We start from the raw sequence: 83966 nt of genomic DNA, 5'->3' as shown, positions 1-83966 counted from the left end.
CTACTGCCAAGTCTGTAGTGGACTTTCACCACCGAGTTATCACCCATGCCGGGCACACATTGAAAAAACAACTCTAATTTTAGAGTTGTTTCCCTTTAATGCTTCAGGATCTTCTTTGATGCATGATCGATTTCTTCCATATGTTCTGGAGTTAGCTTAAATGACAGCGCTCCGATATTTTCTTCCGCGTGGCGCAGTTTAGAGGCACCAGGAATGGCAAACACACTGTCTCCATGGAAATGAATCAACCAGTTCAGCGCGGCTTGGCTTGAGGATACATTGTATTCCTTTGCGATCCTCGCTAATAAATCAATCAACGGCTTTGTCTTTTCCAGCCCAGCAGGCTTGAAATAGGACATATATTTGCGCGGACCGCTTATATTTTTGATCAGCTTAGGATTTTCATGGAATTTCCCGGTTAAGATCCCTTGTTCCAATGGTGAATACGCGATGATTGAGATGCCTAGATCCTTTGCTGCTTGAAGAACACCATTTTGTTCAATTCTTCTATCGAGCAAGCTGTATTTCACTTGATTGGAAACGAGAGGGAATCCATGCCCGGCCAAAACCTGATGTGCTTTGATCATCTTCTCGGCGTTGAAGTTGCTTACGCCAGCAAATCGTATTTTCTTTTGGGATATCAGTTCCGCCATGGCGTCCATTTCAGCGCTGACACGCGAAAAAGAAAACGGCTGGTGGATTTGATATAAGTCAATGTTTAAGCCTTTTAGAGCATCCAGTCTTTTTCCGATCGTAGATGTAATCGAACCAGCCCTCCTGAACAGAGGCCACCACTTCGTTGCAACCATGGCACCAGCCGCTTGATCGCCCAGTGATAAAATCGCTTCCGCCAAGGCTTCTTCGGATTTTCCTTTCCCGTATACCTCTGCTGTATCGAACCAGTTGATGCCTCCATTTAAACTGACTTCAATGATTTTCTTTATTTCTTCCTGCTCCATCACCGGCCAGAACCGGCCAACCAAACCATTTCCTTTACTGAATTGCCATGTGCCCAAGCCAAGTGCCGACATCTCCAGGTCACTTTTTCCCAGCATTCGCCGAGGTATAAATGTGGATACCATAGTTGATCCCCCCTCTTCATCGTACAGCTAATATATGGAAACTATCATATCATAGACTTTCATGGAAGCTCCAGCATTAGTATGCAAGCAAAAAAACAGCTGCAAAATCAGCTGTTTTTTTGAAGATTATGAAACCTTCTCTTCTTCCACTTTGTATTCTTCTTCCCAGAACTCGGCATTTTTAATTCCCAGCTTTTTAGAGTTAAAAACCGGATCGAGTCCTAGTTTCTTCTGCTGTTCATAGTCTTTCAGTGCCTTCATCGCAGGTTTATAAAGTATGACAATCGCGATCATATTGAGCCAAACCATGATACCAAGCCCGATATCTCCTAGCGCCCAAGCGATTTTTGCCGTTTTTACAGCGCCGTAGAAGGTCGCGCCTAATAGAACGAATTTCAGTGCCCAGACTGCAAATTTATTGGATTTCCCTTTGAATAAATAAGCAACATTTGTCTCGGCAATGTAGTAATATGCCATGATGGTCGTAAATGCAAAGAAGAATAACGCAACGGCGACCATCCCAGCACCGAATCCTGGAATCACTTTCTCAATGGCTGCCTGGGTAAATGCCGGTCCTGCTTCCACACCAGGAAGGTTTTCAACAATAAACTTGCCGCCTTCGCCTTGTGTGTTGTACATCCCCGTGAATAAAATCATGAATGCAGTCGCTGAACAAACAAGAAGCGTATCGATATAAACGGAAAATGCCTGGACCAAACCTTGCTTGGCAGGGTGTGATACCTCGGCAGCAGCTGCGGCGTGGGGACCGGTTCCCTGCCCTGCTTCATTTGAATAAATACCTCGCTTGACACCCCACGAAATAGCCATCCCAATGATACCGCCAAACGCTTGGTCGGCTCCGAATGCACTTTTGAAAATAAGCGCGATCACACTTGGAAGCTCTGTAATGTTCATCAATACTATGACTAATGAGATAAGTACATATCCGACCGCCATGAATGGAACGACATATTGTGCTACATTGGCAATCCGTTTGATCCCGCCAAAGATGATGACTGCCAATAAAATGACAAGTCCCAATCCCGTAATCTTCGGACTGATCCCAAACGCATTATCAAGTCCTAAGGCGATTGAATTCGACTGAACTCCCGGCATCAGCATACTCATCGCCACAATCGCCGCAAAAGCAAACAATGAAGCATACCATTTCACGCCGATTCCCTTTTCGATATAGTAAGCAGGTCCGCCGCGATACTGGCCATCCTGTTTGATTTTATAAATCTGGGCCAATGTGGATTCCACGAATGCACTGCCAGCCCCGATAAAAGCAATCGCCCACATCCAAAAAACGGCACCAGGTCCGCCAAATGCGATAGCTGTGGCTGTACCGGCAATATTCCCGGTTCCTACCCTTCCCGATAAAGCAATGGCCAAAGCCTGAAAGGATGATACCCCTGCATCCGAGCTTTTGCCTTTGAACATGAGCATGACCATGTCCTTAATGTGTCTTACCTGCAGAAATCTCGTCATCAAGGAAAAGATCAATCCGATGCCCAGACACATGTAAATCATAGGTGAACTCCATAACCACCCGCTTAAATTGTTAATGAATGTATCCAACCCATTTCCCCCTAACAATAACAGAATTTTTAATATATTAAGAATTATACATAATAATATCTTTTTATGAAACAAACTTTTTTTGGAATAATAAAAGACCCGCAAAGCAACTTGTTAGAATACTAGTTTACGGGTCTTTATACCTATTTAAATTATGTTAACATATTATCATTTCAATTAAGTTCTGCATATTCATTCAATGAACTGCTTTTGCCGGAATTTCTCCGCTCCCTTTACCGTCAATTCCTTCAGTTCAAGAAACAAGCCTTCTTCGACTTTTTTAAAATTAAAGCATGATTTTCCCTGCATCTTCTTCCGTAATTCTGATGATACGGAATCCAGCAATTCAGGACAAACATAAACGGGCATCAGGTGATAGCTTACATAATTTTTATTGATCTTGGCCGCCCCAAAAAAGATCGGCTTATTATTCGCAGAATATGTGTATCTGGTATCGAGATAATAGCTTTCATCATTATCCGCTTTTACCTCCATCCCCTCTTCATACTGCTCAAGAATCCCCCTCAGAGCCTGAAAAACTTCCGAAAACTGTTCTTCCTTCGACATCCCTGCATCCCCCCTTGGACTATTCCATTTCATTATAACTTTAATGGGGTGACAGGCACCATCCATAAATTGTAAAAAAGCGAGTGGGTTATTTGGTGATCGGAACCCGTCCTCGCTTTTATTTAAGCCTTTTATTCTATTACCAATTCCATTGACTTCCTTGACCCATTCCTTGGCCCCATCCCCATGGATGCTGGCCCCAAGGAGTATTGCCCCAATTCCCGCCATGCTGCCAATGGCCGTTTTGCCCCCAATTCCAAGGTTGATTCCATCCTTGTCCTTGACCGCCGTGACCCCACCAGGGATTCCCTCCATGCCCGTGGCCCCACCAAGGATTCCAACCATGGCCGCCCCATGAACCTCCGCCACCATGGCCGCCCCATGAGCCTCCGCCGCCTTGGCCACCCCATGAGCCGCCGCCTTGGCCGCCCCATGAGCCTCCGCTGCCTTGGCCGCCCCATGAACCTCCGCCGCCTTGGCCGCCCCATGAACCTCCGCCGCCTTGGCCAGCTGGTCTAAATGGATCAACGTCTTCAAAGTATTCATTGTAAAGCATTGGGTCGTTCATACCCATAAATGAATTCATAAAAAAAGTCCTCCTCCTCATCTCTATTTAACACTTACAACTTATGAGTAAGGAGGTGAATGGGTGCATGTATATCATCAAGCATCCCAACGGGCCGGCACCATTATGACTTAATAGAAACATAAACTTTGCTTGAACAATCCTGCTTTATTAGCAAAGCAACAAAGTATGAGAAAACAATCTTTGGAAGACAACCATTAAAAAGAACGAGGGAACTTTTCTGCTTCCCTCGTTCTCTACATACGATATTACATAACACCTTGCTGCAGTTGGTTGTGAAATAGGTCATGATAAAAGCCTTTCTGTTTCAGCAGTGATTCATGCGTTCCACTTTCAATGATCTGCCCTTCCGATAAAACAAGGATTTGATCGGCTTTTTGAATCGTGTTCAATCGATGGGCGATGACAAAACTCGTTCTTCCTTCCATCAGCCGCTGTAGGGCATCCTGGATTTTCAGCTCAGTGATGGTATCGATGCTGCTTGTCGCCTCATCTAATACGAGGAATACCGGGTTTGATAGAATTGCCCTTGCGATGGAAAGCAGCTGTTTTTGCCCTTGACTTATGCCGCTGCCATCTTGTTTTATGACCGTATCGTATTGCTTCGGAAGCTTCATGATGAATGAGTGGGCATTTGCCAGTTTCGCAGCCTCCACTATTTCATGGTCAGCCGCGTCCAAACGGCCATATCGGATATTTTCCCTGATCGTCCCTTCAAATAAGAAGGAATCCTGGAGCACAAACCCCATATTTTGTCTCAAGCTTGTTCTTGTCATACCATTGATGTCATGGCCGTCTATTAATATCCGGCCGCTGTCGACCTGGTAAAAGCGCGAGAGTAAATTGATGATCGTCGTTTTCCCTGCGCCTGTCGGTCCGACGAGTGCGACCGTCTGTCCCGGAGAAGCATGGAAGCTTATGTCCTTCACGGTCTTATTTCCTTTTTCATAGGAGAAGTTCACACTGTTAAAATCAACTTCCCCTTTCGTGATCGGCAAATGCTCGGCATCTGTTTCATCTGCCTCCTCTTCGTCCTCATCCAATATCTCGAATACCCGCTCCGCCCCCGCAACAGCGGAAAGCAATGTATTGAATTGGTTGGCCAGTTCATTCAGCGGCCTTGTGAATTGTCTGGCATACTCGGCAAAAATGACGATCGCACCGATTGAAATGGCTCCCTTCAAGGCAAATAAACCACCGACTCCTGCAATAATCGCAAAGCTCAAGTTATTTAACATATTCATCAGTTTGGGGATGAACCCTGAATAAGTCTGGGCCCAATAGCCGGATTTTTTCAATGCCTCATTTTTGATCATGAAATCCTCGATCATTTTCTTTTCCTGCGAAAATGTTTTGACAATCCGCTGTCCGGAAATCGTTTCTTCAATAAACCCATTCAGTTCACCCAGGTTGCGCTGTTGTTCCTTGAACAGCTTGCCGGTGCGGCTTGTGATCCATTTCATCCCAAGCACCATCAAAGGCACGATGACCAACGTACATAGAGTCAACCACGGGCTGATCCATAGCATGACGACAATCGTTCCAATCAGCGTCAGCAAACTGGAGAAAATCTGGATCACCGAGCTGTTGAGCGTTTGGCTCACATTTTCAATATCATTGGTGATCCGGCTCATTAATTCCCCATGCTGCCTTTTATCAAAGAAAGGGATCGGAAGCGTGTGCAAATGGCTGAATAGCTGCTTTCGCATCGTATTGACCGTTTTCTGGGCGATGCCGATCATCCAGTAGTTTTGATACCAGATCGCTATGGAATAGCCTATGTAGATCAAAACCAATGAGCCGAGCAGAAAGCTTAAACCATCGATTTTTTTAATGACAATATGATCGTCTATGATTTTCCCGATCAAAAATGGGCCCAATAAGCCAAGGGCCGAGCTGCATACAACCATGAAAAGGACCAGGATCATTAAAACCTTGCTTTCAGCCAAATAGCTCCAGATCCGCCTGACCGTACCTTTCCAATTCTTCAGCTTTACTTTTTCCCTCGGAAAGCCGTGGGGATGTCCACGGCGAACAGTGCCGGCGCGGGAAGGTCCTGATTGTTGATTAGGAGGTCTGGACATTCTTTAAACTCTCCTCTCCGAATTGAGATATATAAATATTTTGATAGAGTGCGGAGGTCGCCAAGAGCTCTTCATGTTTTCCTTTGGCAATGACCTTGCCATCCTCGAGAAGCAAAATGATATCTGACTGGAGAGCTGTGCTTATTTTCTGCGTGATGATCAGCGTCGTACAAGAGTATTCCCTCAGCGCCTTCAAAAGCTTGGCTTCAGTATTCAGGTCCAATGCGCTCGTACTGTCATCCAGCATTAAAATTTTCGGGTTCCTCACCAAGGCGCGTGCAATGGACAGCCTTTGCTTCTGTCCTCCCGATAAATTGACGCCTCGTTGGCCGAGCAGCGTATCGTATCCATCCGGCAGCCGCATGATCGTTTCATGGATTTGGGCAGCCTTTGCCGCCTTGATGATTTCTTCCATGGATGCCCCTTCTTTTCCCCATGCAATGTTTTCAGCTACCGATCCAGAGAAAAGCAGCGCTTCCTGTGGAACAAAGCCTATCTGTTTCCTGAGCTTTTCAAGTTTGATCGATTCCACAGGGTTGCCATCGATGAGCACACTCCCCGCCGTTGTATCATACAATCTCGGAATCAACTGAAACATAGATGATTTTCCAGAGCCCGTAGCCCCCAAAATGGCCATTCTTTCACCAGGATCAATCGTGAAGGATACGGATTTTAACGCGTCCTCTTCTGTTTCAGGATAGCGAAAAGAGACATGGCCAAATTCAATCTTGCCTTCATTGATTTGCTTGCTCTGATCCGAGTGTTCCGTGTCCGTCAAATCGATTTCAGTTTCCATTACTTCCTTGATGCGTTGATTGGAAGCTTGAGCTCGTGAAAAGTTCATGATGATGAACGTCAGCATGGAGATGGCAGCGGAAATCCTTGTCGCATAGTTCACGACTGCCACTACTTCCCCAACCTTGACGCTTCCGGAAACCACTCCTTTGCTGCCAAACCATAATATCACCAGAATACTGGCATTCATGACGAGCATCAGGACAGGGAGCGTCACTTCAATGACCCTGAATGCATAAATCGTTTTATCTTTCAGTTCATCATTCGCTTTAGTAAATCTGCCAATCTCATATCCTCTTCGGAGAAACGCTTTGATCAGTCTCATACCGGTCAGGTTTTCCCTCATGACAAGATTCACTGAATCAAGCTTTTTCTGAACGGTCCTGAACATGACACTTCCCTTTCTCATCATCCAGTTAAGGAAAACGGTCAATAACGGAATGACGATGACCAGCACAAGAGCAAGCTTCACATTGACCGTCAGTGCCATCACCGCACCACCAATCACAAGAAGGGGCGCCCTGAGCATGATCCTTAGCGAGGCAAAAACCGTCCCCTGAAGCTGGGTGACATCATTCGTCATACGCGTGATCAATGATGATGTCGGGAACCTGCTAAAATTCGCAAACGAAAAGGATTGTATTTTTTCAAATAAGCTTTTTCTCACATCAAATCCAAAATTTTGGCTGACATGGCTGGCGGAAAACGAATTGATGATGCCTGCTGTGAATCCGATCAAAGAGAAGCCCACCATGACACTTCCCCATTTAATAATGAGGGGAACATCCTTTTTCAATATGCCCTGATCAATGATTTTGGCCATAAAAACCGGATTCCACAACTCCACGACCAATTCGGTCAACATAAACAGCAAAGCAATGAAAATCGATAACCTATAAGGTCTCAGATAGTCTTTGATTTTAAACATAACGAAGCCCCCATGTGTTGTCTTCCATAATTAATTTATGAATATTACACGAAATGAATATCTTGAATTGCTTTATTTTGCTACACTAAATATAAATCTATTGATAATCATATCTCTTTTTCTTTTATTTGAGAATTGATTTTTTCATATGACACTTTTCGAAAAGTTTATTGCCTTTAGCCAATGATTAAGCAAGGTTGATATCCGCGGAAGGACGCTCGATTCCGAGGGGCCTCACACGAAGTGAGGTCGTTCGATGGTGGCACACGATGTGCCGAACTTAATCGAACATCCGCCCAATATCTCCTCGCTGCGTTGCGGAGTCTCGCACCTTCCGCTCCAATCAACATAAAATGATCATTCATTTTTGAAATACTGCAAAAAAAAACAATCATTGTGAAAACAACCTTCTAAAATTACGCATCACCCTTATTTATCCAATAAACCTATAATTTTTTGAAAAAAGTTAGCATTTTAACTAATATTAAAGGAAAGATTCACACTAATCACTTACATAAGAGATGGGAGAAGAGCATGGAAGAAAAAGCAAATGCCTTATATCAATTCCTGAACGAACATGCCCCTCAGTTCACTGAAGACTGGCTTCAGCATCAAGTTAAAGCAGCAGGATCCGATTATTCAGTGGATGCACCTGCTCACACCCTGAATAGAATCAAAGAACAAAACTCTCAATATGTAAGGTACGTGGCACAATCGTTGCTGCAAACAGACGATGAAATGAAAAAAACGATTTCCGAGTGGACAAGTATGACGGCAGCCGATCGAGTCAAATCCCAGACTTCCTTGACAGAGGTCGCCAGTAATTCAGGGATTTTCAGGCGCGTCTATTGGCAATATGTTCAAAGATTTGTCCACGAAACATCATTGGAGATCACGATGGATGATATATTCGAGTGGGAGAAAAAAATCAATTATACGTTGGATTATGTATTGGAAACCTTCACAGCCCACTTCATGGAAATCCTATTGACCCGTTTATCCTCACAAGCCAATCTGATTAAAGAATTGAGTGCGCCGGTCATTGCATTGACAGAGAAAGTCGGACTCCTACCACTGATAGGAGATATTGATACCGATCGCGCAAAAAGCCTGATGGAATCCACGCTTGAACAAAGCATGACTGAAGCCATTTCTGTTCTCGTCATTGATTTCTCAGGTGTGATCATGGTCGATACGATGGTTGCCCATCAATTATTCCAAATGATTGAAGCACTTCGGATGATCGGCATAAAAACCATTGTAACAGGCATCCGGCCGGAAATTGCTCAAACATCCATCCAATTAGGAGTTGATTTTTCCGAGATTGAAACCGTCAGCACATTAAAAGACATTATCTTAAAAATCATGCTATAAACCATAAAAAACGAGGCTTTTCCGGAAAAGGAAACAGCCTCGTTTTTGTTGATTTTTGGTTACTGCCGGAGCGCTATGTCTATGATTGATTATTTTCGAAGCCCCAGCTTGGATTTTCGAATCAGCTGATTGACGACTTCAGAAAAGACAAGTCCCATTGCAATGGATCCGGATATCATGAATGCTTTTGCTGCAAGATTGATGGCAGCATTATAATCATTCTGGACAAAGTTCCTCATCGCATCGTAGGCCATCCCCCCGGGAACAAGCGGAATGATGCCCGCAACGGTGAAAATGATGATGGGGGTCTTATATTTTTTTGCAAAGAACTGGCTGATCACAGCCACTAAAAAAGCAGACAAAACCGTCGCCAGAACTAAATCCATTCCTGCTTCCGTCAACCCTAAATAGCCCATCCATCCAATCGTTCCGACAAATCCACATTTGATCAACGACTCCTTCGGGACGTTGAAGAGGATCCCAAACCCCGCGGAAGCGATGAAGCTGGTGAGTACTTGCTCCATGTACAACAATGTTCCCGCTCCTTCCACATAATATCTACAAAAACGTCAACACAACCGCAATTCCTGAGCCGATCGCAAACGCCGTCAGAAAGGCTTCAGCACCTTTGGACAACCCTGACAGCAAATGGCCGGCCATCAGATCCCTGACCGCATTGGTTATGAGCAACCCAGGAACAAGCGGCATGACTGAGCCGATGATGATCTTATCGAGTTCAGTTCCCGCGCCGGATCGGACGAGCCCTAATGAAATCAAGCCAATCATCATCGATGCTAAAAATTCAGTGAAAAATTTTATTTGCAAAAGCCTTTGGAAAAAGACTAGCACGAAAAAACCGAATCCCCCCGCAGCAAGTGCAGGAATGAAATCCGCCCATTTCCCTTGAAACATGATGAGAAAACATCCGCTTGAAATCGATGCAGCAAGGACTTGTATCGGAAAAGAAAAAGCAAGGTTTGCCGTCTTCACTTCCATCAGCATTTCGTAAGCTTCATCCAATGTTACATTTCCTTCGCTGATTTTTCGCGAAATCCGATTGACCATCGTAACTTTCTTCAAATCCGTCGTACGCTCGGAAATACGGATCAGTTTAGTTTTTGTCGGTTCTGACGTTTCGATTGAAAAAATGATGCCGGTGGGTGTCACAAAGCTGTGAGACTGAGGAATCCCAAAAGATGCAGCAATCCGCATCATCGTATCCTCAACACGGTACGTTTCAGCCCCGCTTTCAAGCAGCAGCTTTCCCGCCAGCAAACAAACTTCCATAATATCGTATTTTAATTGCTGTTTCATTCACATCTCTCCATTTTGCATTTACGCGAGAAGGCCGCAGCCGATCATCTTCATTATCATACAGTTTAAATGAATCAGGAAAAGAGAGCAATGGCTTTGAAAATGCTAAGTGAAAGCAGTCTTGCCGGTATCCAATAATGACTATATTTTGGTTGATAAAGGTGTGTCGAAAATCGTCGTTAAACGTAGAAAAATCGATATATTGGATTTTTCGCAGATATATGGTGCATTTTCGTAGATAAAATGGTTTTTTCGCTGATAAATCTCTGCTTTTCGAAGATAACGGCAATCTGGAAGCTAGTGAACCTCCCCAAAAAGGTCTTGATCTGGCATCATTAGTATTTTCGACATTAGTCTTCCTCGAATTCACTCTTCATATAGGCACCTTTCATATGATGGACAACTTCTTCAGCATTCAGCCAAACGCTTGAACCAATACTATTTAAAGCATGAAAAAAAGCTGTCGAAATAAGTTTTTTCGACAGCCCCTACCTTAAGCAGCACGCTCCATCAAATGGGTTCTGCTTGATTTCCTATTTGCTTTCAACACCATCAGCAACGCAATAATCATGAAACCTGTAATGAATCCCAGCAGAATGCCTACGTCGCCCCAATACTTGGTCCAGTCACCTGTCGAAATGACGCTGCGGAAGCCTTTTACCGCATAAGTCATTGGCAAGTATTTCCCGAATGTCTGGATGGCATGCGGCGCCAATTGAATCGGGAACGTCCCTCCTGATGAGGCCAGCTGTGACACCAAAAGGAAAATGGCTGCGAATTTCCCTAATGGTCCGATCAGCGAGACAAACATGAAAATGAGCGTGACGAAGATGAACGATGTAATCAGACTGAGCAGGACGAAATGCGGGATGCTCAATACATCGATATTAAAACCATACAAGATCACGGCATCGACAAGGACGGTCTGCAGAACACTCAACGAAAGATAGAGTGTGAGCTTATTGACAAAATGCGTCCATCCCGAATGTCCCTTCTGTGATTCCCTTGAAAACGGAATGACATTGGCTGCGAGCAGTCCCCCGACGAATAATCCAAGCGTCAAGAAATAAGGGACCATCGCGACACCATAATTAGGGACTTTGTTCATCTGCGACTCCACTAATTGGACCGGCCGCGAGAACATGTTGACCATCGCGTCATTTGATTGGATGTCGGATGATTTCTTGGCTGCAGTTGATAACTTGTCCGCCAATTCTCCGCTGCCATCCTCCAGCTGAATCATCCCGTCCGCAAGCTTCGATGTGCCTGCGGATAGCTTGTGCGATCCATCGTCTACCTTTTTCACTCCTGCCCCAAACGTCTCGAATCCACTCGACCACTTAGCCATTCCTGCATTCAATTGAGCTGCCCCACCGGCAATCTTTCCTGCTCCAGCTGAAGCCTCACCCAGCTTTTGACCGAAAAGCTGCATGCCGGAAGCAATTTGTGATTGATTTGTTTGCAACTGTGACATTCCCTCTGCCAATCCTGTCTGCTCCTGGTTGACCTTTTGGACATCCTGTGAAACTTGTTCTCCTGTACTCATCATTTCCTTCAAGGCAGGATCATCTTTGAGCTCAGGGTGGTTTTTCACAAATTCCTTCATCTGATTAACGAGATTTTCTGTATCATCCCCAGCCGTTCCAGTATCCTGCTTGGCGATTTCCATTTGTGCCCCCAGCTGTTTCAAGCCTCCGGCGACTTTTTCTGCTCCGTCCGTCAATTGCTTTTGGGAGGTATTTAATTTACTTATCCCTCCAACAAGTGTTTGAGCCCCTCCATGGAGATTCTCCATATTTTGCTGAAGCGCTTCTGCTCCAGCTGCCAAAGGACCGATGCCCTGTGACAGCTGGTGAGTGCCGGCGGATAGGTCTTTCATTTTTTCCTGATAAGTAGTAAACCCGCCTTCCAAATCAGACATTCCGGTATGAAGCTTTTCCGCTCCGTCCCCTGCTTTTGCCAACCCATTTGAAATGGTCTTTAAGTTTGAGAAGACGTTCTTTGTATAGGATTTTGTTATTTCATCCCCTACTTTATCCTTTAATTTAGCGACCGCCGTTGCACTGATTTGGCTCGCTACGAAATTGTTTCCCTGGTTCGTTTTATAAACCAGCTTTGCCGGCTGAGGATTTTTCTCGGTGAGCGTCGTCACATTTGTGGAGAAGTTTTCGGGAATCAAAACCTCCATGTAGTAGTCTCCATTTTTCAGCCCTTTTTCTCCATCCTGCTTATCTACAAAATGAAAATCCAAATTCGAATTCTTCTTCAACTCATCGGCTAAATCCTGCCCAACATGCAAGGATTCACCGTCCATGACGGCTCCTTTGTCCGAATTCACGACCGCGACTGGAAGCTTATCCAAGTTGCCGTAAGGATTCCAGTAGCTTGCAATGAACATCCCGGCATAAAGAAGCGGCATACAAAGCAGGATGGCGATGGCCAAGATCGTTTTCCTGCTCTTCAGGATATGCTTCCAATCCTGTACAAATAGTTTTAATCCTTTCATTAATAATGTACACTCCAATCTATTTTCAAAAATAATATACTTGTATGACACAACGTTGTATTATACAACCTTTTAGCCGAATTTCAAGTGACATAGATTGGAATTATTTGCAACCCTATTGTGATTTTTTATATTTTACGACTGTTTGATTGAACTTTTGCAGCAGCTCGCCAAACTTTTCCTGGTCCTCATCATTCCAGTCCATCAGCAATCGGGAATAAAATTCTTGCCTAAGTTCACGCACTTCGCTCAATTGTCCTTGGCCAATGTCTGTGATGGAAAGTAAGTTAACCCTTGCATCCTGTGGATTTGCGGTTCGTTTCACATACCCTTTTGCCTCCAATGAAGAGGTCTGTCTGCTTAAGGTCGATAAGTCCAATTGAAATGCATCGGCCAATGACTTGATTCCCATCGGACCATTTTCCTCTAAGTGAAGGAGCAGCAGGTAGGTTGATCTCTCAATGTCCTGATACTTCAAATTAGCGATCCTTGTGGCTTCGGCCCTTCTCACAAAAATGGCAAGTTCATGCTCAATGAAGGGAATATGATTATTTTCGCTCATCGTCATTCCTCATTTCTGATTTCTTGTTGTTTTAGAATACCACGAACGACCTAATTGGAAAACTTATTCAAAACCACATGAAAAAGAGCCGTGCTGTGAGGCAAGGCTCCCTAATTATGATGAAATATTTTCAGCTGCTTTTTTAAACGTATTTTTCCAAGTCAACCAATTAGCAATCAATAAGAAAACAGAATACCCATAGACCCCAAACGGAATGCGGATGCTTATCATGTGAATGCCAGCGAACACACCTAGGACGAGGAGAAGTGGAATGATCATCCAGCTTTCATTTTGCTGCACTGCTTCGAAGGGCTCGGAAAATGGAACAGGAGACTTCAAGACTTTAAAACAAATTACTATAAAGAGGCAAGCACTTATTAAGATAACTAACAAATCTGGGAATATACGGATTCCAAAGATGTAAATATAGATAATACTCAACGGTAAATAGATTGGAAGAAACAGCTTTACCATAGCTGCTTTCAACGTACCTTTAAATAGGAGCTGGATGTCCTGGATGGGGAAAGATTTAAAGATCCATGCCCCCTTCGCTTTTCCGGAATATCTCATCATCAACACGATGGTCGGGAGCATTAGGACACTGAAATATAATGTTAAATACATTTTTCCTGATGAGATATGATCAAGAGAATTCATTCTTGATTGATTGAATATTAGAATAAATGGCAGAATGAACGAAAAACCGAGTGAGGGATAGACCTTAAGTTTAAAATCCCTTTCATTTTTAAACATAATTCCAGCAAAGCGAAAAAATGAACGCTCTTCCCTGTTTCTGCAAGAAATCAGGGCCAATTTATCCTGAAGCCAATTTCCTGAAGCTTTTCTTGCTCCAGCAGAATATGCCAGCTTTTGGAGGTTCCGTTCAAAGGAAGGTATCAGCTTGATATAACCCATGATAGCAGATGCCGGAATGATGATTGATAATAAGCTGAATATCACAATTCTTGAATCGTAATGATGATTTAATAACAAATCAAACGTTGAACCGAACCAAATTGATGGAATGAACATCTGCCACCATTTTACTGTCATTTCAAAGTGGAGATCCACCAACTCAAAGGAGCGGGCTGCCAATTGATAACCGGCAATGACCACAATAGATAAAGCAATCTGGACATAATTGATGATATCCTTGAGTTTTTCTCCATCAAAAAACTTAAGAATCATAAAATAAACGAGCGCAGTAAGCACGACAATCAATGTATCGGCTAAAAGAATATCAGCCAAAAACAAGAGAAAAAACTCCAAGCCCTGATTGAAGAGGGCGATTATAAGCGGGATGCCAGTGACGGCAGCAGTCAAGAAGAAAAGATAAATACAGATATGTATCGATCTGGCAGCACTTAAAGTGGCTTTGTCGATTGGCTTTGTATGCAGGATATTTTTATCCCTGATATCAAGCAGCACCGAAGAAAAATCGGAAATCATAGAGGTCATGATGATAAAAATGATCACACTGAAAGCAATGGTCATTTGAAAAAACTCATTATTCTTCATCAAAATAAATGGAACAAGAAACAAACCCATCAGTGCATAGATCCAAAGAGACTTAATGAAACTATTTCCTGTATCGAGTTTTTCCGAGGTTTTCTTCTTATACTGATTAAAAACGGTTGGAACCCTTCTGCCATCCAATGTGAGCTTTACTTGAAGGATTTTTCTTAACGAGGGATAGTCAATGCCTAGTTTTAAAAAAAGATGCTTGAATAGATCCAAAATCTTTAATGTTTGAAAATCTTTCATTCTCTATCCTCCTTGAACGATGGCTACAAATTCTTCAGCAAGTTGCTTATGTTCATCAAAGCCGGTCAGCTGATTGAAGATTTCCTCCAACGTTCCCTCTTTATTCTTGGACTTAAGCTCTTCAAAGCTCCCATCGGCAATCACTCTGCCTTCATTCAATAGAATGATCCTGCTGCTGATTTTCTCCACGACCTCCATAATATGCGAGGAGTAAAAGATGGTCTTTCCCTGTGCAGCCAGCTGGGCCAATATTTCTTTGAACACCATCACACTGTTTGCATCCAGGCCGCCTATCGGTTCATCCAGGAATAGCAAATCAGGATTATGCAGAAGACTTGAAATGATTAAGACTTTTTGCTTCATCCCCTTTGAGAAAGAAGAAATGCGTGAATAATAGTTTTCATCAAGTCCAAATACTCTCATCAACCTGAGCGCCTTCTCATCTGCCTCCGCTCTGTCGAGTCCGTACATTTCTCCAATAAAGGTCAAATATTCCTGTGCGGTCAGATTGTCATAAAGCTCTGCAATCTCTGGCACATATCCAATCCTGCGCTTATAATCGACATTACCTTTGGCAATATTATCGCCAAAGATTTTGATTTCTCCCTGATAATCCTCTTCCAGCCCAAGCATGATTTTCACAGTTGTACTTTTGCCAGCGCCATTCGGTCCGATATATCCAATAATCTGTCCCTTGTTGACAGTTAAATCAATACCATTAAGCACAAGATTCATTCCGTAGTTCTTCTTTAAATTCTTTATCGATATAACGGGCTCTTCAATATGTTCGATGATTTCCACTTCTTTCTATTTTTCTACCATTCTAACATAATTTCCCTATTTTAAGAAAAGTGGCACTTTAACTTGAGCTAAAACGAAAAGGCGGATCCATCGATTGTGGTATCGATGGATCCGCAAGGTCTCTTTCATTACTTTCCTGTCAGTTGTTTTTCTAAGATATATCGTGACAATTCTTTTGGTTTATCCAACATGATCAAATGATCGGTGTCCTCCATTTCAATTTTTTCAGCCTGATACTTTTCACAGAAAGACGTTCCTTTCTCTCTCTTGAATTGTTTCAAGTCCTCAGGCTCATTGTCATTGAAAGCAACGATCAATGTCGCTGGAACAGTGATTTTGTTTTCAGGTGCCATCGGGTCAAATTCCCATGATGCCTTCAGACAATTGAGCTGCGTTTCATCTTTCGATTTCATTGCCACCCTTCCATCTGCACCGACTGCAACTTGTTCACGGACAGCACGCTCGATATCTTCATTCCAGAAATCAGGATTGTCTGATTTCATAAATTCATAGTATGCATCCAAACTGCTGAGTGCCTCTTCCGGGAATGAACCACCCTCAATCATCTCCCATTCCAAACCTGGCGTTTCCTTAAAAGGATAATAGCCATCATCCAATAATATCAATCTCTCAACGGCATGAGGGTACATGTTGGAAAACTTAAGGGCGAGGCCAGCTCCCCACGAACTGCCGACTAACATTGCCTTCTCAACCTGAAGTTCTTGTAGAAGGCCAAGCAATTGTTCAGCGAGATAATCATAGTGATAGGATGCGGCAGCTCCTGATTCCCCGTGGCCTGCCAAATCAGGAGCAATCAAATGATACCCTTCCAAATTCCGTGAAACGGAACTCCAAACCTCTCCGCTCCAGCCCAATCCGTGGATAAATAGGATGACTCCATCCTCATCTGCGCTTTTCGATTCCCTCACATAATAGTCCGTCTCGTTCACTTTAACTGTTTTGGAATTCCACATTTGTATTCTCCTTTCTGAAATAAGTGTTATAAACTCCAACACCCCATAAAACCATTTCAAGCAAGGCGATGACCAATGGGATCATCCCATCCCAAAAGGCACCGGAAGCAAGTCTGTTTTCCATGACTTGTCCCATAGCCATCTTCAAGGCATATATTGCCCCTGGAATGGAATACATCGTATAAATATAGACCGCCGCTAAAAAGGCGGGAGCATACAGACTTCCATAACCCATTGCCGTTTTCCTATCTGTCATCGGCAATTCTTCGAAGAAAGCCTTATATTTCTTTGAAAAAGGCTTGAACAAATACGCGATGGAGTTCCTTGTTAAATCAGCGGAATTCAGATAGGTGATCATGACATAATACAAATCGGTCCTGACAAAAATAATGAATTGCCATAAGATTTTATAGCTCTGGATTAACACAATCATTTTACAGACCTGGACCGAAAAAGCCCCCTCAGGCAAAAAGGATTGGAGAAGCAGTCCTATACATAAAATGACTGCATCCCAGAACAGCCCTGCCAGCAGCGGTACATACCTTTGCTTTTTTGGTTTTCCCCACAGGCCATTCATATCTGCCTCCACCACGAGCCAAAACCAGCGGATGCTCAAATTGAATCTGACTGGAACGCCTTCCTTGGAAGCCGCCAGATAGTGGCCGACTTCATGGATGATTGTTAGAACCCAAGAAATGATAAAGAAAAACAACAAGCTGATCCCAATAGAATCAAAAACAAACGCGTCTCTATACTTAGGGATCTCATGGGGATGCAGGCAAAGAAAAATGACAGCGGTGCCTATACATGCGGCATATAAGATGATGGCTGCTCTGCTGAATAATAACTCCCCTACTTTCTTCTCCAAGCCTTGTTGAACCATTGTTGATTCGACTATTTGCTCGCCATCAATCTTGGCTACGAGGTTCAGTTCCATCAATGTACTGACAAAGTCCAGCACATCCACCTCAAGCCCTTTTTCATTCAGCAGCCTGTCCTGGACAACACTCAATGATTCTTCGCCATTCAGCCGCCTGATCACCTCGACCCCTTCTTCAGGAATTCGGATAAATACATTGATGGCGGGGTCCCCCACCGTATATTCATCACCTTCAGGCTGAATGGCTAAATGGTCGGCTTCCACTATTGAATCAAGCGTCAATTCCTTATTCATAGTAACGCTTCCTTTTGCTTTGCAATGGATAGGAGCGTATCGATATTCACCGGTTCCAATGTGTGATGCTTATGATTTCCGCATGTCGGACACTCTGGAATCCTTTCCCACTTATGTTCTGCCATTATCCTCATCGTTTTCGTATTAAGAATATGAGACATCGATGCCTGCATCGGTTCTTCATGTCCACAGAGGAGCTTCGTGATTTCGGAAGTTATAAAACCGCTTAATAAAGCGACATGTGGCGCAATCGCAGTATTTCTCTTTTCAAACGTTTGATTATATAATGCGAGAAGCTGGTGCTCAAAGTATGGGTCTTTTCTCAAAAAATTTATGAGGAAACAATCATAGCATCCGCTTGAGTTCGGGAGGATTTTCTCCCAAATGATATTGGTATTGCTGATGCCTCCCTGCAGCAATGGGATATTTAAAAAGACACAAGCTGAGTTCACCCACCTCGTGGCAATGATCCCCGGAGTATCAATGCCATTGATTACGATATCGGCTTCTTTTAAAACCTCTATTAAACTTCCGGCATCGGTAATTTTTTTATTGATGACCTCAATTTCGATATCACTATTCATTTCTTTCACTCTTCTAAACGCTGCATCAGCCTTCAACGTCCCTATATCTTTTTCCGAATAAAGAAATTGCCTGTTCAAATTGCTGAGCTCCACTTGGTCATAATCCAACCCAATGATTCTTCCGACTCCCATACCCGCTAAGCAGGCTAAATCCAGGCTTGCCCCTCCCAAGCCCAGGACAGCAACAGTCGCATCCTTTAGCTTACGTTGAAACTGAAACCTTTTGGTATGGATATCTGCGTAATTTGAGAAGAATGTTAGATTCGCGCGATATCGCTCCAGCTGCTCCTCATTTAGATATGCCAGCCCATTTTCTCCCCAATCTTCGATCAAGCCGATGCTATTGAACATTTCCACCGCCTCTTCCACGTCTTCTTTACTGATGGACATTTCTTGGGCGATATCTTCAAGACTGTTCTTCCCATCAAACAATTCAATCATATGTATGGTAATTCCATCCGGATTTTCTATATCAAAAATCGACCCTTCAAACCCGATGCGGACTGACTGATCAAATGGGATGACAGGCTTCATGATTTCTTTAAATTTTGGCCTCATGGGATTCCACTCCTTTTTATCTTCTTCATAAAATAATATTGGCCGTGTATTTTTACATACACGGCCAATATTCTCCCATTATCTGTAGTGGCAGATAAGAGGCACTAATTTTTCAACCTTTTTGATTTTAATCTTTTTCATTCCAAACACTCCTCTCAAGTACATATTTTTTAGTTATGTAAAATCATGGAGAACAAATATTTTTAAAATTGAAAATATTCGTTAAATTTATGTTAACAAATTCCAATTTTAGGTGAATTTCATACTGTCAGTAGTAGCGTGGACAATTTCCTATGCATACGCCGTTTTATATACAATATCTTTATTTTTTATAATTTTAAGAATATTCCGTATTTAAAGTGAAAATACCCAGCAAAAATGCTGGGTACTTCCTATAACACATTAAAATACTTCGCTTCCGGGTGGGCAAAGACCATGGCGGTGACAGAAGCTTCAGGCTCCATCATACAGTCGTCGGTCAATTCGATGCCGATCTTTTCAGGCTGGATGAGCTTGAATAGTTTCTTTTGATCATCCAAATCTGGACAGGCTGGGTATCCGAAAGAAAAACGCTGTCCCCGGTATTTCGTCATGAATCGGTCCCTCATTGTAAAGTCCGTTGGATCCGGGAACCCCCAGCGGCTTCTCATCATTTCGTGCACGCGCTCCGCCAGACCTTCTGCCGTCTCAAGCGCCAATGCCTGCAGGACATGGCTTTCGAGGTAGCGTCCACTCTCCTTGAGCTGCTTGGCCCATTCCCTGATTTTATGTCCAGCCGTGACCGAGAAGAAGCCGACATAGTCCATCACTCCGCTATCGGTGGATTTCAAATAATCCGCCAAGCATAAATATGGACTCTTCTTTTGCCGTGGAAACGTAAAACGTTCAAGAATCTCCCCTTCATTGTTCGGATCATAGATCAATACATCTTCCCCATCGGATTGGGCAGGGAAAAATTGATACAAGGCTGAGGTTTGAATCAGCCCATCCATTTTCGCTTTTAAGAGTAGATCATCGACAACTTCTTTGAATTCCAGCGTTCTTTGATCTCCTTCTTCCAACAATCGGGATACTTTCCCTTTGATGCCCAAATGGTGGCCAAGCAGCATTTGCATATTGATATATGGCTCCACGTGGGAAACGGTGTATTCCTTGATGATATGCGGATCGAAATCTGGCGGGACCATGACCTCCACACCCGTGGAAACATCCGATTTCACTTTCACGGCAACTGCCGATTGTTCTTCCTGTTTTGCCGGTGCTCTGTCGTAGCTTTCCAGCTGGGCCTGCTTGGCCTTCAACTCTTCTCCCAGCTGCTTTCGTTTGTCTTTATCCTGAACCGAATTCATGATGCTCAAGCCGTCCATCGCATCTTTGGCATAGAGCACAAGCCCCTCATATTCCCTAGCGATTTTTCCTGATGTGAATTTCCTTGTAAGTGCAGCCCCACCGACGATCAGTGGCACATCAATATTTGACTGCTTCAAATCCTGCGCCGTTATCACCATTTGCTGGGCCGACTTCACCAATAATCCTGACAGTCCGATAATATCGGGTTTTTCTACCCGAATCGCCTGGATTAAATCTGAAGGTGTCACTTTTATCCCGAGGTCGACCACATTGTAGCCATTGTTGCTCAAAATGATGTCGACCAAATTTTTTCCGATGTCATGGACATCACCTTTCACCGTTGCCAGGATGACCTTTCCTTTGGATGCTGTGGCATCATTCTGTTCCATGTGCGGCTCCAAGTGTGCGACAGCGGCTTTCATTACTTCCGCACTCTGCAGCACTTCCGCCACGATCAATTGGTTATCGTTGAACAGCCTTCCCACCTCGGACATCCCGTCCATCAGCGGTCCGTTTATGATCGAAAGCGGGGTATCATATTGTTCCAGAGCCTTCTCCAGGTCCGGGATCAATCCTTCCTTCGTCCCCTCCACGACATAATGGGCAAGCCGCTCTTCCAACGTCATCGTATTGACAGGAATTTTCTTTTCCTTTTTCTTTCCCCGATAAAATTCAGTGAACGACGCAAGTGTTTCATCTGTTGTTTCAAACAAAAGGGAATCTGCCTGCTTTACTTCTGCCTCAGGAATGGAAGCAAACCGTTCAAGCTTCTCTGTATTGACGATTGCATAATCCAACCCTGCCTTCGTGCAATGATATAGAAAGACGGCGTTCAAGATCTCTCGTCCGACAGGCGGCAAACCGAATGATACATTGCTGATGCCTAATATGGTCGGACATTCCGGCATTTCCGCCTTGATCATCCGGATTCCCTCGATGGTGGCTTCTGCCGATCCGATGTATTGTTCATCCCCTGTTCCAACAGGAAATACCAATGGATCAAAAATAATATCTTCACCAGGGATAAGATATTTTTCCGTCAACAGTTGATACGACCTTCTGGCGACCTCCAGCTTCCTTTCGGCTGTTACAGCCATCCCTACTTCATCGATGGTCCCGACAACGACAGCAGCACCATATCGCTTGATTAAACGAGCCGTCTTTTCAAATCGCTCTTCTCCATCCTCTAGGTTGATGGAATTGATAATGACCTTCCCTTGGGTATACTTCAAAGCAACAGCCAACACTTCTTCATCCGTTGTATCGATCACAAGCGGTACTTTAACTTTATTGACCACCTGCTTGATGAAATGGTTCATGTCCTCAATTTCGTCCCGGTCTGGATCTGCCAGGCAAATATCGATGACCTGTGCGCCATTCTTTACCTGTGCACGCGCTATTTCAGATGCTTCTTCAATTTTCCCTTCAGCGATCAAACGCTTGAACTTTCTTGACCCAATGACATTAGTCCGCTCTCCGACGAGAATCGGGCGTTTCGATGGGTCATCATAAATAAATGGTTCGATGCCGGATACAGCATGGGAATGCGAGGGATTTGGCAGCCTGGGCTCGAGCCCTTCAACTGCCTCGGCAATGGCACGAATATGATCAGGCGTCGTTCCGCAGCAGCCACCCACCAGGTTCAGCCAGCCTTTTTCTGCAAATCCTTTGATTTTCACCGCAAGGGAATGAGGCGTTTCATGGTAGTTCCCTTCTTCATCCGGCAACCCTGCGTTGGGGTAGCAGCTCGTATAGGTCGTGGCCAGCTGGGAAAGCGTCCGGAGATGATCACGCATGAACTCAGGTCCGGTTGCACAATTCAGCCCCACCACAACAGGATCCAAATGCTCGAGTGATAAATAAAAAGCCTCGATGTTCTGACCTGCCAAAGTCGTTCCCATCGGTTCGATCGTCCCTGAAAGGATGATCGGCAGCTTTTTATCCGTCTTTTCAAATGCGGCTTGGATTCCAAGATTGGCAGCTTTGACATTGAGGGCGTCCTGCGCCGTCTCAATCAACAGCAAATCGGCACCACCGGTAATCAACCCTTCCGCTTGGATACGGTAATTATCGACCAATTCATCGAAAGTGGCTCCACCTGTAACGGAAAGCGTCTTTGTCGTTGGCCCCATCGAGCCCGCAACGAAACGGGGACGATCTGATGTAGCTCGTTCGCCAACCGCCTCTTTCGCGATTTGTGCAGCCTTTTGATTGATCTCGAAAGCATGATGACCAAGGTCATACTCATTCAAAACAATGGGTGTGCCTCCAAAGGTATTCGTTTCAATAATATCGGCACCGGCATCCAAATAGGCGAGGTGGATGCCTTTGATCACTTCTGGTGCGGTCAACACAAGGTATTCGTTGCATCCATCATATTCTTCCCCGCCGAAATCCTCAGCGGTTAGATCGGCTTGCTGAAGCATCGTTCCCATCGCCCCATCGAGTACGAGGATCCTTTTCTTTAGCTGTTCTTCAAATAATGTGCTGGCCATGGGAAACCTTCCTTTCTTCATTCGTCTGTGCTTTTATATATTCAACGAGCTCAATGCTCATATCATAGCGTGTAAAAGGCGTGATTAAATAAATGCCGTTAAATAATGCCAATGCTGTATCAATCAAAGAACGGGCAATATCCATTCCTTCTTTCCTAGCTTTCATTGGATCGCTTCCGGCAAACTCCATCCGTCTCCGCGTACTTTCAGGAATGGTGATTCCAGGTACTTCATGATGAAGGAATTCCGCATTCCTTGCGCTTGTCAGCGGCATGATCCCGATGAAAATCGGCGCATTCAGATGCCTCGTCCCTTCATAAATCTGCTGAAGCTGTTCCTCTCCATAGATAGGTTGGGATATGAAATAGTCCGCACCGGCATGGACTTTCCTCTCCAACCGCTTAATCGATGCATCCAAGTGGCGGAAGTTCGGATTAAATGCCGCACCTACAGAGAATTGGGTTCGTTCCCTTAGCGACTTTCCTGAAAATGAGATTCCCTCGTTATTTTGCTTGATCAGCTTGATCAGTTCGATGGAGGACAAATCATAAACAGAAGCAGCACCAGGGAAATCACCAATCTTGGCTGGATCACCTGTAATCGCCAATATATCGTGTACGCCTAACGTATGAAGTCCCATCAAATGGGATTGCAGCCCGATCAGATTCCGGTCCCGGCACGTAATATGGACCAGAGGATTGACCTCATAGCGTTCTTTTGCAATGGCAGCAATGGCCCCGTTGCTGATGCGCGGTGACGCAAGGGGGTTATCTGCCAAGGTCAAGGCATCGATCCCGCTTTCCCCCAGTGCTTTGACCCCTTCAAAAAACAAAGAGGTATCCAGATGTTTTGGTGGATCCAATTCAACGATGACGGTCCTCTCATTCTTCACTTTTTCGTGCAAAGGTGTTGAGCGGGATGTGATCGGCTGTAGCTCCACCTCTTTTTTCACCTTTACCTCTTTCGTTAAAATCGGACTCCGATCTGTTAAATGTTTAGCGACGGAGCGGATATGATCCGGTGTTGTCCCGCAGCAGCCTCCGATAATCCTTGCACCCTGCAATCGCAGCTCATTCGACATCTTCCCGAAATATTCGGGTTCCGCAGAATAATAAAACCTTCCTTCTTCGTAATTCGGCAAACTGGCATTAGGATATACAGATAAATAAGCATTCGCAGGTATCGGGACCTCTGCTAATGTCTGGATCATATGATATGGACCCAAGCGGCAGTTCACTCCGACGACATCAGCTCCGGCCAATTCAAGCTGTTTCAATGCGTCACGAACCTTCGTACCATCTTGAAGCACCCCAGGTTCATGAACGGAAACTTGTGCAACAACCGGCAAGCCTGCTTCCTTCTTGGCAATTTTGACTACGGTCTTCAGCTCTTCCAAATCATAAAACGTTTCAAAGAGCAACCCGTCCACACCTTCTAGCAGCAAACAATATAACTGCTCCCTGAAATTCCGCTTAATTTCCTCCAAGGATAGGCTTTGATTGATCCCCCGGATCCCACCGATCGTTCCAAGCACATATGCCCGACCATCAACTGCTTCTTTCGCCAGCTGAACAGCTTTTGTATTGATATCCTTTACCGATTCCTCCAATCCATAGCGCGACAATTTTTCATAATTCGCCCCATACGTGTTCGTCTGAATGATTTCAGCCCCTGCATCCAGATAGTCCTTGTGCACTTTCAGGACTTCGTTTGGATGGGAAAGATTCAGTTCTTCGAAACATCTGTCGACACCATAGGAGTATAGGAGTGTCCCCATGGCTCCATCCGCGATCAGGATCCTTTCTTCCAGCGCTTCCAAAAATGGCTTCATGCCATGACCTCCTTTTCTCAAATGCTTCCGGCTGCTTTATCGTGATATTCTCGGACTTCCTTTATCTTGGCTAATCCGTCACCAAGGTCTTTTATCAGATCTTCTGGATTTTCAAGGCCGACCGACAGCCTAAGAAGTCCATCTGTGATTCCCCTCTTCTCCCTTTCAGCTGGCGGCATGGAAGCATGGGACATTTTTGCCGGATAGGATAAAATGGACTCCACTGCGCCAAGGCTGACAGCGAATACCGGAATTTTCACATGCTCCAGCAGCGTCCTGACCTCCTCCTCTCCTTTTAAACGGAAAGAAAGGACTGCCCCCGGGCCTTCCGCTTGCCGCACTTGGGTCTCAAAGCCAGGATGATAGGAAAAGCCGGGATAGTTCACTTGTTCGACATGTCGATTATTTTCAAGGAATCGTGCAATTTTGTATGCAGATTCAGATGATTCCTTCAACCTGACATGGAGGGTTTTGATTCCCCTCATGAGCAGCCAGCAGTCCTGCACACCTAATACGGCACCGAAAGAGTTTTGCAAAAAGCCGATTTTTTCAGCAATCGCTTCATTTCCTGCTATCGCAAGTCCAGCCAGGACGTCGCTGTGGCCTGCCAGGAATTTCGTCGCACTGTGGAGAACAAGATCGACTCCCAGCTTTAATGGCTTCTGCAGCAGCGGTGTCATGAACGTATTGTCTAAAAAAGTCCAGCATCCGTTTGCCTTCGCCAGCTTGACGACCGCTTCAATATCCGTGATTTTCAAAAGCGGATTCGAAGGGGTTTCCATATATATGACTTTTGTATTACTTCTAATATTCGTGGCCACTTGATGAAGGTCGGTCATATCCACGAACGAATGGTCGATGCCGAAGCGCGAGAGAACTTCGGTGATCATCCGGTATGTCCCTCCGTAAACATCCTCGGAAACCAGTACATGATCTCCTTTTGACAACGTCATAAATGCTGTCGAAATGGCAGCCATTCCGGATGAGAATGCGAATCCTTTCACGCCTTCCTCCAAATTGGCAATGGCCTCTTCGAGCGCTTCCCTCGTTGGATTTCCCGAACGGCTATAGTCATATTTGCCGAATTGATCAAAGTCATCTTGATGAAAGGTGGTTGCATGATGAATCGGTACGCTCACAGCCCCGGTCTGGCGGTCAACACTTTGAGCATTGTGGATGATGTTCGTTTGAAAAGTGAATTTGTCTTTACTCATGAACAATCGCCTCCCTCTTCAATTTCGTCAGCACCTTCTCAAGATCTCCAATAATATCATCTATGTGCTCGATCCCGACTGAAAACCTCAGCAGCCTGCCGCACACCCCATTTTCAACTCTGATTTCTTCCGGTATGTCAGCATGCGTCTGGGTGGCTGGATAAGTAATGAAACTCTCAACGCCTCCAAGGCTTTCTGCGAATTTAATCACCCGGATCTTTTCTAGAAAAGGAGCGACCCATTCCTCCCTTGCCAAACGAAATGAGAGCATCCCTCCCTTTCCTGGATAAATCACATCCGTTACACATTCATGTTCCGATAAAAAGGCTGACACCTTTCCTGCATTCTCTTCATGAGCCCTCATCCTGACGTGCAATGTTTTCAATCCGCGTAGAACGAGCCAACAATCGAATGGGGACAATACCGCTCCCGCTCCATTTTGATAACTGCCGATCTTCTCCCCCAGCTCCTGCTCTTTCGCCACCACCACTCCGGCAAGGACATCATTGTGGCCGCCCAAATATTTCGTGGCACTGTGGATGACTAGATCCGCACCCTCTTCGATGGGGCGCTGGAGGAGCGGTGTATAAAAGGTATTATCGACGATGAGGAGCAAGTCTTGCTCATTGGCAAGCTGTGCAACACTCACAATACTCGTTTCATTCATCAAGGGGTTCGTCGGTGTTTCAATGAAAAGAGCTTTTGTTTGAGCGTTTATTTTTTCTGAAATGGCTTCAGGACAAGTGGTATCGACATAATGAAATTTAAGCTTATATTGCTGCTCATAGGCAGCAAACAGCCGATAGCTGCCCCCGTATAAATCATAAGAGACAATCAACTCATCCCCTGTCGAAAATAAGGAGAGGACAGCTTGGATCGCTGCCATCCCGGATGCAAATGCAAAAGCGGAATGCCCTCCCTCCAATTGGGCTAATGTTTTTTCCAGCACCGATCTTGTCGGGTTTCCTGTCCGTGTATAATCAAATCCTGTCGATTGGCCAAGTCCATTGTGCTGATAGGCAGTTGAAAAGTGAAGGGGCGCACTGACTGCCCCCGTTGCTGCATCACTATGATTTCCAGCTTGGGCAAGCAGTGTTTGAATATGTTTCGCCATTAAGAAAATCTCTCCTTTTGTTTGGGAAGTTGCAGAGAAGAGAAAATAAAAAGGACCTTCTTTTAATAAGAAGGTCCTTCTAATTGCATGATCTCCCTCTTATCGTTCAAGTTGGCATTCAACTTGCTGGAATTAGCACCATACCTATTAATCGGCTGGTTGCTGAGGTGTCAACGGGCCAGTCCCTCAACCTCTCTGGATAAGAACTATTCATTTTTCATTTTGCTGCTTTGCAAAGTTTGTTGCTAATCAGCAATGCTAACTTTTTACTTTTCACTTCTAATCAAGTACACTGGCTAATAATTTAATATTCTCATAACTTACATCATTGCGATTCGAATGTCAATGGAAAATTCCGAATTTTCTTTCAAGATTTGACCCATGCGTCTTTGGAATAGCCCCTCTGCTCCCAATAGCCAGTGTGATTGTGGGAGATTACTTCGATTCGATTCAGCCACTTAACCGATTTATACGCATACATCTTTGGGACGATGAGGCGAACAGGACCTCCATTTTTTTGGCTGATCAGCTGCCCGTCCATCAAGACAGCCACCATGATGTCGTCCATCATCGCCTGCTTCATCGATAAAGTATCCGTGTATACCCCGTCAGCAGAGTAGAACTTCACATATTTTGCCCCTTTTTGAATCCCTGCCTGCTGAAGGAGCTTCTTTAACGGTATTCCTTCCCACGTGATGTCATATACGCTCCAGCCAGTAACACAATGGAAGTCGCTCACTTGGACATCTCGACTCAATTTAACGAACTCATCCCATTTATACACATTCTGTTTCTTGACCAGCCCATCGATTGTAAAGCTGAAATTGTCATTGTTCAGCTTCGGCACTTCTGTAACCGTATAATAGCGGAACTGTCCACGCCTTCCCCCGCCGATGGGAGGAGCGGACTTCGCATTAGGTGTCGGGAGCGGCTTAAGCTTGTTCCCCTCCCCGATGACTGCTCCTGTCCCACCTGATGCCGGCAAATACGAACGAAACCATCTGGCTATGAAAGGCAAAAAGACAATGACGATCGCGCTGGCACTCACAGCCTTCAAGAAGGAACGGCGAGTATAGATCGGGTTGTGGTCATCAATCACGATCGGATCATCAAGCGTCCTCTTCGGAGCAGCTGGCTTGCCAAGCTTTTTGAACCACTTGCTCCGAGTGATGCTGTGATAAATGACATACGGAACCCCGAACCATGTGGAAAAATCGTGGATGAACAGCGCCCCCGTACTGACTTGAGGGGCAAAATCGCGGTGAAAGGTCAATAGGAATCCTGAAACGATCAACAGGATCAAGATCGTTAAAACTAAATATAAATTAATGCGGTTGTTTTTTCTTTTTTTCAGCGTATTTAAATGCTTGACCATCTTAGGCAAATAAAACAAAAATGGCAAACAAAGGACCACTCCAATCCAAATATGGACATCCCGGATCATGACCCTTATGGCCGGAAAGACTGAACGGAATGTAGTCGAAAACAGGATAAATCCTGTGAGGGTTAAAACAAGAAAGAGAATTGCATTGGAATGATGCAGCCTGATCAACCTTTTTCCAAAGTTCAAATTCCGTTGAAAAAAGAGTTTATAATTCACCACTCTCACCTTCTTCACGATTTTTTATCGGTATGATGATCGAGAATATGCTGCCCTTTTTCACTTTGCTTTCTGCCATGATTGTGCCCCCATGTCTCTCAACGATTGTTTTCGCGATGGCCAACCCGAGACCGGCACCCCCAAACTGCTGATTGCGGGACTTTTCTACCCGATACATCCGTTCAAAAATATGGGGAAGCTCTTCCTCTGAAATTCCTTCACCATGATCCCGGATCGAGATCAATAGCTCTTTGTCTTTTACAGGCTGTACTTTAATGTCTATTACCCCGTTTACCGGTGAGAACCGAATGGCATTATCCAGAAGGTTAAACAGCACTTTCTCAAAGTAGCTTTTGTCGACATCGATCTTGGGAATTTGATTAGGAAGGTCGATATTCAGCTCTATCTTCTTCTTTTGCAGGTGAATTTGTTCATGCTCAAATACAGAAAGCAGAAATTCATCTATATTGATTTCTTCCTTCTGAAGCTTGATGGCGCCGGAATCCAATAAGGAAAGCTGAAATAACTGCTGGATTAACTGATCTAGCCGCTCTGTTTCCAAAACGATGGTTTTCAAATATTGCTTGAATGTTTCTTCATCTTCGACGACGCCATCCTGGATTGCCGAGACGAAAGCCTTTATGGATGACATCGGTGTGCGCAGATCATGGGAGATGTTGGCCACAAGCTCCTTTCTGCTCATTTCCGATTGCTTGATTTGAAAAAAGGCTTCATTCAGCCGCTCGCTCATTTGGTTAAAGCGATTGGTCAGCTCCTTAATTTCAAAAGGTCCTTCAACGGGCAGCTTCCGATCAAAGTTCCCTTTCGCAATTTCCTGAGACTCTTTTGCCAACAGATGGATCGACCGCTCCACAGGCTTTGTAAACATATAATGGATTACACTGGATAGAACCGAAGAGCATATCGTGATGACTGAAAGCCAAAAAATGATATTATTCGGCAGGACCATATACACGTAGCTGATGGTCAAAAAAGTAAACATCATAAGAACACTGACGCCATTGGCAATGAGAAATATCCATTTAATCTTCATGGACGATCATTTGGCACAAATTTATAGCCAATTCCCCATACTGTTTGAATCCATTTCGGCTTCGACGGATTCTCCTCGATTTTTTCTCTCAGCCTTCGAATATGGACCGTCACCGTTGTGGTATCGTCATCAAATTCCGTATCCCACACTTGGTAAAGGAGCTGGGAACGGGAAAATACTTGCTTCGGATGGGAAGCAAGCAGAAGTAGCATATCAAACTCCTTCATGGTCAATTCAATGGGATCGTGCTGGAGCGCAACCTCCCGTGTGGAAGGATTGATAGACAAAGGGGGGAATTCAATCATCCCCTCCTCCTTCCTGCTATCGACTTTTCCTGATTGCCGATAATCCAACAGCCTGAAAATCCCATTTACTCTTAACACAAGCTCCCTTGGGTTAAATGGCTTTGGCACATAATCATTCGCCCCTATCGTGAGGCCGATCAACCGATCATACTCCTCTCCTTTTGCTGTCAGGAATATGATCGGGATATCGTCGTGCTGACGGATCTCCTCACAAGCCTTCCAACCATCCATAATCGGCATCATCAAATCAAGAATGATGACATGGAACTCATGCTTCTTCCATAAATCAAGCGCTTCTTGTCCATTTGAACCTGTAATCACTGTATATCCTTCCCGCTCGAGGTAGCGTTTGCACACATCCAATATTGTGGGCTCATCATCAACAAGCAAAACCCGCTTTTCCATTGGCTTTTCACCCTTTAATCATAGTTAAGCCTATTTTATCATTAGTTATCTTCAATCAAGAAATGATAATGGGCCAACATTAGTTCTCTTGATCGTCATTCATGTCATCCTTGCTCATGTCGTCGCTGTTGTCCCTACTTTCATCTTTCTTCATATCATCGCTGCTATCCATTCTGTCATCTTTCTTCATGTCATCGCTGCTATCCATGCTGTCATCTTTCTTCATGTCGTCGCTGCTATCCATGCTGTCATCTTTCTTCATGTCGTCGCTGCTCGTATCCTTTTTCATTTCATCCTGTTTCATGTCTTTGTTTTTGGTAGAGTCGTCCATATTCCCATTACCGCAGGCTGCCAAAAAGAACACTCCCACCAAAGCCATCATCATTGTGAACATTTTTATTCGTTTCATTTTACTCTCTCCTTTTCTTTGTCGTTGTTTATGATGATAGAGAGTAAATCTTTCCTTCGAATAAACAAAATATTAAATAAGTCTTACATCTTTATAACCGTTCCATATTGCGAGGCTGCTTTCTGCGGAATGCAAGTGCCTGCAGCTGAAAGAAGAAGACTTACATTTAAAGCAGCAGCCATAAAAAAAGACCCAAACGTGCAGGAATCACCTTGTCCCGCGGAATGGTCTGCGGTCAGGCTTCTGCATTTTGAGTCTATTGATATTTTATTAATCAAACGTTTGATTAATAAAAATGGGGGCTATACGACGCGGGGCAATCTTATGATAAAATGCGTTCCTTTGCCCAATTCGCTTGTTACTTTTATTCTTCCTTTCATTGCTTCCACTACCCTGAAAACAACCATCATGCCAAGTCCTGTCCCTTTTTGGTCTTTTGTCGTAAAGTATGGTTCGCCCAATCTTCGAACCTGTTCATCGGTCATACCGCATCCGGAATCTGAAATTTTAATAATTGCACCATCTGGCGCTGCATCAATATGTATTTCAAGCTTCCCGCCATTCGGCATCGCTTCGATAGCATTTTTCAATAAATTCAGCATGCATTGCTGGAAAAGTGACTGCTCTCCTTTTATATGTACCGATCTTAAACAAAGATCAAAGCGCACGCTGTTCATATTGGCCAGCGGACGAATAATGGCGATCACCTTTTCTACTTGTTCTTTTATATCAAGTATTTCAAGTTTTTCATTTGCAGGCTTTGCAAAGGTCAGATAATCCCTTACGATTTCTTCTGCTCGATTTAATTCATCCAAGGCGAGCTTAATATATTCCAGGTTCTTTTCATCCTTTTCCCCGTCCTTCAGCAATTGCAAAAATCCTTTCGTGGTGGTCATCGGATTTCTGATTTCATGAGAAATGCTTGCTGCCAAGTGACTGACCACTTCCAATTTTTCAGACCTGAGTATTTTCGACCTTAAAAATTTGGCACTGCGGATTGCTTCGATTATGTAAATGACCAGTCCCATCCCGAGGACTTCCATCAATGTAATGGATATAGCCGCATGATCGTATTCAGTTCTATTCAACATTAAGGATATCGTGATCCATAAAATGAGAGAATTGAAGAATATGATGGCACATCCGGTGATCAGCTTATACCGGATGGACATATTATTAAACCTTTGTGATAGGAAAGAACAAATGCCAATGACCACAATCCCTGTCCCTAGTGTGGTCAACACACCTATTCCGCCAAAAAAAGCCCTGAAAAGCACTGTCCAAATCAGTAATAGTACGCCTATGGACGGACCTCCATACAAAGCACCTATGATTAAAGGAATATTCCTTAAATCATACATAAAATCATCACTTAATTGAGCCGGCAGGACCATACATAAAAATATTGAGGATAGTGAAAAAACAAAGTATCTCCATCGAAGTTTTTTTTCATCTGTTTGAAAATGATTCCGGTCAGTCAAAAGTTGAAAAATAAATAGAGCTGCTAATATATAAAATAAATTTGGAAGTAGATGAGTAATTAGATTTGGCATATAACCCCACGCTTTTCCTCTTATTTTCTCTATTATAATCTATAAATTTCCAATATTGTAATTTTTATTTGTTTAGAGTTCTTTTCGTAACGTTTTGAGGTTGTGCAAGGTTGATTTCCACTGCAGGATGCTTGCTTTCCGCGGGCTGGCAGCAGTCTACTACTTTCTCTCCAATCAACAGCTGGGACGGCTAATATCAACATTAAGCTTTAATATAGCCTTAAGAAAAATTATTTAAAAAAAGGGTCTTTGAGAAGACAAGCCTTCTTTATTTTATCGATAGAGAATCTATTCATCGATTATGACAGCCTGGCTGCCCATCTGCTCCCATGCTTTTTCAAAACCAGCCCTGCTCACTTTCCTGTTTTTGACTCCGTATGGATCATTCAGGAAAATATGATCTTCATCGAACCCAGTAATGACCACACTATGTTCGCTATATGTCACCTTTATTGGGCCTTGAGGAGTATCCCAATCTTTAAAATCGGCAACAGGTGCAAAATTAGCTGTGGTAATCACCCAAATAGGGTGGCCATTTTCAACTTCTTTCAATATTTCCGAAAAAGGTTGATTCGTTATATCTATTGCCCTCATCCCAACATATTGTTGAGCAAGCTTCAAAATTGGGGAATGATAGACTCCAAGACCGGGACCATGAGCCATATCACCGACAAAGCCTTCATTCGGATTCCCTTTTTGGCCATTCTTATAGGTTAAAGGAACATAATTAATTTTTTCCGCAAGATCATTTTTGGTGACGTTGATATCATAATAGTTTAGCAGCATGGCCAAACTTGTAACTTCGCAGCCATTATATAGCTTCGGAGCAGACATTTGATAGATTAGCGGAACATCCAACGGGAGAGTGTGGGTGATTGTTTCTATATTCAGTTTTTCTTTTACACTCATATCAGAATTATTGGCGCTTGGGAAGCTTTTGATTTTTGGCTGATCGAGCATCCTGGTTTCATAAACCTGTTCTTTATTGGAAAGGATACCCTTATCATTTGATACCTCTGCTTTTTTGCTTGGAACTATATATTTAATTGATAGTAAAGAAATGGATAGTGCTAGGATAAGAATTATATATTTTCTGCTTCTATTCATGCCGAACCCCATTAATCTTTTTTATCATGGTATCATATTAATCTTAATTTTTTCTTTAATTATTTAATTTTTCTAACTACTTGGGACTTCATACACATTTTACACCCCCTTTCTGCAGAATAGTTGCGTTTCTGAAATGTTAGATTTACGATAAAAAAGTGACCAATTGGTTTTTCTGGTCAGTCAGTTATATCCAAAATATAACGTTGACGTAAACGTCATATTTGAGAAAAGTAAACTCCACAAAGAAAGAAGGAATAATCATGTGCGGAATTGCAGGCTGGATTGATTGGCAAGAAGATTTATCCCAACAGCAATCCATATTGAAAGACATGACTGACTCCATCGTCCACCGTGGACCGGATGCAGATGGATTTTGGTTTTCTGAAAGGGCCGCATTCGGCCACAGAAGATTGATCGTCATCGATCCCGAAGGCGGCAAACAGCCGATGCTGTACCAAGATGGAAATTATACAGTCGCTCTTACGTATAACGGGGAGTTATATAATTATTTGGAGCTTCGTGATGAATTGGAAACACTCGGACACTCCTTTAAGACTTCTTCCGATACAGAAGTTCTACTTCACTCCTACCTTGAATGGGGAGAGGATTGCATACGCCGCTTCAATGGAATATTCGCCTTTGGGATTTGGGACGAAAGACGAAGCCGTCTTATGTTAGGGAGAGACCATCTAGGTGTGAAGCCATTATTCTTCACTAAAAGAGATAATGGAATCATATTCGGGTCTGAGCTCAAGGTTCTTCTTTCACATCCAAAAGTGGATGCAAAGATTGACCGCAAAGGATTGGCTGAAGTATTTGCCCTCGGACCGATGCGCACTCCAGGCGTCGGTGTATTCAAGGATATTGAGGAGGTGCGTGCTGGCCACTACATGATCATCACTGAGGAAAAAACGGAAACGAAACAATACTGGCAGCTTGAAAGCCAAGAACACCGCGATGATGTTGACACAACCGTATCAAAAATCCGTTCAATTCTCGAGGACACCGTAAAACGCCAATTATTATCAGACATGCCCCTAGTCTCCATGCTGTCCGGCGGTCTTGACTCAAGCGGACTGACAGCGATTGCAGGAAAAGAATATAAGGAAAATGGCAAAACACTTGAAACGTATTCCATCGATTTTGTAAACAGCGAAGAGGATTTTGAACAAGATTTCCTGCGGCGCGACTTGGATGAGCCATGGGTGAGAAAAGTCTCTGAACATGTCGGGACGAAGCATCACTCCGTCGTATTCGGAGCGGATAAACTTGTTGAGAACCTTTTGGTGCCGATGCGGGCAAGAGACCTGCCGGGCGTCGGTGAAATCGAAACATCCCTTTACCTTCTATTCAAAGAAATGAAAAAAGAGGCAACAGTAGCCCTGTCTGGTGAATCTGCGGATGAAGTCTTTTCCGGCTACCCTTGGTTCCACCAAAAAGAATTCTTGGATGCCGATGTCTATCCATGGCTTGTCAATTTAGGATTCATTTCCAATCTGCTATCGGAGGATTTGAAGGCAAAAATCAGGCCGGAGGAGTATCGAAAAGAAAGATTCCAAGAGGCTGTTGCAGAAGTTCCTTTCCTGGAAGGTGAAGATGAACTTCAGGCGAAGCAGCGTCAAATGTCCTATATGTTCATCACGCGCTTTCTTCCATTCATGCTTGATCGCAAGGACCGTTCCAGCATGATGACTGGCTTTGAGGTTCGTGTTCCATTTTGCGACTACCGCCTCGTTGAATATTTATGGAATATTCCGTTCGAAATGAAAAGCATCGATAACATCGAGAAAGGCATCCTGCGCCGTGCATTCGAAGGATACTTGCCTGATGATGTCAGAAACCGCAGGAAGAGCGCATACCCTAGCACGAAGGATGCAGCTTATTTGGAAGGTGTAAGCAAGTGGATGCTCAGAGTATTGGATAACCCTGATTCCCCTATTCTGCCTTTGCTTGACGTCGAGAAAGTAAGGAAAATCGCCGAAGGAAAAGTTGAGAGGATTACAGGCGGCCAGGCACGTGGATTGTTTGACTATCTCCTACAAATCAATGGCTGGCTTGAGGAATATGAAATTGAGATAGAACTATAAGAAATGAGCAAGAAGGGGCTGTCTGCAGGCAGCCTCTTTTTCTTTTATTGCTTTTGCCCATTTATTCAGCACTTCAATTTACACCCGTGCATAAGCAAAAACGGCGGCCCCTTCCAGGGACCGCCGCATCGATTTATGAATTCACGACCCATTCGTACTGACGAAGCTTTAATTCGAACAGCGCCAACGGATCTTCATACAATTCCGGATTTGATTTCATTTTATCCAGGACTTCTTTGTTCTCCTGTATTTCAATATTGGTCTCTTCTTCCGTTGTTCTCAGGATAGACAACGGCTCTCTAAAGAAGAAAGAAACATCACGGTCCAGAGATTTTTCGAAAATATCGAACTGCAGCAGGAAGTTGTTTACAATCGATTCTGCAACTTCTTGATAATCTTCATTTTCAAGGAATTTTTTGTAGCTATTATAGAGCATCGTTTTATTTTGCGGCAAAGCTCCGAATAGCTTTCCTGCACTCTTAAGCAATAGCTGTGACGGTGTATGCTTCAAGAGGATATTCACTTTTTCGAGTTGGACAGAGCTGGTCATCCTCTCAGCATCCCGGCGCCAATCATCCAATACCCTGAAATCACCCAAGAGCTGAATCTTTTCCTCTTCATAAAGCGAATTGAATCCCTCGCTCATTTCATCCAATTTCGCTTGGCTTTCCGTGAATTCTTCCTGTGAGTAAGAAATCCAATTTTGCAATGAATCATATAAATGAGGCAATACAGTCCGTTCGATGTATTGATGCACCCTTGCATTCATTTCTTCATTCAATCTGTGATGAATATTTCGGAAATCACTATCTTCACTGATTAATTCGGAAGAATCCTTGAAGATTTGCGGTATTTTATTTTTAAGATCCTTCCGTGCATCTTCCTTGAATGTGTGGTATGAATTTTTAATCAGCTTTATTTTTTCTTTTTCAAGATCATCCAATTGATGGATGGCTCCATTCAATTTCTTTACCATTTCCTCATTCCACATGATGGAATGGACAAATTCACGTTCCATTTCCACGCGTTTTTCAAGCAGGTAATGAATGAATTCTTTCACTAAATAAAGCAATTTCTCAGTACGTTCTTCTTCCAAGTTGCGATAACTGAACGCCGATTGGATGAATTCCGTCCATTGCTTGCGTTGCTGGCTGCTGGAATACAAGGATGAATAAAGGAACACCCTGGCATGCGGGAAGTTAGCGTGGATCCGCTCACTTGTCTCATCCAATATTCTTTCAGCCTCCTGCTCATTATAGATGGTATCTACTTTGTTCAAGAGAAAATGGACTTGAAGCTTAGGTGCTCTTTTCTTAATTTTCTTCAAAAGCTCCTGCTCCTGGCTGTTGATCGGATCATTGATGTTGGACACGAACAACAATGCATCCGCCATTGGGAGAAACTTGAACAAATCTCCTCCTGTACTTGGTGTGTCAATCAAAGCCAGATTATGATCCTGCAAGTAAGGAAGCGGCAGCCTCACTTCAAAGTACGTTTCATTTCCAGCAGGAAGAGCGGTCCGCTCGTAATATTCCTCTATCGTCAGAATTGGATATATTTCTTGATTCGTTATTTCATTGATTTCTTGTTCCCCTTGATTCTTAATGACTGTTACGGAGGCAGTCGGTGAGCCTAAAATGCTTTCTCCAATAATCGAGTTGATAAAAGCTGATTTCCCTGTGCTGCCGCTGCCAGCCACCAATAGATGGTTCACATCAAAATCGAGCATTTCCTTGACCGTCCTCGTAAATCTTTGCGCCACCTGGATTTCTTTTTGTCCTGCCCATTCCATCACCGTTTCAAATAGCTCAAGCCCCTGCTTCAAGCCATCAAACTCGTATCGGGCATGCTTCATCATGCCCTTCGCCTCTTCCACCGTTACTTCACTCAGACTGGATGGGAACATTTCATTCCAAGCCAAAGCAGCCGTAGACGCAAATAGGCTTTGAGAAGTATCGGTGATCTTCACCCAATTGGAAAGGAATTGCGGCAGCAAGGCAGAAAGCTCTTTAATGAAATATCTTCCGTCCATCAGCTCAAAGTAAGTATCCTTATAGATGACCGATAATTCGTGCCATGATGTATGATCAGTTGGTTCTTCAATATCCAGCATCAGTCGATTGATCGTATTCAGCCATTGCAGATACGCAGGTTCTGAATGATAGCTTTTCCATAGCGAAACGGTCATACTCTCGAATTGCTTTTGATCAAGCTCGAATAAAGTCATTAGTAATTCAACGAAATAATCAGGCTTCATTTGCTTTGTATAACCTAAGTCTACATATTTGCGAACGATATCGAACCATTTCAATGAATGTGTGCGAATCGCTTCCTGTACGGCAAGACCCACTGCGTTATCCCAGTCCTGGTGTTTTTCGTAGAACGTTTTGGCAATGTCCGTTACATTCGGATAATCAGGGTTCATCGAAACGATTTTCTTGATGACCCGCTCCGCAGACTCCATTTTGTCACGAACGATATACAATGACAGGAGCTGTAAAGAAATTTCCGTGTTCAATGTTACATTGTCAGATTTAACGGATTTATAGACTTCCTCTGCCGTAGGCAAAAGATCCAGCTCGAAATAAGCGTCCGCCATATTTTTTTTTGCCCATGGCTCCAATTCGTTTGTGATATTTTCCCATTTGAAAATGGCAGCTTCATAATCCTTGTTATGAAAATAGATCTCCCCTTGGGCAAAGCGGATATACGAAAGATCGGGAATCTCTTTCTCCTGCTCATATAAATAGGCTTGTCCAAGTATGGAAATCGGATGTTCCTTTTCGATGTCCTTCGTAAAGGTCTCATAATACTGTTTATTGATTAATTGTTCTTCAACCATTTTAATTGCCTCCGTTGAAAAAATTTTTCGGCTAAAAAAGAGTATGTATGTACTATCTATTTACCCTGTTTATCAAACAGTTAAAACTTACTATTCTTGCTCTATCCTAGTATTCTATCAAAGAATCTCTTGAAATAAATTTCATTTCACTATCATTTTTGATACATTTTCGTGGTTCTATTGTAATGTTTTTAATATCTCAGGAAATCTCTAGAAGAAAAGGACAGAGTTGCCTCTGCCCTTCTGATTTCTTCATGTTATCCGTTGTATCCATCCATGCCGTTGCCTGGGGTAACTTGACTTCCATTCACTCTGATTTGTTGAACTTGAAGCACTTTAATGCCTAAGTCCAAGACAATTTTTTCACGGAGTGTATCGAAAGATTCATTTATTGGCGTCATCATTGGAGAGAAGTCGATTTCATAGAAATCGGATTTCACCAATTCACAGTATGGCTGCTCATTGTAATAGTTCGTATTTTCGAAGTAATACTTGTCCAAACGCGGCAAATCGCCATTATTTGGATTAATGAAACGCGCTCTATCCTCGAAAGAACTGCTCCAAAGCGGATAAGTGATGAAGTCATCATCAGTTAATTCTGCAAAACCAGAGAACGGGAATGTAGCAATTCGATCATAGACAATTCCATTGCATTCAGAAGATGCATACTCGATGTTCTTGCGGATATAACCTTCAACAAATAATTTTGCTTTTGTCACCCTGCGGAAGTTGGATCCTTGAATTGGGGCGAACGCCACCGGGACCAATTTGCATTGAGTGAGGAACACATCCTTCAACACCCGTTTGATTTCCGTAGCAGGCGGATTAAGGGTAACATCAGCTTCTGTCACCACTTGAATCGTTCTTTCAGCTACGACTACTGGTGTCTTCAATGTTGGCATAACCGGATTTGTCACAACTGGCAATTCTGAATCGATTAAATATGCCTGCTGTCTGGCTGATACTTGGCAAGGAACGCTGATTGGATCTCTTGCAGCTCCTTGACCCTTATAATACTTGCTCATATAAAAATTCCTCCTAAAAATTAGATAAAGTTTTTCAACTTTTCTCTATAACCTATTCTCTTAAAGTCACTTTCGTATGGTCGGATGTAGTAGACTCATTTCTCATTTTTGTAAGATTGTGCTTTTTTACTAGAAATATGTCGAGTTGAGTTCCCCTGCAGTCAACGCCATTAATAATAATTGGTTTTTTCAAAAGGCTTTTTTCTCAAAGGTTGTTGTTTATCAACAATTTTTCTTTAAAATAAATCATCGTATGATGTTGATTGAGCGGAAGGTGCAAGACTCCGGAGGGAACAGCGGGCCAGGTGGAAAAGCTGCAGGGCTTTGCCTATGGGCGACAAGCATAAGACGATTCTGACACAAAGGCGTTCTTTCCCTTTTTGACAGAATGGAATTATGATCTCGAGCCCCTAAGACAGGTGAGACCCCGCAGCGGAAATCATCCTTACACAACCTTTGTTCAAAAGCAACAAACTTTACGAATAGAGCGTTTCAAAAAAAACCTAGTTCAAAACATATTTCGTTTTATCTTTTTTGACAAACATCGACAAGGATACAGAGCAATTCTCCTGCAATCGGCTAAAAAACAAATGGAACCCCTTCTTTCGCCCCACTTAACGTCGGTATTTGTTGGAATTTTTGTTGTTTTAAATATAAAAAAAAGCGGTAAAAAGTAATAAAATGTTAAAGATGCCGTGTGGACCAACTAAAATTCTTTAAGGAGTGAAGGATATGAAAATCAAAGTTGGAAGCTGGAGAATGCTGACTATACAGGACAAGCTCTTTATTTTGAAAGCCATCAGTCAACGGAATAATAAAGGAAGAAAAAGTGCATAGGTGAGGTGGAAAAATGGAGGTGAATCATGTAAACATACAATATTAAAAGGCTTCGCTCTTGAATGAATCTTGGACGAAGCCTTTTGATTTCACTAATCTTTCATTTAAATTTGTGAGCCTTCTGCCTTTTTTAACAGCTGATCAGCTAAATCTGATAAACTTTCAGTTGTTTTATTCACTTCCTGGATCGTCCGGACAATGGAATCCAAATCCACTTTATTTCGGTCAAACATCGTCAAATACTGTTCCATTTCCATTTTAACCGTCAAAAGACCTCCTTTGACCTGTTGAAGCTTAGATTGTGACTCGATTGTTGATCCATTCATCGATTTCATAATTTGAATGAGACTCGTGATTTGATTGTCGCTTTCTTCTATTAAAGATTTGATTTGACTGCTCATACCCTTCGAATTTTCCGCAAGTTTCCTTACTTCGGTTGCTACAACCGCAAATCCTTTCCCCTCATCGCCTGCACGAGCTGCTTCGATCGATGCGTTCAATGCAAGCAGGTTGGTTTGATCTGCAATGTCTTCGATTCCCTTCGTCATCGTAATGATTTTTTCCGAAATCGATTTCAATGAATCGATGCCGCTGAGAGACTCCTCCACATCATTCATAACCTGGTTAAAGGTTCCTACCATCTCTTCCATCTGTGATTGATTGACGTTGGTTAAATTCAGTAGATTCTTGCTGCTTTTCTGGGTAGTCTCTGTTTCATTAAGAATCTGTTCTGCCTTCAAGCTCGTTTCATTGATCGATTCCTCTGTTTGCTGAACGGAGGAGGCAACCTCACGACTGATGGAATTCAGTTCCATTTGCAGCATCGCATTGGATTGATTCAAATCATTGAGTTCACTCATCCTCGCTTCCATATAGTTCGACACAACCAGCTGCGAGTCCAGGTTCGTGGCATGTGTTATGGCCAAAAGGACATCTGTCAGCTTTTGCGGATCCTGATGCAGCAAAGCTGTTATTTGCGGGACGAGCAGCGTATTGATGGCGGAATAAGTTGCTAGGAACCACTCTACTGGAAGGCTTGCCCCATTATGAGTATTCCCTATTCTTGTTCGCATCTGAAAATATTCTTCATCCAGATTTCCGCTTAACAAACTCTGGAAATACTTTACGAACACGTTATAAAGCCTTTCCCGGCTCGAATTATTATCTGCGATCTTTACAAGCATGGGCTGTTTGTATAATTGATCCAGCACTTTTTGTAGAAGCTCGTCCAGAAGCGGTTCAACCAAAGGATACATCTCCTCTAAAGTCTCCAAATGCTTTTTCGTCATCCCCATGTATTCCAATCTTGCTTGTATGGATTGGCTGCTGATTGCTGGTATATTCTCATAACCCGGAAATTCCATCGTCGGATTGAAGGACTTCGCCGGTGTCTTTCTAGCCTTGGTAAAAATCATGAATACATCCCCCTATTAATTGTTCATATGCATCTATTGAAAATTATGTATTTATTTCTTATTTTTAGCAAATTTAAAGTGTTTTTTCTATTATTCTGAATCACTTATTTGGCCTTTTATCCAAATCTCCTAATTCCCTGTACATTCTGTCACCTATTTGTTGTTCTATCTTAATATTTCCTAAACATTCATTCTATTATTTTCATATCACATTAACAGTCGCATGTTTTAATGAAGCTGTTCAAAAACTTTTGGGAGGTTTAAAGAATATGAAAAAAAGTTTATCGCTCGGGTTATCATTAGCTTTATTGGCTACTACAGCTATTCCTGCTTTCGCACATGAAGACCATAAGGACTACCATGTCCGCAATGCCATGTCCGATAAGCATAAGCAAATCGAAAGTGTTGAATTCAGCTCCATGAAGGCTCCAAGCACGGTGGAAGACATGGTTAAAACGTATTCGAATGCTTCTGTAAAAATTAAATATAAAGATGGCAGCGTGAAAGAAACACCTTTAAAATACAATCAACTCTTCCTATCAAAAGATAAAATCGTCAAGAATAAGGGTGAAATGATCCCTGCCGGCACACCGATCGACGCCAACGGAGACCCTATTGTCGATAAGAGCGTACCGGACAAGCCTTCATACTTCATCTCCGATGCACCTGATTCCAACAGTATGATCACAATCGGGGGAAAAACCTATCTTATTTCACATTATGAATATGATTCAATGAACAACGCAGGCCAGTCCGTTTATGGATTGCCAGCTTCCATGACACTCACACAAGTGGACCGCAACAAAAAAACAGGCGAGTTGACGGTGAACAACGCGAAGAAAATTGATTTCTCCAATGTGAACGGCCTATGGACACCATGCAATGGTTCAACCACTGATTGGGGAACGCATCTTGGTTCAGAAGAGTATGAACCGGATGCACGTGCATTCGAAGATCCGACATCCAGCTCTTATAAAGACGTGACTTCATTTGCACAATACTATTTCCATGACAAATCAAAAGCAAATCCATATTTCTACGGCTGGATCCCAGAAATCTCCGTAGACAAAAAAGGTGATGCTTCCGTTGTGAAGCATTACAGCACCGGCCGCTTCTCCCATGAAGTCATGCAGGTTATGCCTGATGAAAAGACAGCTCTGTTCGGTGACGACGGTGGGAACACGATGATGTTCATGTATGTGGCCGATAAAAAGAAAGACTTTTCTGCCGGAACTTTATATGCAGCGAAGTTTAATCAAACAAGCAAAGAAAACGGCGGAGCCGGCGACTTAAAATGGATGAAGCTCGGACATGCAACCGATGATGAAATCAAAGCAATCATCGACAAAGGTACGAAATTCAGCGACATCTTCGACACAGCTTCAAAACCGACAGCCGGATATACAGCCGTCAAGACAAATTCGAGTAAAGATGTCGAATATCTTAAAGTCAAGCCAGGTATGGAGAAGGCAGCTGCATTCCTTGAGTCAAGACGCTATGGCGCCATTCTTGGGGCAACTTCTGAATTCAACAAAATGGAAGGCGTTGCCGTCAATAAAAAAGACAAAAAGGCCTATGTAGCGATTTCCTATGAAAATGGCAGCATGGAAAAGCAGGATGGCAGCGTCCAGGACGATATCCAATTGCCTGCACGTGAATCCGGTGCTACATTCCAGCTTAACCTTGGCGATGGCCAAAATGACAAAAACGGCAATAAGATTGACAGCGGCTATGTTCCTGCAAGCATGAATGGGTTGATTGTAGGTGAGGACCTTTCTGCACCTGACGCCTATGGCAACACAGCCAATCCTGATAAAATTGCCAATCCTGACAATTTAAGCTTCTCGGATGACTTGAATACCTTATTCATCGGTGAAGACAGTGCGCTTCATACAAACAACTTTGTTTGGGCATATAATGTGAAAACGAAAAAGCTTTCCAGAATCCTTTCCGTCCCTGTCGGTGCTGAGGCAACCGGATTGAGAGCGGATGACGATGTGAAGGATTCCCGCTACATCCTCAGCAACTTCCAGCATCCGGGTGAAGACTTGGACGGCAAGCAAATCACTGCTGTAGACAAAAAGAAACTCGAAGATGCAATGAAAAAAGGCTTGGGCATCCAGCAAACCGGTGGAGTCGGATACATCTCCGGACTTCCTTCTGGCAAAATTGCTCCATCACAGCAATGGGCGCATGATGACCATAATGAAAAATAAGGCATAAACAAAAAAAGCGGCGATTAACGCCGCTTTTTTGTTTATATCTATCCTTCATTTTCAAATGTCATATCGATTTCAAGTATTTCTGAACGGCTTGCCAAACGGATCGGAGGCCCCCACGTTCCATACCCGGATGAAACAGCAACATGCATATGCTCCTTTTGCATATAGCCCCAGTCAAGCTCAAATAGCCGGCCTGTTAGCCAATGATTGGGTGCAAACTGGCCTCGATGGGTATGCCCGCACAATAATAAGTCGACGCCTGCCTCCGCTGCAGCGGCAAACCCGTAAGGCTGATGGTCCATCATGATGACCGGGAGAGATGAATCCCGCCCTTTCAACAATTCCATGACGCTTTTCCTTTTTTCAGGATCCATCGCTTCGGCTGTTTTATCCTTCCTTCCAGCTATGTACAAGCTTCCATCTACCTGCACCACTTCGTCCCTTAAGACACGGATGCCGATTTTCTTCATTTCCTCAACATACTGTTCAATATGGCCGCCGTAATACTCATGATTGCCAAGGACGGCAAAGACACCATGCTTGGCTTTCAGCTGCTTTAAGGTTTGGCTCATTTCATTCCGCAAGAATGGTTCGATGCTGTCATCGATGACATCTCCCGGCAGCAAGATGAAGTCTGGTTCCATCTCATTCATCCGATCAACCATCCTTTTCAAATGACGGTTCCCGACAATATTGCCTAGATGGATATCGGAAGCGACTACAACCTTGATATTGCTAAAAGCTGATTTTTTGGTAATGCTGATCGGATAGTTACGGATGACTGTACTCCACGCATTATATGAACCCCAGATCAGCAAAGCCGCCATTACGAGAATGACCGCCCATCCTTCTCCGATAATAAAATCTTTAACCGGCACGACTCCTGATTTTTTCAAAATCCAATATAAGAGGTCGGCCAGCGGCAGCAATAAAACTGCGAACTCTAAGACCGCAAAATAATAGGAGCCTACTACCTTCAACAGCCGATACAATGGAAACAGAACTTTTGGGCCCGGCACCCTTCCGAACAAATATCCGAAGGCAATAAGTGAGAATGGTATCCAAAAGGCAGCGTACGATAAATTCGGCAGCCATTGGGAAAGGAATAAATAAAAGTGCCACCCTATATAAAAATGAATCGCTGCCAATCCAAGCAGCATTAACAGCGTCATGCCGACCATTCGAATGCTCATCCCAACATATCTCCCTTATCAATGATCTTTTCTTCTATTATATAAAAATGATCAGCATTCCACCTCTTTTAAGCCCCGAAGCCAGCAAAAAAGCACCCATTGCGAGTGCTTAATGCCCGCCTTTTTCTGCATACCTCACTAGCGGAAAGCCCAATGCGAGCAGAACAAAAATCAGGGCAACGACACCGGTCCATTGAAAATGGATCCAAAAGAACCCGCCAAATGATCCAACGAGACTGGACCCGAGGTAATACAGAAGCAAATAGAGTGATGAGGCTTGTGCTTTATGATGTCCTGCAGCTTGTCCAACCCACGCACTAGCGATGGAATGGCACCCGAAAAAACCGAATGTGAATAGTGCCATGCCAAGGATTTTCACTCCTAATAATGGAATCAGCGTCAAAACCGCCCCGAGCATCATCAGCGCCAAGGATATTTTTAATATAGGTGCATTCCCATGGAGATCAGCTTTTTTTCCCATATATACCGAACTGAAAGTCCCTGTGATATAGACGATAAAGATGAAGCCGATCAACGTTTGACTGAGTTCATAAGGAGGCGCCTCAAGCATAAATCCTATGTAATTATAAAGTGTGACAAAGCTTCCCATCAGCAAAAAAGCCAGCAAGACCAAAGCCAGAAGCTTTTTACTTTTCAAATGTGATTGGTAGGCATTCCAAGCAGACCGCCAGCCAGAAGCTTTCTTTTCATTATGCCCCCTGGGTGCAGGGAGCGTGAGCGAAAAAATCACAGTCAGGATAAGTGTAAGGATGCCTACACACATCAATGCCATTCTCCACGAAAACATATCCGTGAGTGCTCCAGTGATAATCCTTCCGGCCATCCCGCCTATACTTGTACCGCTAATATACAACCCCATTACTTTGCCGATTCCGCCAGGATGGAATTCTTCCGATACGTATGCCATCGCAATGGAAGGAACTCCAGCAATGAATACACCCAATAGCGCCCTTAAGGAAATTAGCGTAAAGAAATTAGGGCTCCAAGAAGTCGCGATCCCTAATAGCGAAGTGCATAACATCGATAAAAGCATGATTTTCTTTTTGCCGAATGCATCAGATAATCCAGCTGCGAACAGCATCACGACAGCCAATACACCTGTCGATAATGATAATGTCAGGCTTGCGGCAGGTGCCGATACATGAAATTCCCTCGTAAAGATGGGCATCAGCGGCTGTGTCGTATATAAAATCGAAAAAGTGACAAAGCCCCCTAAAAACAATGCAAGGCTTGCCAGCTTATAATTCCTTGTTCCTTCTTGGATGTAGGTCAACGAATTTCTCCTCTTTCCTATGAATCTTTACCAATTACTTTACTCCTTCTTTTTTCAGAGGTCTAATGGTTGGCTTACATCGGTATGGAAGTTCTCCTCGAATCAGAAATCAATTTCAAGATGACCTGATTTTGCACGGGACACGCAAGTCAGCATGACATCTTGGGCTTTTTTCTGCTCGTCGCTCAAAAATGAATCATGATGTTCAACCTCACCGTTCAATACTTTTACCTCACAGGTTCCACACCGCCCAGCACGGCACGAATACGGAGCTTGGATTCCAGCCTCCAGCATGGCGTCCAGGAGTGTTTTATCCTTCGCCACTTCAATCATCCTATTTTGCAGCCGCACTTTGAACGGCACAGGATTTTTCGGGAGTTCAGGTGTGAAGCGTTCATAATGGATGCTTCCCTTTGGATATCCGATTGCCTCTGCCCCATTTCTAAAGGAGTTGATGAAAGGCTCCGGTCCGCATATATATATATGCGTTCCGATCGGATGATCCAAAAGGGAATCCGCATTCAATCGTTTAACGTTCGTTTCTCTAGAAAAATAGAAGTGGGAATATTGCTGATAGTGATACAGTATTTCATGATAAAAGGCGCACTGATCTCGGGATTTAGCGGCATAGTGCAGCTCAAAGGTCGAGCCTTTTCCCTTCAGTTCGCCCATCATGCTCAAAAAGGGGGTGATCCCAATACCTGCAGCATAGAAAACATGATGCTTTGCCTTGAAGCTTAATGAAAAGTGGTTTTTTGGATAGCTGATGGTGAGAAAATCACCTTCTTTCATATGGTGGTGCCAGTAATGGGAGCCGCCTTTGGATGGGTCTGCCAAAGCCACTGCGATTTGGTACTCACTTTCTTGGTTTTTATGATTGATCAAGGAATAATTCCTGGTTAGCACAACACTATCACGGTCAATATACGTCGTGATGTGGGATCCTCCGCTGAAAGAGGGCAAATGCCCGCCGACGGCCCGCTCTAACGTGAACTTCTTTACATTGGCTGTCTCCTGCACAATGGATTTGATTAGCACTTTGATCGTTTTATCTTGATATATCATGTCTTCCTCCCCTCATACTGTTGCGGGATATCCTAAATAAGCATCCTTAAGTGGGGCATAATGGTCCGATACGTCCAATATCAACTGACAAGTTTTGCACGCAACGCCAGATTCAACTCCACTTTCCCCTACCGTTGTTATTCCGTGGCATCGGCAGCAAAAAACATTGATATCCTTTTCCCCGTGTCCATGGAATTGGGCTTCTTCATCGGAGAAACCAATTTGGCGAACTCGGTCTTTTAGGGCATTCAATTTTCCCCAAGATAGACAAAGATAAAGATAGGTCCCCATTTTTTGCCGGCCAAGCATATCGATCAAATCATCCGGGGATGCGTTTTCTCCGATCTCGACAAGTTCATGTAAATATCCCTCTCGCAGAATGGTCTGAATAATTGGGGTAAGCATATGAATCCCTTTTTCATCACCGCAAACAATGTATTTCCTTTTCCCAGAAATAAAAGAAGGTGCCTTTTTATTCATTTTCCGGCCACCCATCCTCATCAAGGTGTTTCTTCAAAAATTCCAATATGGCATTCCTATAAGCAGAAATCCCCTTGTAATCGGCAATATGAGCCGGAAGCTCCGACAGAACCGCATAAAATTGTTTGAGCCAATCGCGGTTTTTAATGAAGCTTTGAAGAGGGAGTAAATGCGTGTGGATCGTGAATAAAATGGCATTGCTCTTAGGCATACGGAAAAGCTTCTGCACTTCCACTCGCAGATGGACAATTTCTCCTGCATTTTCACTGGTCACCTTTCTTCTTTCCTTTCCCCACACATCAAATGTCTCAAGTGATGTATCCAGTCGGGCTCCTGCCATCAAAGACCAATTCTTACGCCACCACGGATTACCGGCCTCGATTCGCAATAAAAATCGAAGGATGCGCTCATCCAATCCCTCTTCGTTAAAGCGTGGAATCGGGAAATGTATATCTTTGAAGTTCATTCCCAACTTAAATGCCAATGACCAATTAGACGGAAAGCACAGCTGTCCAGCATCCAAAAATAAATCTCCGTCGCGCTCCATCATGATGATGAGGTCCTCCTGAACATGACGGCCGATAAAATCAAGTGGAGCATATGAAAGTGTGGCAGAGCCTCCAAAATCAAATTCGGTTTTCTCATCCAAAATTTTGTTCATGAACTCCCAGCGGCTGCCATTCTTTTCAAGCGAAAAATACTCCGGATATTGGGTTGCCAGATCCTCCATCACCAGCTGCACGGCCTCCCATTGAACTTCATTGGTATGGTTCAATGCCTGAAAGCAGCGCTCAGGATGCTCTTGAAGGAGCTCTCTTTTCAATAGAACCTCTTCTTTGTATTTCCTCGTCACTTCCACACATATGGGACGCTCCATCAAGGTGGAATTATTGGAATAACGATAAACATCATCCTTAAATGGATATGGAAACTGCTTTAACTCATCGATCATTCAATCATCCTTTTCAGAAAATTCTTTATTTTAATTGTAAAATAAAGCCCTTTTGAATGAAAGGAGGAATTACTAACTATCGCCTCACCGGCTGCCGCACGGAAAGCAGGCACCATGAAGTGGAAATCGCACTTCCTTTAAAATTTGAATCGTGTTTGCCACTTGCGATTTCCGACATCCTTCATCAACATTTTCCTGCATGTAAATACAAATATTGCACGGGAAATAACAAGAAAATGGTAAAATTCATATATACCGCCAGTTATTAATCAAACGTTTGATTAATGTTTAACAGCTCTCAGTCTGACAATTTTTTCACTCTATGTAAGCTCTTCCACCCCTTTACCTATCTACAATTCAGCTAAATGATTGCTTTCCTGAAATAATATTAAATTATCAAAATATATTGACACATTATTTTTCCTTTGGTAAATTAAGCTCTAAATTATTTAAAAGTCGATGACGAGAATAGTAGGATGACTGTTTTGTTCACCAGAGAATCGGTGGTGCTGGAAGCCGATGTACAACCATTATCCGAACTCGCCTCCGAGATGCTGAGCTGAAAAGAAGTAAGCTTTGACGGATTTCCCGCCGTTATGATGGGATGCGCATATCAATGCGCTCAGAGTGCTGCAATAAATTTGCGGAACAAGGGTGGTAACGCGAGTCCAAGCTCGTCCCTATTTTAGGGGCGGGCTTTTTATTTTGAGGAAAAGGAGCGATTACGTTGAAAAAAACAGATACTTTTTTTATCGGCCTTATGCTTTTCTCCATGTTTTTTGGAGCAGGAAATCTTATCTTCCCCTCTTTTTTGGGTGCTGAAGCGGGGACAAACTTTTGGCTTGCTATGGCCGGCTTCATTCTCACTGGTGTCGGGCTTCCCGTTGCCGTTATTTTGGCGGTCTCCCTTGTCAAAGGCGGAGTAAATACGATTGCTGGCCGTGTCCACCCAAAATTCAGTACAATTTTTATGGTCATCATCTACTTGAGCATCGGGCCGTTTCTAGCCATCCCGAGGAATGCAAGTGTCGCCTTTCAGATGGCTGCGGCTCCTTTTCTTGACGGCCATGGCAGTCATACAATCCCTTTGTTGGTATTTACGTTTATGTTCTTTGCAGTCGTCTACCTGGTAGCCTTAAACCCATCCAAAATCGAGACATACATGGGCCGATGGATAACGCCTGTATTGCTTCTATCCATTGGGGCACTTTGTGTACTTGTCTTTTTTAATCTTCATCATCCCGTTCAGGCACCGAGCAAAGCTTATGAATCTGGTTCGTTTTTCACAGGATTCATTGAAGGCTATTCCACAATGGATGCGTTAGGTGCACTGGCATTTGGCATTGTCATTATTTCAGCTGTTCGTCATCGTGGGGCCGGGGACAGCAAACAATTGACAAGAAATTCGTTTAAAGCGGGACTGATTGCCGGACTTTTCCTATCTGTTATTTATGTCAGTCTTGGTTTGATGGGAAGAAACATGGCAGGCGAAGGATCATTCCGGGATGGGGCAGAAATTTTGTCAACCGCCTCCACCATCCTGATGGGGACAAGCGGAAAAGCATTGCTCGGACTTATTTTCACGCTCGCATGCTTCACGACTGTAGTTGGTTTGACATCTGCTTGCGGACAGTATTTTTCCGGACTCATACCAAAAGCAAGCTATAAGGGCATCGTATTTGCCGTCACCATGGTTGGCTTCATATTATCCAACTTGGGCTTAGCCCAGATTTTGAAGGTATCCGTTCCGTTTTTAGTTTCAGCTTACCCGATCACCATTGTTCTGATCACCCTTGCATTTTTTCATCGGTTTATCGGTGAGAGAAAAAAAGTATACGGAACAGCTATTCTTTTCACGGGTATATTTGCCGTCATTGGCGGTTTGAATTCAATCGGACTTACTTTGGGACCATTACAATCCATGATGAATTTATTGCCTCTATCTTCTGCCGGAATGGCATGGGTCGTGCCTGCCATCATCGGCACTGGAGTCGGGCTGATTTTGAGCAAATTTGATAAAACGCCAGTGCTTTCAGGTGAAAGGAAGGCAATAAAAAAAGCAGGATGAATTATCATCCTGCTTCATTCTTATTTGGCAACTGCTTGCGCCTTTAAGGATACGATCCTTTTGGTTTCCTTTGATTCGAGGGCTGCGAGTATGATATCCAGGGATTTCTTACCTTCTTCCCCGCAAATAAGCGGCTTTTTGTCCTCTTTGATGCACTCGACAAAGTGGTTGATGACATTGGAAGTGGTTTGTCCGCCTTCTTCATTGGTCTGGATTTTATCCAACTCATGCTTGACCTTGGTGCCGTCGCGGTATTCTTCAATAAGCGAGTATGTCGGATCTGCCTCTAGATACAGAGTTCCTTTTTCCCCATAGATGATCGTTGAGTTGTCTCCTCCGGCTACGTATGCCCAGCTCGCTGCAAGAGTACCGATGATGCCGCTTTCTGTTCGGAGGATGCAGACAGCATTATCGTCCACCTCTGCATGCTGCTTCGCATTCGTTTCGATGAATGCCCCGACTTCGACAAATTCACCAAGGAGGTAACGCATTAAATCAGCTTTATGGACCCCTAAGTCGCCCATTGCACCGATAAAGGCTTTCTCCTTATTGAAGAACCAGCTGTCAGCGCCATCCACGCTCCAGCCTTCCGGTCCAGGGTGGCCGAATGTTGTTTTGAAACTGAATATTTTACCCAGTTTGCCGCTTTCAATGATGGCTTTTGCTTTCTGGTGGGAAGCGACAAAGCGCTGATTGTGGCCGATCATCAATTTCTTATCATGCGATTTCGCAGCTTGGATCATGGATTCTGCTTCCTCATGCGAAGTCGCCATCGGCTTTTCACACAACACGTGCTTGCCTGCATTCAATGCCGCTACGGTAACAGGAGCATGCAAATAGTTCGGCAAACAGACACTGATGGCGTCTACTTCTTCAAGCTCCAGGATATCCTCAAAATCAGTGAATGCTTTCGCTCCATATTGGAGTGCCATTTCTTTTGCACGTTCTTCCACGATATCGCAAACTGCAACGATTTCTGCCCCGCTGTTCAAGCTGTACTCAGGCAGATGGCGATATTTCGCTATGCTTCCGCAGCCAATGACCGCAACTTTCAATTTCTCCATCATTTTTTCCTCCCCATCGTTCGCTTCATTAAATTATTTTCTTCGCTCTGTTCTTGTACCAAACCATTCGATTAATGCCATTCATCATGGACTGTGCAGGGTGATCTCCGCGGAGGTTGTTCGCTTTCCGAGGGACGGTGAGCCTCCGGAGTCCCGCACATCCCGTTCCAATCAACATCAAGGAGTGCATACTTATGAAAAGCCGAACTCCAATGAACTACTATTTAACATCCATTAATAATTGAGGTTTCACGCAAGCATGTTCCATCATATAATGGACACCGCGCTCGGATGATCGGTGGATGCCGTGCATGATCTCCAGTACATGAAGGGCCATATCACCATTGGCCCGGTGCACGTGTCCCTGCATGACTGCTTTGGCCATGTCTGCAAGTCCGATTCCGCGCAGATTATCGTGCGTGTCCCCCTCCGGATGGATTTCTTGCCAGTCTTGATCATCGAATCGCTTTAGTTGAAGTGGATGGTTGAAGTGATTTGGATCAGGCAGACTGATTGTCCCTTCTTCTCCATAAATTTCGATAAACGGTGTACGTGCAGCTGACACATCGAAACTGGTTGTGATGGTAGCGGATGCTCCATCTTCAAAATCAAGCATTCCACTGACATGCGTCGGCACTTGGACTTTTATTTTTTCACCGGATCTTGATGCCTCTGTAATGGTGCGCTCTTGAAATGTAGTACGGACAGAGCCTGCAATTCTTCTGGCCGGTCCAAGCAAGCTGACCAATGCAGTTAAATAGTATGGTCCCATGTCAAACATCGGTCCGCCGCCTTTTTGATAGTAAAATTCAGGGTTTGGATGCCACGATTCCGGCCCGCGCGACATCATAAAAGCGCTGGCCCCCACCACTTTTCCGATTCTTCCTTCTGCTAAAATCCTCCCAGCCAGCTGGATGCTTCCGCCTAGAAATGTATCCGGCGCTGCTCCAACCATCACGTCATGCCGGGCTGCCGCTTGCAAAATCTTTTTCCCATCCTCGAATGCAATCGCCAATGGCTTTTCTGAGTACACATGCTTTCTGTTTTCTATCGCCTTTAGCGAAATCTCGGCATGCGCCTGTGGTATCGTCAAATTCAGGATGAGATCGATATCAGGCGATGCTAGTAATTCATCCACTGGCATGACATGTTCGATCTTGTATCTTTCCGCTGCCTCATGTGCTTTTTCCTTCATTAAATCGGCGCATGCGACGATATCAAACTCAGGAAAACGCTTACTATTTTCCATATAAATGCCGCTTATATTCCCGCAGCCTATAATGCCAACCTTTAACCTCATCTATGATGCTCCTTAACTTTTCACCAAATATGGCAGTTTATCACTTAAATACTTCAGACTGATTTCGATGCTTTCAAAAGGCGTACGGCGGCTGGCATCCTGCTCAACGATCCACCATTCCACACCTGCTTCTTCCCCTGTGTTCAAAACCGAGTCAATATCAACTCCGCCTGTTCCCAGTTCAGCAAAGAATCCTTCTTCATCATTGGTCATATCCTTCAGATGGACAAGAGGTGATCGATTTTCATAGCTCCTGATCCACTCCACAGGGTTCTCGCCTGCCTTCGCAAGCCAATAAACATCCAGTTCTGTCATGACATTTTCCTTTTGCGTGTCAGCAAAGATGGCTTCAAGTGCTTTTCTTCCATCTGATAATCTCTCAAGTTCGAAATCATGGTTATGGTAGCAAAGGGTGATCCCTTCCCGGCGGCACTTTTCCCCTGCCTCATCCAGGAATGAGATCAGCTTGTGATAAGCGGCTTCCGTTCGACGCTCTTCTTCTAAATAAGGACAGACGACGTAGCTGCTGCCAAGCACCTTTTGGTCGGCAATGACTTGATCCAGACTGCTTTCCAACTCATCAATGGAAACATGGCTGGAGGCTGCTTTTAAACCTAATTCATCCAATAAGGCTCTGACTTCTTTTACGGACATGTCGCCGTAGCCTGCGAATTCAACCCCATCAAAGCCGAGCTCTGCCACTTTTTTCAATGTCCCGGCAAAGTCTTTTTCACTTTCTTCCCTGAGCGTATACATTTGCACAGCAACCGGTATGTTCTTCATCCTGCATCCCTCATTTCTATTAAAATCAATCATTTTCTATTTATTTTCAGCTTAACTGACGCGCTTCAACATGAACATAGATGATATAATTGAAACATCTACTATTTTGCTATTTTCATAACCAAATACTATTGGATGAAGGTGAAGATATGTCGATAAATATCCATTATTGCGGTTATTCACAACATGTACAGCCTTTCTTTTCTTATTATAAATCAGGTTTCCCCGCCTATCTTTTCCGCTTGCAGACAGAGGGCTCATGTGAAATCACAGCAAAAGGGACAAGGATGGAGGTCAATAAAGGCGACCTCCTATTGATTCAGCCGGGGGAACATTATGAATTGTCGATTAGGGAAAAAAACGAGAATATTAATGAACCTGCCGTATTGAGCGGTGACTACCATCTAGTATGTGAAGGGAAATGGATCGAGGATTGGTGGAGACGTTCCGTCAAACCAACAATCTCCAGAATCGATCTCGATGCGAAGCTGCTCTCCTTGTGGCATCATCTCATCGTTGAGGAGAGACGCCCGGGGGAAGCCAATGAGCTTTCCGGATATTTGCTGAAAGCCCTTTGCCTGTCGATTGAAAGGATGGTCAATGAAACCAGCTTCCCTTATGTCGTGACACGTATGCTTCGATTTATTGAAGAACACGCCACCACCGCATTCAAATTGGAGGATGCGGCCAGTCATTCAGGGCTGAGTGTTTCCAGGGCAGCCCATTTATTTAAAGAAAGCGTCGGAAAGACCATGATTGAATACGCGCTGGAAATCCGCCTCTCGGAAGCGGTCGAACGGATGAAATATACATCCATGACACTCGAACAGATTGCAGAGGAATGCGGCTTTGGCACCTATCCCTACTTCCACCGGATGTTTCATCGTAAGTACGGAATTGCTCCAGGGGTTTATCGAAGGGAGAGGTAAGGACCTTCCTTCCGAGTAAGCATAGATGCTTTTTTGTCGAAAAAAGTAGAATAATCGATATATCGAGATTTTCGTAGATATATTGTGTATTTTCGCTGATATATCCTCCCTTTTCGGAGATATTCTCCGCAGAAGAACCTTCATAACAAAAATTAGCTTGTCATCATATTAAAAAACGCGTGCCCTCTGCACGCGTTTCAGTTTATTCAAACGGATATTTTATTTCTCCCTGCCTTCTTACTTCATCCATCATCGCCATCACATCCACTGAAAGAGTCAAGGTATGGTCTGCTTCATCCCCTGCCACATATCGATTCATGGCTTCAACTTCATATTCGAAGGCTCTTTCCGAATCTCCCACATCAATGGTTTCCATGCTTCCATCTACGGTATAGGTAACAATCGCTTTCGTTGCTCTTTGGAAATTTTCAATTGTGACATACCCTTTTTCAGCCGCGATCACAGCATTTTTTGGCATCTTTGCACGCAGAGCCAAGGAAATGGCCGCCATTTCATCTTGCTTGTTCCGGATCAATAATCCAACCTGTTCATCGACGCCTGTTTGATATGGACGCACCGTCGCCAACACTTCATCAGGCTGTTCTGTCAAAAAGTATCGAGCAAACGAGAGGGCGTATGTTCCGACATCAAGCATCGCCCCGCCTGCCAAATCAGGATTGAAGAATCGGTTCGTCGGATCATCTTCCTTCAAGCTGCCGAGCGCAACTTGGATCATCTTCAGCTTCCCGAGTTTTCCTTGTGACAGCATTTCCTTTATCTTCTTATAAAGCGGCATATGATAGACCGTCATCGCTTCAATGACGATCAAATTTTTTTCCTTCGCCAATGTGACGATTTCATCCAATTGCTCCTTGTTCACCGTAATGGCTTTCTCGCAGATGACATGCTTGTTTTCATGAAGGCACTTCATGATATATTCGTAATGAAACGTATGAGGTGTCGCTATGTACATGATGTCAACATCAGGGTCTTGAATCAATTCTTCATAGCTTCCGTATGCTTTCATGATCTTAAATTTTTCTGCAAAAGCTTGTACCTTTTCAAGATTCCTTCCTCCGACGGCTGCGATTTCACCATTGACTTCATTTATGGCTTTAGCAAAATCATGCGCAACCGTTCCTGGTCCAAGGATTCCCCAATTGAATGTTGTCATTTATATCACCTTGTCCTTTCTATTTTTTCAAAGTTTGTTGCTTTTGATTTCCTCTGAAGGATGCTCGCTTTCCGAGGGGCTGGCGGCGAGCCATCCGGAGTACCGTACCCACCGCTCCAATCAATGTAATGAAGTTGTTCCTTTGATACTATTATCGCTGTTCTATACTTGATTAGAAAAACATCTGCTCATTTTCTTGGTTTTCGAAGAAGCCATCCGAGGGTCAAACCATACAGAAGATGGCCCAGCAGCCAAAAGCCGATTGCTGAATTATTGTTCAGTGCCGGCGTTCGGTCCGACAAGATTGTAGTGGGATATAAAAGTATCCCTACCGCAAAGCCTGCCAAAATGTAAAAAAACAATATTCTTTTAGGGGCCCAGTCTTTTTTGATGAGAAATAGCTGAAGGACGATGCTCAGTACGATGGAAATCATTAAATGAATAAGAAATCCCACAATTTCAGGGAAATGAATGTGATTTAGAATGGGGACGTAATCCAAATTCAACAGTAATGTATATACCTTCAAGTAAGTAGTGATTTCAATCAACTTCAAAAACAGGCCGAGCACCACACCGGAAATCAGCCCTGCATAGATGACTTTGATCAGATTCACTTGCCGAATTCTTTTCATTTGCACCGTCTCCCTGCCGCCTAAGATAAAAATGTTAGTTTTTAAATAGTTAATCAGGATGCAGAAGCGATTGCAAATTTAAAGATGCAAAAAAAGCTAGGGAAGATTCCCCCAGCTTTTAAACTGCTTTCTTTTCAACTTTATTCTTCGCCACATTCTTTATCTTCGTATCATCAAATTCTTTTTCACTTTTGGCGATGACCACAGTTGCCACGCCATTACCGATCATGTTGATGATGGCTCTTGCCTCTGACATAAATCGGTCCACACCTAGAAGCAAAGCCAGACCCGCCATTGGGATCACATGCATCGCACTCAAAGTGGATGCCAACACGATGAACCCTCCACCGGTTACCGTCGCAGCTCCTTTTGAGGTTAGCATTAAAATTGCGATGGTTGTTATTTGCTGCCCCAGGGTTAAGTGAACCCCACTGACCTGAGCCATAAAGATGACGGCCATCGAAAGGTATACGGATGTTCCGTCAAGGTTAAATGAATATCCCGTCGGAATGACCAATCCTGTCACAGATTTAGAACATCCGAAGTCTTCCATCTTTGTCATCATACGTGGCAGCACGGATTCTGAAGAAGATGTCCCCAGTACAATGAGGAGCTCCTCTTTAATATGTTTGAGATATGCCCATAGACTGAAGCCAAACATTTTACAAATCACATTCAAGATGACAAACACAAAGATGGCCATCGTCGCGTACACAGAAATCATCAGCTTTCCAAGTGGAAGGAGCGATGACAGGCCATAGTTTCCGATCGTGAAGGCAATCGCCCCAAATGCACCGATCGGAGCAACGCGCATGATCATATTGACTATTTTATAAAATACTTGTGCAAGCCGGTCAAACAAATCGATAACTGGTTCTCCCACTTTCCCGATCAGCGTCAACGCAAAACCGAATAGTACAGCGAAGAACACAACTTGAATGGTGTCTCCATTTGCAAAGGCACCCATGACATTAGAAGGAACGATATTCGTTAAAAAATCGAAGAAGCCCATCTGAGCCCCATCTTTTGTGTACTGGGCGATCTGGTCTGCACCTGCATTTGTCAAGGCGACTCCTGCACCTGGCTTAACCAGGTTCGCAATGATAAGACCGATGGCCAGCGCGAGGGTTGTGACGATTTCAAAATAAAGCAGCGCCTTTCCACCAACTCTTCCTACCTTCTTCATGTCGCCCATTTTGGCGATTCCAAGAACGATTGTAAAGAAGATGAGAGGTGCAATGACCATCTTTACCATGTTGATGAATATTTTTCCCAATGGCTGCATGTGTTTTGCAAGCCCTGGATCTGCAACACCTAAAATAATACCTAAAATAATGGCGATTAACACTTGGAACGTCAGGTTTTTATATAGCTTATTCATTAGACCATTCCCCCTTTAATTTATTTTCAGCCGAAAAAGGAAACGCTTTCATACTAAGATTCATTTTACAGTTTTCAATTTTATTTTGAATTTTAAGAAAATAATTAAAGTATTTTGTAACTAAAGTAAGCAAGGCTGACACAACCGGCATGGTGCCAGGTGCGTCAGCCTTGTATGTAAGGATCGATATTCCTTCGGGATGCTTCTTGAAATTGATACCGGTTGATGGGTCTTCCCGCAGAGCCATAATCAAGCTCAAGTGATATGAAATTGATATCCTTTAAAAAGCTTAAATATTTTCTCATGGACACTCTGGAAATTCCGACAAGGGCAGCCAATTCACTAGTCGAAAATTTTTCTCCATTTAAAGTTTCAATTTCTTCAACCGTTTTCCTAAGTGTCTCCACTGTGATTCCTTTTGGCAAATCATATTTGTTCACGTTATCCATCTTAGCCGGACGGATCAGTTTATCAAGTTCTTCCTGACTTACTTCCTTTTGACTCTCCGAAAGGGCACGGTCAATTTTGTACTGCATTAAAGACGTCTGAAAACGTTCAAATTCAAACGGCTTGATTAAATAATCGATTGCCCCAAGCCGCAATGCCGATTTAATTGTATCCATATCACTTGCTGCAGAAATCACCATGACATCTATTCGAGAATGTTTTTTTCTTAGATTGATCAATAATTCAAGCCCGTTTTTCCCAGGCATGAAAAGGTCCAGCAAAACAAGGTCGACGGGTGTCTTCTCAATAAACGCCAATCCATCCGCTGCACGTTGGACGGTGCCCACACAGGCAAACCCCTGAATGGACTCCAAATACTTTCTATTGATTTGTGCCACCATTGGATCATCTTCCACTATCAGTACTTGTAACATTTCCCTTCACCCCATTCATCGGTATATCCACTGTAATCATCGTTCCGTTCTCATCGGAACGAATATCCATTGTCCCATTGATTCGTTCCAGACTTTGCTGAACCAAATAAAGTCCATAACCATTGTTTTCTCCTTTGGTGGAAAAGCCTTTTTTTACAACCTCATCTTTCATCTCATCGGCAATGCCAGGACCGCTATCCTTTACGGACATAATGATATGACCTGCATGGCTTTCCAGGTTGATTTTCACCACCTTCTCTTTTGACCCATGAACAGCTTCGATACCGTTATCGATTAAATTCCCCAGTATGGTAACCAGTTCATCTGTCATATCCATTTTGCCGTCTGAACTCATTAAGCCTTCTCCAGAGATGGTCATTTCCACGCCCTGTTCACGTGCAAAACTCAATTTACTTAATAGCAATCCAGCTATGATCGGGTCTTTCACAATACGGGACACTTGTCCGATTTCCAATTTATATTGATTATTCAACTTACGGACATAATCGTTCAACTCTTCATACGCCTCAATATGTACCAAGCCCAGGATTACATGGAGCTTATTCATAAATTCATGGGTTTTGGCCCTCAGCGAATCAGCATACATCTTCACACCTGTTAACTGCTCGGCCATCCGTTTCAATTCCGTTCGGTCTCTGAAAGTCGTAATTAACCCGACTAATTCTCCTTCAACGCTGACCGGGACGGTATTCATGACAAGTGTCAATCCGTTAATGGTGATTTCTTGATCATAGTATCTTTTCCCATTTCTCCATACACGCTCAAAATTCGCAACTTGTATGACTTGATCAATCTTCCGGCCAACCAGATCATCCTCGATCCCCATTCGAGTCAATATCTTGACCGCTTCTGCATTGGCAACAACGATCGCCCCATCTTTATCGACTGCAATGATCCCCTCTCTCACAGATTCCAGCATCGCGTTCCGTTCCTGTAAAATATTCGCGATTTCGAAAGGTTCCAGACCAAGGAGAATGTGCTTGATTTTCTTCGATAATATGAGGGCGGATATGATTCCAATCAGAATGCCGATGCCTATCCCTAAATAAACGACATGCTTTATCCCTATGACTGACTGTGCTACATGACTCATCAATATCCCGACACTGACTGCACCAACCTGCTTTCCTGCAGAATCATAAACAGGTGCAAAAGCGCGGAGTGAAGTTCCGAGCGTCCCTTTGGCGATGGACACATAATCTTCCCCGTGCAGCGCTCTATCCTCGTCGCCGCCAACGAACGGCTTTCCTATTTTATATGGATCAGGATGTGATTTCCGGATATGGTTCATATCCATCACGACGATAAAACGAACGTTGGAATCCTTTTGCAATAGTTGGGTGTAGCTCTGGATATCCCCATCTCCCCCCTTGCCGCCATCCGACAAGGAGTTAATCACCAGAGGGCTGTGGCTCACCATTTTCGCAACTGTCATTGCTTTATCAGTTTCATTCTCTTTCACTTGCTTCACTTCATTTATCCCAATCAATAATCCTGTCGTCATAATTGCGGCAATTACCACTGAACATACAAATAAGGCAATTCCAAAGTGCAGCCTGACATAGAGTTTTCCGATCCTCATATACAAACCTCACAATAGTGTACAAATTTTTAGACTACTTTTATTGTATCCTTTTCTATTAGGATGTTTAAAGAAAGAGTTTGAGAATAAAAGGAAGCGGATGAGACAATAGTATTTTAGTCGAAGAAAAATCCGGACTAATTCAATTCGAATTAGTCCGGATTTTTAAATAGCTATTGTTAAAGCATATTTGTTGTTTTCAGCTTATTCTAGCTGTTGATTCGCGTGCAAGATGAAGGCTCCGCCCGCCGCGCGGGAAGTGAGGTCTTGTACGGAAATAAGCAGCGGTTTATGCTGACTTAATGAGTCATTAAGCTGCCATTGATTTCTCCTTCTTCTGCTTCCTCTTCATTTGAAAGAAAGGTATTAAAAATACAAGCAAGGATAAAATCAAAAACGTGAGTGATACAGGTCTTGTAAAGAAAATGTCGACGCTGCCATTTGAAATCGTCATCGCCTGGCGAAAAGATTGTTCGATCATATCTCCTAAAATAAATGCGAGAATAAACGGCGCTGCAGGAAAATTGACCAAACGCATTAAGAACCCAAGGACCCCAAAAACAGTTAATAAAATGAGATCGAATGTACTGAAGCTGACCCCATAAACCCCAATCATACAAAATACAATGATCAATGAAATAAGCAAAGGACGTGTGATCTTCAGTACCTTCGCGATATATGGAATCAACGGAAGGTTAAGAAGAAGCAAAAGGATATTGCCGATATACATACTTGCAATTACACCCCAGAATACATCGGGATGGTCTGTAATCAATAACGGTCCAGGCTGTATCCCCATAACCATTAATGCCCCCAGCATGACGGCTGTGGATCCAGATCCAGGGATCCCCAAGCTCAGCAAGGGTACAAATGCACCGGTTGACGCCGCATTGTTTGCTGATTCTGGAGCAGCAACCCCGCGAAGTTCTCCCTTTCCAAAAGCTTCAGGGTTTTTGGCAATTCTTTTTTCAGTAAGATACGCCATAAACGATGCAATCGTACCTCCCGCTCCTGGCAGAACGCCAACCAGGAAGCCAAGGATCGAATTTCGCGCCCAAGTGGGGGTGATTTGTTTGACTTCTTTTTTGGAAAGCTTCAAGCTTCCGATTGGGTTCTGATTGGCCACTTTTTCTTTTCTTTTTAACACGAGTGAAGAGACCTCTGCCAACGCAAAAAGACCAAGTGCGATGACAAGGAAATCAATTCCCTCAAGAAGATGGACGCTGCCGAATGTAAATCTCGGCGTCCCTGTTTGCCCATCGATTCCAATCGTGGCTACCATAAAACCGAGTGTCGCGGTTATGAGTGCTTTAATAGTTGAACCATCTCCAAGGCTGGCAACTGCCATGAGCCCCATGAGCATTAAAGCAAAATACTCCGGCGGACCAAAGGACACAGCGACCTTAGCAAGCGTAGGTGCCAAAAAAGTTAAGATAATGACACTGATGGTCCCCCCTACGAATGATGATAATGCAGCTACTGCGAGTGCCTTGCCTGCTTTCCCCTGCTGTGCAAGCGGATATCCATCAAATGTCGTTGCAACAGCTTCTGATACACCGGGTGCATTTAATAAGATCGAAGAAGTCGCCCCTCCATATGCCGCACCGTAATAAACCCCAGCCATTAAAAGCAGGGCAAGTGAAGGAGACATCCCATACGTAATCGGAATCATAACTGCAATTGCAGTTATGGGGCCAAGCCCAGGTATCATTCCGATGATGGTCCCGACCATGACACCGATAAGTACAAATAGGATCCCCTGTAAACTAAGGGCTACTTGAAAACCCGTCATTAATCCATGAATGGCATCCATTAAAGTTCACCTCGTTGCGTAATTAGTGTTTGTAGTCATTAAAATGGTAATATTCCGGAAGGCAATGCAACCTGCAATCCTTTTGTAAATGCAAAATAAACGACCAATGGAAAAATAATTGATACCACGCCATTGAGGATATAATTTTTATAGCCCAAGAGCCTGGAACATCCAAAAATGAAAAGCAACGTGGATAGGATAAAGCCCAGCGGCTCAAGTAGGAAAATATATAAAAGGATGATTCCCAATACTCCTAAAAGCATAAGCTTTTCTTTACCCGGGATTTTTTCGTGTTCTTCCTTTGATGCCTCTGATTTCTCCTTTACAAAGTAAAGTGCAGCGGAAAGGATCATAAGCAAGATTCCAAGCCCCATCGGAATTACGTCCGAATCAACAGGAACATAGGGATAAGAAGGAAGATTAAATGTCATGATTAAATAAAAGATTGAAAACAAAAATAAAAATACTGCTATTTTCTGATTCGCCGTCTTCAACATTTCCTTAGCCTCCTGTTTGAGAATAGTAGAGTCAATGCATAAGCATGCATTGACTCCTATACTAGAAACTAATTCTTTAATAGCCCCAATTCACTTAATAATGATTCATAGTCTTTTTGCTGCTGTTGGAGGAAGGTTTTATAATCTTTGCTTGGCATAAATTTTTCATTCCATCCATACTGCTCTCTAATTTTTGCCCAGGCATCCGAATCACTTAGCTCCTTGAATTTCTTTTCGTAATATGCCAGAGCCTTCGGATCCATATTCGGAGGGCCGAAGAAACCTCTCCAGTTGACGAATGTAGCATCTATTCCCTGCTCTTTGGCAGTCGGGAAGTCCGAAATGGTATCACCCTTCAACCTTTCCTCCGACGTAATCCCAAGCACTTTTACTTTCCCTGCTTTTACCTGTTCCACTGATTCTGCAATTCCGCAAGAATAAACTTGGACACTTCCATTCAATAAATCGGTTAAAGCCCCGCCATCTTGATCAGATACATATTTGATTTTTTTGATATCCACACCTGCTGCTTTTGCGATCTTCACGAACTGAATATGATCCATACTCCCTGGTGATGAAGCTCCTACCACGGAAATTTTCGATGGATCTTTTTTCATATCATCGAATAAGTCATTCAATGAATTCCATTTCGCATCAGCTTTTACGACAATCGCTCCGTAGTCCGCGATCATATTGGCAATCGGTGTGAAATCCTTGTAGCCAAACTGCGATTGTCCATTCAGTGGAACAAGAAGCAGTGGAGGCGAAGAAACAAATAAATGATACGGATCTTTTTGCGAATGAATATAGGCCCATCCAACCGCTCCACCGCCGCCGGGTTTGTTGATCACTCCCATATTTTGATCGATGATGTTTTCTTCAGAAAACACTTTAGCAGCCATCCGCGCAGTTGTATCCCATCCGCCCCCTGCACCGGATGGAGCTGTGATTTCAATTGATTTCGCAGGCTTCCATTCCCCTGATGACTGGCTTTTTGTTCCGCTTGTACTGCTGGAACATGCCCCCAGCATCACAATCATCAATAATCCTATAAGTATTGCGATTCCCTTTTTCAATTTTTCTCCCCCTCATCATCTAATGATTCTTGATATTAAAGGCGGCTTTCCCATCCCACTTTTAATATTAATAGAAGCATATCGGAGTCATCTCAAAATGTAACCGTTTTCAAAATAATGTGACTAAACAACATTATGGGCATTTTGTTCATTTTGTTTATAGCTTTCGAAAAGGGACCCTATATTTCAACGCGCCATCCAACTATTTACGCGTTAAAATCGGCAGTATGATTTAAACAATCTTTTAAAAAACAGCATTCCAAAATAAAAACCCCTTTATTTTTTCAAGGGGGCTTGCAGTGGATAATAGTGGCGCTCTGGGCGTCCAACAATTCCGTATGCGAGTTCTGCTTTACATTTACCGATTGAAATCAAGTATTCGAGATACCTTCTTGCCGTCGTTCTTGATACTCCCATCTCCTTGCCCATATCCTCAGCAGAGATGCCTCCTTCAATATGGTTGATGATGGAATCCACCTTTTCCAACGTCAGCTGATCTATCCCTTTTGGCAAAGCAATGTGACTTTCTTTTTGATTGGGAGGGTTTCCAAAAAAGTTGTCGATGATGGATTGGTCCAGTTGGTCATGGGAATCAAGCAAGAGCCTTTTCTTTTTGTAATTCACCATGACCTCTGTAAATTTCTCTAACGAAACCGGCTTTATTAAGTAATTGACGATGCCATGACGGATCGCATCTACTAGAAAATCTTTATCCGTCGAGGCAGTAATCATAATGATATCTACCTCCGGATGCTTTGCTCGAATATATGGCAGTAGATCAGTCCCCAATTCATCCGGGAGATAGACATCCAATATTAACAGGTCGACTGAATGTTCTTCTAAAAATTCCCTTGTTTCCTTGGCGTTCATCGTTTTGCCAATAATGTTAATTCCGGATAGCGTCAACAAAAATTTCTCATGGACGGATGCAACTCGAAAATCATCTTCGGCTATCAATATATTAATCATGTAAACCCACCTATCCAATTTGCTTTTGCCGTAATTGTTTTGGTATAAACACGGAGAAGACTGCTCCTCCTTCTTCCGAACATTTCACTTCTATCATGCCATTTAATTCTTCAACGACCTCTTTTACATTTGCCAAACCATAGCCCCGTCCACTCGTATCTTTGGTGGAAAAGCCTTTTTCAAAGATACTGTCTGAATATGCTTCTGATATCCCCTTGCCATTATCGGATATTTCAAATACAATATCATGTCCCATATCCAATGTAAAAAATGTGACTTTTGGTGCGGATTGACCAGCAACTTCTTCAATCGCATTATCGATTAAATTGCCGATTATCGTGATTAACTGGGAAATCTCAATATGAGGGGGCAAAGTGTCCAGCGAGCTATTCTCATCAATGATGAACTGTACTTTTTTCTCTGAGGCTTTTCCTATTTTACCAAGTAAAATCGCCTGTACTTTCAAATCGAAAATTTGATCAAAAATGATTTTATTATGTGAATCATTGATTTCCGTTTCTTTCTGGATCATTTGAATGGCCTCTTCATAAAGTCCCAGCTGCATCAGCCCTGAGACAACATAAAGCTTATTCGTATACTCGTGCGTCTGTGCCCTCAAATCCTCCGAATACTTGCGTACTTCCGATATCGTATTGATCATTTCACGCACTTCCGTTTTGTCCCTAAAGCTCGCAACAACCCCAACGACCTTATTCTTTTCAATAATTGGAGTCCTGTTGACAATCACCGTACTAGTCCCGATTTGCAATTCTCGATCCGTTTGATGTTCTCCACTTTCCAGCACATCATACATTTGGGTGTTCGGTAAGAATTCTTCAATTTTTCTGCCGATGATATCTTTAGAAACTCCCAGTATTTTCATGGCGCTTGTGTTGATCATCGTAATGATGCCTTCATGATCAATGGATATGATCCCTTCCTTAATCGATAACAGAATGGCCCCTCTTTCCCTATACAAGGAAGATATTTCATGCGGCTCCAAGCCTAAAGTGTCTTTCCTGATATTTCTGGCCAATAAAACTCCGCCGATTGTCCCCACACCAAGGCTAAGGAGTGAAAATAGGCTGATTTTAAGAATCTTCTCGAATAGTTTGTATTTAATATCATTAATAAGGAAGCCGACAGATACAATCCCAATAATATTCCCATTATCATCGTAAATGGGAGATTTCCCCCTCAATGATGGCCCTAATGTCCCAATGGCTTTGGAAGTATAATATTTGCCTTGAATAAGGGCTTCGTCATTATCTCCTCCTACCATTTTCTTGCCGATTCGACTGGCTACCGGATGCGAATAACGAATACCATCTTTGTTTCCTATTACAATGAACTCAGCGCCTACCTGCTTACGGATTTTTTCTGCAAGCGGAGCGATTGTCTTTGCCGGGTCATCTTCTTCGAAGGCTTTTCTGATAGAGGGCATCATCGAAACAGTTTTGGACACTTCCAGCGCCCTATTCCCCATTTGCTCTTCCACCTGGTTCCACTCGATATATGTAAAGGATGCAGACAATATGAAAATGATAAATACCATGAGGAAGAAGATTAAGCATAAAATCTTCGTTTGCAGTGATATCTTTGGTCTCTTTGTCATCATGCTTCTCCTCTAATAGTTTGAATATTTATTATTATTATAAAATATTCATAGACGCTTCGATAGAAAAGAATAGAATTTTTGCTGCCTCAAACCATCGACACCACTCAATCCTCATCCTTCACATCGATATCTTCCGGGATGGGTTCGTTCAGCCATTCGATCATTTGTTTGCGCGATTTTTCCACTTGTTCGAGGTGGTCGTTGAATTGTTCTTTGTTGATGAGATATTGCTTCCCGTCATGGACGGCGCGGATTCGTTTTTGAAGGACAAGGGCTTCAATGTATGGTTCAGGCAAGGATAAGTACTCCGCTGTTTCTTCTATGGTCAAATACATATGATTCACGCTCCCTAAGATTGTTTCCTTGTGTTGATTATACATGAATGGGAAGGAGTTTTTTATTGGACTCACAAATCAAAATCGGGTATTAGTTGATTTCCGTTGCAGGATGCTCTCTTTCCGAAGGGCCTCACACGAAGTGAGGAAGTTCGATGCTGGCACACGACGTGCCGAACACCCGCCTTATATCTCCTCGCTCCAATCAACTCTTTTCAAATGGCTCACACCTCACAATCAATTAATTTAATCATAAAAAAGGGACCGTCCCCAGTCGGGAACAGTCCGTTGTTGTTGATTTGCGCTTAATCAAACGTTTGATTAATAGCAGGATAAGCGTTTAATTCATCGACTTATTTTGAAAATACCCTTAAAATGTTTGTCGAAATTTTATTACTCGACATTGCTATGCTTGCTGAATGCATCGGCATGATCGATTTCATTCAACTCTGCATATTGAAGGCAAATCGTGTCAAAAACAATGTGGGCACATTGATCAAAAAGGGATCCGAGCGGCTGGATCGTCTTCAACTCATTCTCTCGGCGGTGTTTCGTTGCCGCCGGGATATGAAGGACGGATGATGCTTGCTGAGACAGATCCGAATCAGGGTTTGTGGTAAGGGCAATGACTTCGCACCCAAGGGATTGGGCTTTCTCGGCCGTCCAGACGACGCTTTTGGTCGTGCCTGATCCGGAAATGGCCACAAGCAGATCATCTCCATTGATCGATGGGGTGATCGTTTCTCCGACGACAAATACTTCCGCTCCAAGATGCATTAGCCGCATCGCAAAGGATTTGCCCATCAAGCCCGACCTGCCTTCGCCAATGACAAAGATTCGCTTCGCTTTTTGCAGGGATTGAGCGATTTGATGCAGCTTCTCTTCTTCCATGCTCCTCGTAACAGCTTGAATTTCTGTTAAAATGGTTTCGACCTTGTTCATTGCGATACCTCCTGTATTTGGCAGAGTGTTTTCAGCCTTAAGGCAGCTTCTTTTTTGTTTTCCGACTTAGTGATTGCAGAGCCAATGATGACTACTTCAGGTTTAAGGCCACTCAGGTTTTGCATGGATTGTTCGGTAATGCCACCAGCCACAGCCAGCCTTTTTCCCAGAAAGACGGACGAATTGAAATCATTTTTTTTGCCACTTAATTCCTGATCGTCCTTGCTCACATGCTCGCAAAGTATAGCCTCTTCCCATACAGCCAAATGTTGTTTCTGATCCTGCGCTACGTTCAATAAATCAATCATGACCTCTTTGCCATATTCTTTCGCTTTGCTTATACATGCTTCGATGGTCGACGCTGATGCTGCCCCCATAACCGTCATGACATCCGCACCTGCTTCGAAGCAAAGCTCTGCCTCGTAATTTGCGTTATCCATCGTTTTGATATCAGCTACGATCGTCTTATGGGGAAAGGCTTCTTTCAGTTCCTTTACACTTCTCATTCCAAATTCTTTGATCAATGAAGTGCCGACTTCTATCCAATCAATGCTTTCTTCTACTTCTGCAGCAATGGAAATCGCTTCTTCTATTGATAAGCGGTCTAATGCCAATTGAATCTTCATATACGACTCCCTTTCTACTAAACCGGTTTATTAAAAGGATGTTTTTTCATAAATTTTGTTCAAATATCCTGCAATGTTGCTTTGCACGGAAGGATGTGAGGTCGTTCGATGTTGGCACACGACGTGCCGAACTTAATCGAACATCCTCCCCTACCTCCTCGCTCCGCTGCGGGGTCTCACCTGTCCCGCTAAACCCTCCGGAGTCTCGCACCTTCCAATCCAAGCAACACTAAAAGATAATTGGTTGGCAAGAAAAATTATTTAATAAATACACCCTTTGAGAAAACAATCTATTAAAAAATTAATAAAAGCGCCATCCTTGATAACGCTTCTTTTCATTCATAGCTTTCCTGATGTTTCCCGAACGACCAATTCACATGGATATTCATATTCCTTCGGTTCTACGGCTTCTTTTTGGATTTGTTTGAGCAAAAGTTCGGCCGCTTTTTTCCCCATTTCTGCAGCTGGCTGTGAAATCGTGGAGACGGCGGGAGTGGCCACATCTGCAAATGGGATGTTGTCGAAAACAATCAATGAAAAATCTCTCGGAGCCATGAATTGTTTCTTCTTCATGAATTTCAAGAGCTCCAGGAAGACTCTGTCATTCCCTGCCAGGACGGCAGTCGGAGGTGCATTTAATGAAAACATTTTTTCCAGCTTCTCTTGGATGTGTTCAATCGGTTCATGGATGATAAAGTCTTCGTGCAGCACGATCCCATGCTCATTAAGACAGTCCTTATAGCCTTGCAGCCTCTCTCTCCTCGGACTGATGGTCAATTCCTGCGTGACGATCGATATTCTTTCATGTCCGTTTTCAATGAAATGCTTCACAGCTTCGTATGCACTTCCGATATTATCTGCAACGATTCTCGGCAGGTTCAAATCCCCGGCTTTTCGATCCATGAAAACGACCGGATAACCTGCTTTGATCATATGATCGTACAGCTCGATATTTTGAGCCGTCGGAAAAATGATCAACCCGTCTACCTGCTTGGCCATCAGCATTTCAATGTACTTCTTCTCCTTGGCCGGGTCATCATCCGCATTGCATACGATGGCTTGTATATCTTCACCATAGCAATATTCTTCGATGGCATGACTCACCTCGGTGGAAAATCGGTGCATGATATTTGCAACGATGATGCCGATCATCGATGTTCTTTTCTGCTTCAGGCTGCGGGCGACATAATTCGGCTGGTAGCCCAGCAGCGCAATCGCTTCCTGAATCCTTTTTCTAGTATCTTCACCCATATATTCAAACCGTTTATTTAAAAACTGGCTGACGGTGCTTTTGGAAACGCCAGCTTCCTTAGCCACGTCTGCCATGGTCACTCGTTCCATTACATCAACCTCTTTATTGGCATTGTCCTTCTATTGTAATACCCCCTCCATCTTTTATCCAGCCTTCACTGTAAAATGGAAGGGTGGTAAGCCCCTTCCATCTTCTCAGACTTTTGCATATTTGACTGCTTCCATGAAGCGGGCTGCCTTCTCTGTAACCTCCGTTAAATCCCTTTGCGTCAACGGCACTTTGGCATTGACCAGCGTGCTGCCGACACCCGCTGCAATCGCGCCGGCTTTGATGAACTCCGCTACATTATCAATGTCGATTCCGCCCGTCGGCATGAGCGGGATATGTGGAAGCGGACCGGCAATGCTTTTAAAGTACTCCGGTCCCAATGCAGAAGCAGGGAAAACTTTAATGGCATCGGCCCCATATTCATAGGCGGTCAGAATTTCCGTCGGGGTCATCGCCCCAGGGACACTCAGTTTATTGTACCGCTTTGTCATTTCAATCGTCTCTTTTTTCACGGTAGGGGAAAAGATGAACGAAGCTCCAGCCAAAATCGCCATCCTTGCCGTCTCTGGATCAAGGACGGTCCCAGCTCCTATCAGCATTTCCGGGCCACCTGCATCCGAAAGCTTTTCAATCACCTGTAAAGCTTTCGGCGTCTCCATCGTAATTTCCAGGGCCGTCACCCCGCCTGCCGCCAATGCTCCGGCAAGCGGCAGGATGGTATCGGGCCTTGCTCCACGGATCACTGCGACTATCCTTCTATCCTTTAATTCTTTCAAATCCAATTGTCTGACCCCCTTAAACTGTCTTGCTTTTCAACCCTACGTCACTTGCTGAAGCCGCTTTGCGGTTTTTGGCTGCATGCAGCGCCCAGATCGTAAAGATCGCCGATGCCAAAAGCGAGCCTGCCATAAAAATATAGGAAGCTCCAAAGCCGCCGGTTGCACCGTTCAAATAGCCCACCACATAAGATCCGATAAATGAGCCTAGCGCTCCCATGCTATTGATCAATGCCATTGCTCCGCCTGCGACATTTCGTGGAAGGATTTCTGGTATGATGGCAAAAAACGGTCCATATGGGGCATACATGGCCCCGCCGGCGATGACCAGCAATACGAATGACAACCAGAAGTTGCTTGTACCGATTAAATAGGAGCAGTAAAACGCGACGGCTCCAATTAACAGGAACGGCCATACGAACGCACTTCGATTAAGCGTTTTATCAGAAAAATATGAGCCTGCGAGCATCAGGATGACCGCTAAAATGTATGGTACGGATGAAAGCCATCCCGTTGAAACGATATCCATATTCGGGGCGGCTCTGATGATGGACGGCAGCCACATCACGAATCCATAGACCCCTATGCTCCAAAGTGCATATTGAAAGCTAAGCAGGATAACAGTCTTATTCTTGAATGCTTCTCTGTAATTTTTAACGGGCTTGATTCCTTCTTGCTCTTTATCCAATGCCTTTTGCAAGGATGTTTTTTCATCAGCTAACAGCCAATCGGCATTTTTCGGCTTATCATTGACAAGCCTCCACCAAATGAATGCCCAAATGATGGCCGGAATTCCTTCAAGGATGAACATCCATCGCCAGCCAAACGAATGAAGCAGATAGCCTGAAACGATCGACATCCAAAGGACGGTTGCCGGGTTCCCTAGGATGAGGAATGTATTCGCCCGTGAACGCTCTGCCTTCGTGAACCAATGGCTTAAGAAAACGAGCATCGCCGGCATGACAGCGCTTTCGACCACCCCGAGCATGAAGCGTATGATGAACAGGAAGCTCACATTCGATATCATCCCTGTTAAGCTTGCCAAGCCTCCCCACAATATCAATGACCAAAAGATCAGTTTCTTTGCACTTTTGTTTTCCGCATAATGCGCACCTGGAACTTGGAAAAAGAAATAACCTAAAAAGAATAAAGACCCTAATAATGATGAAATTCCAGGTGTGATGTGAAGATCCTTCGCCATCCCCGCCGCTGCGCCAAACCCATAATTTGCCCGATCCAAGTAGGCCAGGCTGTATGTGATGAAGGCAATCGGGATCAATCTCAGCCACCTTTGTTTTGCCAACGTTTGTTTCATATCAGTTCACTCCTTCGAAATGTAGTTTTATATAATCTTCCAGCTTGCCTTTATCCGGATAACCATCATTATCTCCCGGAGACTGTACAGCCAGGGATCCGATGGCATTCCCTCTGAACACGGCTTCCTGTATGCTGAGGCCTTCCAACAGTCCGCTGACAACCCCCACGGCAAAACCGTCTCCCGCCCCAACGGTATCAATGACCTCATTCACTTTAATTCCTTTGATATAGCCTTTTTCTGCTGAACTTTGGAAATACGCACCCTCCTCGCCAAGTTTGACAACGACCAGCTCTGCCCCTTTTTCTAAATAAAATGAAGAGATGCCTTCAGGTGTACTGCAGCCTGTCAGGATTTCGCCTTCCTGTATTCCAGGCAAGACATAATTTGCTTTCCTTGCCATCTCATTGGTGACAGCAATCATTTCTTCCTGAGATGACCAAAGGGATGGCCTAAGATTCGGATCAAAGGAAACCGTTTTTCCAATGTTTTGCATGTATTCAAGACTGACTTGGGCAAACTCCCTTGTCGAGGCAGAAAGGGCAAGCGGTATTCCGGTCATGTGAAGGTGCCCTGCAGAAGCAAAGTAGCCTTTTTCAAACTCGTTCTTACCCAACGTGCTTGCAGCCGACCCTTTTCGATAATACTGAACCTCGGGGTCTCCCTTTAGAACCTTTGATTTCATTTGAAATCCCGTCGGATATTCTGTACTTGTCAGAACTTGATCGACGTTGACATGTTCTTCTTGCAATCGATCGACAATGAACTTGCCAAAAGCGTCATCGCCCACTTTGCTCACCCATCCAGAACGAAAACCAAGCCTCGCCATCCCAATGGCAAAGTTCGTTTCTGCTCCCGCCAGTTCACGAGTGAACCTCTTTACCTTGTGAAGGGGACCAGCTTCTTCTGCCATGAACATTGCCATCGCTTCCCCGAAAGTGACTACATCCAACCCTTTCATACTAACTCCTCGCTTTCAGATCCTTGTTTATCAACCATCTTGATATATTCAGCTATTTCATCAGCAGAATTTAGGGGGAATTCCAGCGCTTTTAACATCACTGAAGGAAAAACATCAGCGATTTTCCTCCAGGATTCCTCTCTGTCTTCCAATAGTGGAAGTGTGACGAGGTTTCCTTTTTGGTTTTCTACATATTTATAATGGATATATTCCACATAGGTGGTCAAAGACTCCAATGCTCGCTCGTGATCCTCACCAACGAAATGCCAATTCCCAGTATCAAATGTCATTCCAATCGGCAACTTCCTTTCGAAAGCCCTTTCAAAAAAGGTCCTGAGCGACTCGAGATTCCCTCCATGTTCCGTTTGGTCATTTTCGATCAATAGTCGAATATTATTTGGCAGCCATCTTTCCAGGAATTTTGCCAACTGGTGCATATCACATTCAGTAAAGTCGTAGTACCCAAGTGAAACTTTGATTCTACTTGCACCTAAACAAACTGCTTCCTTAAACACCCATTCCATTTCGGCTTCATTGAGACTTCCGTTCCTTCGCCATAATTCCACCGGAGCTGAATATACAATGAAAAAATCGTATTCTCTTAATCTGTTTTTTAATGCTGCCAATTCATCCTGTACGTTCGTTAATAGTTCCCTGCGAATCTCAACACCGAAAGCGCCAGCCATCTCAATTGCAGGAAAAAATGCTTCCTGTCCCTTTGTGAATACACCTAGATGATGAAAGGCATTTAAAGGAACTATTACCTTATTCATGATGCAACTTCCTTCCTTGTTTACTAAATCGTTTTACTAAACCGGTTTAGTTGAATTATAAAATAAATGTAAGCGCTTTTCAATGGTTATTTTCAGAATATTTTTAGTATGAAAGGTTCATAGAGTAATTAACAATATAACAAACCCCGATGAACGAATATTCACCGGGGTTCGACACGTTTCGTATGGGCAGCAGATTACCTTCCCAGCCAGCCGCCATCCACTGCAATGGTATAGCCATGTATGTAATCGGATGCTTTCGATGCCAGAAATATGACAGCTCCTCTCATATCTTCTCCACTCCCCCACCTGCCGGCAGGAATGCGTTCTAATATTTGCCTGCTGCGAACCTCATCTTCAATCAGCGCCGTATTCATATCGGTTTGCATATAGCCTGGAGCGATACAATTCACATTCACCCTGAGATTCGCCCATTCATTCGCCAGCGATTTCGTGAATTGCATCACCGCACCTTTGCTGGCTGCATACGCCGGTACCGTCAGTCCACCCTGGAAGGAGAGCAGAGAAGCTATATTGATTATTTTCCCCGATCCCTGATCGATCATCTTCCTGCCGATTTTTTGGCATAGAAAGAAAACCGAGTTGCTGTTGATGTCCAAGACAAAATCCCAGTCTTCCTTTGGGAAATCGACTGATTTATGCCTTTTTTGCACACCTGCGTTGTTGACGAGTATATCAATATCACCCATTTCCCGTATGATACGGTCAATGAGTTCATCATATTCATCAAAGCTTCTTAAATCAAAGTTGATGCCAAGGGCTTTTACGCCCTCATTTCGGATTTCTGCCAATACATCCTCTTTCACATTCCTCGCAATGACCACCACATTTGCCCCCGCACTTGCCAATGCGAGGGACATTTGTTTTCCCAATCCGCGGTTACCGCCTGTTATGACAGCTGTTTTTCCACTTAAATCAAATAAATCATTCATTTTTGTCCCTTCTTTCTAGTTGAGTTGCTCTCTATACACTACTTTCTCTAAGAGATGCTCGAACCCTTCAACAAATTGTTGTATATGTACATATAACTTTTTGATTCTTCTTTCTTTCCAAGCTCGCTGTATATTTTCACGAGCTTCTTTACCGGCTCTGGATCATCTGGATTTAACTCCATCTCCCAGTTGAAGCAGTCGATGGCTTTTTGATGGAGCTGAAGGTCATGATACAATTCTCCGAGCTCAAGCTGTTTATCTGGGTCATCCATGATCTCCTGCATTTGTTTAATTTTTAGAAGGCTTGGATTCGTAGAATGTTTCGCATACAGCGGCTGAAGCCAATCATGCACTTCTGTCAGCTCCCATTTATGAAGAAGGTGAGGCATTGTTTGATCCAGCAGTGAATCGAAGCCTGCCTGGTCAGCCATTGAGCCTAGGCATGATTGAAGTTTATCTAGATTTAATTCGTCTATATTCAAGGATTGGTTTTGAAACAAGGAGAAGATTTGATCTTTCAGGTGTTCACATGGATCCTCCAGCCAGGCATCGACTGCTAGTTCATATTTTTCAAGTCGTAAGTAGAGGGAAATTAATTGTTGCTTTAACGGTTTGTTATCAGGGGTATGATCGACTAGATCTTTTAACACGTCTATTAATTCATGTTCACGGAAGGCTTGTGAAAGGTTCTTTACGATTTGCTTACATTGTTCATCGGCAGGATGTTTCATACTGCGAAGGTGGTCAATATCAATGGAGAGCAGGTCGACACTGCTCGTATCGTTAGAGAGGATGGTTCTTAATTCCAGGTAGCTTTCATACCGGTTTTTTTGATGGAAAGCCGCAATATCTTCTTGGAAAGAGGCGCGCCCTGGTTTAGAACTGTATTTTATGTAGTCGATATGATTGGCCATATCCAGCGTCCATTCATTCTCGGGATCGAATTCCAGCATGGAGGAAAGTATTTCAAAAGCATGCTTCAGCTTTCCATTTCTTCTGAAATCAAAATAAAATGTTTTCATCATTTCGATGATCGTGTCCTTTGGAAGATATGAATCTAAAAATGAGAGAATCAGGATTGCTTCATGAGGGGGGTACTTTTGCATTAATGATTTCATCAATTGCTTGAGGGGTTTATCTTGCAGCGTTTTAGGCTGACTTTTCAGGAACATCGCCATTAACGGATGGGCAGGTTCAAATTGTATTCCTTTTTGCATGGCGTTTTCTAAATATGAATTCTTGGCAAAATCTCCTCGCACCGCTGCGGTGAATCGATTCTGATAGAAAAACAGATAACACACATCATCAGCTTCACTGTAGGATTCTATGATTTTCATGCGATGGAAATGCACCAATCGCTTAGCCTTAAGCTCAGTTGTTCGACCTTCCGTAATCAGCTTTAACATTTCACTCATCCAATCTCCTCCTTTATTTCACCCCTATCATAACATTAAAATGTTTCGGCAGGAATTATTAGGAATCGTCATTCCATCAATTTTCAAATGATTCTGTTAAAATACCACCATATAGATTATTTAAAAGGGAGATTTCAAAATGGGAACACAAAAATTAGTCGTTACACATGACATCGATGCTTTGTATATCGAGCAATTAAAAGAGCTGCTCCCTTCTTGGGAAGTGATTGCCGGCAAGGACAAGAATGTTTGGGAGCCTCATATTAAAGACGCAGAAATCATCGCCGGCTGGAAAAAAGGTATTGAAAATCAAGGCCACCTAAAGGAAGCCAGTCTGAAATGGCTACAAACATGGAGCGCAGGCGTCAACAGCCTTCCTTTGCAAGAGCTGGAGCAAAAAGACATACTTATTACCAGCGCAAACGGGGTCCACTCCTATCCGATTTCGGAAACGATCTTTGCCTTGATGCTTGGACTGACCAGAAAAATTCATGCGTATGTCCGCAACCAATCCGAAAAGAAATGGCACCATGCAAACCTTGGACTTGAAATACATGAAAAAACGATTGGGATCCTCGGTGTGGGAGCCATTGGACAAGAAACAGCCAAAATTGCCAAAGCGTTTGGAATGAAGGTCCTTGGTCTACGAAACTCAGGGAAGCCAGCAGAATTCGTGGATGAAATGTATACAGCCGATCAGCTGCATGCCCTTCTGCCGCAATGTGATTATGTCGTCATCACCCTGCCTCTTACAAATGAGACCCATCATCTGTTTGGTGAAGAACAATTCAAGCTGATGAAAGATTCTGCGTTTTTAATTAACATCGGACGAGGCAACATTATCGAAGAAGCAGAATTGATTAAGGCACTGCAAAAGAAAGAAATTGCCGGAGCTGGCCTAGATGTATTTGAAAAAGAGCCGTTGGATGAAAAAAGCCCTTTGTGGAACATGGAAAATGTAATCATCACCCCGCATACAGCCGGTTCGACCGAGCATTATACAAGACGCGTCATCGAGGATATTTTCATTCCGAACTTGAAGGAGTATTTGAAGGGCGAAACACCGTCCATCAATTTAGTGGATTATGAAAAAGGGTATTGATTTTTGCAAAAAACTGCGCGCGAATGCCTATGGTTTCAGTTTGCAGCCAAAAAGGACCGAGAGTACATCCTCTCGGTCCTTTTTGGCTGATCTAGTTAATCGCAACAAACTTTACGATATTGCCTTAAGCGATACTTTTGCTTTCTTTTGATTGATCGGCGCCTGGAGTCTGTGCCAATGTAACAGTCACAATAACCACCAAGCTCGTTGCGATGCCATAAATGATTGGGAGTGTGGAGCTTAAGCCATGCACCGCGAATCCAATGAAAATGGCCGCTGTGCTGGCAATGATTGAATAGAGAGATGCCTTGCTTGTTGCCCGTTTCCAAAACAACCCGACGACAAGTGGGATGAAGATGGCACCAGAAAGAATGTCATAGGCTACATCGAGGGCAACAAGGATATTTTGAATCCAGGCGGCAAACACGATTGCCAAACATCCGACGACTAACGTGACAACCCGTGAAATCTTGATCATTTGTTTATCTGTCATATTTTTTATGAAATGATGTTTAATGATATCATTGGTGATTAATGTGGAAGAAGCAAATAACGCCCCTGAAGCGTTGGACATCAATGCAGAACACACACTTGCCAGAACCAGTCCCAATAAACCGGAAGGAAGGATCTTCATCGCAAGGCTAGTGAAGGCAAGCTGGGAATCTCCTAATTTAGGCAGTAGGACAAGGGCACACATTCCGACAATACTCAATGCCACTGCATAAAGGACACTGTAAATCCCGGATGAAACCGCACTGCTTTTGGCCACTTTTTGATTTTTGGCTGTGAACAGCCGCTGCCAAATGTCTTGGGCGACAACGAGTCCAAACACATAAAGAAGGAAATATTGGAATATCTTTGCCCATCCGATATTGGTTACATCAAAGAAACCATCCGGCACTTGTGCTGCCATGTTGGAAAAGCCTCCGACACTGTGCAGGCTGGCAGGGAGCATAATAAAGAATATGCCGACAGTCATGATGACAAATTGAACGATATCGGTCAGGGTCACACTCCACATTCCACCCAATATCGTATAGAAAAGGACAATTCCTCCACCGACCAGCATCGATGCCAGCGCTGGCCACCCGAGAATTGCATGAACGATCGTACCCATGCCAATAATTTGCGTCACACCAATCATTAATGTATAAATAGCGGTAACCACTGCACTGATCAATCGTGTACTATCCCCATATCTTTTGCCAAGAAGCTGGCTGATCGTAAATACTTCATAGCCGCTGATTTTTCCTACGATGAAAAGACCCAATGCCATGATGCCAAGTCCGATCATAATGACGAACCATGATCCGGAGATGCCGTATTGAAACCCCAGGGTGGCAGAACCAAGAGTTGAAGCCCCGCCGATGATGACGGCCGATAAACAGCCGACATGAGTAAAGTATCCAAGCTTTTTACCTGCTAGAAGAAATTCGTCTGAAGAAGTAGCTTTCTTGGTGCCTATGATCCCAATAACAATGAGTACCGAGAAATAAATGACTAAGATCAGCGTATCCAATCCATTCATGTTTGAAAGCCTCCAATTCCTATTTCTTTTTCATACTCTTCCACAGCTTCGTCCAGCCACTTGATCCCTTGATCAAGGTTCTCCTTATCGATCGACAGCGGCGGCATCATCCGAATAATTTCACCTTTATTTCCGCTCAAATAGAAAATCACTCCCTTATTCAAGCATTTATTTAAAATATTCATTAATCCTTCGTGGTCGGGGAGCTGAGAAACCGGATCTGCAATTTCAATACCGAGCATCAATCCAATCCCTCTGACCGCTTTAATGATTGGATGCTTTTCTTTCAGGATTTCGAGCTGTTCCAATGCGTACTCACCCATTGCCTTTGCATTTTCAGGCAATCGTTCTTCCTTCAATACATCAATGGTGGCACAGGCAGCAGCGCAAGCGATGGGGTTCCCCCCAAATGTGGTGCTATGGGTGCCGATCGACCATTGCTGCATCAATTCTTTTGAAGCCACTGTCGCACTCAATGGAAGGCCGCTTGCGATCCCTTTAGCAATAGCCATGATATCGGGTGTGACGCCAAAGGTCTGGGATGCAAACCAGTCTCCTGTCCGGCCAAAGCCTGTCTGAACTTCGTCAAAAATAAGCAGAATCTGATGTGCATCACAGATTTCCCTTATCTTTCTCAGCCAGCTGACCGGAGGAACGATATATCCGCCTTCACCCAAGACAGGCTCTAAGATCACCGCTGCCACTTCATCCGCTGCCACTTGATGATCAAATAATCTTTGAAAATCTTTTTGGACCTTTTCTTCCCAATAATCCTCCCAGTCCACTCCGGCAGGTGTTTCGTTTGGATGAGCATATGGAATTTGGTAGGTCATCCCCGCACCAACCGGCTGATATTGGCGATATTTACTTTTTGATGTGGTCAAACTCATCGCGCCCAAGGTTCTTCCATGGAATCCTCCGATAAATGACACCACATATGGACGTTTTGTCACATACCTTGCCAGTTTCACCGCACCTTCGATTGCCTCCGCACCGCTATTCCCGAAGAAAAAACAATCCAGTGTTCCCGGTAAAATGGATTTCAATTTCATGGCTGCGTTTAGAATCGATTCATAGTTAATGATCCCGATTGGTCCATGAGTGAGCTGATCTGCTTGATCTTTAATGGCCTGGATGACCTTTGGGTGGCGATGGCCCACGTTCTCTGTCGCAATACCAGAAGTAAAATCAAGATATTTCCGCCCATCTGCTCCAAAATAAAAGTACCCCTCTGACCTTAGAACCGGAAGATTTGGAAAATCCTTGGCCATCGTAGGGGCCAAAAGCTCGTCCTTCATTTCGAAAATAGTTTGTAAGTCTTCCATCCATAATCCCCCTGTTGTATAAGAATTGTGTTGAACCTAATCCCTTTTAATCCGTCCCCCTTAATGATTAATTTCTTCCTCTATACAACCTTGCAAGTTCCGTGCCAATTTTCATGTAATGTGATATTTTTTTAGTTTCCTAACAGCTGTCGGCTGGCTGATTCCCAATGCCTTCGCCACACCAGTTGTGGTTTTAAAATGCCTGAATGCTTCGAGCAATGCTGCACGTTCCACGTTTTCCAAAACCTCCTGCAAGGTTTCACCTCCACCAAAGTTATACTGATTTGATGAAGGAAGCATTTCAATCGTGATCACCCTTTCGGAGGACGTGACCGTCAATCTTTCTACCAGGTTTGCGAGCTCCCTTACATTTCCCTTCCATGGATGGCTCAATAGCTTATACTTGACCCCTGCATCGAAAGATTTATTGAATCCATATTTTTGATTGAACCGCTCTAGGAAATGATCAAGCAATGGAAGGATATCCTCCTGCCTCTCTCTTAGTGGTGGAAGCGCAATCGGGACAACGTTTAAGCGAAAATACAAATCCCTGCGAAAATTCCCTTGCTCAATTTCCGTATCCAAATCCCTATTTGTCGCTGCAATCAGACGAAAATTGACTTTTTTAAGTTGGCGGCCACCGACTCGATAAAACTGCTTTTCTTGTATCAATTTCAGTACCTTTACTTGATTGGCTGAAGAAAGTTCCCCAGTTTCATCGAGGAATAAGGTCCCCCCCTCGGCCAATTCCACCATACCCTTCTTGCCATTCCGGTCTGCACCTGTGAAGGCACCGGATTCATACCCAAAAAATTCTGATTCAAATAATGCATCTGGAATGGAGCCGCAGTTTACCTCTATGAATGGACCCTTACTCCGGCTGCTCTTACTATGTATATATCGGGCAAGATGTGATTTTCCCACCCCGGTCTCCCCTTGGATCAAAATATTGACGTCCACATCAGCCACCTGCTCGGAAAGCTTCATCACTTTTCTCATTTTTTCACTGTAGGCAATGATTCCCTCACCGTATACTTGCTTCTCCTTTAAGGACTCTAGCTCTTTTTTTGTCCTGGCCATTTCATCTTCCATCGTTTCTAAGTATTGCTTCATCTCGATTAATTCAGTGACATCGTGCGAATAGCTCACGATCCTCGTCAGTTCTCCATCATCATCAAAAATGGGAATGGCTGTCACCAATAGTTTTCGGTCATCCTTCGTCATCTGGATGAAAGTCACTTTTTCTTTCTTTTCAATAACCATTGGTGTCGCAAGCGGCGTAAACATTCCTTCTTTCTCAAGGTCATATACGGATTTTCCGATCAACGCTTCTGCATCTGTTTGATAAACCCCGCCTGTCGCTTCAGACACTTTCAAGATTTCCCCATCCACATTCGTAACGAGGATGTCATTTTGCAAATAGTTCAATAGATTCTCTTGTTCTTCCCATGATTTTTCATTCATTTTTTGAGAACCCCCTTTGTTATTCATTTTTGAATATATAATTTTTGAATTTTCAAACATATTTAAGTATTACTATCTCATTCTTCTATTCAAAAGTGAATACATATTATTCATTTTCGAATAATTGAATGGGATATAAAAGTTCATCAGTTTCTTTCTGTGGGAAGGTGCAGCGAAGACCCTGGATTGAGCATAGCAAGGAAAGCGAGCATCCTTCAGCGGAAATCAACCTACTTAATTAGTAATAATCTTAAAAAACTGTTGTCAATCGGGTTTCCTTTCTTTGAATGAATCAGTTCATTTTTCGACATCCCCCATAGAATTTCGTTGGTTCTTCACTTTCTTTGGCGAAGGAAAACTAGTTTTGTCGGGTGCAAAGGAATTCAGATCATCAAGCAAGAATTGTATGATAAAACGGGAGGGATAAATATGAATACAGGTCAGGTTGCGAAGCAGCTGGGTGTTTCTCCTAGTACCGTTCAACGCTGGGTGAAGCAGCTGGAACTGGACATGGAACGGAATGAATTGGGTCATTTTTGGTTTACGGATGAGGATCTGGAAATTTTCAAGGATATTCATCAACAATTGCATAGCGGAATCGGCATCCAGGATGTTAAAGTCCCAGGGAAAAAAGCACGGGTCGGAAAGGTGAAGTCTTCAGATCCGAAGTCGATCGATGATAAACTGCTGGAAAGAATCGAGGAACTTGAAAAGAGGCTGGACCAAAAAGCTGACGCGGTTGTCTCATACCAGCTTTTGACGCATCGGCGGGAAATTGAAGATTTAGAGAAAGAAGTCGCCAACTTGACGAAAAAGATTGAAATGCTGGAAAAAAACAAAGAAGAACAGGCATCCATGAACCATCCGCTTGTATTCGATCAAAAAAAGAAGAAAAAACGCCCATTAAAGAAAAATATCATCTCCATGTTCTTTGGGTTTTAACGAGGCCATACCTGTCCTTATAGGTATGGCCTTTTTTTATTTGAGGCTTTACAAAAACAGGGTGTCCCCAAAGTGACAGGCACTTCGGGGATACCCCCTTCCATTAGTCAATGCTGGTTAACAATGAGTACGCTTCCTGTTTTGTTTGGACGTGGAGCAATTCATTCCTGAATTCATCATCCATAAGTTTCCGAGAAAGCATTTGGAGGATTTTCAGATGGGCATCTCCTTCGCTTTCTTCAGGAACCGCAATCATAAATACGAGCTTGGCATCTGTACCATCAAGGCTGTTCCAGTCCACTCCCGATTTTTTCACGCCAAAGGCGACAGACGGCTTGAGGACGGCGCTTGATTTCCCGTGGGGAATCGCAATATTCATCCCGATCCCCGTCGAGCTCTGCTCCTCACGTTCGATGATTGCTTCTTTAAATGTCTCTGAAGATTGCAGTGCTCCAGTCTGATCGAGCTTCTCGATCATTTCATCGATGACTTCATCACGTGTGCTTCCCTGCAAATCAATGTTCAGTAAATCGATGCTCATTAAATCCGTCAACTTGTTGAATTCAAGCTTTTCCTGTGCGCCAACATGCTGAGGCTGAATACTTTCTTGATCTTCAACCTCAATTTCGTTTTTTTCTGGTTTAGATCCAACATCCTTTTTGAGAATATTGACGATAAGTGCTGTAACAAATGCACCGACAACCACGGCGATAAAGAACATCGCTACATGGTCAATCGCACCAAGCACCGCGACAATTGGGCCCCCGTGTGCTACTCGATCACCCACATGCCCAAGCATGGCAATGACGGACCCTGTTATGGATCCAAGCATGATACTTGGAATGACGCGCAGTGGATCTTGGGCTGCAAAAGGAATCGCACCTTCTGTGATTCCGAACAAGCCCATTGTGAAAGAAGCTTTACCTGCTTCCCTTTCCGCACCTTGGTATTTTTTCTTATTCAAAAATGTCGCAAGCCCCATCCCGATTGGCGGGATACAAATGGCAGCAGCAATCGGCCCCATGATTTCATAGTTCCCTTCCCCGATCATCGCAGATCCGAATAGGAAGGCCACTTTATTGACCGGCCCGCCCATATCGAAGGAAATCATTGCTCCCAAAATGACGGCCAACAAAATCGAGCTTGTCCCTTGCATCCCTGATAGCCAGTTTGTCAAAGCTTCGAATACACTTGCAACAGGAGCCCCAATGACAAAGATGAACAACAGACCGACGATCAGTGATGCCAATACTGGGATGATAATGATTGGCATGATTGGGTTCAATACTTTCGGCACCTTCAGCCTTTTTATTCCTAGTGCGATATAACCTGCGA

Annotated in this window: 67 protein-coding genes, 1 riboswitch and 1 other annotated feature (1 of these 69 only partly in view); of the genes, 7 read left to right on the top strand and 60 right to left on the bottom strand. The window is 43.7% G+C overall.

Going from position 1 to position 83966, the window contains the following annotated elements:
* Positions 1–95 precede the first annotated feature (95 nt).
* The 6 genes from D9X91_RS16445 to D9X91_RS16420 form a co-directional block, all read right to left on the bottom strand.
* Positions 96–1082, bottom strand: coding sequence for an aldo/keto reductase (locus D9X91_RS16445; protein ID WP_121681739.1), 987 nt, complete (start codon positions 1080–1082; stop codon positions 96–98).
* A gap of 126 nt (positions 1083–1208) precedes the next feature.
* Positions 1209–2615 carry an alanine/glycine:cation symporter family protein gene (locus D9X91_RS16440; protein ID WP_407644203.1) on the bottom strand — a complete coding sequence of 469 codons (1407 nt, stop codon included), beginning with the start codon at positions 2613–2615 and terminating at the stop codon, positions 1209–1211.
* Positions 2616–2855: 240 nt separating this feature from the next.
* Positions 2856–3230, bottom strand: a complete 375-nt coding sequence (locus D9X91_RS16435; RefSeq protein ID WP_121681737.1) for a hypothetical protein — start codon at positions 3228–3230, stop codon at positions 2856–2858.
* A 139-nt stretch (positions 3231–3369) separates the two neighbouring features.
* Positions 3370–3816, bottom strand: a complete 447-nt coding sequence (locus tag D9X91_RS22765; protein WP_121681736.1) for a hypothetical protein — start codon at positions 3814–3816, stop codon at positions 3370–3372.
* 248 nt (positions 3817–4064) lie between these two features.
* Positions 4065–5900, bottom strand: coding sequence for an ABC transporter ATP-binding protein (locus D9X91_RS16425; protein ID WP_121681735.1), 1836 nt, complete (start codon positions 5898–5900; stop codon positions 4065–4067).
* Positions 5884–7623 carry an ABC transporter ATP-binding protein gene (locus tag D9X91_RS16420; RefSeq protein WP_121681734.1) on the bottom strand — a complete coding sequence of 580 codons (1740 nt, stop codon included), beginning with the start codon at positions 7621–7623 and terminating at the stop codon, positions 5884–5886. Before D9X91_RS16420 ends, D9X91_RS16425 begins: the two co-directional genes overlap by 17 nt.
* Before the next feature lie 534 nt (positions 7624–8157).
* Between D9X91_RS16420 and D9X91_RS23105 the strand changes: the two genes are divergently transcribed.
* On the top strand, positions 8158–8997 hold the full coding sequence (locus tag D9X91_RS23105) for an STAS domain-containing protein (protein WP_121681733.1): 840 nt from the start codon (positions 8158–8160) through the stop codon (positions 8995–8997).
* A gap of 89 nt (positions 8998–9086) precedes the next feature.
* On the opposite strand, the gene D9X91_RS16410 is transcribed toward D9X91_RS23105, so the two are convergent.
* The 19 genes from D9X91_RS16410 to D9X91_RS16320 form a co-directional block, all read right to left on the bottom strand.
* Positions 9087–9521 (bottom strand): threonine/serine exporter family protein, encoded by a 435-nt coding sequence (locus D9X91_RS16410; protein ID WP_121681748.1) that lies wholly within the window; start codon positions 9519–9521, stop codon positions 9087–9089.
* A 34-nt stretch (positions 9522–9555) separates the two neighbouring features.
* A complete protein-coding gene (locus D9X91_RS16405) occupies positions 9556–10311 on the bottom strand; it encodes a threonine/serine exporter family protein (RefSeq protein WP_121681732.1) in 756 nt (251 codons plus the stop codon).
* A 493-nt stretch (positions 10312–10804) separates the two neighbouring features.
* Positions 10805–12817, bottom strand: coding sequence for a YhgE/Pip domain-containing protein (locus tag D9X91_RS16400; protein ID WP_121681731.1), 2013 nt, complete (start codon positions 12815–12817; stop codon positions 10805–10807).
* A gap of 115 nt (positions 12818–12932) precedes the next feature.
* Positions 12933–13379 carry a MarR family winged helix-turn-helix transcriptional regulator gene (locus tag D9X91_RS16395; RefSeq protein WP_233569824.1) on the bottom strand — a complete coding sequence of 149 codons (447 nt, stop codon included), beginning with the start codon at positions 13377–13379 and terminating at the stop codon, positions 12933–12935.
* A 114-nt stretch (positions 13380–13493) separates the two neighbouring features.
* Positions 13494–15143, bottom strand: coding sequence for a hypothetical protein (locus D9X91_RS16390; RefSeq protein WP_121681729.1), 1650 nt, complete (start codon positions 15141–15143; stop codon positions 13494–13496).
* Between the two features lie 3 nt (positions 15144–15146).
* The gene (locus D9X91_RS16385; RefSeq protein ID WP_199738129.1) at positions 15147–15878 is read right to left on the bottom strand and encodes an ABC transporter ATP-binding protein; all 732 of its coding nucleotides are present in this window, start codon (positions 15876–15878) and stop codon (positions 15147–15149) included.
* Between the two features lie 194 nt (positions 15879–16072).
* The gene (locus D9X91_RS16380; RefSeq protein ID WP_121681728.1) at positions 16073–16918 is read right to left on the bottom strand and encodes an alpha/beta fold hydrolase; all 846 of its coding nucleotides are present in this window, start codon (positions 16916–16918) and stop codon (positions 16073–16075) included.
* Complete coding sequence (locus D9X91_RS16375; protein ID WP_121681727.1) at positions 16896–18092, bottom strand: hypothetical protein; 1197 nt, start codon at positions 18090–18092, stop codon at positions 16896–16898. Before D9X91_RS16375 ends, D9X91_RS16380 begins: the two co-directional genes overlap by 23 nt.
* Entirely contained in the window at positions 18089–19234 is a 1146-nt protein-coding gene (locus D9X91_RS16370; protein ID WP_121681726.1) for a HesA/MoeB/ThiF family protein, read from the bottom strand. The genes D9X91_RS16375 and D9X91_RS16370 overlap by 4 nt, the downstream gene beginning before the upstream one ends.
* A gap of 392 nt (positions 19235–19626) precedes the next feature.
* Positions 19627–23079 (bottom strand): methionine synthase, encoded by a 3453-nt coding sequence (gene metH / locus D9X91_RS16365; protein ID WP_121681725.1) that lies wholly within the window; start codon positions 23077–23079, stop codon positions 19627–19629.
* The gene (locus tag D9X91_RS16360; protein ID WP_121681724.1) at positions 23060–24910 is read right to left on the bottom strand and encodes a bifunctional homocysteine S-methyltransferase/methylenetetrahydrofolate reductase; all 1851 of its coding nucleotides are present in this window, start codon (positions 24908–24910) and stop codon (positions 23060–23062) included. The genes metH and D9X91_RS16360 overlap by 20 nt, the downstream gene beginning before the upstream one ends.
* Before the next feature lie 17 nt (positions 24911–24927).
* Entirely contained in the window at positions 24928–26124 is a 1197-nt protein-coding gene (metC, locus tag D9X91_RS16355) for a cystathionine beta-lyase (protein ID WP_121681723.1), read from the bottom strand.
* Positions 26117–27238, bottom strand: coding sequence for a methionine biosynthesis PLP-dependent protein (locus D9X91_RS16350; RefSeq protein ID WP_121681722.1), 1122 nt, complete (start codon positions 27236–27238; stop codon positions 26117–26119). Before D9X91_RS16350 ends, metC begins: the two co-directional genes overlap by 8 nt.
* Before the next feature lie 96 nt (positions 27239–27334).
* Positions 27335–27444, bottom strand: a riboswitch (SAM riboswitch).
* Between the two features lie 161 nt (positions 27445–27605).
* Positions 27606–28838 (bottom strand): molybdopterin-dependent oxidoreductase, encoded by a 1233-nt coding sequence (locus D9X91_RS16345; protein ID WP_233569823.1) that lies wholly within the window; start codon positions 28836–28838, stop codon positions 27606–27608.
* Entirely contained in the window at positions 28828–29892 is a 1065-nt protein-coding gene (locus tag D9X91_RS16340; protein ID WP_121681721.1) for a sensor histidine kinase, read from the bottom strand. Before D9X91_RS16340 ends, D9X91_RS16345 begins: the two co-directional genes overlap by 11 nt.
* Positions 29889–30602, bottom strand: coding sequence for a response regulator transcription factor (locus tag D9X91_RS16335; protein ID WP_121681720.1), 714 nt, complete (start codon positions 30600–30602; stop codon positions 29889–29891). Before D9X91_RS16335 ends, D9X91_RS16340 begins: the two co-directional genes overlap by 4 nt.
* Before the next feature lie 79 nt (positions 30603–30681).
* Positions 30682–31011 (bottom strand): hypothetical protein, encoded by a 330-nt coding sequence (locus D9X91_RS16330; RefSeq protein ID WP_121681719.1) that lies wholly within the window; start codon positions 31009–31011, stop codon positions 30682–30684.
* 302 nt (positions 31012–31313) lie between these two features.
* The gene (locus D9X91_RS16325) at positions 31314–32564 is read right to left on the bottom strand and encodes an ATP-binding protein (RefSeq protein WP_121681718.1); all 1251 of its coding nucleotides are present in this window, start codon (positions 32562–32564) and stop codon (positions 31314–31316) included.
* A gap of 288 nt (positions 32565–32852) precedes the next feature.
* Positions 32853–33671, bottom strand: coding sequence for a C39 family peptidase (locus tag D9X91_RS16320; RefSeq protein WP_121681717.1), 819 nt, complete (start codon positions 33669–33671; stop codon positions 32853–32855).
* 263 nt (positions 33672–33934) lie between these two features.
* Between D9X91_RS16320 and asnB the strand changes: the two genes are divergently transcribed.
* Complete coding sequence (gene asnB, locus D9X91_RS16315; protein ID WP_121681716.1) at positions 33935–35761, top strand: asparagine synthase (glutamine-hydrolyzing); 1827 nt, start codon at positions 33935–33937, stop codon at positions 35759–35761.
* A gap of 133 nt (positions 35762–35894) precedes the next feature.
* Here asnB and D9X91_RS16310 read toward each other — a convergent pair whose 3' ends face one another.
* The 3 genes from D9X91_RS16310 to D9X91_RS16295 all read right to left on the bottom strand — a co-directional run bounded on the left by D9X91_RS16310 (position 35895) and on the right by D9X91_RS16295 (position 41880).
* Positions 35895–38603, bottom strand: coding sequence for a dynamin family protein (locus D9X91_RS16310; RefSeq protein ID WP_121681715.1), 2709 nt, complete (start codon positions 38601–38603; stop codon positions 35895–35897).
* Between the two features lie 257 nt (positions 38604–38860).
* Positions 38861–39628 (bottom strand): CsxC family protein, encoded by a 768-nt coding sequence (locus tag D9X91_RS16305; RefSeq protein ID WP_121681714.1) that lies wholly within the window; start codon positions 39626–39628, stop codon positions 38861–38863.
* 941 nt (positions 39629–40569) lie between these two features.
* On the bottom strand, positions 40570–41880 hold the full coding sequence (locus D9X91_RS16295) for a globin-coupled sensor protein (RefSeq protein WP_121681712.1): 1311 nt from the start codon (positions 41878–41880) through the stop codon (positions 40570–40572).
* A 269-nt stretch (positions 41881–42149) separates the two neighbouring features.
* Here D9X91_RS16295 and D9X91_RS16290 point away from each other — a divergent pair, with 269 nt between their 5' ends.
* Positions 42150–44096, top strand: a complete 1947-nt coding sequence (locus tag D9X91_RS16290) for a PhoX family protein (RefSeq protein WP_121681711.1) — start codon at positions 42150–42152, stop codon at positions 44094–44096.
* A 47-nt stretch (positions 44097–44143) separates the two neighbouring features.
* On the opposite strand, the gene D9X91_RS16285 is transcribed toward D9X91_RS16290, so the two are convergent.
* The 5 genes from D9X91_RS16285 to D9X91_RS16265 form a co-directional block, all read right to left on the bottom strand.
* Positions 44144–45295 carry a metallophosphoesterase gene (locus D9X91_RS16285; RefSeq protein ID WP_121681710.1) on the bottom strand — a complete coding sequence of 384 codons (1152 nt, stop codon included), beginning with the start codon at positions 45293–45295 and terminating at the stop codon, positions 44144–44146.
* 109 nt (positions 45296–45404) lie between these two features.
* Positions 45405–46589: an MFS transporter gene (locus tag D9X91_RS16280; RefSeq protein ID WP_121681709.1), complete on the bottom strand. Its 1185-nt coding sequence runs from the start codon at positions 46587–46589 to the stop codon at positions 45405–45407.
* 102 nt (positions 46590–46691) lie between these two features.
* The gene (locus D9X91_RS16275) at positions 46692–47654 is read right to left on the bottom strand and encodes a PDR/VanB family oxidoreductase (protein ID WP_121681708.1); all 963 of its coding nucleotides are present in this window, start codon (positions 47652–47654) and stop codon (positions 46692–46694) included.
* A gap of 12 nt (positions 47655–47666) precedes the next feature.
* Positions 47667–48134: a hypothetical protein gene (locus D9X91_RS16270; protein WP_121681707.1), complete on the bottom strand. Its 468-nt coding sequence runs from the start codon at positions 48132–48134 to the stop codon at positions 47667–47669.
* Complete coding sequence (locus D9X91_RS16265) at positions 48127–49086, bottom strand: heme-dependent oxidative N-demethylase family protein (protein WP_121681706.1); 960 nt, start codon at positions 49084–49086, stop codon at positions 48127–48129. The genes D9X91_RS16270 and D9X91_RS16265 overlap by 8 nt, the downstream gene beginning before the upstream one ends.
* A 450-nt stretch (positions 49087–49536) precedes the next feature.
* Positions 49537–49771: a binding site (T-box leader), on the top strand.
* 42 nt (positions 49772–49813) lie between these two features.
* Here D9X91_RS16265 and brnQ point away from each other — a divergent pair.
* Positions 49814–51154, top strand: coding sequence for a branched-chain amino acid transport system II carrier protein (brnQ, locus tag D9X91_RS16260; RefSeq protein WP_121681705.1), 1341 nt, complete (start codon positions 49814–49816; stop codon positions 51152–51154).
* Positions 51155–51174: 20 nt separating this feature from the next.
* On the opposite strand, the gene D9X91_RS16255 is transcribed toward brnQ, so the two are convergent.
* The 3 genes from D9X91_RS16255 to D9X91_RS16245 all read right to left on the bottom strand — a co-directional run bounded on the left by D9X91_RS16255 (position 51175) and on the right by D9X91_RS16245 (position 54301).
* The gene (locus tag D9X91_RS16255; protein ID WP_121681704.1) at positions 51175–52218 is read right to left on the bottom strand and encodes a Gfo/Idh/MocA family protein; all 1044 of its coding nucleotides are present in this window, start codon (positions 52216–52218) and stop codon (positions 51175–51177) included.
* Between the two features lie 220 nt (positions 52219–52438).
* On the bottom strand, positions 52439–53518 hold the full coding sequence (locus tag D9X91_RS16250; protein ID WP_121681703.1) for a Gfo/Idh/MocA family protein: 1080 nt from the start codon (positions 53516–53518) through the stop codon (positions 52439–52441).
* Between the two features lie 12 nt (positions 53519–53530).
* Positions 53531–54301, bottom strand: coding sequence for a sugar phosphate isomerase/epimerase family protein (locus tag D9X91_RS16245; RefSeq protein WP_121681702.1), 771 nt, complete (start codon positions 54299–54301; stop codon positions 53531–53533).
* Between the two features lie 149 nt (positions 54302–54450).
* On the opposite strand from D9X91_RS16245, the gene D9X91_RS16240 reads away from it, so the two are divergent.
* Positions 54451–55230: a helix-turn-helix domain-containing protein gene (locus tag D9X91_RS16240; protein WP_121681701.1), complete on the top strand. Its 780-nt coding sequence runs from the start codon at positions 54451–54453 to the stop codon at positions 55228–55230.
* 202 nt (positions 55231–55432) lie between these two features.
* On the opposite strand, the gene D9X91_RS16235 is transcribed toward D9X91_RS16240, so the two are convergent.
* The 20 genes from D9X91_RS16235 to D9X91_RS16145 form a co-directional block, all read right to left on the bottom strand.
* The gene (locus D9X91_RS16235; RefSeq protein ID WP_121681700.1) at positions 55433–56404 is read right to left on the bottom strand and encodes a Gfo/Idh/MocA family protein; all 972 of its coding nucleotides are present in this window, start codon (positions 56402–56404) and stop codon (positions 55433–55435) included.
* Between the two features lie 188 nt (positions 56405–56592).
* Complete coding sequence (locus D9X91_RS16230) at positions 56593–57036, bottom strand: hypothetical protein (protein ID WP_121681699.1); 444 nt, start codon at positions 57034–57036, stop codon at positions 56593–56595.
* A gap of 118 nt (positions 57037–57154) precedes the next feature.
* Entirely contained in the window at positions 57155–58417 is a 1263-nt protein-coding gene (locus D9X91_RS16225) for a dicarboxylate/amino acid:cation symporter (RefSeq protein WP_121681698.1), read from the bottom strand.
* 164 nt (positions 58418–58581) lie between these two features.
* A complete protein-coding gene (locus D9X91_RS16220) occupies positions 58582–59298 on the bottom strand; it encodes a response regulator (protein ID WP_121681697.1) in 717 nt (238 codons plus the stop codon).
* Positions 59270–60901 carry a DcuS/MalK family sensor histidine kinase gene (gene dcuS, locus D9X91_RS16215; protein ID WP_121681696.1) on the bottom strand — a complete coding sequence of 544 codons (1632 nt, stop codon included), beginning with the start codon at positions 60899–60901 and terminating at the stop codon, positions 59270–59272. The genes D9X91_RS16220 and dcuS overlap by 29 nt, the downstream gene beginning before the upstream one ends.
* Before the next feature lie 310 nt (positions 60902–61211).
* Positions 61212–62714, bottom strand: a complete 1503-nt coding sequence (locus tag D9X91_RS16210; protein ID WP_121681695.1) for a tripartite tricarboxylate transporter permease — start codon at positions 62712–62714, stop codon at positions 61212–61214.
* A gap of 38 nt (positions 62715–62752) precedes the next feature.
* The gene (locus D9X91_RS16205; RefSeq protein ID WP_121681694.1) at positions 62753–63211 is read right to left on the bottom strand and encodes a tripartite tricarboxylate transporter TctB family protein; all 459 of its coding nucleotides are present in this window, start codon (positions 63209–63211) and stop codon (positions 62753–62755) included.
* Between the two features lie 68 nt (positions 63212–63279).
* Positions 63280–64242, bottom strand: coding sequence for a tripartite tricarboxylate transporter substrate binding protein (locus tag D9X91_RS16200; protein WP_233569825.1), 963 nt, complete (start codon positions 64240–64242; stop codon positions 63280–63282).
* Between the two features lie 321 nt (positions 64243–64563).
* The gene (locus D9X91_RS16195; RefSeq protein ID WP_121681693.1) at positions 64564–65256 is read right to left on the bottom strand and encodes a response regulator; all 693 of its coding nucleotides are present in this window, start codon (positions 65254–65256) and stop codon (positions 64564–64566) included.
* 10 nt (positions 65257–65266) lie between these two features.
* Positions 65267–66871 (bottom strand): ATP-binding protein, encoded by a 1605-nt coding sequence (locus D9X91_RS16190; protein WP_121681692.1) that lies wholly within the window; start codon positions 66869–66871, stop codon positions 65267–65269.
* Between the two features lie 107 nt (positions 66872–66978).
* Positions 66979–67209 carry a helix-turn-helix domain-containing protein gene (locus tag D9X91_RS16185; RefSeq protein WP_121681691.1) on the bottom strand — a complete coding sequence of 77 codons (231 nt, stop codon included), beginning with the start codon at positions 67207–67209 and terminating at the stop codon, positions 66979–66981.
* A gap of 393 nt (positions 67210–67602) precedes the next feature.
* Positions 67603–68151, bottom strand: a complete 549-nt coding sequence (gene hxlB / locus D9X91_RS16180; protein ID WP_121681690.1) for a 6-phospho-3-hexuloisomerase — start codon at positions 68149–68151, stop codon at positions 67603–67605.
* Complete coding sequence (hxlA, locus tag D9X91_RS16175; protein ID WP_121681689.1) at positions 68148–68777, bottom strand: 3-hexulose-6-phosphate synthase; 630 nt, start codon at positions 68775–68777, stop codon at positions 68148–68150. Before hxlA ends, hxlB begins: the two co-directional genes overlap by 4 nt.
* Positions 68778–69116: 339 nt before the next feature.
* Positions 69117–70118: a LacI family DNA-binding transcriptional regulator gene (locus D9X91_RS16170; RefSeq protein ID WP_121681688.1), complete on the bottom strand. Its 1002-nt coding sequence runs from the start codon at positions 70116–70118 to the stop codon at positions 69117–69119.
* Positions 70119–70223: 105 nt separating this feature from the next.
* A complete protein-coding gene (locus D9X91_RS16165) occupies positions 70224–70859 on the bottom strand; it encodes a bifunctional 4-hydroxy-2-oxoglutarate aldolase/2-dehydro-3-deoxy-phosphogluconate aldolase (protein WP_121681687.1) in 636 nt (211 codons plus the stop codon).
* A gap of 13 nt (positions 70860–70872) precedes the next feature.
* Positions 70873–72168, bottom strand: coding sequence for an MFS transporter (locus tag D9X91_RS16160; RefSeq protein ID WP_121681686.1), 1296 nt, complete (start codon positions 72166–72168; stop codon positions 70873–70875).
* Between the two features lies 1 nt (position 72169).
* Positions 72170–73129 (bottom strand): sugar kinase, encoded by a 960-nt coding sequence (locus D9X91_RS22760; RefSeq protein ID WP_199738128.1) that lies wholly within the window; start codon positions 73127–73129, stop codon positions 72170–72172.
* On the bottom strand, positions 73126–73902 hold the full coding sequence (locus tag D9X91_RS22755) for a sugar phosphate isomerase/epimerase family protein (RefSeq protein WP_199738127.1): 777 nt from the start codon (positions 73900–73902) through the stop codon (positions 73126–73128). The genes D9X91_RS22760 and D9X91_RS22755 overlap by 4 nt, the downstream gene beginning before the upstream one ends.
* 197 nt (positions 73903–74099) lie before the next feature.
* Positions 74100–74855, bottom strand: coding sequence for a glucose 1-dehydrogenase (locus D9X91_RS16150; RefSeq protein WP_121681685.1), 756 nt, complete (start codon positions 74853–74855; stop codon positions 74100–74102).
* Between the two features lie 47 nt (positions 74856–74902).
* A complete protein-coding gene (locus D9X91_RS16145; protein ID WP_121681684.1) occupies positions 74903–76270 on the bottom strand; it encodes a tetratricopeptide repeat protein in 1368 nt (455 codons plus the stop codon).
* 139 nt (positions 76271–76409) lie between these two features.
* Between D9X91_RS16145 and D9X91_RS16140 the strand changes: the two genes are divergently transcribed.
* Positions 76410–77372 carry a D-2-hydroxyacid dehydrogenase gene (locus D9X91_RS16140; RefSeq protein ID WP_121681683.1) on the top strand — a complete coding sequence of 321 codons (963 nt, stop codon included), beginning with the start codon at positions 76410–76412 and terminating at the stop codon, positions 77370–77372.
* Between the two features lie 124 nt (positions 77373–77496).
* Here D9X91_RS16140 and D9X91_RS16135 read toward each other — a convergent pair whose 3' ends face one another.
* The 3 genes from D9X91_RS16135 to D9X91_RS16125 form a co-directional block, all read right to left on the bottom strand.
* Positions 77497–78900, bottom strand: coding sequence for a sodium:solute symporter (locus tag D9X91_RS16135; RefSeq protein WP_121681682.1), 1404 nt, complete (start codon positions 78898–78900; stop codon positions 77497–77499).
* Positions 78897–80225 (bottom strand): aspartate aminotransferase family protein, encoded by a 1329-nt coding sequence (locus tag D9X91_RS16130; RefSeq protein ID WP_121681681.1) that lies wholly within the window; start codon positions 80223–80225, stop codon positions 78897–78899. Before D9X91_RS16130 ends, D9X91_RS16135 begins: the two co-directional genes overlap by 4 nt.
* 111 nt (positions 80226–80336) lie before the next feature.
* Positions 80337–81689, bottom strand: a complete 1353-nt coding sequence (locus tag D9X91_RS16125; RefSeq protein WP_121681680.1) for a sigma-54 interaction domain-containing protein — start codon at positions 81687–81689, stop codon at positions 80337–80339.
* A 429-nt stretch (positions 81690–82118) separates the two neighbouring features.
* On the opposite strand from D9X91_RS16125, the gene D9X91_RS16120 reads away from it, so the two are divergent.
* Positions 82119–82631 carry a MerR family transcriptional regulator gene (locus tag D9X91_RS16120; RefSeq protein WP_121681679.1) on the top strand — a complete coding sequence of 171 codons (513 nt, stop codon included), beginning with the start codon at positions 82119–82121 and terminating at the stop codon, positions 82629–82631.
* Positions 82632–82734: 103 nt separating this feature from the next.
* Here the strand turns inward: D9X91_RS16120 and D9X91_RS16115 are convergent, their stop codons facing one another.
* Positions 82735–83966 carry the 3' portion of a PTS fructose transporter subunit IIABC gene (locus D9X91_RS16115; RefSeq protein WP_121681678.1) on the bottom strand. Its footprint extends 703 nt past the window's final position, so only the last 1232 of its 1935 coding nucleotides appear in the window; its start codon lies beyond the right edge, outside the window; it ends in the stop codon at positions 82735–82737.

It is taken from the genome of Falsibacillus albus, assembly GCF_003668575.1.
Lineage (GTDB): Bacteria > Bacillota > Bacilli > Bacillales > DSM-25281 > Falsibacillus > Falsibacillus albus.
The sequence above is the reverse complement of the archived record's forward strand: the minus strand, read 5'-3'. Positions and strand labels throughout refer to the sequence as shown.

Coding starts and splice junctions, on each gene's coding strand:
- D9X91_RS16230 (WP_121681699.1), bottom strand. CDS start 57,036: ATGAAAAGAATTCGGCAAGTGAATCTGATCAAAGTCATCTATGCAGGG.
- D9X91_RS16195 (WP_121681693.1), bottom strand. CDS start 65,256: ATGATTAATATATTGATAGCCGAAGATGATTTTCGAGTTGCATCCGTC.
- D9X91_RS16205 (WP_121681694.1), bottom strand. CDS start 63,211: ATGTTGAAGACGGCGAATCAGAAAATAGCAGTATTTTTATTTTTGTTT.
- D9X91_RS16290 (WP_121681711.1), top strand. CDS start 42,150: ATGAAAAAAAGTTTATCGCTCGGGTTATCATTAGCTTTATTGGCTACT.
- D9X91_RS16185 (WP_121681691.1), bottom strand. CDS start 67,209: ATGTATTTGACCATAGAAGAAACAGCGGAGTACTTATCCTTGCCTGAA.
- D9X91_RS16335 (WP_121681720.1), bottom strand. CDS start 30,602: ATGGAAAAGCGGGTTTTGCTTGTTGATGATGAGCCCACAATATTGGAT.
- D9X91_RS16285 (WP_121681710.1), bottom strand. CDS start 45,295: ATGAGCATTCGAATGGTCGGCATGACGCTGTTAATGCTGCTTGGATTG.
- D9X91_RS16220 (WP_121681697.1), bottom strand. CDS start 59,298: ATGTTACAAGTACTGATAGTGGAAGATGATCCAATGGTGGCACAAATC.
- D9X91_RS16125 (WP_121681680.1), bottom strand. CDS start 81,689: ATGAATGAAAAATCATGGGAAGAACAAGAGAATCTATTGAACTATTTG.
- D9X91_RS16295 (WP_121681712.1), bottom strand. CDS start 41,880: ATGATTTTTACCAAGGCTAGAAAGACACCGGCGAAGTCCTTCAATCCG.
- D9X91_RS16305 (WP_121681714.1), bottom strand. CDS start 39,628: ATGAGCAAGTATTATAAGGGTCAAGGAGCTGCAAGAGATCCAATCAGC.
- metC (WP_121681723.1), bottom strand. CDS start 26,124: ATGAGTAAAGACAAATTCACTTTTCAAACGAACATCATCCACAATGCT.
- D9X91_RS16435 (WP_121681737.1), bottom strand. CDS start 3,230: ATGTCGAAGGAAGAACAGTTTTCGGAAGTTTTTCAGGCTCTGAGGGGG.
- D9X91_RS16420 (WP_121681734.1), bottom strand. CDS start 7,623: ATGTTTAAAATCAAAGACTATCTGAGACCTTATAGGTTATCGATTTTC.
- dcuS (WP_121681696.1), bottom strand. CDS start 60,901: ATGAGGATCGGAAAACTCTATGTCAGGCTGCACTTTGGAATTGCCTTA.
- D9X91_RS16120 (WP_121681679.1), top strand. CDS start 82,119: ATGAATACAGGTCAGGTTGCGAAGCAGCTGGGTGTTTCTCCTAGTACC.
- D9X91_RS16240 (WP_121681701.1), top strand. CDS start 54,451: ATGTCGATAAATATCCATTATTGCGGTTATTCACAACATGTACAGCCT.
- D9X91_RS16235 (WP_121681700.1), bottom strand. CDS start 56,404: ATGACAACATTCAATTGGGGAATCCTTGGACCAGGAACGGTTGCGCAT.
- D9X91_RS16270 (WP_121681707.1), bottom strand. CDS start 48,134: ATGAATAAAAAGGCACCTTCTTTTATTTCTGGGAAAAGGAAATACATT.
- D9X91_RS16250 (WP_121681703.1), bottom strand. CDS start 53,518: ATGAGGTTAAAGGTTGGCATTATAGGCTGCGGGAATATAAGCGGCATT.
- D9X91_RS16310 (WP_121681715.1), bottom strand. CDS start 38,603: ATGGTTGAAGAACAATTAATCAATAAACAGTATTATGAGACCTTTACG.
- D9X91_RS16425 (WP_121681735.1), bottom strand. CDS start 5,900: ATGTCCAGACCTCCTAATCAACAATCAGGACCTTCCCGCGCCGGCACT.
- D9X91_RS16255 (WP_121681704.1), bottom strand. CDS start 52,218: ATGGAGAAATTGAAAGTTGCGGTCATTGGCTGCGGAAGCATAGCGAAA.
- D9X91_RS16245 (WP_121681702.1), bottom strand. CDS start 54,301: ATGAAGAACATACCGGTTGCTGTGCAAATGTATACGCTCAGGGAAGAA.
- D9X91_RS22765 (WP_121681736.1), bottom strand. CDS start 3,816: ATGAATTCATTTATGGGTATGAACGACCCAATGCTTTACAATGAATAC.
- D9X91_RS16370 (WP_121681726.1), bottom strand. CDS start 19,234: ATGAGGCCAAAATTTAAAGAAATCATGAAGCCTGTCATCCCATTTGAT.
- D9X91_RS22760 (WP_199738128.1), bottom strand. CDS start 73,129: ATGAAAGGGTTGGATGTAGTCACTTTCGGGGAAGCGATGGCAATGTTC.
- D9X91_RS16360 (WP_121681724.1), bottom strand. CDS start 24,910: ATGAAGCCATTTTTGGAAGCGCTGGAAGAAAGGATCCTGATCGCGGAT.
- D9X91_RS16445 (WP_121681739.1), bottom strand. CDS start 1,082: ATGGTATCCACATTTATACCTCGGCGAATGCTGGGAAAAAGTGACCTG.
- D9X91_RS16160 (WP_121681686.1), bottom strand. CDS start 72,168: ATGAAACAAACGTTGGCAAAACAAAGGTGGCTGAGATTGATCCCGATT.
- D9X91_RS16320 (WP_121681717.1), bottom strand. CDS start 33,671: ATGAATAGAAGCAGAAAATATATAATTCTTATCCTAGCACTATCCATT.
- D9X91_RS16440 (WP_407644203.1), bottom strand. CDS start 2,615: ATGATTTACATGTGTCTGGGCATCGGATTGATCTTTTCCTTGATGACG.
- D9X91_RS16145 (WP_121681684.1), bottom strand. CDS start 76,270: ATGAGTGAAATGTTAAAGCTGATTACGGAAGGTCGAACAACTGAGCTT.
- D9X91_RS16330 (WP_121681719.1), bottom strand. CDS start 31,011: ATGAAACGAATAAAAATGTTCACAATGATGATGGCTTTGGTGGGAGTG.
- hxlB (WP_121681690.1), bottom strand. CDS start 68,151: ATGAACAAGGTCGAAACCATTTTAACAGAAATTCAAGCTGTTACGAGG.
- D9X91_RS16405 (WP_121681732.1), bottom strand. CDS start 10,311: ATGAAACAGCAATTAAAATACGATATTATGGAAGTTTGTTTGCTGGCG.
- D9X91_RS22755 (WP_199738127.1), bottom strand. CDS start 73,902: ATGAATAAGGTAATAGTTCCTTTAAATGCCTTTCATCATCTAGGTGTA.
- D9X91_RS16200 (WP_233569825.1), bottom strand. CDS start 64,242: ATGCTGGGGGCATGTTCCAGCAGTACAAGCGGAACAAAAAGCCAGTCA.
- D9X91_RS16350 (WP_121681722.1), bottom strand. CDS start 27,238: ATGGCGAAACATATTCAAACACTGCTTGCCCAAGCTGGAAATCATAGT.
- hxlA (WP_121681689.1), bottom strand. CDS start 68,777: ATGAAGATTCAATTGGCATTAGACCGCTTATCAATAGAAGAAGCGATT.
- D9X91_RS16395 (WP_233569824.1), bottom strand. CDS start 13,379: ATGAGCGAAAATAATCATATTCCCTTCATTGAGCATGAACTTGCCATT.
- D9X91_RS16130 (WP_121681681.1), bottom strand. CDS start 80,225: ATGGAAGACTTACAAACTATTTTCGAAATGAAGGACGAGCTTTTGGCC.
- D9X91_RS16210 (WP_121681695.1), bottom strand. CDS start 62,714: ATGGATGCCATTCATGGATTAATGACGGGTTTTCAAGTAGCCCTTAGT.
- D9X91_RS16265 (WP_121681706.1), bottom strand. CDS start 49,086: ATGATCGATGAGTTAAAGCAGTTTCCATATCCATTTAAGGATGATGTT.
- D9X91_RS16275 (WP_121681708.1), bottom strand. CDS start 47,654: ATGATATATCAAGATAAAACGATCAAAGTGCTAATCAAATCCATTGTG.
- D9X91_RS16375 (WP_121681727.1), bottom strand. CDS start 18,092: ATGAATAAGGAATTGACGCTTGATTCAATAGTGGAAGCCGACCATTTA.
- asnB (WP_121681716.1), top strand. CDS start 33,935: ATGTGCGGAATTGCAGGCTGGATTGATTGGCAAGAAGATTTATCCCAA.
- D9X91_RS16385 (WP_199738129.1), bottom strand. CDS start 15,878: ATGAATCTTGTGCTTAATGGTATTGATTTAACTGTCAACAAGGGACAG.
- D9X91_RS16225 (WP_121681698.1), bottom strand. CDS start 58,417: ATGAATAAGCTATATAAAAACCTGACGTTCCAAGTGTTAATCGCCATT.
- D9X91_RS16135 (WP_121681682.1), bottom strand. CDS start 78,900: ATGAATGGATTGGATACGCTGATCTTAGTCATTTATTTCTCGGTACTC.
- D9X91_RS16140 (WP_121681683.1), top strand. CDS start 76,410: ATGGGAACACAAAAATTAGTCGTTACACATGACATCGATGCTTTGTAT.
- D9X91_RS16380 (WP_121681728.1), bottom strand. CDS start 16,918: ATGTGGAATTCCAAAACAGTTAAAGTGAACGAGACGGACTATTATGTG.
- metH (WP_121681725.1), bottom strand. CDS start 23,079: ATGGCCAGCACATTATTTGAAGAACAGCTAAAGAAAAGGATCCTCGTA.
- D9X91_RS16400 (WP_121681731.1), bottom strand. CDS start 12,817: ATGAAAGGATTAAAACTATTTGTACAGGATTGGAAGCATATCCTGAAG.
- D9X91_RS16190 (WP_121681692.1), bottom strand. CDS start 66,871: ATGACAAAGAGACCAAAGATATCACTGCAAACGAAGATTTTATGCTTA.
- D9X91_RS23105 (WP_121681733.1), top strand. CDS start 8,158: ATGGAAGAAAAAGCAAATGCCTTATATCAATTCCTGAACGAACATGCC.
- D9X91_RS16340 (WP_121681721.1), bottom strand. CDS start 29,892: ATGAAGATTAAATGGATATTTCTCATTGCCAATGGCGTCAGTGTTCTT.
- D9X91_RS16150 (WP_121681685.1), bottom strand. CDS start 74,855: ATGAATGATTTATTTGATTTAAGTGGAAAAACAGCTGTCATAACAGGC.
- D9X91_RS16170 (WP_121681688.1), bottom strand. CDS start 70,118: ATGGAACGAGTGACCATGGCAGACGTGGCTAAGGAAGCTGGCGTTTCC.
- D9X91_RS16325 (WP_121681718.1), bottom strand. CDS start 32,564: ATGCCAAATCTAATTACTCATCTACTTCCAAATTTATTTTATATATTA.
- D9X91_RS16390 (WP_121681729.1), bottom strand. CDS start 15,143: ATGAAAGATTTTCAAACATTAAAGATTTTGGATCTATTCAAGCATCTT.
- D9X91_RS16410 (WP_121681748.1), bottom strand. CDS start 9,521: ATGGAGCAAGTACTCACCAGCTTCATCGCTTCCGCGGGGTTTGGGATC.